Raw genomic sequence first — 115,343 nt, forward strand, 5'->3', positions numbered from 1 at the left:
AAAAATAACGTAGCAAATGTGGCGCGGATACCTGTTCAGTCCTCACGTGATACCAGTTTGTTAGATCGTGTGGTATGGAATGCTGAGAAGCAGAAGGGCAAAATGTATCGTTACGGTGGTGAAAGTCCTAAAACAGGCTTTGATTGCAGTGGTTTGACACAGTTCGCTTTTGAACAAGGTGCTGGGGTTTCTTTACCGCGCACGGCTGCTGATCAATACGCAGCATCAGTCAAAATTCCTAAGCATGAAGCCAGCAAAGGCGATTTGGTTTTCTTCAAAACCAGTGGCAAGCGCATCAGTCATGTCGGTATTTATTTGGGGGATGATAAGTTTGTCCATGCACCACGTACCGGTAAAGCCATCACCACCGACAAGCTGGAAGGCTATTGGGCTAGTAAGCTGGTGGGCTTCGGGCGTATTCCGGGCGCTTGTAAGCCTGCTTATTCCTAAATTGTTCCTCTAAAAAAGACCGCTGTTAAGGCGGTCTTTTTCATTTGGATGCTTGTCATTACGGCAAGCTGTTTAACCAGTTAGCGACCACGGCTGTGAGCGCATCGCCCTTGTCTTTGTAATAATGATCGGCATCGGGTAACACCATTTGTTTGGAATGGGTATTACCTGCTTTCTGCATCAGAGCCTGACGTTCTGGGGCAAGGCTGAGTACTTGCGGAAAGTCTTTTTCACCGTATATATCCAGTACCGGTACAGATAATTTATCCAGCGGGAAAGGGTGTAGCAGTTCCTGTTCATAATCGGTCGCCCCCATGCCTAGCCCCACGTAAGCAGCAAGGTCACGCCCGCCCGTCGCGTCTACCCAATTCATCGCCATGTGTGCGCCACAACTGTGAGCAGCCAATACAATTTTGGTAATGCCTTGTTGTTTCAAAAAAGCGACACCGGCGTTAATGCGTCTGTCTGCATTCGCAAACAGTGGCACGTAATCATAATACTTGGCTTCTTTTTCCAGAACCGGCATTTGTAAGGACAGGGTTGTCCAGCCCTTTGCCACCAAACCTACCCGTAAAGGGTGCGCAACATCTTCCCAGTCAGGGTGATAGCCGCGCCCGTGCAAAATAATAACTGCCCCGCGCGGTTGTTCCGCTGATGTAAGAATACCCATGAAATTTTGCGTGCCGTCATTCAGGTTAATGACTTCGCCTTCCATGATCGTGTCGCTGATTTCGCTCGCAAGGCGTTGCTCGCGGGCGTAATCAGGGGTGGCATTAGCATCCGGTGCCGGTTTGGTTGCAGCCGGTGGGGTTACATCATTTTTTTTTTCTTCCAAGGCATTTGGCTCGGAAGGTGCGGGAACAAGAGTCGGGGGAGCGGCAGGCATTGGAACAGCCTGCGGCGGCATCATCGGCGGTGCGACCGGTTGTGCCAGTGGTGCAGGCGCTACAACTGCCGGTACGGGTTCAGTCAGTGGTGCAGGCACTGCAACTGCCGGGGCTGGCTGTGCACCGGGCAATGCGGTATCCGCAGCAGGGGCGACACTTGGCATGGTCACTGGCATAGCCTCGCTTACTGCCGCTTCAGGGGCAGGGGGGGGCGCTGTTTCTGGTGCAGTGCTGGCAACATTCACAGGGGGGCGCATGACCATCAAGGCTAATACCACAACGGAGGCAAGCGTGTAAACGGCTGCGGCAACTTTCATGTTCCTCATCTCCTTGACGGGTCAGTGTTTGGTTAAATCGAATGAAACATTCACAATATACGATTGGAAGTGGGTGGTAATTTCACTTAGAGTATAATGCTCCAAGAGGTTTAATCAACCACACCGAGGAGTCCATGCATGGAACTGAAGGGAAGTAAGACAGAACAGCATCTGAAAGATGCCTTCGCTGGTGAATCACAAGCCAACCGCCGTTATTTGTACTTCGCAGCCAAAGCCGACGTGGAAGGCTACAACGACGTTGCGACCGTGTTCCGTTCCACAGCGGAAGGTGAAACCGGTCACGCGCACGGTCACTTGGAATACTTGGAAGCCTCTGGCGACCCAGCCACTGGTCTGCCCATCGGCCCGACGGCTGCCAACCTGAAAGCCTCTATTGCAGGCGAAACCCACGAGTACACCGACATGTATCCGGGGATGGCGAAAGACGCACGCGCTGAAGGTTTCGACGAAATCGCTGATTGGTTTGAGACACTGGCAAAAGCGGAGCGTTCACACGCTAACCGTTTCCAGAAAGCACTGGATAATCTGGACGCTTAATCGAAGAAAAATCCCCCTCAATCCCCCTTTTTCAAAGGGGGAAGCTCGGAGTCTTGAACTCTTCGCTCCTCCCCTGATAAGGGGAGGTTGGGAGGGGTTTCTTATTGGAGAACAACAAACATGGCAACCCCGATCCGCGAAGGCAGCCTGCAAGCCCCCACCCGTCACGCGCTGGACTGGAAAAACCCCGAATTTTACAACGAAGATGCCGTCCTGCACGAAATGGAGCGCGTTTTCGATCTCTGTCACGGTTGCCGCCGTTGCGTCAGCCTGTGCAATTCTTTCCCCACCTTATTCGATTTGGTGGATGAGTCCTCCACGATGGAAGTGGATGGCGTTGATAAAAAAGATTATTGGAAGGTCGTGGATCATTGCTATCTGTGCGACCTGTGTTACATGACCAAATGCCCGTACATTCCGCCGCACGAGTGGAATATCGACTTCCCGCACCTGATGCTGCGTGCCAAAGCGGTGAAGTTTAAAAAGGGTGACACCAAATTCCGCGACAAAGTACTGAGTTCCACCGATATGGTTGGCAAGCTTGCGGGTATTCCGGTGGTTGCGGGTGTGGTCAACAAAATGAATCAAAACCCTGCCTTCCGTAAGCAACTGGATAAAGTGCTGGGTGTGCATCCGAATGCGAAAATCCCGTCGTATCACAGCGATAAAGGTCGTGATCGTGTAGCACGTTACAAAAATTTAGATGAATCCAAGGCTGTGGCGGCAGGGCGTACTACCGGCAAAGTGGCGATTTTTGCCACCTGCTACGGCAATTACAACGAGCCGCATATCGTCGATGATTTGCGTAAGGTGTTTGAAATCAACGGCATTCCGGTGACGTTGCTGGATAAAGAGCAATGCTGTGGAATGCCCAAATTGGAATTGGGCGACTTGGAATCCGTTGCAGCGGCGAAAGAAGCCAATATTCCAGCAATGATGAAACTCATCAATGAAGGTTGGGATATTGTCGGCCCCGTACCGTCGTGTGTGCTGATGTTCAAGCAGGAATTGCCGCTGATGTTCCCCGATGATGCTGATGTACAGACAGTGAAAGGGCGTATTTTCGACCCGTTCGAGTACCTAATGTTGCGCCACAAGGAAGGCAAGTTGAATACCCACTTCAAGCAATCCTTGGGCAAGGTCAGTTATCACACGTCTTGCCATTTGCGCGTGCAAAATATCGGCTACAAAACCCGTGAATTGCTGGAGCTCGTGCCGGATACCAAGTTGGAATTGCTGGAACGTTGTTCCGGGCATGACGGCACGTATGCGGTGAAAAGCGAATTCCACGATATTTCGATGAAAATTTGCCGCCCGCTGTTTGGCAAAGTAAAACAAGCCAAGCCGGATTACTACGGCAGTGATTGCCCAATGGCAGGGCATCAAATCGAGAATGGGTTGGATGAGGGTATGCCTCCGCCAACGCATCCGCTGACCATGTTACGCATTGCTTACGGTTTGTAAGGAGAGTGATGATGGAAAAGTTGACCCGTGCAGACTTGCTGAGTCTGGAACAGTATTCAATCGAGCGCAAAGCCTTCCGCGAGAAGGTGATGGCGCACAAAGCTGCCCGCAAAATACACATCGGCCCGAATGCAACGCTGTATTTTGAAGACCGCTTAACCATGCAGTACCAGATTCAGGAAATGCTGCGGATTGAGAAGATTTTCGATTCCGCTGGCATTCATGAAGAACTGGAATCGTATAACCCGTTGATTCCCGATGGCTCGAACTGGAAAGCGACCTTCATGGTCGAGTTTTCCGATGTGGAAGAGCGCAAGGTGCAACTGGGGCGGTTGATCGGAATCGAGCGGCATACCTGGGTGCAGGTGGCGGGTTTTGACAAGGTTTACGCGATTGCTAATGAGGATTTGGAGCGCGAAACCGAGGAGAAAACCTCGGCGGTGCATTTTACGCGCTTTGAGTTGACCCCGATTATGGTAGCTTCGGTGCAGGAAGGCGCGGCTATTCAGATGGGGATTGAGCACCCGAATTATGCGTATACCGTGACCTTGGGCGAAGCGTCGCGTGCGTCGTTGGCGGCGGATTTGGGTTAAGCCTAAGCCCTAACCATCATCCTCACGGTTAACCGCCTTGAGGATGATTTGACACAAACGTTGCCAGTCCGACGGTTTGTTTAAGAAACCATTCATCCCCGCAGCTAGGCATTGTTGCTTAACTTCAGCACTCGTGTGCGCGGTTAAAGCGATGACGGGAATGTTGGGATTGGGGGAATGCTGGCGTATCCATTGCAACACGTCAAAGCCGGTGGTATCGGTCAGGTTAATGTCGAGTAATACCACATCAAACGGGTGCTGTTGCAAGTAAAGCAACGCACTTTGCCCATCTGCGGCGACTTCTACATTGCCACCTTGAGCACTCAATAGTTCGTAACCCAGCAAACGATTCATAAATTCGTCATCGACCAATAAAATGCGGATGCCCTGCGGCAGTCGGCAAGGTGGCTTATCCGTTGTTGCCGTTTCAAGGTGGGCGACGTTAAAAGGCAATGTGAAGAAAAAATGGCTGCCTTTACCCACGGTACTTTCAACCGCCAATGTTCCGCCCAAACAGGTGACAAGGCGGCTGCTAATTGCCAGCCCTAAGCCGATGCCGTCCTGTGAAAGGTTGGAGGTTGGCTTTGCTTGGGTAAATTCATCAAAAATCGTCGATAATTTTTCAGCGGGAATGCCAATGCCGGTATCACGCACCGAAAAAGACAGGCGTAATGCGGGTGATTCTGGTATGGCATGACGCTCCACCGTGCAGGTGACAGTGCCTTCATGTGTATAGCGCAGCGCATTTTGCAGTAAATTGGTCAGGATTTGCGTTAAACGTAAACGGTCGCCCAGTAAGGTTTCGGGGATGCTGTCATGCCCGACAAATACCAGTGATAAGCCTTTTTTCTGTGCCTGATTGATTGTTAAATCATGCACTTGACGCATGACAATGCTTAGTTGAAATGGTTCTTGTTGTAGTTCCAGACTATTGCTTTCAATTTTGGCGATGTCTAACACATTGCCCATTAAGCGTGACATGTGTTGGGATGTTTGCTCAAGTTGACTGACGTATTCCGCTTGCTTGGGGGTGAGCGTGGTGAGGCGTAACAGTGTACCGAGGCTGGTGATGGCGTTGAGTGGCGTGCGTAATTCGTGGTTGATGGTTGCCAGAAAGCTGCTTTTGGCTTGATTCGCAGCGGCAGTGCGCTGCATGGCTTCACGCAATGTCCTGACTTTTTCCATTTGGATAACGGATAGCAACAGCAAAAAAATCAGGTGTCCTATTGGCATCGCAGTGACGTAAAACGCTTTGACATCCCAGTGTGTCACATTGAACGTCAGCACTAAGACATTGGGTGCGACCAAAAATAGCACAAAGAAAAAAATACTAAAAAAGTAACGGGCAATGCGACCGCCTTGGCGTAACGCAGTGATACTGGTGCTAAACAGCACGAGCATTGTAATCATGCTTATGCTATTGACAACCAATGTGCCGCCGGGGATCCAGCCTGTTATCAGAATCAGGGGTAGGCATACCCCTATCAGCGCGTTTAACAATTGGTGATGGCGCGGTGTTTGGTATTTGGTTTGCAGCAATTGTTGTGTAAACAGGCAAAAGGATATAATCGCGATATACAACGGTGTCGTGAAAAAATGCGAGCCGGTGTCGTGGAGGAATCCAATCCCCTCAAATACTGGATTGGAGAGGTGTGCAACCGCAGTCATTGCAAGAATATGCACCACCAGTGACAAATAGCTAATTTCACGCAACGCAAAAAACAAAAACAGGTTGTAAGCTGCCAACACCAACATTGCACCGTAAATGGCGGCGTAGAGACGATAATTTTGTTTACTGCGTTCCAGCATCGCATCCGCTGTGACCAATTCTACCGGCAAGCGAAACGCGGAATCGCCATTGGTTGCCCGCACGTAAATTTGTAGAGGCATGGCGCGGGGGAGTGCCAGTGACCAAGCGGGGCGGCGATAGTTGGTAACGGGTGCGGCGTATTGGGCTGTTACGTCTTGTCCCTCGGATAGCAGATAAAAGTCGTATTCATCCTCTAGGAATGCATCGGACAAGGCGTACCATTTCAGGCTGGACTGGTTGATTAACGTAAAACGTACCCAATACGCCGAGCGACTTCTGCCGAAACTGGGGGCGTTTTGGCTGGTGTTTACGGTAAATTTTTCGTCAAATGCCGCTGATGTAACCTGTTGCAGGGTTAATTGCCGTGACGGGTCTTCCAATACTGCCATAAAGGGTGCGGCGGAAACCGTGTCCTGGCTATCCGTGAGGATTAATGTTGAGGTGTCAGCCGCCACTACATGGCTGAGTAAAAACAGCAGCAAGCCCGCCAACCAAGACAATGGCGCGGCGTGTTTCATCAATGGCTACGGTTAATCGCAAACCAAGCCAGTGATTCCAATGCCTGCCGATAGTCGCTATCCGGCAGGCATTGCAGGCTGGCAATCGCACTTTCCGTTTCACCCTTCGCCCGTTCCAGCGTGTAATCAATCGCCTTGGTGTCGGTGATCGCCTGCATAATGGCATCAATTTGATCTAACCCACCTTGCTCAATCGCACGACGAAGTATGCCAGCCGTTGCCGCATCGCTGCGCTGTATCGCAATAATCAGCGGCAAGGTCGGCTTGCCTTCGGCTAAATCATCACCCACATTTTTGCCCATTTCCTCAGCATCAGCGGTGTAATCCAACACATCATCGACCAATTGGAACGCTGTGCCTAAGTGCATCCCGTATTTCGCCATCGCCTCTTCGTGTTCTGCACTTAAGCCCGTCAATACCGCGCCTAACTGACACGCCGCTTCAAACAATTTCGCGGTTTTGGAATGGATGACTTCCATGTAACGTTCTTCGGACGTGTCAGGATCGTGGCAGTTGAGCAATTGCAATACTTCGCCTTCGGCAATCACATTGGTGGTGGTGGAGAGAATTTCCATCACGCGCATACTGCCCACATCCACCATCATTTCAAACGAGCGCGAATACAAGAAATCGCCCACCAGCACGGCGGCTTGATTGCCCCACACGTTATTGGCGGTTTCCTTGCCACGCCGCATATCAGACTCGTCCACCACATCGTCATGCAGCAGGGTGGCGGTGTGGATAAATTCCACAATCGCGGCAATATCGACATGCCGTTCCCCCTGATACCCACAGGCGCGAGCGACCAGTAACGCCAGCAATGGGCGCAAGCGTTTACCCCCGCTGCCAATAATATAGTGGCTGAGTTGGTTGATAAGCACGACATCGGAATGCAGGCGACGCTGGATTAAAGCATTGACTGCCTGCATGTCAGCATCGGCAAGTTGGCGAATTGTATTGAAATCCATGATTATGCAGGCTGCGGTAAAGCCCCGAATGCTAGGAAGCCCCCCCCGCTATGTCAAGCGATACGCGCAACTCCTTGAAATATTTTATTTCCCGTTTGACCTGACGGGGCGTAAACGGTATAATCCTGCGGCTCTTTAACAGGACATTTTTTGGAGAATCGAATCATGTATGCGGTCATCGTAACCGGCGGTAAACAGTACCGCGTCGCTCAAGGCGACAGCATCTTCGTTGAAAAACTGGATGCAGTAGAAGGCGCAGACATTGATTTCGATAATGTCCTGATGGTCGGGGAAGGTGACACCGTGCAAATCGGCGCACCTTACGTTGCAGGCGCGAAAGTAACTGCAAACGTTGTGGCCCAGACTCGCGGCGTCAAAGTGCGGATCATGAAATTCCGCCGCCGTAAGCACCATCAGAAATGTACTGGTCACCGCCAGTACCTGACACAAATCGAAATCACTGGCATTTCAGCAGCGTAAGGGGAGACAGCAATGGCACACAAAAAGGCAGGCGGTAGTACCCGCAACGGTCGCGATTCAGAATCGAAACGACTTGGCGTTAAGCGCTTTGGTGGTCAATTCGTTCTGGCTGGTAACATTCTGGTTCGCCAGCGTGGTACACGCTTCCATGCCGGTGACAACGTAGGTCTTGGTAAAGACCATACTTTATTCGCCAAGGCAGACGGTATCGTGGTTTTCAAGCAAAAAGGCGCTGAAAACCGTAAGTTTGTAAGCATTCAACCTGTTGAAGGTTGTTCCGCTTAAAAACTTCCGTCTTAGGACGATTTGCGTAAAAGCCCCGCCTGTCGGGGCTTTTCGCGTGTTATGATCAGGTCATGAAAAGTATCCCGCACCCCATTCAATATCAAGGCAGTAAGCGCAATTTAGCAGCCGCGATTCTTGGTTATTTCCCCAAGGATGTGGATTGTTTGATTGAACCCTTTGCAGGTTCGGCAGCGATCAGTATTGCGGCGGCGGCACGTCAATTGGCGGCGCGTTACGCGATTAATGATGTCAACAAACCGTTAGCAGAATTGCTGCGTTTGATGGTAGAGCAACCAACAGAAACGGCTGATTATTACGAGCAGATTTGGAATGGGCAGCTCACAGAGGATAGTCCGAGCCATTATTATCAGATGCGAGATGCCTTTAACCGCAGCCAAGACCCCCGTCTTTTCCTGTATTTGTTAGCGCGTTGTGTCAAAGGTGCGGTGCGTTACAATGCTGATGGGATGTTCAATCAGAGCCCCGATAAGCGTCGTAAAGGCACTCGCCCCGCGACTATGCGTAACAATATTTTCGGGGTGTCAGCGTTGTTGCAAGGTATAAGTGCCTTTTCAGCACTGGATTACCGTGATGTGCTGAGAACGGTTACGACCGATGATCTCGTGTACATGGATCCGCCTTATCAGGGCGTTTGCGGTGAACACGATTCGCGCTACTTGTCCGGTATTGACCACCATGAGTTTGTATTGGCACTGGAAGAATTGAATGAACGGGGCATCGCTTATGTCGTCAGTTATGATGGACGTAGGGGTGATAAGGCATTCGGCGAATTGTTGCCTAGTTATCTGGAGTTGTCGCGTATTGAATTGTTAGCAGGGCGTTCTAGCCAATCGACCTTGCTGGGACGCACTGAGATGACGTATGAATCGCTGTATTTGTCACCTGTTTTAGTGCAGAAGCGAACATTGCCTGCTTTACGGAGTCATGCTATTCCCATGCAGCCACACTGTGCGCCTGAGGCTCATGCGCTCTATGCCTGAAGTGTCAGCCGCATTATTGGAGTTGTGCCGCGCCGTAACAGCCAAACGTCCTAAAACGGTGATTGATCATATTCTGGCGCATGGTTTTATCACGACCGAAGCGCTGAAAGATGTTTACGGCTATAACCATCCACCTCGCGCCGTGCGGGATGTACGTGAAAATGGCATTCCATTGGAAACGTTTCGGGTAACGGGTTCGGATGGGCGTAAGATTGCGGCTTATCGCTTTGGTGAATTGAGCGGCTTAACGGTCAGGAAATTATCGGGGCGCACGGGTCTGTCCAAGCGCCTCAAAGAGGCTCTGATTGCCAAGTACGGTTGCCAGTGTTTCATCTATTTGGAAGTGATGGGTGAGCGTGAGTTGCAAATTGACCATCGCGTTCCCTATGAAGTGGATGGCGACGGCGATGAGGCGTTAAACCCTGACGATTTTATGCTGCTGTCTGCCTCCGCAAATCGGGCAAAATCATGGTCGTGTGAACATTGTGACAATTGGAATGGCAGTAAAGATAAGCAGGTTTGCCTGACCTGTTACTGGGCGTTCCCAGAAAATTATACCCATGTGGCAACGCGCCACAGTCGTCGTATTGACCTTGTTTGGCAAGGGGATGAAGTGGCAGTTTATGAAAAACTGAAAGCAGCCGCTTCTGAGCTTGGTAAAGAAGTCCCTGAGTTTGTTAAAGAAGTGCTTGAGCGGGAAGCCAAGTTACTGGGATAGGATTTATGCAGTTTGTTGATGAAGTAGTAATCCGCGTGAAAGCGGGTGATGGTGGCAATGGTTGCGTGAGCTTCCGCCGCGAAAAGTACATTGAATTCGGTGGCCCCAACGGTGGCGACGGCGGTGACGGTGGTGATGTGTATCTGGTTGCCGAGCGCAACTTAAATACACTGATTGATTTCCGTCACCAGCGTTATTACGAAGCACAGCGCGGTGAAAACGGTGCAGGCAATAATATGACCGGCAAGCGTGGCGATGATCAAGAGATCAGCGTTCCGGTTGGCACGGTGGCTTACGACGCAGAAACCGGCGAGATGATCGGCGATTTGATCGAACCCGGTCAACGCTTGTTGGTGGCAAAAGGCGGTTGGCATGGCTTGGGTAACTTGCGTTACAAAAGCTCGGTGAACCGTGCGCCGCGTCAGTCCAAACCGGGTACGGTGGGCGAATTGCGCGTGTTGCGCATGGAGCTGAAGTTGCTGGCCGATGTGGGTTTGCTGGGTTTGCCGAATGCGGGCAAATCCACCTTGATTAGCGCGGTGTCATCTGCTCGTCCGAAAGTCGCCGATTACCCGTTTACGACCTTGTATCCGAATTTGGGTGTGGTCAGTGTCGGTGTCACGCAAAGTTTCGTGATGGCGGATATTCCCGGTTTGATCGAAGGCGCTGCCGAAGGCGCGGGTCTTGGTATTCAATTCCTGCGGCATTTATCGCGTACCAGTTTATTGCTACACGTGGTGGACGTCGCACCGATGGCGGAGGAAAATGAGCCAGTGCGGGCGGTGCGTACCATCGAAGGCGAATTGGAGCAATACAGCGAAGAGCTGGCGAATTACCCGCGTTGGTTGGTGCTGAACAAAATCGACTTGTTACCACCAGAAGAACGTGCGACTCGTTGTCAGGAAATTGTGGACGCACTCGGTTGGACGGGGCGCGTTTTCCAGATTTCCGCAGCCACCAGTGCAGGCACGCAAGACCTGTGTTTCCACATTATGCAGTATTTGGACGAACATGCAGACCACTCGAACTGAATTCATGCCCAAGACCCAGCGTTGGGTCGTCAAAATTGGCAGTGCCTTGCTGACTCGCGATGGGGAGGGCTTGGATCGCGAAGCACTGGCAGATTGGGCGGGGCAAATGGCTCGCCTGCATCAGTCTGGTGTGGAAATCGTGTTAGTGTCTTCCGGCGCAGTCGCCGAAGGCATGAGCCGCATGGGTTGGAAAACCAAGCCCAAAGCCTTGTTTGAAAAGCAAGCGGCGGCAGCAATTGGGCAAATGAGCCTGATTCATGCCTACGAGATGGTGTTTCAGCAACACGGTTTCCACGCCGCACAAGTGTTGCTCACCCATGATGACCTCGCCAATCGCCGCCGTTACCTCAATGCGCGTAGCACCTTGACCACCTTGATCGACCTCAAGGTGATTCCGGTGATCAATGAGAATGACACGGTCGCGTTTGAGGAAATTCGCTTGGGTGATAACGACACGTTGGGTGCAATGGTGGCGAATTTGGTGGAGGCGGATGTGTTGGTGATTCTCACCGACCAGTCCGGCTTATTTGATAAAGACCCGCGTAAGTTCGCCGATGCGCAGATGATTGTTGAGGGGCGTGCCAATAACCCCGATTACGTGGAATTTGCGGGTGGCGCAGGCACATTGATCGGCAGTGGCGGAATGCGTACCAAGGTAATCGCGGCGCAACGGGCGGCGCGTTCGGGCTGTGCCACGGTGATTGCCTCAGGGCGTGAACCGCTGGTGTTGGAGCGTTTACGCACAGGTGAGTTGTTAGGCACGTTGTTATTGCCGGATGCTGCACCGATTGCGGCGCGTAAGCAGTGGATTGCAGGGCAATTGGCAGCTAAAGGCACGTTGTGGCTCGATGCTGGCGCGGCAGAAGCGATTCTCAAGACAGGAAAAAGTTTGTTGCCGGTTGGGGTGTCACGGGTGGAAGGGGTGTTTGACCGGGGTGAAGTGGTGAGTTGTGTCACTGAAGACGGGCGCTTGATTGCCAAGGGATTGGTGAATTATTCGAGTGAAGAAGCGAACCGCATTAAACGTCAGCCCAGCAAATCCATTGAGCAAGTACTAGGCTATGTGGATGCGCTGGAATTGATTCATCGCGATAATTTAGTCTTATTATAGAGATGAGTTCACTTTAGTCGGATTTTATTGTTATGTACATTGTCTGTGGAGTATGGTTTGGGCAGCGTGTACGGAGGAACAGGGAATGGATAGCGAGCGTTATAATATTCAAGTGTCGGTGGAATCACATTTCATCGAAAAAGAGTCTGACCCGGAGCAGTCGCGTTACGTATTTGCGTATACCGTGACGATTGTGAATGAGGGGAGTATCGCGGCAAAATTACTGACACGGCATTGGGTTATTTCCGATGCGGAAGGTCGCACCCAAGAAGTGCGGGGTGATGGTGTGATCGGTGAGCAGCCTTATCTGCAACCTGGCGAAGGTTTTCGCTACACCAGTGGCACTATTTTGGATACGCCGTTAGGGGTTATGCAAGGTTCTTATCAAATGCTGGCGGATGATGGGGAGCATTTTGATGCGGTTATTGCACCTTTTCGTCTAGTTGATCCGCGCGTTCTGCATTAAATCTCCTCAAGCTTACCACTGGTCTTGTGCTGCTAGACACACTTGAAAATAGCAGGGTATAGTGAAAATAGATTTTTCCTATAGTGTCTATAAAAACAAGAAGTGGTAACGATGAAAACCCCAAGTAAATCAAACCATGCCAGCAGTCTTGTGGCGTTGTCGATTCTGTGTGGTGTAGCCGCACACAGCGAATCAGCGGAGGCGGCTGTTTACACTTATGTTGATAAAGATGGTACACGTTGGTTAACCAATACGCCCAAAAAAGGCAATAAATATAAATTAGTGGCGAAATACGGTGCACCACAGAAACATTCCTCTAAACCGAAAGCCTCCATTAGCAATGCTAATTATCCCGTTTATAGTGCGGTGCCTGCTATCCAAGGCAGTTCCAGAGGCCACTGTGGTTCACAAAGTCAGGCGCACTTAACCAATAAAATGTTGCCGCATCTGGACTCTATCCGTACTCATGCCCGTGCTTACGGGGTGGATGAAAATCTGGTCATCGCGTTAATGAAGCAAGAATCTTGCTTTAACCCTAATGCACGCTCACGGGTTGGCGCGATGGGGCTGATGCAGCTCATGCCCGGTACTGCTGATATGATGGGGGTTGCTAACGCTTGGGATCCGCATCAGAACATCAAAGGTGGTGTGAAATACTTGGCGGAACAGTTGCGCACCTTCAATGGTAATGAGGCATTGGCGTTGGCTGCTTATAATGCGGGGCCAGGTGCGGTACATAAGTACAAAGGCATCCCGCCTTACCGTGAAACCCAGAACTATGTCGCTAAAATCATGCGTGATTACCGTGGTGCGCAAGCGCAACCCATTCAGCAAGCACAAGCAGCGGGTTATCAGCGTAATGCACGTGTACCCGCAGGCATTTCACGCGGACAAGGCTGGGCTAAACCGGTACAAGAATTCACGGTTTTCCGTGGTTTGTCATAAGCACTGGGTAGGCTGGCTTCTTTTTGCATCGCAGTAGGCTGCACAGACTGGCAACAATGAAACGTGAAGTGTATGCTTTGACGTTTGATTTTGACCTGTGGAGATGAGCGATGTCGATGTCTGACCGCGATGGCCTGATCTGGCTGGACGGCGAAATGGTGCCTTGGCGCGAAGCCAAAACCCACGTCTTAACCCATACCCTGCACTATGGCATGGGCGTTTTTGAAGGCGTGCGAGCGTATAAGACTGAGCAAGGCACGGCGATTTTCCGCTTGCAGGATCACACTGATCGCCTGTTTAATTCTGCAAAAATCATGCGGATGCCGATGCCTTACAGCAAAGAAGTGCTGAATGAGGCACAGAAAGCAGCGGTACGTGAAAACAAGCTGGATTCGGCATATATTCGCCCCATGTGTTTCTACGGTTCCGAAGGCATGGGGTTGCGTGCTGATAATCTGCAAACCCATGCGATGGTCGCAGCGTGGACTTGGGGTTCTTATCTTGGTGCGGAAAACATGGAAAAAGGTATTCGCATCAAGGTGTCTACCTTCACTCGCCACCACGTCAATATCACCATGTGCAAAGCTAAAGCCAACGGTAATTATATGAATTCCATGTTGGCTTTGCGTGAAGCCCTTGATGATGGTTATGACGAGGCTCTATTGCTGGATGTCGATGGCTATGTGGCTGAAGGCAGTGGCGAAAACTTCTTCCTCGTCAAAGATGGCATTATCTATACGCCAGATCTGACTTCCGCACTGGATGGCATTACCCGCAAGACTATGCTGCATTTGGCGGCGGAGTTGGGGTTGGAAGTGCGCGAAAAACGCATTACCCGTGACGAAGTTTACATTGCCGATGAAGCTTTTTTCACTGGCACAGCGGCAGAAGTGACCCCGATTCGGGAACTGGATCGTCGCCCGATTGGTTCAGGCACACGTGGCCCGATTACCGAAAAGCTGCAATCCCTGTATTTCGACATTGTGCACGGGCGGGTTGAAAGATACCGTCATTGGTTGACTTACGTTTAAGCGGAGGCTGCATGTCTGCACCGAGTATTGCTGATTACAAACGTTTGAATGACACCCGTGAAGTGGTGGTGAAACGTCAGGATTTACCCTTGAGTTGCCCCACTGATGCGACCGCGTTGTGGTGTTCGCATCCGCGAGTATCCTTGGCGATTGAATACAGTGGCGACAAGACTGCCCGTTGCCCTTATTGCGGTACACTTTACCGTTTGATCGACTGACACAATGGCGTTTTTCCCTAAACGTTGCCTGATCGTTGGCCCTTCGTGGGTCGGTGATATGGTGATGGCACAAAGCCTGTTCATGGTGTTGAAAAACCGTTTCCCCGATTTGCAGATTGATGTGCTTGCTCCTGCGTGGAGCAAGTCGATTTTAGCGGCAATGCCCGAAGTCTGTACTGCCATTGAAATGCCGTTACAGCACGGTGAGTTAGCCTTGGGAAAACGTTACCAACTCGGCAAAGCTTTGCGGGCGGATGGGTATGATTGGGCTATTGTGTTGCCGGGGTCATTCAAAGCAGCACTCGTACCGTTTTGGGCAAACATTCCGGTGCGCACGGGGTTCAAGGGGGAACTGCGTTACTGGTTGTTGAACGACATTCGGCGGCTGGATAAATCGGTGTTAACGATGACGGTGCAGCGTTTTGTGGCATTGGGTTTGCCCGCTGATACCAATCTGCCACCTGACATACAGCCTCCTCACTTGGTCGTTGCACATGCCTCTGCTACTGTATCGACTGCTCCAATACTTGCGCTTTGCCCAGGTGCGGAATACGGTGGTGCGAAACGCTGGCCTGCTGATTATTTTGCTGCTGTTGCCAAATACTATATTGCCCAAGGTGGGCAAGTTGTTTTACTGGGTTCTGACAAGGATGCTCCGGTTACTGCGCAAATCGCTAATGCTGTAAATTTGCCCGCAGCCTGCCAAGACCTTGCGGGCAAAACCAGTATTCGTGAAGTGCTAGGGGTATTGGCGCAAGCGGATCAGGTTGTTAGTAATGATTCTGGTTTGATGCATGTTGCTGCTGCGGTGGGTACACCCGTGATTGCTGTGTACGGTTCTTCTGACCCAATGTACACACCACCCTTGAGTGACAAGGCGCAAATCGTTTATCTGGGTTTGGAATGCAGCCCTTGTTTCAAACGTGAATGCCCTTTAGGGCATTTGGACTGCTTACAAAAGATTACGCCAGAGCAAGTGATTGCACGCTTAGGTGCGCCTCCATGACAGCAATTTTTTCTACATAACTTGACACTGTATCCATCTTCATTAGAATATAAGAAAGTTTTAATATTTCTTTGGATGTAGGGTCGTTTATGTTTGGAATTCGTGAGGTTGACGCCGCCGGTTTGAAAAAAATGCTGGATTCAGGTGAAAAAGTCCACTTAATTGACGTGCGTTCCGCTTCGGAAGTAGCTCAGGGTATTATTGAAGGATCTGAATTCATGCCCTTGCATACCCTGCCATTACGGATGAACGATCTGCCGAAAGATGAAACCATCGTGTTTTATTGCCGCAGCGGGGCGCGTTCAGCACAAGCCTGCATGTTTTTAGCACAGAATACCGGCATAGAGGCGGTAAATCTGCGTGGTGGGATTATTTCGTGGTATCAATCAGGTATGAAGGTTGTGTTACCAAACGCTGCCTAAATTAGAGAATTCTGTTATAGTGATTCTGGTATTTGAGAGAGGTGGGTCTTATTGACCCGTGAGTTATACTTTACCCATGAGACATCAAGCATGAAAAAGCTGGCTATCATCGCAACTAAAGGTACCCTCGATTGGGGCTACCCTCCGTTCATTCTGGCATCCACCGCAGCCGCCCTCGGTTATGACGTACAAGTTTTCTTCACATTCTACGGTTTGCAGTTGTTGAAGAAAGACTTAAATCTGCAAGTAACTTCTTTAGGTAACCCCGGTATGCCAATGCCAATGCCAATGCCAGTTTTGTTACAGGCACTGCCAGGGATGCAAGGCATGATGACCTCCATGATGAAAAAGAAAATGGCGGACAAGGGTGTGGCTGACTTGGCTGAATTGCGTGAACTGTGTCAGGAAGCTGATGTCAAATTTATCGCTTGCCAGATGACCGTTGACCTGTTCGAGATGGAAACCAAGGACTTCATCGACGGCGTTGAATACGCAGGTGCTGCGATGTTCTTTGAATTCGCGGGTGAATCCGACATCTGTCTGTTTATCTGATTTCCGAAGGTTATTGGACAGTCAGTAAAAAGCCGGGTATACCCCGGCTTTTTACTTGGAGAAAGCGTCATGAAAATTATGGTTATCAGTGGTAGCCACCGTGAAAACTCGCAAAGTGAGAAAGTAGCACATTACATTGCGGAGTCTTTGCTAGATAATAAACAGGCAGATGCGACGGAAGTATTTTCCCTGGCAGGCAACCCGCTACCATTATGGGATGAGGGTATTTGGAATGGTGAGGCCAAGTGGCAGGCATTACTTAACCCTTTATCAGAAAAACTAGCATCCAGTGATGGTTTCGTCATCATTGCACCGGAATGGCATGGTCAAGTACCTGCGGGGCTAAAGAATTTCTTTCTGCTGTGGGGAGCAGGTGAATTAGCACATAAACCGGCCTTGATTGTGACTGTTTCTTCATCCGATGGGGGCGCATATCCTGTCGCTGAATTGCGAATGAGCAGTTACAAAAATAACCGTATTTGCTATATCCCCGAACACATTATTGTGCGTAATGTGGAATCTGTCCTTAATGAGGACGCTGCACAAAATAAGCCGGAGGCGGATAGCTATTTCCGTGACCGTATTGCCTATGCCGGGGGAATTCTCTGCGCTTACGCAACGGCACTAAAGGGTGTTCGCGAATCCGGCATTACGCAGACGGAGGCTTTCCGTTTTGGTATGTAACTAGAGGCTGTCACCATGTTGAAAACAGCGACAATGGCTCCCCAACGGGTACTCAATCGTATTGGGCGTTTGAGCTATTTCCACGATGATCGCCACGCCGAGCGGACGAATGAAATTCGCTGGCTGGTGGAAGAGTTTGTCGAAATTCCCGTAAAAAATCTGCCGTTGGCTTTGGAAGGTTTCACGATTGTGCAACTCACTGATATGCACTTGCGCCCTTATACCCAGGTCGAGCATATTCAACGGGCGGTGGAAAAAACCAACGCCCTTAAGCCGGATTTGGTGGTGCTGACTGGTGATTACGTGTGGCACGATGGTGAGGATATTCTGGATTTGGTTCCGGTATTAGCGGGTTTAAATGCCCGCTATGGGGTGTTTGCGGTGATGGGGAACCATGACATTAAGACGGATCCGGTTCTGATTGAGGAAACCTTTGCTAAGCATGGTATTCCGGTTTTGCGTAATGATGGGCTGGATATTCAACACAGTGGCGGGGTATTCCACCTCGCAGGTATTGATGATGGCTGGTTGGGAAAACCTGATATAAAGGCGACACTGGACAAGTTACGGGGTAATAAACCGGTCGTATTATTGGCACATGAACCCGATATGCTGGATTGGTATGCCGATGATACTAGGATTTCGTTGCAACTATCCGGGCATACCCACGGTGGACAGGTGCAAATCAAACCGGGCAAGCCGTTTATTCGGCCTTACCTAGGGCGTAAATACGTGCAGGGGCTGTATCGGGTCAATGAGTCCTGGGTCTACACCAGTCGGGGGATTGGGTCGACGGGGCTGCCGATTCGCCGTAATTGTGCCCCTGAAATTACCCATGTAACGTTAGTTGGGGGGGATTATTACCCCCAAGCGGCATGACACTTTGTCTGAAAGGCTTGGGTATTCGCATCAGGTGTTGGGTAAACTAGGTTGTATATAAAAAGTGTCGGCGTTACCCGTCACTGCATAAAGACCTTCTGTAAGCTCAGGCTTGCCAGGTAAGTCGGTTAGTCTGTAATAATTAGAAAAACAACGAACTAGGTTAAAGTGTGAATATGCCTGATACCCTAAATAATACGCTTGAACGCGACCTGACCGGCTTAAAAGTCGTGGTAGTGGATGACAGCAAGACCATTCTGCGCACGGCTGAGGTATTACTCAGTGAGCAGGGGTGTTGGGTAGTCACTGCTGGTGATGGTTTTGAGTCCCTGTCAAAAATTGCCTCCTTTAAACCGGATGTCATTTTCGTTGATATTATGATGCCACGTTTAGATGGCTATCAAACCTGTGCATTAATTAAAGCTAACCGGCAGTACCGTGATACGCCAGTTATCTTATTGTCTAGTAAAGACAGTATTTTTGATATGGCACGCGGGCGTTTAGCGGGTTCTGATAAGTACTTGACAAAACCGTTTACTAAGGATGATTTGTTGGCTGCTATTTATACTCATGTGAAATTGCCAAATGTCCCAGAAGCACCCGCAGCTCCCTTTATTGATCTAATTGACGAGTAAGGGGATGTTATGTCTGGGCTACACGTATTAATCATCGATGATTCTCTGACTGATTCCCGTATTTTTACGGCATTGCTGGAAAAAAAAGGCTACAGGGTTAGTGTTGCCTGTAATGGTCAGGAAGGAATCGAGGTGGCTAAAGCGCGTCAGCCAGATATTATTTTAATGGATGTTGTCATGCCTCTCCTGAATGGTTTTCAGGCTACTCGCGAATTGACCCGTGCAAAGGAAACGTCTCATATCCCCATTGTAGTATGCAGTTCTAAGTCTGGAGAGACTGACCGCGTGTGGGCATTGCGTCAAGGTGCCAAAGCCTATCTGACTAAGCCGGTAGAACCCAAAGTGTTACTGGAAACGCTTACCCAGTTTGCAACTAAGGCGGGAAGACATGGCTAACCCTTACGAGCTATTAGCAGGGTTGGCGTTGTTACGTGAGAAAAAACGCCGCTCTCGCCAGCATGATGCGCAAGAATTACAGGAATGGTCTGGCTTTCAAATCCATGTGGGGGATAGCGTTTGCCTGATTCCTTGTGAACAAGTGGAAGAAGTGGTGATGCCGTCCAGTGTTGCAGGGGTACGCGGTGTACCGCGCTGGGTCAATGGTGTGATCTATTGTCGGGCGCAACTGGTTACGCTAGTGGATCTGGCTGCTTTGTTATTAGGAAAAGATCGTGCAGCCGTTTCTGGGCGGGCTTTTGTGGTGCGTGGCAGACAAGAATGGTTTGGATTACAAGCCGGTAGCTTTGAAGGGGTGAGACATATTTGGTCTGATACACCAGTGTGTGATGCACCGCTACAGTTGAATGATGACTGGCGACGTTTCACCCGGCAATGGTTGTTGTTGGATGATCAGCCGGTAGCCGTTCTTGAGGCGATCCAGTTGGTTGCAGCGCTGGAGAGCGGGGAGATTCGGGTATGAGTCTGTTCGCTTATCAGGTGGTGGTGGTGATATTGCTGCTGTTACTGGTGGGTATGGGCATCCTGCTGTTGTACATGCGGCGGCAGATGCAAACTCAGTCAGTCGGTAAGGCACGTCAGCAGCAACAGGCGGTATTACGCTTGTTAGATGAGATGAGTTCCCTCGCAGACGGCGATTTGACGATGCGAGCGACAGTAACAGAGGATGTAACGGGGGCGATTGCGGATGCAGTGAACTATGCAGTGGATGCTTTGCAGGGATTGGTAGTACGAGTGGATATGACCTCGCATCGTCTAACAGGGTTTGCTCAGGACGCAGAAAAGCGTATTAATAGTTTGGCTGGGTCGACTTCCCGGCAAGCTCAAGAGATTGCTGTAGTCACCTCCGCTATTGCTACTATGACGAAGTCTATTCAGAAAGTGTCACGTAATGCCTCCAGCTCGACGGAGGTTGCACGTAAGTCACTGGATATTGCGCAGACGGGAGCGCATACCGTGCGGGCAACGATTGCTGACATGGGCGCTATTCGTGAAAAAATTCAGGCAACCTCCAAGCGGCTCAAACGTTTAGGCGAAAGTTCGCAGGAAGTCGGGGACATTGTTCGCTTGATGAATGATATTGCCGAACAGACGAATATTTTAGCTTTAAATGCCTCTATTCAGACTAGCTCCAGCCAGGCCATGAGCGGGAGTACGCATGGCAATGCGGGTTTCAGGCGTTTGGCAGATGAGATGCAACAATTGGCGCAGCAAGCGGCAGAAGCTTCACGCAAGATTGATGTGCTGATTCGTACCATGCAGGCTGATACCAGTGAAGTCATGGCTTCGATGGAGGAAACCACGGCTAAGGTGGTTGACGGAGCGCGGAATGCTGAATCGGCAGGTGCTGCGCTGGATGAAGTCGAAGACGTGACCGTGGGTTTGGCACGTCTTATCGGTAATATTTCAGAGGCAGCAGGCAAACAAGCTAACATGGCAGGTCAGGTGGTTGATACCATGAGTGCGATTCAGGAAATCACTCAGCAAACGGCACGTTACAGTGAAGAGACCAGAGATTTGGTCACTGATTTGAACACGACGGCGGCTGATTTGCGTGGTGCTATTGCCGGTTTCAATCTGGCCGAAGAAAAACAATAATCACAGGTGCAATATGATTTCGGATAAATCAAGTTTGGCTAGCCGTCTTGGGTGGATCGTCAAGGACACTGAGCTGGCAATTGAGCAAGCCCGGCAGTCCTTCGGGCGCTATATTGATTCGGCTGACAAGAGTGAACTCAGTAGTAGCCGTGAAACCTGCCGCCACTTGAATGGGGTGTTAGAGATACTGGATGCCAGTGGTGTCAGTATGCTCAGCCGGGAAATTTTGTTGTTGTTAGATGCTTTGATTCAGGATCGGGTAGGAAATCTGCGTGCAGCACAGGAGGCGGTTGCAGAAGGTTTGCTGCAATTATCGGAATACCTCAAGCATTTACAGGAAGGTTATGCCGATTTGCCGGTGATTGTGTTGCCGACATTGAATAATCTGCGGGCAGCGCGTGATGCGGAACTGTTATCTGAGCATTTGATCTTTTTGCCAGAAGATGGTCATGCCAGCGATGAACTGATCGGTACGAGTGAGTATGTTGCGCTCCCGTTAGAGAAATTGCAGCAGGTTAGCAGTAAGTTGCGGTTTTTCTTGCAAAAAGCGCTATTGGGCTGGTTCCGTAATGAGCAACCCGAACGCATGTTACAAGCAGCAGGCAAAGTTACCGATAATATGATCAAGCTCAACCACACCCGACGCTTGCGTTCACTGTGGTGGATTGCTTCTGGTTTAGCTGATGCACTCGAACATGGGCGTTTGGAGCAAGGGGTTGCCGTCAAAATGTTGATGGGGCGGCTAGAGCGTGAAATCCGTCATTTTGCTGAACAGGGTGAAGCACGTTACGAGCAAAGCTTGTCCGATGAGCTGATTAAAAACCTTCTGTATTACATTGGGTTGGCGGAGAATGGCGCTGTCATTACCGATAAAGTGAAAGCAGCTTACCACTTGGATCTGTATCTTCCTCAAGGTGAAACTCTGGATGAGTTGCGTCATTACTACACCACTCCAGGGCGTGATATGTGGCGGGCGGTTGCTTCGTCGGTTACAGAAGAGCTACGTAGCTTGCAGGGTGTTTTAGATGCTATGCAGGATCAGGAACGTCAACCTGAACTGTTAGCTAAATTGATTGACAGAACAGAAAGTCTGGCCAGTACGTTGACTATGCTGGGTTTATCACGAGCTGCCGGGTTTACCAGTGAATGGGTAACGGAATTAAAAGGCAGATTGTCCGGCGATAAAGTGCAGGACTTAGAATCCATCTTGCAGATCAGTACGCACTATGCACGTTTGGAAAAAGTCTTGGTCGAGTATGCGGAAACGGGGCATGACCTGACGGAGACTATTTTCAGTGAGGAGGTCGGTAATAGTCTTACCGATCCTTCGGATGAACGCAGCCTATTACGCACGACCCTTACCGAGTTGAGTAAAGCGCAGTCACGGATGGTGGCGTTTTATAAAGAGGGTTGGGCGTTTGTGTGCTTAGAAGAGGTGGCTACTTCACTGGAAAATATCAGTGGGGCGTTGACGATTGCAGGCACGAGTGAATTGTTACCGTTAGTCGATACGGCTTTGCGCTATGTGCGTGAAGATCTGTTGGCGAACCAGCGTGAGCCATCACAGGATGAGTTATCCACATTTGCAGATGTTTTAACCTTGTTTGAAGCATCGGTTTCGGCACGCTTGCATCAGGAAGACTACTTGTCGTTACTGCCAACAGGCTTTGCTAAACTGCGGGAACTGGATCATTCGAGTGATCTGAATCTGCTAGGTGAAGTCGATTTGGCAGAGCTGGAAGCCGATGTTGAGGCAAAAAAAAAAGCGAAACAGCTCACACCCTCGACTTTACTTCAGCGCTTACGGATGCCGATTCAACCAGCATTAACCCCAGCCTAACACCGATCCCTCCTGCCTCCCCCTGTTTGCGTGAAACATTGGGGGAGGATATCTTCGAGATTTTCAGTGAAGAAGTGACTGAAATCAGTGAGAATCTGCTGACACTCTACCCACATTGGGATCAAGCACGTACTAATCGTGATGCTTTGGTTGAGATTCGTCGAGCCTTTCACACCCTGAAAGGTAGCGGACGTATGGCGGGTGCGTTTGCGTTGGGCGATTTTGCTTGGATTCACGAAGACCTGTTGAATCATGTACTGAGTGGACAGTTAAAGGCAGATGATCGGGTTTCCATACAGATAGGCAAAGCAGTTGAGGAATTACGCGCCCGACTAAATTTTTTTCTGAATGCACAACAGAAAGATGCGCGTGTTGAGCAGATAATTGCCGAAGCTGAAGCCGTTTTGTTACCGCCGGAAGCAACACCTTTGGAAACATGGGACTTTTCTGCTCCAGCGCCAATCGTACAGCCAGCGTTGTTGGTAGACGTTGAGTCGTTGCCAGGTATAGTCGTGGCTGCGGAACCTAAGGTGGAGGCTGAGACGGGTATTTCGTTTGAGCCTGAAACAGTGCTGACAGTTGATGCTGACCAAGCGATAGAGGAGGCAGAAGAGATTTTTGACTTTCTGCCATCTGTGAGTCTTATCGAAACTACATCTGCCTTGCCAGAGATTGCCCCTCTTGCAATGCAATTATCAGAACCAGATCATGTTGTCGAAGCGGAAGCGGAAGCGGAAGCGGAAGCGGAAGCGGAAGCGGAAGCGGAAGCGGAAGCGGAAGCCCGTATGATTTGGAAGTTGTTTTGGGAGGAGGTTCCCGAACAGCTTGAGGCGCTCGACTACCATCTGCAACAGCTACGCGATATGCCCGAAGAGCGTGAAACCATCCGCGAACTCGAACGCGAGTTCCACACCCTCAAAGGTGGAGCGCGGATGGCCCACTTAACCGAACTGGCTGATGTCAGCCACGATGCCGAAACGCTGTTAAGCCATCTGCACGGAACCGGGCAGGTTTCGGAGGCTGATATTGAAGCTTTACAACTAGCGGTTGACCGTTTGCATACGCTAACCGAGGCACTGAAGCAGGTTGAGGTGGCGGCAATCAGCGCCGTACCTGTTGAACCGGTGGTGGTGTTAGAGCCTCAGCCCGATGCCGTTTCCCTGCCCTCTGTCATTGAACCCATGCCTGCTCCTATAGCCGATGCTTGGGTGCGTCAACGTGCGGCACAAAGCGAGTCGGGCAGTTTGCTGGAGCGTTTATTACAGGAGCAAGCTGATAGCTTACCCGATATTAGTGTGTTGGACAGCGCACGGCCTGCACAACCAGTCGATACCATCGAATCCAGTGTTACGAATACTAATCCACACGAAACCATTCGCTTGCCTGCACAGTTTGTAGACAATTTGATTGACCGGGTAGTAGAACTCAATGTACAACAAGTACACATGTCTGAACATTTCAGTAGCATGGGGATGGATGTAGACGAATTGGTGCGTACTGTGGCACGTTTACGTCAGCAAATTCGCACCTTGGAAGTGGAAAGTGAAGCCCGCATCCATGATGGGCGCAGCAAACGTTTGCAAGCGATTAGCAGCAGTGCAAACGCAACGGATTTTGACCCCTTGGAAATGGATCAATATGCCGAAATCCAGCGTATTTCCCGCTCGCTTGCTGAAAGCCTTAACGACTTAGTGAATCTGGAAGCCGACTTAGCCGCACAAGTGCGTAAGGGGGAACAGTTATTGCAGGCGGATATGCGCACAACCCGTAAACTTCAGCGGGATTTGTTGGATACCCGTTTGGTTGCAGTCACCATGCTGGTTCCACGTTTACGCCGTTTGACCCGGCAAGTGGCAGGCGAACTGGGTAAGCAAGTGGCGTTGGAAGTGCAGGGTGAAGATTGCGAGTTGGATCGTAACTTGCTGCAAAACATGACCGCTCCATTGGAGCATTTGATCCGCAATGCTATATCGCATGGGTTGGAAGAACCAGAAGAGCGGGAAAAGGCGGGCAAACCCCGTACTGGCAATATCACCCTGAGTATTAGCCGGGATGATGCCGAAATTGTGATCCGTTTTCGCGATGATGGGCGTGGTTTGAATCGTGAGCGTTTGCATAAACGGGCGCTGGCGATGGGCATTCTCAGTGAGGGGCAGACGCTACCGGATACGGAATTGGATCGTTTGATTTTGCGCCCTGGTTTTTCCACAGCGGAAACCATTAGCCAAATTTCCGGGCGTGGTATCGGCATGGATGTGGTGCATTCCGAACTCAAAGCGTTGGGGGGGAGCTTGCAAATCACTTCAACTCAGGGTGAAGGCACGGAGTTTGCTATGCATTTACCGTTCACCTTGGTAGTGAACCCAGTCTTATTGGTTGAGGTGCAAGGGCAGGTGTATGCGGTGCCAATTGCAGGGGTGCAGGGGTTGGCGCGGCTATCCGGGCAGCAGATTCAGGTGGCATTACAGGAAGAGAGTGAGAAGTTAATGTTTGCAGGGGAGCCTTACGCCTTGCATCATTTAGCAGAAGTACTAGGGGGGCAACGTGTCGAGCAGGTTTTTGCTGCTGATGAACGTTTTCCTGTGGTATTTATCCAGTTACAAGGGCAGTCGGTTGCATGGATCATTGATCACATTCGTGGGCGGCGCGAAGTGGTGTTGCAACCCTTGGGAGTTTTGTTCAAGAGTTGCCGTTTATACTCGGCAGCGACGGTCTCCCCTGATGGTAGCGTATTCCTAGTCCCGGATATGGCAGAGTTAGCACGTTTAGTGTTAGCAGATAAGCATTTGTCTAATGTACCAGCCTTAGTAGACATTTCCCCACCTGAAGAACCTGCCGGGCCACCACGGGTGTTGGTGGTGGATGATTCTATTACGGTACGCCGCGTGACGGAAAAATTTCTCCTTAGCCGCGATTACACTGTCATGACGGCAAAAGATGGGATGGAGGCGTTGGAACACATCGCTGAATTCCAGCCGAATGTGGTGTTGTTGGATATTGAAATGCCTCGCATGGATGGCTTTGAATTATTGGGGCATTTGCGGCGTGACCCGCAATGGATGCGCTTGCCGGTCATCATGATCAGTTCGCGCACGGCACAAAAACACCGTGAACACGCCGGTTCATTGGGCGCTACGGGCTTCCTCGGTAAACCCTACCAGAACGAAGTGCTGTTGGATGCCTTGCAAGAGGTGTTAGCCACCGGACACGATGCTGACAATACACACGAGTGGGAGGATGTTCCAGCATGAACCCTGTACAACAACCAGCAATTAAAAGCCTGATTGTGCGGCTGCATAAGGGTAGTCTGATTTTACCGGTCAATTTGATGGCGGAATTGGTGACGGGGGGGGAACTCACCCCTTCGGAACATCCGGGTGTTGAAGGCTGGTTGCAGTGGCGTAACCGGCAAATTCCAGTGGTGTCATTGGAATCACTGTGTATGCAGGAAGAGGCGGGGGAGTCTGACGAGGGCAAGTGCCTGATTTTGCATACGGTATCCGCTTTGCCCAGTTTACCGTTTATTGCTTTGCGGGTTCAGGGGGGCTTGAATACCCTGGATATTTTGCCCGATACCTTGCGAGACGATCACAGCGGTAATGTACAGCGTTGCCCCTATGTGGCGCGTCAGGTGCGTGCTTCGCATTTACTGTGTTTTATTCCCGATTTGCCTGCAATTGAAGCCGTTCTGGCGGAGGTCTTGCAATTGACAGAGGAACAGTCTGAATCCGCCTTGTTAGAGTAGTACCAAGCCTAATACGACCACCAGCATGAAGGTCATGGTAATCGCGGTGCTCATGGTGTTTTGATGCAGCATCCGATCCATAAAGACGCTTTTCTCTGCCACATTGCGCATGAGTTCAACACGCTGTTTGACAGGGAAGGTTTCGGGCTTTTCAAAGTTGGCGTTGCCTCCTTTGAGGTTGATCAGCGGGACTAACATATTGATATGGATGTGTGCTTGAATCGCATCTTGTGTGGGGCCATCATAGTTCAATAGCCAAGGAGCAGCATATTCAAATGCTTCCATGATGAAGGTATCCCGCATTTTTTCCTGACTCGCCTTGATAATGGCGCGGTTACGTTCTAGCCCTTTGAGTAAATCGTCTAGTGACATCATGGGCATAGGTGCGGATATGTGTACGTAATAATCCCGCCCACGGATATTTACCTTAACAGTTCCAGCGTAATTACTGGGTTCAGTGTCTTTTTTTTCGTCAGCCATAGTCGTCACATTGAATGGAAATCAGTTGTTGGTTTTTTGTATCGATTCTAATGGCGCTGAGTTGACCGCCCCATACACAGCCCGTATCCAGCGCAATGACATAATTGTCATTATAGTACCTCAAAGTAGACCAATGTCCAAATAAGACGGTCAAGCCCAGTGCTTGCTTTGTTGGATATTTAAACCAGGGAATAAGTTCCGTACTGATGAGTGGGCTGGATTGATGGGGTTCAAGGGGGTTGCCTTTGGCTTGGAATTCGAGGCTACCATCCGGGCGACAATAACGCATTCGGGTAAAGGCATTGAGGATATAACGCTGGCGATCATGCTTGGTAGCTGCTGGATTCCAAGTATCCGGTTGGTCGCCATAGACGTGTGCAAGCCAGTCAGCAACGGTTGGACTACGGAGTTCCCTTTCAATTTCGCGAGCGCAGGTTTGGGCTGTTGTCAAATCCCATTGCGGGGGGATACCTGCATGGCTGATAGCGTACCCTAAGGTTGTATCCACGTGTAGCAGGGGGCGTTGCGTTAACCAAGTTATCAATTCGGGATAGTCAGGTGCTTCTAACAAGGTTTTCAGGCTTTTGTGTGGTTTGCGCAGCCCGTGGTGTGCTGCAATCAAGCTGATGTCATGGTTGCCCAGAATACAAATGGCAGCATCACGTAATGAGCGCACGAAACGCAAGGTTTCGAGGGATTGTTTGCCGCGATTTACCAAGTCACCGGCAAACCATAGCGTATCTTGCCGAGGGTCGAAGCGCAGCTTGTCCAAGAGGCGCATGAGAGGGTCGTAACACCCTTGTAAATCACCAATTGCGTAGGTAGCCATAGAATTTTCTCCAACAATAAAAAGGCGTCCCGAAGGACGCCTTGTCAAACACGAAGGGGAGATGTCAGGCTTAATCGTTGCCTGTCAAGCTCATCAGGAATTGTACAATATACCAGAACATCAGGCCGACGCTGGAAAATAGCCCCAGTGATGCACCGACATGTTGATCGGTGTGGTATTCATGAACCATTTGTGACGTCTGGTACAGCATAACGGCTCCGGCAAACACAATCATAATGCCAAAGAACACCAGACCCAGCGTAAACCCAAACAAGATGCTTGCTAAGATCACGCCTAAAGCGATGAAACTGCCGACGGTGATAAACGGCGCTAAGAAGGAAAAGTTCTTACGGGTTGTAAATGCCGTGAAGGTGATCCCGCCAGCCAGCATCAAGGTCAATAAGGCTGCGCTTGGTAATACATTCGGGTTAGGGGCGAAGTTCAATGCCCCGTAAATCAATGGGGTAGAAATAACCGCAAATGCAGCCACATACAGCCCCAAGCCCGCATACTGCATTTCTTTGGAAATAGCAGAGTGCGCCCATTTGTCAGCGAGGTAAGATGCGCCCATGAACATGGCTAATACAATTAGCCAGCTCCACATGCTACCTTGCATCAATTGCATGAGCGGCTTTGCGGCTCCTGATTGGATCAGTAAGGTGGTGAGTGCGGCGTAAGCAACAATTGCCCCGCCCAAATGCAAATACGTGCGGCGAATAAAGCCCGCTCGCTCGGTTTCACTGGCATTGGCAACCAGTGTACCGGAGTTCATGTCCAAGTATGCCATGTTAGTGCCTCCCTTGTTTTATGTCAGTCAATGATATGGCTGTTATGATTACATACGAATTGCCATGGGACTAATTCCCATGCCAGATAAGGTTTGTTGCCATTTTTGTAGCATTTCTGGGGAAGAGGCTGGCCCCACGCGTACCCGAAACCACGTTGCGCCCTGGATGTTGGCTGTTTCAACCCGGCTATTGAGTCCTTTTTTCTTTAAGCGATTTTGCATATCAGCCGCTTGATCCTGCGTTTTATAGGAACCGATCTGAAGAGCATTAGCCCCGGTGATTGCAGCAGCGGGGGGGGCTTTCTTGGTTTCTGGTTTAGGCGTATCGGCTTTAGGGGTATCGACCGCAACGGTTTTTTTGTCGGCTTGCTTGGGGGGCGGAGCCGCAGCCACTGGTTTTTTAGTATCAGGGGGTTCTTTAGTGGCAGCCGCCTGTTGCTCAACTTGTACTGCGAGTGGCACGTCTATTTCCAATTGAGGCAGGACGGCGTGATAACTGAAACCGGGCGTTTCATCGGAGGGTTGATCTTGTGAGCTAAGGTTCTGTGGTGTGGATGTGCCACCATTGTCGCCTGTTGCCGTAACGTCAGTTGTACTGAGAGTGGATGTTGCGGGGTTAGTCGTATCGCCGAGGCTGGTAGTATTGAGGCCGGGTGGAGTGGTCGTGGTTGCGTCTGGGGCATTGCCTTTGTTGGCGAGTGCGTACATACCTGCACCGATCAGTAGACCAATAGCAACGCCACCCACCATCCAACCCAGACCGTATTGCCCAAAGGCACTGCCCGCTGCGGCCTGTTTTTTGAAATCTTTGGTCATGGTGTGATGTCTCGATTGTAGAGTGTTCTATGATTATAGCGAAAACTTCAGGAATGAATCACTTATGGCTCATATTTTCAAGTGAAATCTAGCTAAATTCAATGGGGTCAATATCAATCGACCAGCGTACTCCTGAACGTCCCGGTAAGGTTGTTGCTTGTTGTAGCAGTTGGTGCAATGCCGCATGGAGCGCTGCACGTTGCTGGCTGCTCAATAGCAATTGGGCACGGTAGCGGTTGGCTCGCTTTTCCAAGGGGGCTGGAATCGGTCCTAAACGTTGAATCGTAGCACTATCAATGGTCAGCAGCCGTTGGCTGATGTGTTCCAGAAATTGCAAGGCTTTCTCCATACTAGCAGTGCTGCTGGCACGGATCAGGGCTTGATAGCCAAACGGTGGGAAATGCCAGCGTTTACGGTCTTCCAGTAATTGACGCGCAAAGGGGGTGTAACCTTGCCCGACCAGTTGGTGCAACAAAGGGTGCTCCGGCTGACTGGTTTGCAGGATGACTCTGCCGGGTTTATCGGCTCGCCCGGCACGCCCCGCCACTTGCACGAGTAATTGACCTAGGCGTTCGAGAGCACGGTAATCGGTACTGAGCAGCGATTGGTCGATGTCAAGGATGACGACTAAGGTCAGGTTGGGGAAGTCGTGGCCTTTTGCCAGCATTTGTGTGCCGACCAGAATCAATGGGTCATTGCTGCGCACGGTGCTGAGTTTGTCTTCGAGTTGGCCTTTGCGGCTGGTGCTGTCGCGGTCGATGCGTACTACTAAGGCGGTGGGAAAGGTGGTTTGTAGGGTAAGTTCCAAGCGTTCGGTACCTTGCCCTTGGGTGGTGAGTTTAGGATTTTTGCATACCGGGCATTGCAAGGGAGTGGCTTGCTCAGCACCACAATGGTGGCAGGCCAAGCGGTTGCGGCGGGCGTGCCAAGTTAGGTTGGCGCTGCAATGTTGACAACTGGCGTGCCAGCCACAGGAGGGGCAAAACAGCGTGGGGGCAAAACCCCGCCGGTTGAGAAATACCATCGCTTGTTCACCCTGCGCCAAGGTTTGGCGGATAGTTTGTAGGCTGTGGGGCGTCAGACCTGCCTGTAATTCAAACGGGCGGGTATCCTGTATTTGCAGATCAGGTTTACGGGTTGTGCCGGGGCGTTGGTTGAGGCGCACGTAATGAAAGCGTGAGGTTTGTGCATTATACAGTGCTTCTAGTGATGGGGTGGCGGTTCCCATGACGATGGGAATGTCGAGCATCTGCGCCCGTTTAATCGCTAGGTCACGGGCGTGGTAGCGAAAACCTTCCTGTTGTTTGAGAGATGCATCATGTTCTTCGTCGATCACGATCATGGCGAGGTGAGGGGCGGGGGTAAAAATAGCCGAACGTGTGCCAATAATAATACGGGCAGTGCCACTACGGGCTTGTAGCCACGCTTTAAGGCGCTCACCGTCACTTAAACCGGAATGCAGGCAGGCCATCGGGGTGTCGCCAAAAAAACGGGCAAAGCGTAGCAGCAATTGTGGGGTTAAGCCGATTTCGGGAACAATCACCAGCACTTGTTTACCGGCGGTAAACAGTGGCTCAATCAAGCGTAGGTAGATTTCGGTTTTGCCACTGCCCGTGATGCCGTGTAAAAGGATGGGGCGGCGTGGGGTTTGCTGATTCCATTGCTGGATACTGTGCAAACATTGCTGTTGTTCATCCGTGAGTAGAAGTGTGTTTGGTAAGCGCTCATTGCCATCGGGGTTGGGATTGGGTTCTGCTGCGGGGTGAGTTGGGGTGACGGCTAACCATTTTTGCAAGCGACTGGATAAGGGCTTTGGTTTGCGTAAGGCGCCGGGTAATGCGGAAAAGATCACTTCACCCACCGGATGATGGTAGTAACGCGCTGCCCATTGCAACAGTTCCAGCAAATGTGGGTCAGCCAACGGTGTAACGTCGAGGATGACTTCCACGGCTTTGAGCGTGAAACTGTCATCAGCGGCATCTGTTGCGACAGTGGCAGTGCTCATGACTAGCCCGACTGCGTACTGCTTGCCGAATGGAACGAGAACACGTGTTCCGGGCGCAGGTTGTTGCTCTGCACTTAGGGTGTAACTCAGCAAGGTACGTAGTGGGCGTGGCACTGCAACGTGGATAATGTGGCGCTCTTGATTCATGTCGGCAAGTTTAGCGGAATTGTGGCGTAATAGCGTATGGAACTTACGGAAACCTTAACAACTCCTTGCTACATAAGCGGAAATTCAGGTTATGCACAGAACCTGTGGATAACTCTGTGGAAGAACTGCGGACAGTTACCTCTATGCCTTGTCTGATAAGCACTTATACACTTTGATTAAAAAATAATCATTTCATTTTGTATTTTAATAATCAGTGACTTAAGTTATTTTTCTGTATCATGGTTGACAAATCTAAATGAAATATGAACATAAGGTTATGATGTGGACAACTCATAAAAAAGCCCGGATGAACCGGGCTTTTTTTACGATTGTCAAGACTTGATGTTCAGAGTTCTTTCATGTTGCTGATCAATTCATTAGCAACAGCCTGCCCGTCGCCATACAGCATCCGGCAGTTATCAGCGAAGAACAGATGATTTTCGATCCCGGAAAAACCTGCTCCCTGACCACGTTTAACCACGATCACGTTTTTGGCGTAATCCGCGTTCAGAATGGGCATTCCGTAAATCGGGCTATTGGGATCAGTCCGTGCAATTGGGTTCACCACGTCATTTGCTCCAATCACCAACGCCACATCGGCGGTGCGGAATTCTTCGTTGATTTCATCAAGGTCGTAAATGATGTTATACGGCACGCCTGCTTCTGCCAGCAATACGTTCATATGCCCCGGCATCCGCCCCGCAACGGGGTGAATCGCAAATTTCACTGTCACGCCGCGTTCTTGCAATTGCTTGGTCATTTCCCAAATTTTGTGTTGAGCTTGCGCCACTGCCATACCGTAACCGGGTATGATAATAACCTTTTCTGCAAACGCCATCATAATAGCAGCGTCAGGGGCTTCAATGGCTTTCATTGAGCCGCTGACTTCTTGTGCTTCACCCGTGGTTTCGCCGAAATTGCTGAACAGCACGTTGGTAATCGGGCGGTTCATCGCTTTTGCCATCAACTGTGTTAACAATGTACCCGCAGAACCCACCACAATCCCCGCAATCATCATTGCAGGGTTATCCAGTACGTAACCTTCAAAACCGACCGCAAGACCTGTGAAAGCGTTGTAGAGGGAAATAACGACGGGCATATCCGCGCCACCAATCGGCAGCGTCATCATTACGCCAAACGCCAACGCCAGTGCAAAGAACAGGAACAGCGTAAACATGCCATAATCCGTACCGCTGGTCGCAATGCCCAGACCCATCCACACCGTGACAATAAACAGGGCTGCATTGATACGCTGCTGATTTTTGAAACGGAATGCACCGCGTAATTGCTTTAGACCTTGCAATTTACCAAACGCAATCAATGAACCGGAGAACGCTATCGCACCAATCAGTGCACCCGCTACGGCGAGTAATTGCACAACCGGATCCATTTCATGGTGCTTGATTAATTCCACTGCCGCAATCGCAGCCGCTGCACCACCGCCCATGCCGTTGTAGAGTGCAATCATTTGCGGCATATCGGTCATGGCTACTTCTTTGCCGGTTTTCCAAGCAATACCGCCGCCGACCGCAATCCCGATAATGATCAGCAAATAGTTAGTGTTGACGTGCGGGTGTACGAAGGTAATCAGTGTTGCCAACACCATGCCGATACCAGCCCACACAATGCCGCGCCGTGCGGTGACGGGCGATGCCATTTGCTTAAGGCCAAGAATGAACAGCACAGCGGCTGCCAAGTAAAAAATTTCAACAAAAAGGTTCATGTTTATTTATCCCCTTTGCTGCTTTTGAACATTTCCAGCATCCGCTCGGTTACGACGTAACCGCCGACCGCATTGCCTGCGGCTAATACTACGGCAATGAAGCCGACCAGTTGCTCGCTGAACCCTTCGGCTTGACCCAATACGACCATTGCCCCGACCAAGACGATGCCGTGGACGAAGTTAGAACCCGACATCAACGGGGTGTGCAGGATCACCGGCACTTTGGAAATCACTTCATAGCCGACAAACCCGGCAAGAATGAAGATGTAGATGGCGATAAAACCTTCCATTGTTATGCTCCTTCAACCAGTTGGCGAATGGCTTCGTTCATGATTTTGCCTTCGTGTGTGAGTAACGCGCCTGCAATCACTTCATCGTTGAAATCGGGCGTATACGCGCCGTCTTTCAACATCGGTGATAAGAAGTTGAGCAGATTTTTAGCGTACATTTCGGAAGCATGTACTGGCACTTGGCTGGGTACGTTTAGTGGCGCGTGAATGGTTACGCCTTTATGTACGATGGTTTTGCCTGGTTGTGTCAGGGTACAGTTACCGCCGCCTTCTGCTGCTAAGTCGATAATGACCGCACCGGACTTCATGCCTTCCACGGTGGCTTCAGGAATGATCTTCGGCGAAGGGCGACCGGGAACCGCCGCTGTGGTAATCAGTACGTCTGCTGTTGCAATGTGTTTGGCGAGTTCCTCTTGCTGTTTCTGCTTCTCTTCGGCAGTCAGTTCACGCGCATAGCCACCTTCACCTTCGGCAGTAATACCGAGTTCGATGAATTTTGCACCGAGGGACTGGACTTGCTCTTTGGTGGCAGAACGCACGTCATAAGCTTCCACTACTGCACCTAAACGCCGTGCAGTTGCAATCGCTTGCAGACCTGCTACCCCGACACCAATGATAATGACTTTTGAGGGGCGAATTGTGCCAGCCGCTGTGGTCAGCATCGGGAAAAAGCGTGGTGCAAGATCAGCACCCATAATAGCTGCTTTGTAACCGGCGACTGCCGCTTGTGATGAAAGCACATCCATCGCTTGTGCTCGCGAAATACGTGGAATCAGCTCCATCGCAAAGCTGGTAATATTTTTTGCGTTGAGTGCGGCGATACGTTCTGGGTATTTATAGGGTTGTAACGTACCAATCAGCACACTGCCTTCGCGTAATTGAGCAATTTCTGCTTCAGATGGAGGTTGAACTTTGAGCACGATGTCAGCTTGTTGATACAAATCATGGGCTGCTGACACAATCGTCGCACCGCTGAATGCCGTATCAGGAATATGTGCTGCATCACCAGCCCCAGCTTCCACCAACACTTCAGCACCCAATTTGGTGAGTTTGGCAATGACGCTGGATTCGATGGCAACCCGACGCTCGCCCTCGGCGGTTTCCTTGGGTACAGCCACTTTGATTGACATATTTTCTGTCTCCAGAGGGATAATGGTGAAAAGTAGAGTGTTATCAAGGTGGAAAAAGCGCGATCCAACCAAGATAAGGGTCAACATACTAGCGGAATATTAGCAGGGAATGAAGTATTTCCATACGGATAGCGTACAAAGAAAAGCCGGGAAACCCCGGCTTTTCTCTAGCAATACCAGCACTTATTACAGGTAACTGGTTTTGAGCAGGTACTTAACGTGTACCACTTGCCTCAACTTCTACACGGCGGTTGGCAGCACGGCCTGCTTTGGTGCTGTTGTCAGCAACAGGTTGTGATTCGCCCTTGCCGGAAGCTTGGATGGCAGCAGCCGGAACGCCTTTGCCTGCCAGATAGTTGGCAACGGCGGCGGCACGCTGTTCAGACAACTTTTGGTTGTAAGCATCGGAACCAACACTGTCAGTGTGGCCTACTACGCTGATACCGCTGACTTTAGCACCAGCCAAACCGGACAGGAATTGATCCAAGTTTGCTTGACCGGCTGGTTTCAGGGTTGCCTTATCGAAATCGAAGTTGGCATCAGAAGTCAGCGTCATTTTTTGGATAGGTGCTGGTGGAGCTGGCGGCGGTGTTACTGGCGGCGGTGTTACTGGCGGCGGCGGCGGTGGTGGCGCTGTTTCACAGCCTTCTGGCATACTGCCGTATTGTGCCTTAACGCATTCGTCAGAACTGTTTTTGACAGGTTTACCGTCGCTATTTTGGACATATTTGCCGTCTTCTGCATATGCAGTTGTCATCATCATTGCTGCCATCAGAGCAGCTACGCTAATGCTTGCAACTTTCTTCAGAGTCATGTTGATCTCCTTAAGCCTAGTTTTTGAGTTTAGATTGTTGAACCCCGTACTCCCACACCCATGAAATATTAATTCTGTCGGCAGGAGGCGTAAGTTGTGACTATAGTGTCTTAAATATACAACAACGGCTAGGATTATAGGTTACTTTGTGGTTAAGTTCCTATAGCCAAGCAAAATTTTCTTTGTCAAGACTCAAAGAAAAGCCCCCTTACCGCGAAGCAAGGAGGCTTTTTAAACCGTTTATGAATCAAGCGATTTGATTCATTGTCCGGTTTATTTCTGGTAGCGCTTCATGCTAGAACGTGCTGCCGGATCCATTTGGACGGGGCCTTTGTAGTTGCCTTTTGCTTTCACTTTAGGCACAACAGGCGCACGAGGTACAGCGCGTGGCGTCGGTGCTGGTGCAACCGGTGCAGCAGCAGGAGCCGCTGGTGCTGCTTCACAGCCTTCTGGCTCGAAGCCGTAAACGGCTTGGACGCATTCGCCAAAGCTATTTTTAACAACAATGCCGTCGCTGTTTTTGACAACTTTCATATCGGCAGCATTGGCACCGGCAGCGGCCAGCATCAGTGCAGCGAAGCTAATGCCTGCAATGTGTTTAAGAGTCATGGTGATCTCCTTCAAGTCTAGGTTTTGAGTCGTAAAGTTGGATTTTGCTTTATGTTTGAGCGTAGCATTCATACCACAATTGTGTATATTGCACGACAAACGCACGATACGCCACAGGTAAATGCTATGCAAGGCAAAAACGGATTAAGTCATACACCTATTGATGAATTGCTTAATATTATGAGGCGCTTGCGTGATCCGCAGCAGGGTTGCCCATGGGATATTAAGCAAACCTGGCAAACGATCTTGCCATACACCCTGGAAGAGGTGTACGAAGTCGCTGAGGCAGTAGACAAACAAGACCCTGCTGCTCTGTGTGATGAGTTAGGTGATTTATTGTTTCAAATTGTGTTTATGGCGCAAATTGCCAGTGAGCAGGGTTTGTTCGATTTTCACGATGTAGCAGCAGGTATTTCCCGCAAAATGATTCGGCGGCATCCTCATGTATTCGGTGATACGGTATATGCCGATGAACACGCGCAAAAACAGGCATGGGATGCGATCAAACAAGCAGAACGCGGGATACAATCGACCGAAACAGGCTTCTTTGCAGGCATTCCCGCTGCTATGCCTGCGTTGCGGCGTAGTCAAAAACTTCAGCGTCGGGCGGCTGGGGTGGGGTTTGATTGGGATCATTTGCAGCAAGTGATCCCCAAAATCCACGAGGAACTGGATGAAGTGGTTGATGCGGTCGCTAAACAAGAGCCGTTTGCTCGGATTGAGGAGGAGGTCGGCGATGTGTTGATGGGAGCCACTAATTTGGCACGTTTACTCGGTGTGAATGCAGAAAATGCGTTACGTCTATCGAACCGTAAGTTTGAGCGGCGGTTTGAGCGGGTAGAAGCCTTGCTGGCAGCAGCCGGTATTGCTTTGGATACGGCAAGTTTAGAGCAGATGGAAAATGCTTGGAATATAGCCAAACAAGAAGAGAAGATGACAAACGGCACGTATCGTTGCCAGAAAAACGAAACCCCCGACTAGCGGGGGGAGTCAACACGGGCAAATGTTATTATTATTATTGTCTTGTTATTATTGTTGTTTTCAAACACCTATCTCCTAGTAAAGTCTCCCTGTGTCGCCACAGGGAGGAGAGGAGTCGAGATATGGTCAGGCGCTTTATTGTTATTAATGTTTATGCCTGCTCGCTATCTCTTGGGGCTTGCTGATAAATGCTTTCCTTAACCCTTTCTTGTTATTGTTGTCGTCCCTTACAGACCTTCTGGTCTTCGCCGTCTCAGTCTGTGCCGAAGTTATTGCAACCCTTGTGCCAAAGTCATCATAATAGTTACAAGTAATTAATTAATAATAAAATTTAATGATTTTATCTAATTGAAATGAAGATTTGGGAGGGGTGCAATCCTGTCACTTTTTGACAGGATTGACAGTTTACGGGTGACAAAGCAATGTCATGTGACACTGCTAAGGAGTGATGTGTGTGATAGTGCTGTAGCCGTGTTTAGGTATTTGCCCGTCCGCTATCAGCGTAGGCAATTTGATAACGCTTGACCCCTTGGAACATTGCCGTCGCTAATTTTTGTTGATAATCAGCCGTGCGCAGGCGTTTTTCCTCAGTCGGGTTGCTGATGAAGGCTGTTTCGACCAGCATGGAGGGAATGTCTGGTGAACGCAGTACAACAAATCGGGCACTTTCAACCCGACGGCGTAACGGGTTGTTGACCTTGGATAGCTCGCGCAAGACACCTTTGGCTAAGTTCAGGCTGCGATCCATCATGGCGTTTTGGCTCAGATCCAGCAATACAGAGGCAATTTTTTCGCTGGTATTGTTGAAACTGCGCCCACCAAATTTTAATTCGTAAGAGTTTTCGCTTTCAGCTAACAAACGGGCAGCTTCGCTGGACGCGCCTGTTTCTGACAGGATATAAACGGAAGAGCCACTGACGCGGGTGCTAGGGTTGGCATCGGCGTGAACTGAAATAAACAGATCAGCTTTGTGTTTATGGGCAAGATCCATGCGCTCACGTAGTGGGATGAATTTATCACTGTCACGGGTCAGGATGGCTTTCATGCCTTTTTCACGGTCGATATGGGCTTTGAGTTTACGTGCCACTTGCAATACGACGTCTTTTTCTTGTGTGCCATTTGCGCCAACCGCACCCGGATCTTTGCCGCCGTGTCCCGGGTCGATGACGACGATGAATTTACCTTTAGAAGGTTCTGAGGTAGCAGGAGTTTCGGGTTCTTTGGCGGACTTGGGTTTTTCTTTTTCCGGTTTTGGGGATTTGCCAGTGCTGCCTTTACCGTTTGGCTTGAGGGTAATGGTTAGCAAATGGTTTGCACCATCCGGTGTTAAGGAAGATTTGACAGTGACTTGTTCTGCTACGTCCAGTACTACCCGTAAACTGCCATTGTCACGTTCAGAATAGCGAATGCCAGTAATGGGTTTGCGATCGTGTGCGCCTTGCTTCAGCTTGCCTTGCATGGTGGTATTCTGCAAGTCAATGACCACGCGATCAGGGCTGTCTAAGGTGAAAACTTTATGGGCAATCGGTGCATCCAGTTGCAGCAGGAATTTCAATTGCTCTGATGTGCCGCTAAGGTTTGCCCCGGTTAAATGCCCCGTAACAGCATCCGCAGCACGTGCTGATACTGTATTGAATCCACTGGCGACTGCACCGGCTAATGCACTCAACTTCAGGAGGAAACCTCTACGGCTCAATTTTTTGGTGTTCATGGCCTAATCTCAAACAACACGAATGGAATGATACTTCTTCCCTATAAGTATTAATTCAGACCAAGACACTTTTCAAGTGGTTTTTTACTAATATGCGATAACTTCATGATTGATTGAGTGAAATCATTCTATCAAAATTTCGCGGGCATTACCGCAATGGCGTATGTGAATTTGCATATCTGGCTTTGGTAAAATACCTGCCGCTTTTTCTGGCCACTCGACTAAGCACAATGCATCCGGGTGTAAGTAATCGCGGATACCCATGTACTCTAACTCCTCTGGTTCGGCTAAACGGTACAGATCGAAGTGAAATACATCACGTTGTCCCAGATGATAGGGTTCTACTAACGTATAAGTGGGGCTTTTGACATTGCCAGTGTGCCCTAAGGCGCGTAACAAGCCACGTACTAGCGTGGTTTTTCCCGCGCCTAAATCACCGTGTAGGGTAATTAGCCCCCCACTGGGGAAGCGTCGTGCTATGGCTGCACCGATGGCGAGCATGGCGGCTTCATCGTCTACCTGTTGCCAGTTGTTCATGTGTTAAGTGCTTCCTGTAAATGTGCAATGAGGTCGCTGGCCAATAAACCGCGTTCACCCTTCGTAGCGGCAAGGTCGGCAGCGTGTGCGTGTAGCCACACACCACTTTCAGCCGCTGCGATCAAGCTTAACCCCTGTGCTAACAAAGCGGTGATAATACCCGTCAGTGCGTCGCCCATGCCGCCGGAAGCCATGCCGGGGTTGCCAGCGGGGCAAATAGCGATGGTGTCGGCACTGGCGATCAGTGTACCTGCGCCTTTGAGTACGATAACGCCACCGTATTCTTGCTGCAAGCGGCTCACAGCAGCCATACGGTTTTGTTCAATGTTGGTAGTGCTGCAAGCGAGTAAGCGTGCGGCTTCGCCGGGGTGTGGGGTTAGTATCCAGTCATCGCGTTGGCTACAGTGTTTGGCGAGTAAGTTCAGCGCGTCAGCGTCCAATACCTTGGGCAGTTTGGTGTTTTGGATCAGCGAAAACAGATGGTGAGACCAGGTGGTTTGTGCCATGCCGGGGCCGATGCCAATAGCATCCATGCGTGACAGTAAAGGCTGTAGTTGTGCGGGTGAATCGACCGCATGTACCATGAGTTCTGGGCGGTGGAGGTTGAGCAGGAAAGCGTGTTCCGGGTGAGTGGCAATGGAAACGAGGCCGCTGCCAGTGCGTAAAGCGGCTTCACCGGCGAGGCGGATTGCGCCGCTCATACTGGGTGCACCGCCGATTAACAAGCTATGCCCCGTCTGGCCTTTGTGGGCAGAACGACGGCGGGGTGGGAGATATTCACGTAAGGTATGCTGACCCAGCAAATGCATCGTGCAGGGGACTTGCGCGTACACTGCATCAGGTACGCCGAGGCGTGCGAAGCTTAGCCTTCCGCAATAATCGCGGGCAGTGCCGGTGAGTAGACCGATTTTCAGGCCGATGTAAGTCACGGTGAGCGTGGCTTCAACCGCACCACCGCAGGGTTGACCCGTGTCAGCATGTAAGCCGGAGGGTATGTCGACGGCAATGATGGGGGCGCTCTGCTGGTTGAGAAGGTTGATAGCGCGGGCATAAGCACCCGTGACACGACGCTCCAAGCCTGTGCCGAGGAGGGCATCAACCATTAAGTCAGCGGTGGGCAGTTGCTCATGCTCGGTATAGGGTTGAATTCGTCCACCCGCTTGGCAGAAGTCTTGGCAGGCTTGTGCGGCAGCACCTTGCAAACGGGCAGTATCAGCGAGTGATAACAGGGTGACGTTCCAGCCTGCTTGTAAGGCAAGACGGGCGATGACGTAACCATCCCCGCCGTTGTTACCACTGCCGCACAGTACACACAAGGCATGTGCTTTTGGCCAATGATGCTGCATTTGCTCGAAGGTTGTGCTCCCCGCTTGCGACATGAGAGTGTAGGCGGGAATACCATGTTGCTGGATGGCGATGTGGTCGAGTTGGCGGACTTGAGCTGCGGTGTAGACTCGGTGTTCTATGGTTGTCATGGTGATGAATTATAAACTATTAAGGGGTGGCAACCACGATTCCCCCGTCTTGACTGCTGATAATCACGCTGACATTGGTGTTACCTGATAGGGCGAACATATTGGCGGTGTTGAGATTGTCGTTGACTAGCAAAATATTGCCATTATTGCTGCCAACATCCAAATGATTGCCGCGCAGGTTGACCGTTAGCACTTCTTGTACCTTGATGGTGAAGTGAACATGGACGGGCTGATTAAGTGCGGCTTCCGCGCTGGCGTATTCGCTCGTGAAAGTACCACTCAGTGCGAGTAACAGTGCGGCAGACGTTAAGCCGAGGCGGGCGAGGCGATTCATGACCATGTTCCTCAAATACGTTTCTGTGTTCAGAAACTATTAAGGAGAATCTACGCCCATTCATAAAATAAATAACGATATTTGGCAAGGTTTAAACGGATCAATGGTGCGCTTACAAACAGCTTGCCTGATAAGTCACCGTGCCTTGATAAGTACCCGCAGCGGGTAAGGCACTGTTGGTGTAGGTGTATTGCCAAGTCGCTTGGCGATCTGTTACCGAGCCATAACTGCTGGTGCTGACCAGACTTTCTGCGTCTGCTGCATTGCGCAAAGTAGGGGCAGGCAAGCCGCTATCCGAGGTGCTGGTTTGCAACGTTTCGTAAGGAATGAATTGCCCTTGATTGTTTGCCAGCCCGTTGTTGTCGGTCACGCGGTAAGCAATTTTTACCTGCCCGCAATTGGCGCGTACCGCCACATTCACCCCGTTACTCACATCGCTGCCGGTAATGCTGCTGGGGGCAAGCCCACTTTCGCCTGCCGGTGGGATTGCCCCTGTGTATGCCCCTGACGATAGATTGGCACTGACGTTGTAGGTAAGTTCTGCGGTTTGATTGGCATTGCCCACTTGTAAAAACAGAAAAGCCGGGACGTTAATTTCTACTTTGACGGGTAACTGTGCTGTTTCATCATCGGTACATGCCATGCGAGTTGCTGTCGCCGGTGCTGCTAACAGGCAGCAACTGATGAGTAGCAGTAACGGTTTGGGGTGGAATGGCATCATTGCGCCCTGCCTATGGTTTTGAATTCGCCTTTATAAACACCTGCTGGGTAAACCTTGCTATTGAGGAAGTCAAACTCCAAGTTAACAATGCTTTCAGTCTTGGGTGGGGATACCATCCAAGTCTGTTGCCCATTATTGAAGCGCCCGTTAGCGACTGTAAGCCCGGTAGATTCTGTGGCGCGGTTAACCGTCCAACCCAGTGCGGAAAAAGGCATGGTCACTGAACTGGTGCAGGTGGTGCAGGATAGCGGGTCGGAAGAGTCGGCTTGTAACACAATCGAGCGGGTAGTGCGTTCAGTAACATGTAGGCGAAAACGCACATGATTAGGCAAGGTGTTTACGCCGCCGCGATTTAACACATTACTGGAAACATAGTTGTTGCCATCGCCAAGCCGATCACCGGGGAGATTAAAGATAATCTCCGGGGCGGGGTTTGTGGCAAGGCCATTGATAATCGAAAAATGCATTAAGTGTTCACCGCCATTAGCCCCCCAGCATAGCGCCTTGGCAATACTTGTATGCAGCGTGGATGCCAATACTACCCCACACAATGCCATGGTCTTGTTTTTTAACACGCTAGTCACCTTACAATGTTTGGTCAATCGCAAACGCGCCTTTTTCCCAGTAAAGCTGACCTTTGAGCTTGACGGGGTATTGGATGGTTTTCGGGTCAAGGTGTTTTTCGCCAAGGTGCGGGGTGAGCGGGAGTAAGCGCGATTCACCTGCCATAATCGGGGTGCTGGACACCGAGAAGTCGATGGCTTTGCCGCTGCTGTCCGTGCCTGCGAGTACGCCTTGCAGACGACCGTGCGCGGTGCCGCTATTGCTGACTTTGAGCGCAGGGGTTTTGCCGGACATTTGCAGGTTGGCAACGGTGAGGGCGGGTTCTGCGCCGCCGATAGCCAAATACACGATGACGGCTAAACGCCCGTTGACTGGCAGGTTGATATTGTCGGCAATTTGATTGGGGGCGGGGGTGGTGCCTTCGACCATGAGGGCGAAGCGGCATTCTTGCGCGGGTGTGCCAGCGGGAACGTCGACTTCAAAGCGCATTGGGCGTTTGTCACCACGGTTGACAGTGATTTTGTGGCGTTCGAGCTTGACCCATTCGCGGCAACTGTTGGGGAGGAGTTCGTCGTGGAAACTGAGGTTATCGCCCTGGAGTTGCCAGTCGTTGGTTTTGACGGTGTATTGTTCGTTGGCATTGCCGACGTTATAAATTTCCAGCACTTGCGATACTTTTTGCCCCGCCGTGGCGGAAAGTTCATAGCGTGGCGGGCTGGCAGCCGCCGAAAAGCCACTGGCAGATGCGTTGGCTGCCATGCCTAAGCCTAACAAACTGAAAAAAAGTTTGAGTGCGGTGTTATTCATCATGTAGCCCCTGTTGTGAGAATCTGGCAAAGGTTCGGCAATGGTTGCCGAACCCTGCACTATCTTATTTAAATATTCGCCAACGTGTATTTGACTTCAGCGTTGTATTCACCCGCCGCCGGGTTGTTGGTTGGTGTGTACGTGTATTGCCAAGCATCTGTTAGTTTGACTATGCCTGCTGTATTGGTTAAGTCAACTGTACCACTGCCTGCAAACCCATTGAGTGCGGTGTGCGCAATACTACCGCCACTGGTTGCGCTAATTTCGCTTAAAGACGGCTTATTGAAGCCAGCGGTAACGGCGGTAAAATCCGTGACGATGGCAGAGGTGAGGCGGACATCGCCCGTGTTGCTAAAAGCGGCAACTTTGAGGATACCATCCCCAGCTTTATCGGCAGCACTTTCATTATCACTGTTCGCATTTTGTGGATCTACTATGCTGGCAGTCATTTTGTCCCATTGCGCAGAAGTGGCATCAGCGTTATTGGTCGGGTTGGTTAACCCTGAACCAAAGGCATAATCCCAGATAAGGGTATTGGCGGTGCTTTCCCAATCACCCACGCGCAAGATAATGATTTCGGGTACTTTGATTTTGAAGTTGACGTTGGCTGTGACGGGATCAGGTGCTGCGCCTACTTTGGAGGAAATGCCCGCTTCGCCAAAGGCGGTGCCGGTTAAGGCGAGCAATAACGCGCTGGAAGCCAGCAGGCTAGGTTTTAGTAGTTTCATTTTTATTACGCTCTTACTGTTATTATTGATTGAGAAGGTTGGGGATTGGGTCATTGATCCGTTACCTTTGCCAGTGGTATGGCGAGGGTGCTGGTGTCCCGCAATCCGACGGTTACTTTGGTATTGAAATTGGTGGAAAGTTCCCACGGTAACGGGATGCTACCAAACGCTACCGCCAGCTCATGTGCGCCGGTTGCCACTTGGGGAAACACGAACTCACCGTTTTGGTCGGTTGTTACCGGAGTACGCCCATCCAACACCAACTCAATATTAGCAGCTTTCTTTTCTAGGGGCTGCTGCCGTCCGTCGTTATTTTCGTCGAAAAATACCACGCCGCGAATACTGCCACTGCGAACGTCACGTCGCCCTAACGGTTTGCCCCAACTGTCTTGATAATTCAGGGAAAGGGCTATCCCTTGATCGCGCTTGCCTTCGGTGTCGTGTGTTTGCTCAATGCTGGCTTCAAGATTTATTTTGCTATTCAGTTGTTTGCGGGCAAAGGCACGGTAGTTTTGGTGCGTGCCAAGGTTATCATCAGACGAGCTGGCTTTGCTTAGGGTGAGGTTTGCACCTACATTGTCACCATTGCTGAGGTGATGTTGCCAGTCTAGCCCTGTTTGGTAAGTATTGCGATCTTCGGCTTCGTCTTGTTCATTGCGGGCATTTATTTGCCAAGAAAGCTCGTTGGCTGCGGGCAGTAACCAGTGATGTGAATAGTCTATTTCACGGGTTTGGGTGGTGGTGTCGGGTTCTTGGTCGTGGCTGACGCGCAGTTGCAAGCGGCTGTCTTGCCCGTTGCTCCACGAACGTGACACGAAGACGCTGCCTTGGGTTTGTTGACGGTCATCAGCCGCTTGCGTTTGGGTGTGGCTCAGTTGCCCGCCGGTGCGCGTGGTGCGGTCGTATTGGTAGCTGAGGCTTTGGTTAAGGCGTAATTCTTGGGTGTCACCGCTTGCGGTATCGGCTTGGCGTTGCTGCCATTCAATGCTGGAATGCGTGTTGTAGCGCGGGTGGGTGTAGCCCATGCGCCAGTAAGCGCCTTGGGTGTTATCGGCTACGTCATCACCCATCCACGTCAGACCGTCGCCGAGCGCGTAAGCGCCCGCTTGATGGCGAAAACGATCTTGCTGGTATTCGGTGTCAACCCACGCGCCACTACCGGCTTCGTTGGTGAGGATTTGTGCTTTGGTTTGCAGGCTGCCGGATGCGTTGGTGTGTTGCACCGCAAGGGTGGCTTCCTGGTGTTGTTGCGCGTCTTCATCTTGCGCTTGCCAGCCTTGTGCGCCCACCGCCCATTGTTCGTTGAGGCGATGGGTGACGCTCAGACCCGTTACCGCTTGTTCGGTGGTGGTTATATCGCCATTGTCGAGCACTTCACCTTTTTTGCCGTGCATGAGGCGTACTTCAGTTTTGTCATTGCTGATGCGGCTGTTGCTGCCAAGGTAAGTGCGTGACGGTAAGCTCAGGTTATTGGATTGGCTGATTAAACTGTTTTGAGCGGAACGCACCACCCCGATGGTGTTGTCCATTTGCCATTCGTCGTTTAGCAGCCAATCATTTTGGTAGAGCGTCGCGGTGATTTCTTGGGTTTCTGGGGGCGTTTCCGTGCTGGCACTGGTGTTTTGCTGGGTAACTTGGGTATCGAGTGTGAAAGTGCCGTAGTCGCGGGTTTGCCGTGAAGCATCCAGATTCAACGCTTGGCGGGTTTGCGTGTTGCCCGCGTCGGTGCGGGTATGGCGAGTGTCTATCCCCATGTTCAGGGTGCGGTAGCCGGATGCGGATTCTTCGGCAAGTGTTGTGTCAACAGTGGCAGAGGGTGCAGCATCTTCAGCCGTCGTGGCATCAATGAGGTTGTCAACATAAGCGTTTGTGCGTTGGGTAAGTGTTGCTTGTTGTTGCGCCAGTTGTTCTAAGGTTAATGCGGTAATACCTGTCTCAGCCACCGCATTGGTGGTGTACAACGTTGCGGCGCTGATTTGCAGCCCTAACATCAGTACCCTGCGTCGTATCGAAATCATTGGTATTGCAAGCCCATTGTCTTTATTTGATTCATAATATAGTTTTATTAAGCATAACGGTGGCTTAATCGGCTCTTGAAGGGTTTCCAGCGTTATTTCAAGATATTGCGTATACTCTCCCTATCGCAATCGAACACACTTGGGTGGAAGCACATGGAATGGACTATCTACGTTTACCTATCGCTGGGTATTTTGGTACTCGCGATCTTCGGGGCGGCCTTTTTCTCTGCTTTTTACAAACGTGCTAAAAAAGATACCGCGTTTGTGCGCACGGGCTTGGGCGGGGAAAAAGTGATTCTTGGCAGTGGTGCATTTGTGCTGCCTGTCATCCACGAGGTGATGCCGATTAATATGCAAACCCTGAAAATTGAAATTACCCGTGAAATGGAGCAGGCACTGGTCACGAAAGACCCGTTACGGGTGGATGTAACCGCTGAATTCTTCCTGCGGGTGGAGGCTCGTCCCGAAGCGATCAGTACTGCCGCTCGCGCTCTGGGGTTACGTACCTTGGATCAGGAGGCGATCAGAGAGGTGTTTGAAGCGCCATGTGTTGCCGCGCTACGTTCGGTTGCCTCAGGCATGGAGCTGGACGAATTGCACCAAAAACGTGCCGCGTTCGAGCACAACGTAGAAGAGGCAGTGAATGCCGAATTCCACAAAAACGGTTTGGAACTGGTATCGGTATCCCTTACGGGTCTTGACCAAACCGACAAAAAATACTTCGACCCCAACAATGCCTTCGACGCCAAAGGCTTGAGTATTTTGGAGCAAGTGACCTCCGACAACGCTAAGCGCCGCAATAATATTGAGCAAGAAACGGCGGTGGCGATTAAGCAGCGTAACCTCGAAGCCACCATCAAAAAAGAAGAGATGGAATACAAGGAAGTCGTGGCGCAAAATGAACGCAAGCGCCAAAAAGCCGAAAACGAAGCCGAAACCCAGCGCAAAATCGAAGAAATCAATATCGAAAAGGAAATTCTGATCGAACGCGCCCAGCAGTCGATGAATATCCAGCAAGCCACCTTGGAGCGTGACGTATCGCAGGCGTGGATCGAAACCAACAAGGTCAAAGCCGAATTCGAGAAGATTTCCGAAGAAATCCGCACCGCCCGCGAACGCGCTGAAGCCGAACGTTCCCGCATTGTGGAAATCATCAGTGCTGAAAAAGAAGCACGTCGCCAAGTGATTATTGCTGAAGCCAATGCCGATGTGGAAAAAATGGCAGCATTGGCAGCACAATTGCGCTACGAAGTCGAAGCAGCGGGTAAGAAAGCGTTGAATGAAGCCTCCAACCTGCTTTCCAACGACCAGATTGCGATGCAGGTTAAAATGGAAATTGTGCGGCAATTGCCGAATATTATTCGCGAAAGTGTCCGCCCGATGGAAAATATCGAGGGCATCAAAATCATGCACATCGACGGTTTAAATAATGCCATCGGGCGCAGTGGTGCGGGTGGTGGTAACAATAGCGGTGATGCAGGCAACGGCAATAATAACGGTGGCGGCGCGGGCAGTAACCTTGCTGAGCAAGTGGTGGACAGTGCTTTGCGTTACCGGGCGCAAGTACCGTTGATTGAAAGCTTGTTGGGCGAAGTGGGTTTGAAAGGTGGCTCACTCAATGACATGACGCACAGTTTGCACACGGGGCTGTTTGCGCATGAAGCTAAATCAGCGGAAGAGAAAAAGCCGGCCCCAACGCCTGCTCGTGAGCGTGAACAGCCAGTCATGGCAGATGACGAGGATGATGACGACTTCTATAGGGATGAGCGCCCCTGAGTGATCAACGTGGTTTGCGATAACGCTGCTCAATGTCCGGGTTATAGCTATAAGCGGCGACATCGCGTTCTGCCTCGGCTTGCGCTAATACCGTTGGGGCAAGTTCCCGTAATTGCTTGAGTAACCAGGCGTAATCCCGATTGTCGGGGAGGGTGTTAAGGAGCAGAGCCGTTTCGAGTGTTTCTGTCGCAAACAGTAGCCGGTATTGTGCGTATTGATTGTAAATCAATGCGTCATTCCAAGCTAGGATGAGTTGGTTAACTTCTTGCTGCAAGTCGGTATTAACCTTTTGATATTCAAGCATATAAGCGAGTTTTGAGCGTATTTGAGCTTCTTCCTGCTGCAACTTATTGAGATTGGGTAGAATGCTGTTTTCTTGTTTGCGTGTGAGCGTTTCCAGCAGTACTTGGCGATTATGATCACTATAAGGCGCGAACTGGTCGGCACGCGTTTGCCCTTTTTTGGGCTTAGGTAGTATCGCGGCTTTAAGATTTTCACCGGCTTTACGCAGGTGCTCGCGGATGGCATCAGCTTCTTCCAATTGGAATGCGCGGCTGTCGCCTAAGGCATTCTGGATACGTTTTTGTAAGCGTAATGCCTCTTCATCAAACATTTTGCGGACGTGTCGGTCTTCGCCGGTATGGTAGTGCAGCCAAAACGCACGGCGGCTGCGGTCAATTTCTTGATAGGCTTTACGTAATTGTTGCTGTTGCTCCCAGCGGATGTCGATAATCGTTTGCAGGAAGCGGCGTTGCTCCGGCATGTGTTCAGCCCATTGCCTCACGTTACCAAAAAATGTGTGCAAATCGGCTATTTGTTTGAGCATATCCTGCCGTAAGCCGTAGAGCGCGGGATAGGCCGTACTTTCGTAAGTGTCTAGATCAAGTCCGGTTTTAGGTGGTTGAGTGCTTGCAGTACCATCGGTAGTGACGGGGGGCGCGGGTTGTTTGTCTCCTTGTTTCCAAAGGAAGTTTAGAGCAGCAATGACCAATGTGCCTGTAAACGCAATCAGGATAAGGAGCCGTGTATCATTGGGTAGTTTGAACTTGCTTAAAAAATGGCTGAGCCAGCGTACAAACAGAATAATGCCTACTGCTAGAGCTAGCCAGAGAAGAAATAACAGTAGACCGTGTGAATCCATAGGTGTGAGGGCATTTTCGGTTGGTTGCAATGGATGCGTTGAAGTGTAGCAGAAAAAACGTAAATATTAGTGCTTGACAAGGACACATCAAAACGCTTTAATTACGCCCTCTGTGGCCGGATAGCTCAGTTGGTAGAGCAGGGGATTGAAAATCCCCGTGTCGGCGGTTCGATTCCGTCTCCGGCCACCACTTCATTTTCAATTACCCTTTAGCCTGCTGTTAGCGGGCTTCCTTTTGCAAGACAGCTCCTCTGCTCATTTTTCACATAGATTCGTGTATAGTGCGACTTATTGCTGTTGCTTTAAGGAAGTGTTGCCTATGTCTCAATCTGCTAAGTTGGAACTCATTAGTTTTAAAGTTTGCCCATTCGTGCAGCGTTCTGTGATCGCGTTGAATGCGAAGCGTGTGACTTATACCTTAACGCATATCAATCCTCATGAGCCACCCGATTGGTTTAAGGCTATTTCTCCCTTGGGCAAAGTGCCTGTATTGCTGGTAGATGGTACGCCATTGTTTGAATCAGCCGTTATTCTTGAATATCTGGATGAGGTGTATCCGCCTGCACTGCACCCCGCTACGCCTTTGGAGAGGGCACAGCATCGTGCTTGGATTGAGTTTTGCTCAGAATTATTGGGGCGTCAATTCCGTATGTTGACCGCGAAAGATGAAACGGGTTTTAACGAGGCACGTGATGCTTTACAGCAAGGTTTACAACGTTTGGATACGATGTTGTCGCCAGAGTTGCCGTACTTTGCGGGGCAAGCTTTTCATTTGGTGGATTGCGTGTATGCACCTTTATTCATGCGACTGACATTGTTGAAGCAGGAGCATGGTTTGGAGCTTCCACTCAGTAAGCGGATGCAAGCGTGGAGTGATGCATTATTGGCGCTGGATGCGGTTAAAACCTCGGTGGTGGACGATTTTTCTGCGGTATTTGCTAATTTTCTTGCTGCAAACGATGGATATATCATTAAACGATAATATGCATGTGTCGATCAATTTCTCCTATGATATTATTTGGATTTATGTTATATAGGGTTACTCTTTTTAATTATATGGGGTGTCACCTACTATGAATGCAAACGTAACCTTCAAAACGGGCGTGAAAAGCGCATTAATTACTTTATCTTTTTCTACTATGGCGCTGCTGAGTGCTTGCGGCGGTGGCGGCGATTCTGCCTCACAAAATGCTGAAGTCCCTAATACTGCCGCTCCTACCAATACTACCACTACTACGGGTGGTACTACAGCTACGCCCAAAACCTTCACAAAATACAACCTGAGTGGTGCGCCTTATGTTGCAGGCGGCATCGACACCGTGGGTTGCGTTAAGGACAATGTGACTGGATTAACGTGGGAAGTAAAAACCGATGAGGCTGCGAATCAAACGCCTACTTTCCGTGACAAAGATTTTGGCTATGAGTGGCGCTCAACTTCAGGCGGTGTTGTGGGAACAAAAGCCGTGGCTTCAGGTGCAGCAGCGACGAATGTAAATGGTCGTTGTCAATCGGCTACGGGGTTAATCAACTGTGATACCCAAGACTATATCAATGCAGTGAATGCGGCAGGGTTGTGTGGCTACCAAAACTGGCGATTGCCCACAACAAGTGAATTGTTAGGCTTGATTGATGCCAGCAAAACAGCAGCCCCCTATATTTATGCTGATTTAGGCAGTACGTCATTTGACCCTGAAACACAAGGTAGCTCAGTACGTGGTTACTGGGCTTCTGATGTAAATTCAGCAAATGCTGCTCAGCACGCGGGTGTCAGCTTCAGTTTAAAAACCGGCAACCGTGCGCAATGGCATAGTGCTAGCTACAACTACGTCAGACTGGTGCGTAGTGGTAACTAATTCGTTGTGATTCAGTAAAAAAGCCGTCCTACTGGGCGGCTTTTTTTATGTCAGGTACTGTTAGAAAAATAGCGCGACTTTGGCTTCTGCACGGTATTTGTGCAGCAGCGGTTCAGTATAGCCGTTGGGTTGTTCGCGCCCTTTGAACACCAAATCACAAGCGGCTTTGAACGCGACGCTCTTGTTGAAGTTGCCGCTCATGTTGGTGTAAGTTGGGTCGCCTGCATTTTGCGCATCCACTTTCGTTGCCATGCGCTTAAAGGCTTCCATCACTTGCGCCTCGGTGCAAATGCCGTGGTGTAACCAGTTCGTCATGTGCTGGCTGGAAATGCGCAAGGTGGCACGGTCTTCCATTAAACCCACGTCATTCACATCCGGCACTTTGGAACAGCCCACGCCTTGGTTAACCCAGCGCACCACGTAACCGAGGATACCTTGCGCATTATTGTCCGGTTCCTGCTGGATTTCTTCCGTGCTCCAATTCGGATTTGCTGCTACCGGAATGGTGAGAATGTCGTCAATATTGGCACGCGGACGGCTTTTCAGCTCTTCCTGACGCGCAAATACATTGACCTTGTGGTAATGCAATGCATGTAAGGCAGCAGCGGTGGGGGATGGAACCCACGCTGTATTTGCGCCCGCCAGTGGATGCCCGATTTTGGTTGCCAGCATGTTTGCCATTTGATCGGGAATTGCCCACATGCCTTTGCCGATTTGTGCATGACCCGGCAAGCCGCATTCCAAACCGATGTCGACGTTCCAGTTTTCGTAAGCTTGAATCCACGCGGATGACTTCATGTCATTTTTGCGGATCATCGGGCCTGCTTCCATAGAGGTGTGCATTTCATCGCCCGTCCGATCCAAGAAGCCGGTGTTGATGAAGACCACGCGCTCCTTGGCGGCACGGATGCATTCTTTCAAATTCACCGTGGTGCGGCGCTCTTCATCCATAATGCCAACTTTTAGGGTATGGCGGGGCAGTTTGAGTGCGTCTTCGATGCTGTCGAACAGGTCATTGGTGAAGGCGACTTCTTCAGGGCCGTGCATTTTCGGCTTTACGATGTACACCGAGCCGGTGCGCGAATTGCTGAACTTTGCACTGCCGTTGAGGTTATGAATCGCAATCATGGCGCTCATGTAACCATCAAGAATACCTTCGGGGATTTCATTGCCAGCCTGATCTAGAATCGCAGGGTTAGTCATCAAGTGACCAACGTTGCGCACAAATAGCAGGCTACGACCGGGCAGGGAAACTGTACCACCGTGAGCAGCGGTGTATTCTCGGTCAGGGTTCATTGCGCGGGTAAAGGTTTTGCCGCCTTTGCTGACTTGTTCGGTCAAATCGCCTTTCATCAAGCCGAGCCAGTTGGTGTAAATCAGCACTTTATCGATATCATCGACGGCGGCGACGGAATCTTCGCAGTCCATAATGGTGGTGAGGGCGGCTTCCATAAGAATGTCGTTGACGCCTGCGGCATCTTCTTTGCCAATCATGCCGTTACGGTCGATCTGGATTTCAAAGTGCAAGCCGTTGTTACGCAACAAGATGGCAGAAGGTGTATCGGGATTGCCGCGATAGCCGACAAATTGGTTACTATCACGTAATGCCACGACAGAGCCACCGAGCATATCGACCATTAACAGGCCGCTTTCATCAACGCGATAGTTGCTGGCCTGATGATGTGAGAGGAAGGACAGTGGTGCGGCTTCGTCGAGGAAGTTGCGAGCAAACGCAATGACTTTTTTGCCGCGCACTGGATTGTAGGCTTTGCCTGCTTCTGCGCCATCAGTGGATGGAATCGCATCCGTGCCGTACAGTGCGTCATACAAGCTGCCCCAGCGAGCATTGGCGGCATTCAGGGCAAAACGGGCATTCATGACAGGCACAACCAATTGCGCTCCCGCCGTTTGGGTGATTTCCGCATCAATATTGGTCGTGGTGACGTTAAAGGCTTCACCTTCTGGGAGCAAATAACCAATCTCTTGTAAAAATGCTTTGTAAGCGGTGAAATCAAATTGATTGCGGTTAGCGATGTGCCATGCGTCGATTTTAGCTTGTATTTCATCACGTTTTGCCAGCAGTTCGCGGTTACGTGGTGCAAAGCGGGTAACAATGTCTGCCAGCCCTGCCCAAAAATCTTCTGCACTGATGCCTGTACCTGGTAGTGCTTGCTGGTTTACGAAGTTATGTAAAAGTGTTGACACTTGCAAGCCGTTAACCGGAATCCTGTTGCCCATTCGTTACGATCCTCTAAGAAAATAAACAAAATTGTCGACATTTTTCGGTTATAACCTAAGATGACGGTTGGCTAAAATTAGAATTATCAATAGTAAGAATTAAAAATGACACCATTGGTCATCAGATGAATAGCAGGAGCGGATAGTATCCGCTATCTGGGCGTTTCTTATATACTTTTAACTATGCATACAAAACATCATTTGGCGTTGTTACATCGTTTGGCTCATCTAGCGGCACTGAGTGTGATATTGCTCGGTGTATTGGTGTTGGTGGGGTGGTTCAATCAAATACCCGCGTTGTATCGTGTTGAAGATAATTTGCCGCTAATGACACCAGGGGCAGCTTTTTCCTTTATGTTTACTGGTGCAACGTTGTTTTTGTTGCAGCCAGAAAAACCATCGGCATGGCGACGCATTGGCGGGCGACTACTGGCTATGGGGGGGATTGGTTTGGGCTTGCTGATGTTACTGAGCTATTGGCACAGTGTTCCTGATATGTTGCTGGATCAAGGTTTAGCACCCTTAGCGTTGCTGAATTTGTCTGTAGATAAAGACTCTCTGCAAACAGCGATAGCGTTTATTCTGACTAGTATTGGTTTGTTTTTCCTCAGTTTGGAGCGCCCGTTATTGATTAATGTAGCGCAATGGGCCGCTTTCTTCAGTGTCATGTTGTTGGTAGGTGTCTTTTTTGGTTTTGCTCATCAAGAAGATATGTTTAAGGTATTCACGGGTGAGGCAGGAATGGGGCTACTCACGGCGACAGCATTTGCTTTGGTGGGGTGGGGGATTGTTTTGGCTAAAGTGGAAAAAGGTTTTTTTCGCATTATGGTGAGTGAGGCTTCGGGTGGCGTTGTAGCGCGACAAGTGATGTTCCTCATGGCTTTATTCCCACCGCTGCTGGGCTGGTTGCCGGTACTGTGGGGTCAGGTTGAGCACGGTAAGCTCACCCATACACAAGTGGAATCGTTGTTGGCATCGGTGATGGTGATGGCGATTGTCTTGATCGTGATTCGCCTTGCTTGCCGTTTGGATCACGAAGAAGTGTTACGGACGCGGGCGCAGGAAGAAGTGCGTCAACACCAAGCAGATCTCGATCAAATGGTGCGTTTGAATACCTTGGGGGAAATGGCTTCCGGTATTTCGCACGAACTTAATCAACCGTTGGCAGCCGTGGCGAATTATGCAAGTGCTTGCCAACGGTTGATTACGTCAGGGGAGAATACGCAGCGTTTGCAAGAGCCTTTGCAAGCGATTCAGCAACAAGCCTTACGTGCCTCAGAAATTATTCGTAAGATGCGGGCGTTGGTGCGTAAACAGCCGCCGCATAAGGTTAGCGCGTGTTTGGAGCAGGTTATCCACGAAGCCTTGCAACTCAGTAAAGTCGATGCGAATAAGTTTAGTGTGCCGTTGTTATTGGAATTGGATGATACCGTGCCAGATATTCCGCTAGATAGTATTCAGATTCAACAGGTTATCTTAAACATTGTGCGTAACGCATTGGATGCGATGCAGGCAACGCAAAGTCACCGCCGCCAGATATTGGTTAAGAGCTTTATGAATCAGCAGGGTATGGTGCAAGTGGATATTTCGGATACTGGCCCTGGCATGGATGCGGAACTCAAACAACGGGTATTTGATGCGTTCGTAACTACTAAAGGTTCGCAGGGGATGGGGATTGGTTTGTCGTTATGCCGTTCAATTATTGAAGCACATGGCGGGCGGTTGTGGGTCGAATCCGAACCGGAGCAGGGTGCAACGTTTTCGTTCACCCTGCCGGTGAATTAGCTTAGGCTTTGATGAAAGGCAGTTTCTTCAATACCATTGCCGCTGGGCAGAAGCCGGTGAAAGCGGATTGAATCAGGTTAACCGCAATAAATACCATCAACCAGAAGCCAACGGCTTCGGAGACAGTCGCACCCAGAATCAGCGCGACTAAAATCATGATGCCAGCGAAAACTTGAATGGCGTTACTAAGAGTCATGGGTGTTCCTTCTTTATCTATCAGGTGGTTAAATTTACGTATTCTAAGCGCACTGAGTATATTAGAACTTGTTAATAAACACAATTGACCGATCTCAATGTCACCTAAAGACTTGTCCGCGATGATGTACCTTTAGTCTGTTACAGGTGTTGACCATGGTGTTTACGATGAAGCATGTGTTGCTGAGTAGTGGTGTAGGTTTATTGCTTGGCATGTTGGGAATGCAGCTTTGGTGTGGTCAGCAATACCCCGGTCGCCCGCTGTTTGTGGAAATTACCAATATGCGCGGTGAAACGATTCCCTTGCTCAAAATTGAACATGGAAATGATCTCAGCCAAGAAAAAATATTGTTAACCCAATTACGAGCGGACGAAACTCGCATAATTACGTTAAACCATGAGCCGGGGCGAGGTTATAGTGTGGAAGCGCAACTGTTAGATGGTAAAAAGGTTGAGGCTTGTGTTGGCAAAACTTCCAGCCGTTGGGTGAATGAGGTGGCGATTACCTCTAACGGGATTTTTAGCCGGGATTAAGCAAAAAATGCGGGCATAGTTATCTTAAAAAGCGATAAAGCATGAAACTGTTCCAACTACGCTTACTCAAAACGCTGCTGAATAACGGCATGAACGTGTCGCGGGCAGCGGATCAGCATTACATTGTGCAATCCGCCGTCAGCCGCCAACTGGGCTTGCTGGAAGAAGAGCTGGGGATGCCGCTGTTCGAGCGCAAAGGCAAACGGCTGGTTGAGGCAACGCCCGTGTGCAAAGCGATTGTGCAAGAACTCGACCATATCGAGCAGTCGCTGGAAAACATCCGTGCGGTGGCGGGCGATTACCGCCTGCAAACCCGTGGTGAAATTCGCATTGCCACCACGCATACCCAAGCCAAGTATTTTTTACCCGAAGTGATGTTGGAATTTCGCCAGCGTTATCCCGATGTGGCGATTCATTTTTTGCAGGGCACGCCCGTGGAGTAAGCTGACGTTGGCACGCATTGCGGCGCATCCGGTGCTGACCTACATTTTCGGGTTTACGGGGCGTTCCAAAATCCATGAAACGTTTCGCAGTGCGGGGTTGGAATTGGATGTGACCTTTGCAGCGACCGATACGGATGTGATTATTAGCTACGTGCGGTTGGGGTTTGGCGCGGGGATTATTGCGAAAATGGCGTATTCGCATATTCACGACGACGATTTGGTGCTGCGGGATTTGTCGCAGTTGCTGCCTGTGTCGACGACCCGCGTGGCGTGGATGAAAAACAAGTACCTCAAGCAATACGTGTTGGAGATGGTGGATTTGCTGGTGGAGCAGGGGGAGAGTGAGGAGTGGTATGTGTAAGCGTGGGGGCGTTATAATGAGCGTTCGTGATTGAGAAGATGGTACATGAAACACACACTGATATTGAGTAGCCTACTTGCCCTGACTCTTGGCATGACCGGCTGCGACTCTTCCCCCCAACACCCCGAAGATTTGCCTTGGCAAGTCACCCTCAGTGCCGAAGGCAATCCGCAAGTGTTCCACTTGGACATTGGCAAGGCCACGCTGAAGGATGTGATCGAACGCTTGCACAGCTTCCCGGAAATAGCGGTATTTGCGCACGAAAGCGGTAAGCGTACCCTCGAAGCCTATTTCGGCACACAACGCCTCGGTTTGTTTGAAGCCCAAATTATTGCTGAATTGCAAGCCACACCTGCGCAGTTTGACAGTTTCCAAACCAACAATACCAAGCGTGAAGGCATGGCAAGCGGGCAATGGAAATACACGATGGCGGAAGCGGATGTGAAAATTGCCAACGATTTGCGGGTGCAGCGCTTAATTTATATGCCGGTCATCAATTACGAGCCTGAAATCGTGGTAGCACGCTTTGGCGAACCGGCGGAACGCGCCGCCTCGTTGCAGGCGGGAATCGACTACTGGTTTTACCCCAGCAAAGGCTTGGCAATTTTGATGAATACTGACGGTAAAGAGATTCTTTATTACACTAATCAACACGATTACGCCGCGATGAAACAGGGATTGCTGGAGACGAAACCGTACAATGACAAGTGAAGCCCGCACCCCGCCTTGGTGGAAACAAAAGAGCCTTGCCGAGATGAATGAGGCGGAATGGGAGAGCATTTGCGACCATTGCGCCAAATGCTGCCTGATTAAGCTGGAAGACGAGGAAGACAGCACGGTGTATTACACCGATGTGGCGTGCGATTTACTGGATGGCACGACCTGCCATTGCAAAGATTACCCGAATCGTGAAACCCTGGTGCCGGATTGTTTGCATTTAACGCCGGATAATTTGGATGAGCTGTATTGGATGCCGCCGAGTTGCGCCTACCGTTTGTTGCATGAGGGGAAAAACTTGCCGTCCTGGCATCATCTGGTGTCGGGCGATAAACAAAGCATTCACCGCATGAAGCAATCGGTGATCGGGCGTTTCACTTACGCCGCCGAGGTGAAGGAAGAAGATTGGGAGGATAGGGTCGTTACATGGCCGCTGAAGAAGAAAATGTAAGCCAACGCATTGATAAATGGTTGTGGGCAGCGCGGTTTTTCAAAACCCGTCCGCTGGCAGTGGAAGCCATTGATGGCGGGCATGTGCAGGTGAATGAGGAGCGTGTTAAACCCTCGCGGCAAGTGCGTATCGGTGACAAGCTGCGTATCAAAAAGGGCTTTGAAACTTGGACGATTACTGTGCAAGGTTTGAATGAACAGCGCCGCCCGGCCAGTGAGGCCCGTTTGCTGTATGCCGAGTCGGAACATCACCGCGAGCAGCGCGAAGCGGTGATGGAAGAGCGGCGTTTGCACGGGGTGAATGTCAGGGTGCATAAGCCGGATAAGCGGGAGCGGCGGTTGATCGACAAGTTTAAGCAGGGCTGGTGACAAGGTGTTTGCTGGAATTTACGAAACATAAACCTGTTGAACCTGCTAAAGTAGTTATGTACGGGTAACATGGATTATCACGCTCAGCATTACGGCTTGTTGGGTGTTTATAGAAAAGGAAGTCGCCATGCAACATGTGCTGATTGTGGAAGATGTCCCTGAAACTGCTGAATGGCTAGGTGCTGTCCTGCAACAAGCTTTTGGCGAGGTACACCTCAATGTGGCGACTACCTGTCAACAGGCGCGGCAACTATTAGGCAAGGTCAGCATAAACTTAGCACTACTAGACATTAACTTGCCCGACGGTAGCGGTATCGACTTAGTGGCGGGTGTGCATCAGCATTACCCCAATGCCTATATTGTTATCACGACCATTTTTGATGATGAGGAGCATATCCTCCAAGCTGTGCAAGCAGGCGCACATGGCTATTTGCTGAAAGACTCGTCTGAGCGGGTATTTATCCAGAAATTACGCGGTATTCTCAGTGGCGATCCGCCGCTGTCACCGAGTATATCGCGGCGCATATTGCAGTATTTCTCGGCAGCCGGAAGCGCTCATAGCACACCGGATAATCAGCATTCCGCTGTTAATCGCAGCGACGTGGCGAGTCTAAGCCCCCGCGAACGCGAAGTGCTAATATTAGTCGCCAAGGGGCTGAGCCGTGGTGATGTGGCTGAATTATTGGGGCTTTCTACCAATACCGTAGCGCGGTATATCCGTGATGTGTACCAGAAGCTCAATATATCCAGCCGCGCCGAAGCGGCAGTAGAGGCTTGCCGCATGGGGCTGGTCAAGACAGATTTCTGAGGTTGCTTGTTTGAATTGGCTGCCATCCAAACCCATCATTGCCCCAGCCAATATGTTGCTGGCAGTATTGTTATTCATTGCCGTCACCCAGATGACTTCCGCTTACCTATTGACCCAACAACAGTGGACGGGTATCCGGGTCACTTCCACGCCTGCGGATACGCTGCTAATCAAATCCATCAGTGCCAATTCCCCAGCCTCTGGAAAACTCGCCGCCGGTGAAACCTTACTTGGCCTGCAAGTCGATGGGAAGCTGCTACAGATCAAGCCATTGCTGAACGGTTATGCACCACTTTCCCCCGCGACATTCGCACAGCGGGCAGATTTTTATCAGCAACAGCAAACCCTGCACCAAGCCTTTACCCAACATGCTCAGGTGACTTTTGTGACCACGACGGGCAAAACCGTTTCGCTGACACCCGCTGCACGTACCCCCGTTACTGCTATCCCCGCTGTGTTTTGGTTGTTGTGCCTTGCAAACATGATTTCGCCGTTGGTGGGAGCGTTGGTCTGGACATACCGCCCTTATCAAAAAGCATCCCTGTTTTTACTGCTGCATAGCTTGCTGTACTACGTTTTTGCGGTCAGCGGCGCTGGGGTTATTGCCACGGAATTTTATATGGAACCGGGCGCATTGCGGCAGAATTTGCTGCTGCAAGCGACTGGCATTAACTTTGCCGCTACGCTGATTCTGGTCATTCTGTGTGATCTGCCCAAACCTTTGGTGCGCGGGCTGTGGTTGTTCTGGCTGGTTATGGGCTTTACGGCGTTCTCCACCGCCAATTATCACTACGGTTGGATTGAAACGCCGGGGCATATTTTTTACATACAGTACCCATTTTTGTACGTGATCGTGTTGGGCATTATTGCCCTGCAAATGCACCAGACGCGCCGTCAGCCGGTGGAACGGGCGAGCCTGCATGTTCTCGCGGCAGCTTTTATGTTGCCAAATGCCATTATTATTGCATTGCATGTTTTCCCTATTCTGCTGGGTAAGCCGCCGATTGTTGGCAATATTTCGGCGCTATTGCTGTTTAACCTCATGGCGATAGGGCTTGGGGTGGGGATTCTGCGCTATCGGCTGTTTGCGATTGAATTCTGGTGGCTAAAGTCCATGCTGTGGATTGTGGGGGGCTTGCTGGTCGCGGGTATTGACGTGGCGTTAATGACATTGCTGCAACTGCGGGGTGATTATGTGCTGGCAATGTCGGTCATTATTGCGGGCTTTTTGTATTTTCCGCTACGCCAATGGCTATTGGATAAGATTATTCCAATGGAGCGCCAGAATCTCAGTGATTTTCTGCCCGCTTTAAGCAGCAATCTTGGTGATGCGCTCTCTAAAGAAAACTTTGAACAACGTTGGCAGGAATCCTTGCAGCAGCGCTTCCTTCCTTTGCATATCGAAAAGTTGTCTTCCACCGTTACCACTACCAATTTGTCAGACAATGGTCTGCACCTCGATGTGCCTAGTCTTGGCAACCAACATGCGTGGCGTTTGACCGGTAAACAACGGGCGGCACGGCTGTTTAATAAAACCGATGCGAAACATACCGATTCGCTGCTAACGGTGGCACGGATGGCTAGCAATGCCAGCGAAACCCGCCAGCAGGCTATTCTGGAAGAGCGGCGGCGCATAATGCACGATCTGCATGACAGTGTTGGTGCAAAACTGCTAACCCTGAGCCATAAGCTACCGGATGCAACTGACCGGTAAACAACGGGCGGCACGGCTGTTTAATAAAACCGATGCGAAACATACCGATTCGCTGCTAACGGTGGCACGGATGGCTAGCAATGCCAGCGAAACCCGCCAGCAGGCTATTCTGGAAGAGCGGCGGCGCATAATGCACGATCTGCATGACAGTGTTGGTGCAAAACTGCTAACCCTGAGCCATAAGCTACCGGATGCAACGCACCGTGAGGATGTGCGGCAGGCACTGATAACTTTACGGGAAACCGTGCGATTATCGCAGCAAGCCAGCCCGACCAAACTGGTGGATAATATTGCGGATTGGCGGGCAGAAATTGCCGGGCGAGCCGAAGCCGCAGCAGTCAGGTTACGTTGGCGGCAGGATGAGCGCTTGAATGCTTGCCAATTATGCCCACGCCGGATACTGCAAGTGTCGCAGATACTCCGTGAAGCAGTTAGCAACGCGCTGCGGCACGCCGAACCAGAGACGTTGGAGGTGGGTTTTGCTTTATCCAATAATAAGTTGCACCTGATCATTACCAATGACGGAAAAATATCCCCGCCTGAGCGTTGGCAAGCGGGGACTGGAGTAAACGGTATCCGGCATCGGGTCGCGGCGTTAGGCGGGGAAGTGGGTTTTTATGGCAGTGATCCTCCCCAATCCAGAATCACGGTGCATATTGCTGTTCCCCTGCAAGTCTAATTTCCCCACTACATGATTATTGACGCCAAGAATAACTCCTTAATATGCTATTTTGTGGAAGAGCACAGTGAATAACAATCGTATCAGTATTACTCGCTGTTGCAGCGGCTACAGAGGGAACGGTCAGTGAATATTCACCTGTTCCGCCCCGTGCATAAAAAGTTTGTGATACGATGTTACGTGTACCATTAGCACTTTGACGGACTACCGTGCAAGGTACAAAAGCATTGCCGGATTTATAGACATTAACCCTAAGCGAACTAGTAGCTAAATTGTCTAAATCCGCCACAACAGGGCAGACTAACATGGAACTATACGTAGTACTCTGGTTTTTCCAGCCATTCTTCTCTTCTACTAAAATATTGCCACTTGCAGCGTTATATGACTGGCATGTAATGCCGGGAGCCGTGACTTGACCGGCAAAAGCTGCTGGCACTAATGTCATCAGAGTAAATACTCCTGCAACTTGATAAATACTAGTATTGAACTTCATGATATTTTCCTCAACAGTAAATGGGTGTGCTGGATTTAATAAACTAATGATCCTTCTAATGATAAATGCACGGTGGCGGTATACCCTTCACTGGCAAATGAATCCACATTCAGCCTAAACCGTAACCCACTAACACCAGGATTCAAGTCGAATGTATGGGAGGAACCTGGTAAGCGCTCTGTACCACCTTGGGCAATCAGCATGGATTTGCCATTAACAACATGGTGTACCAGTACAGTGTCTTTGGATATACCCTGATCCCAACCGCTTTTAACCCGATATTCGATGCTATAATAATCTTGTTCACTGTGACCTAAGCGGATTTCCAGATAACCATTGGCTTCAGGTTTATTCAAAGCAGCAATATCCAATTTTACGGGTTCTCTGCCTTCAAGCTCACTCAAGGTAAAACGGCGAATTCTGTGTTGCGGAATAAATGCTTTACGGAGTGGCGCATTCATTTCTGGGCCAGCCGCCCGCCCGTTAATAGGCTGATAACCAAAAGTAGCAACATCCATTGCACTCATAATATCCCAATGGTCATAATATTCTCCGGGTTGGGAAGGCCAGTCAGGTTCATGAATTCTGCCAGTATCGTCAAAGGAATGTCCCCAACCAAACGTATGCCCAACCTCGTGACTCATAAACGTGAGATTGGAGGAGTCAGGGGTTAGCAGTACATACCCGTGATTGCCTGCATCCCCTTCGCCATTGACCAAGGTGACAATGCCGCTATAGCCATCTTTGGAACCCGTGTATGCTCTTGCGCAATAGTCCGCTCTTTCCCAGCGACTAGGCAGCCTTCTCCACGCTGCGTTAGTAATGGACATACGCTGCCATTCATCGACCAGTTTACTGTCATACAAATTCCACGCACCGTAGGAAATATCCCGCCAATAGTCGTTATTGGCATTATTCAGATTCCGGTAAAATTGGTTTGTTTCCGGTTCCGCATTAATGTCAGCAAACTTGCATTTCAGGAACAGCAAGGGTTTTTTCTGCATGGCAGTCCAGCCAGCATGGTTATTAGGAGAATGTTGGGTATACGCCCACCAGTAAGTCAGTTGCAGTGCATTATTGTCCCAACGCGCATCGCTGCGGGCAAACATATTACTGTCCAGCAAATACACCATGGCATCATCGCGATTCACCGCCCCGGTTTCCCCATTGTGGTCGTGCATGTGACCCCAAAACAACAGGGATCGCCTATCCTGATTGATTTGCCCCGTCGCAACATTTTCCATAGCGGGTAAGCTGCCGTTAGCATATTCGATCTTAAAAAAGCGCGTTGCGCCCGTGTCCTTGTTGTGCATGACCAGATCATCGGTCGTGTTATTATCAATGCGGGCGACTGTCACCTGCTCATTGCTGCCCACGATTTGATTGGTGGTGAATGCCCACCAGAAGGTATTGCGCCCATTATGGTAGGTGGAGCCGTACAATAATACCTGGCCTTGTGGGTTGATAATTACAAGGTCATCCCTGCCATTGCCGTCTACATCAGCCGCGCGGATTTGCAGATTATTCCGTGCTAATCCCTGAAGATTGCCTTCGTCAAAGTTTTCCATTAGCCGGAAAAAATGATCTTCTTTAAGGGAGTACAGGCGAAATTTTCCTCCAGAACGTGGATAAACCAGAATATCGTCACGTCCGTCACCGTCAAAATCACCGACAATGCTGTCTTCACCATCCGCGATGAAATTGGATTGGGTAAACCACCACCATAACTCCTTATTATCCGTGCTAGTGCCATAACAAACCAATTCATTTGCGGTGGTGATTGCGCAAACCTGATCGTAATTATCGCGGTGAAAATCTCCTGTTATTACCCGCTTGATAGGATTCCTGAGATAAGTGTGCATTAAACCAGTCTTATTAAAATCCGTTTTACTGACAAAAATTTTGTTGTCGGCATACTGGATAAAATCACTTTTTCCATCCCTGTTAATCTCAGCCAGTGAAATATTTTGCGGGATACTTAATTGGCTATTACTGCCCCGCGAATAATAATTTCCTGCTGCTATAGGACGGGAGGCTGTTATGTCTTTATTGACGTTATTGGCATCACCCGGAATTTTTCCGGCGCACTCTTTTTGGCTGCAAGGTGGTGATTGATTAATTCCTTCTATTTGTGCGGCAACAGGTATTTTTGTCGTTGGCACAACCGCATTATGAGCAATCGTAATCCCACTGCCTATGCTAAGGCCGGGAATTATACTGATCGATAAGGTCAATAGATTGATAGACCATTTGTTCATGGTATATTTCATGGTGTTACTTCCTTGTCACTGTTACAAACACAAATGAATACAGGAAATATTTTTGCCGCTGTCCGATTGGCTACAGTTAACTGGCTATATAGCTGGTACTTCAATCACCAATTTTTAGCTTGTTTATTGTTCTGAATTCTGTCCTAATAATTTCACTCTAGCACTTAAGCCTATTCTTCACACCTCCCCAACTGACTACATCCAGACGGATACATTCACACCGATTAATTACCCAATATTTAGGCATAAAAAACCGGCTTGAACAAATCAAAGCCGGTGAATAACGTGCCAGTTGTCGTGGTCAGTTGAGGGGGGCAACAGGCACGCTAATACTTTAACCCCATGCTACTGTTTCTTGCATCATCCATTTGGATGGATCCAAATGAGCAAATTTCTATTGTATTAGCAAATGCTTATGAATGGGTATAAACTGGTGAAACCACTAGAAGGAGACATGATCATGAGCACACGTATAATGATTTTCACTGCCTTGACCCTGTTGGCAGGCAATGCATCGGCTGATTTTTTCGACGGTTTCGATATGGGCAATTTCTTCGGCAACAACCGCCAGGAACAATCCCAGCAAGCTAATGCTGTCGGGCAAACCTATGGCAATGGCAACGGCAATGCCGATGGGCGTTCGCGTGGGCGTGGTGAGGCTGACATTAATATGGATTTCGACCTGAATTTCCGTGCCAAGGCCAATAGCCTGTTCGATGCCAATAGCAAAGCGCAGAGCCGTGGTGATGTGGCACAATACCGGGATGGGCAATTCAACGCTTACGGCGCGGGCTACAACAATACGTATAGCAACGTCAACACCAGCGCATACAGCTACCCGTATACTTATCCGTACAGCTATTACCCGTATTACATGCCTTATGCGCAGCAGCCGACGGTGCAAGCGTACCCTACTTATTATCCACAGCCGTATTACCCGCAAGCACAAGGCTACTACCTGCCGCCAGCCCAATAGGCTATAGTCAGGGGCACTATAAAAAGGCTACAGAAAGGACTAATCCATGCCGATATTGCGCCCACTGGCTTGGCTATTCGCCTTATTGCTGCTGATCCTGGCAGCAGTTGCGGTGTTCGCACTGACATTTGATGCCAATCGTTATAAGCCTGAAATAACGGCACTGGTTAAGGAACAGACCGGTCGTACCCTGGATATTGGCGGTGATATTCATCTGTCCTTTTACCCGGATATTGCCCTGCAATTGGGGCAAGTGACGGTTGGCAATGCCAAAGGGTTTAATCATGAGCCTTTTGCCGAAGCACAAAATGCACGGGTAACGGTGCAATTTTTGCCGTTGTTAGAACAGCAACTTAAAATCAATGAAGTTCACTTACAGGGTTTGAAGCTCAACCTGCATCGCAACAAAAATGGTAAAACCAATTGGCAGGATCTATTGCCGGAAAACTCCCCACAAGCGAATGCTAATGCCGGAGAAGCCATGGCTGGTTTGCTGGGCGGTATGGTGGTTACCGGGGTGAGTGTGGAGGATTCGCAAGTGAGTTGGCAGGATGACCAGCAAGGTAAAGCCCTGAAGCTTGCGCCGCTCAACCTGAAAACGGGTGTCTTTCACCCCGGCAAGCCGGTTGACATCCGTTTAGATACCCACCTGATGCAAAGTCAACCTGCATTGGATATGCAGCTAACACTCGCTACCACGGCGCAACTGGCTGATAATCAAGATGACTTTTCCCTGTCTAAGTTGAGTTTGCAGGTTAAGCTACCGGAGCGTTTGGACGCCAGTATCAGCGGCAATCTGCAAGGCAATCTGAGTAAGGAACGTGCGGCTGTGCCGGACTTACTGGCAACGATCCGGTTTGCCAGTGCAGCTACCGGCGTGGATGCTACCTTGAGCGGCGATACGCGGCTTGATTTGGCGAAACAGCAATTGAATATGACGGCGTTGCAATGGCGTGCTGATGTCAAAGCCTCTCAGCTTCCCGGCGGGCAATTGCAACAACAATCCAGCGGCAAGTTGAGCCTCAATCTGGCGAGTGGCAAAGGCTTACTCGATTTGTCAGAAACGCAGATCAAAGGTGCAGACCATCAACTGGATGGCAGTGTGCAAGTGCATGACCCTTTGTCACCTAAGCGGGTGGTTGAGGGTAAATTTAAGGCTAAGCAGATTAGTTACCCCCCTTTCTCGTTGCAAGAGGCGACGCTAGGTGTCCAGTTTGAAAACGGGCAAGTGACACTCACGCCCAGTGGCACTTTGTTCAACGGGGCGTATCAAGGGGCAATCACCATCGACACCCTGCAAAGTCCGGCAAAACTGCATAGCGAACACAAAGTGCAAAAGCTGCGTACTGAAGAGTTGCTGTTCGCTTTGACGGATGACCGTCTGGTCACGGGGGCGCTGGACATGACCGCAACACTGGATTCGGTTGTGGGTGATGCGGCGGTATTCAAGCAAAACCTCAATGGTCGGCTGGATCTCAACTTGAATGATGGCACGATCCGTGATGCGAATTTCGCACAAAAAACCCGTGAAGTGGTGAAGCTGTTTGAGAAAGAGCGCGTCAACGAGTTGGGCGAAAAAGAAGTGGCTTTCACCAAGCTGGAAGGGCAGTGGCAGGTGGAGCAAGGTGTTTTCCGTACTGCTGAAAACCTGATGGTAGCACCCCATTTTCAGGTTAAGGGAAATGGTGATGTGAATATCGTCAACGAATCACTCGATTTCAAACTGCGCATCAGCGAAAAACCCAAGCCGGATAAACCAGAAGGGTTGTTCGCTCCCTTACACATTCATGGCCCCTGGAAACAGCTTAGTTATGAGGTGGAGTTAGACGTATTACTCAAAGCCCTTGCGAAACGTGAACTGGATAAGGAAACGACCAAGTTGCAGGAACGTTTCGAGACCGAAAAGCAGCAACAAGTGGATGTGCTCCAGCAAAAGCGTGATGACGTTAAACAGCGTTTGCAACAGGAATTACAAGGTGAGGCAGATAAATTAGAGAAACGTTTGCAGGATGAGTTGAAAGATAAGTTCAAGGGTTTGTTTTGAGCCAACCCTAGGATATGCCATGCTACTTGTCAGACGTGTTTATCCGCTTTAACGTTGCTGACATAATTCATTACCCAGTAGGACGACAATAACAATGAGCGATGCCAGCCAACTCTACGCTGATTTGATTACCAGTATTGGTGAAGACATTACCCGTGACGGTTTACTCAAAACCCCGGAACGGGCGGCGAAAGCCTTCAGTTTTTTGACCCAAGGCTACCAACAATCCTTAGACGTTATCGTCAATGAGGCCGTATTTGACTCCAGCAATGATGAAATGGTGGTGGTGAAAGACATCGAATTCTATTCCTTGTGCGAACATCACATGCTGCCATTTGTGGGCAAGGCACACGTCGCTTATTTGCCCAAGGGAAAAGTGTTGGGCTTGTCTAAAATTGCCCGCATTACCGATATGTACGCACGCCGTTTGCAGATTCAGGAAAACATGACCAAGCAAATTGCCGACGCGATTCAGCAAGTGACAGGAGCAGCAGGCGTGGGCGTAGTGTTGGAAGCCCAGCATTTTTGCATGATGATGCGCGGGGTACAAAAGCAGCATTCATCCACGGTGACGTCGATGATGCTGGGGGAGTTCCGTGATAACAGCCGCACGCGGCAGGAATTCCTGCATTTGATCAAATGAGGTTTTAATCGCCGCTGACGACATCAACGACAGCGCCGCCGACTTGGAAAGGGACTTTCGCCACCCCAATCGCCGTGCCAGCGACTACGCCCACGGCAGTGCTCGCCATTTGTACGGCACAGCCTTGCAATAACACGCTGCTGAGTAATACGGTCAGTAATGTTTTTTTCATGATGAAGCCCTTTCTATCAAGATTAAATGGAAAAAAGGGGTCTTGTTGACCCCTTTTCTCTGTTTGGCTTACGCCTCTTTCTTCGGTGCGGCACGCTTGCGTTCATGCTCAATCAGGAAACGCTTACGAATACGGATGCTTTTCGGCGTGATTTCAACCAATTCATCGTCGTCGATGAATTCCATCGCCTGTTCCAATGTCATGCGGATAGGCGGAACCAAGATCAGGTTTTCATCCGTACCGGAAGCACGAATATTGGTCAACTGCTTGGCTTTCAGCGGGTTAACCACCAAGTCGTTGTCGCGGCTGTGAATGCCGATGACTTGACCTTCGTATACCTCTTCGGTGTGACCGACGAATAACTTGCCGCGATCTTGCAGGCTGAACAAAGCATAAGCCAAGGCTTTGCCTGTGCCGTTAGAAATCAATACGCCGTTGTGACGGTTGCCAATCGCACCCGCTTTGTACGGTGCATAGTTATCAAATACGTGATAAATCAAGCCAGTACCGGAGGTCATGGTCATAAAGTCGGTTTGGAAACCGATCAAACCGCGAGCAGGCATCCGGTATTCCAAACGCACCCGACCTTTACCATCAGGAGCCATGTCTTTCAGTTCCGCACGGCGTTCGCCCAGTGCTTCCATGACTTTGCCTTGGCTGGACTCTTCGATGTCAACGGTCACGTTTTCAAACGGTTCCATTTTCACACCGTCGATTTCACGGATGATAACTTCAGGGCGGGAAACCGCGAGTTCATAACCTTCACGGCGCATGTTTTCGATCAGGATGCCCAAGTGCAGTTCACCACGACCGGAAACTTTGAATTTCTCAGGGTCATCGGTGTCTTCGACGCGCAACGCGACGTTATGCAGCAATTCTTGCTTCAAACGCTCGTTCAAGCGGCGTGAAGACGTGCCGGTTTTAACTTCTTTGCCCGCAAACGGTGAGGTGTTGACTTGGAAGGTCATGGTGACGGTCGGTTCGTCAATGGTCAGCGGCGGCAATGCAACCACGTTGTCGGGGTCGCACACGGTATCGGAAATGTGCAGCTCATCCATACCGGAGAACGCGATAATGTCGCCCGCTTGCGCTTCGTTGACTTCGACGCGATCCAAGCCGTTGAAGCCGAGGATTTTCAGCACACGACCGTTACGGATTTTGCCTTCGGTATCAATGACTTTAACTTGGGTATTGGTTTTAACGCGACCTTGCTTGATACGCCCAATCCCGATAATGCCGAGGTAGGAGTTGTAGTCCAATTGGCTGATTTGCAACTGGAACGGCGCATCCGGGTCAACGTCTGGCGCGGCAACGCTGTCGATAATGGTCTGGAACAACGGGGTCATATCGCCGCCGCTAACCGTTTCTTCCAAGCCCGCATAGCCGTTGATGGCAGAAGCGTAAACCACTGGAAAATCGAGCTGCTCGTCAGTCGCGCCAAGGTTGTCGAACAGTTCAAACACCTGATCCATCACGCGATGCGGGTTTGCACCGGGGCGGTCGATTTTGTTAACGACCAGAATCGGCTTCAAACCGTGGGAAAACGCTTTTTGGGTAACGAAACGGGTTTGTGGCATTGGGCCATCTACCGCGTCAACCAGCAATAACACGGAGTCAACCATCGACAGTACACGTTCAACTTCGCCGCCGAAGTCCGCGTGTCCTGGGGTATCGACGATATTGATGCGGTATTCGATACCATCGGCTGGGTTAGTCCAGCGCAGGGCGGTGTTTTTCGCCAAAATGGTAATGCCGCGCTCTTTCTCCAGCGCGTTAGAGTCCATCATCCGTTCGGAGACTTCGGCGCGTTCGCCTAAAGTGCCGGATTGTTGTAACAGTTTGTCAACTAAGGTGGTTTTCCCGTGGTCAACGTGGGCGATGATGGCGATATTTCGCAGATTCTGGATCACAGCTAAGGTACTCAATAGTATTCATGGAAAGGCGCGATTATACTGGGAATATAGTAATTTTCTAATGAATTTACGTGACAATACATGAATAGCTCAGTTCAGCCCCGTTTTTTGCCGGATATTGGTTTAAATGCCGTGAATGATAGCAGTGCCTTTATCCAGCGCCTGAGGCCGGATACTGGCATTTCCGAACCTGTCTATCGGCAATTGCAGCGCCAGATCATTTACATGATTCAGTCCGGTGAGTTGGGGGAAGGGGATAGCCTGCCATCCGAACGTGCCTTGGCGGAAGCACTCAACCTAAGCCGTACTACCGTGCGCCGTTGTTACGATGAATTGCGCGGGCAGGATTACATCAGCACCCACGGACGGGCGGGTGTTATGGTGAAAGTGCCGCCTCGTATCAACCCTGAAATCGGCAAACTCAAAGGTTTTACCGAAGAGATGCGCGAAATTGGGGTGGAGCCTTCCACGCAATTAGTCGAACGCAAGGTGGTGTGTGACCGCACCATTGCTTCGATTTTCAACCGCCCCTCGACTGCCCGTTTCCTCAAGCTGGTACGTCTGCGCTTGGGCGATGGTGTGCCGATGACCCGTGAAGTGGCTTGGTATGATTTGACGCTTGCACCCGCATTGGCGGATTGGGATGTGGTGGGTTCTGCCTATCACTACTTGCAACAGCACTGTGGCGTGACCTTGGCCGATGGCGAACAAACCATCGAAGCCGCCATGAGCAATGCCGAGGAAATGGCAGCGTTTGGTTTCCACGAACCTGGCCCGTGTTTGCTGCTCAAGCGCAAAACTTATGCCACCACGGGGCAGATGGTGGAATACGTCGAGGGAACGTTTCGGGGGGATGCGTACACTTACCGGATTACCTTGAAAATGAATCCGCCAGTGTCTCAGCCATAAACGCCTGTACGCGGGTAAAGGTAGGCAGTGCAGGCAATACGCCCGGCTGTGCTGCTACCATTGCCCCACAAGCATTGGCAAAATGCAACGCGCTTTTTAACGGGTAGTGGTGCAGCAGGGCATACACCAGCCCCGCCGTAAACGCATCGCCAGCCCCCGTGGGGTCAATGGCGGTCATTGGCCATGCGGGTGCATGAGTGGCGGATTGCCCGCGCTGCAACGCCACACACCCGTGTTCTGCCAGCGTCACCACCAACAATTCCCCCTGCCACGCCAATGTCGGCAATAAGTGTAACCATTGGGTAATGGATAAGGTCGGTGCGTTTTCAATACCAAAATAAACCGCTGCTTCGGTTTCGTTGAGGATCAATATATCGGTTAGTGCCAATAATGCCGGGTCAGGAACACGCCAAGGGGAAGGATTCAGCAAGGTTTTAATGCCGTGTTGTCGCGCCTGTTGGAATGCTTCCAGTATTGGTGCATCGGGGATTTCAAACTGGGCGCAAATTAGTTGGCAATCGCACAGAATGCTGCTGCCTGCTTGTACGTGATATGTATCCAGTTGCATATTAGCACCCGGATAGACTGCGATAATGTTGTTACCATCAGCGGCTACCAAACCGACGCCAAAGCCGGAAGCACCCGTCATGCGTAAGACCAAGCGGGTATCCATGCCTTCCGTTTGTAACCAGTCCAGCAATGCCTGTCCTGGTGCATCCATACCAATCGCCAGTAGTGTATTGACCTGTAAGCCCATGCGGTGCATCCCAACGGCTAGGTTCAAGCCTTTGCCGCCGTGTTCTGCCCATAAATGCCCGGCTTGTATGGATTCCCCCGCCTTGGGTAATTGTCCGACGGTTAGGGTGTTGGCGTTGATGTAACTGCCAAGTACAAACACATTCATGCTGCTGTCCTTATCACTATGGTTAGGGATGTTCGCGTAACCAAAATACCAAGGATACGCAAAAATCAGGCATTGCCGAGATTATATTTTGGTACTATATTGGTACTGTTCATGGTGTTAGCGGGATTGCGAGGAGCTGGCTTATGGCGGAAGTTGTAATGAATCCGGTAATCACATTATTGCGCCCGGATGACTTGCTGAATGTGCGGATCGAATGCCGTAACCTGCAACTGGATAAACGTGACCGCGCTGACCCGGTGCTGGTGGCGACCGATGCGGGGCAGGTTGCCTACCTGATTGTGCATTTCCCGCCGCAATCGTTGGCGGAAGAAGCGGTGTATGAAGCCAATAATTCGCTAGAAAATGATGCCAAACGCCAGGCAACTGAAACAGAAGAGGAAAGGAAACGGCGTGAGGCGGGTGGGCAAAACGTTGGTTCGTGGTTAGGGGAACGACGTCCTGCCAAAGCCCGCTTAAGCCAACCCAGCCGCTTGGTCTTCCAACTTCCCGCCGACAGCCATCCCCGCATTCCCTACACCATTGGCGGTCTGCTGAACTGGACAGGCTTGGAACTGAGTGTGTCACCACTGGCTGCCCTTCCACCACAGCCAACGGATGAGCAACGCACCAACGCCCCTCACATTGCACCGCCAACCGATACCGAAACGGCGCTGGAAATGCCCTACCGCCTTATCCTCTCACCTAACCGTAACGTCATCTGGCAACATTCTTCTAACCCAAAAACCCACGCAGGCCGGACGGAACTGTGGCATACGCGCCTGACCCATCCTGCACCGCTACGTGCCATCTGGTCGCCGGATTATGTCGTCAGTAGCAACCTGCCGATTCCGATTTTAAACCAGCCGTGGCCTGCGTTGGGGAAAGCGGATGAATGGGATGGGCAGCCTGTCCTGACGACCATTAACCGCCGTGACAGGCATGAACTGGTGATCCTGACTTCCGGCTTCCACGGTTTTGTCCAGCAAACAGAACATGGCGATTTGATGGGCTTTACACCCACCCCGATCCAGGCTGAACAGGTCTTGCTATCCCCGTTGGGTGGGTGGCTGAAATCCCGTGGCAGTTGGGATAAGCCCCCGGTGTGGTTGTGGGAAAGGCCGGGGCAGCCAAGCCGTCTTGATGCCAACCGGCAGCTCAATATTTCCGAATGGGTGCATGTGGCGACCCAAGGGCGTGACCATTACGTGCGCATTGTGTACGAAGGCCACCTCTACCCGTTCGGGCATCGCGCCGCCTTGATCAAGGTGACAGAACGCAAGTTCAAACCGGTTGATGGGCAGTGGTATGCCTACCTTGCCCAGCGCATGTTTATCGTGGTGCGGGAGCCGCTCAAGGTTTATCCGAATGATGACAGGGGTATGCCGCTGAAACAGGTGCGCTTGACGACCTTGGTGACACCTGACATTGAGCAGCCTCTCCCTTTGGCTGGCACAGATTATAGTTTCTGGGTCAAGGTTAACGGCAAGGATTTACCCTTTAATGCCGTAGGGACGGACAGCGAAGCCCATCAGATTGATTTCACGGCGGGGTTGATTTTTGTTCCTCTGAGTGACGGGAATAAGCTGGATGCGGTCAAGGCAGTTTACGATGCAAACCTTAATCGCATAGCCTGCAATGTTCCGGGGCAGCCAGTTACTTATGCAGAGCGGGATGGGGTGTTGGGCAGTGATAACACGACCTTGCTGACACAAAAACTGTTTTTTGCAACGCAAGGAGGGGCGTTTGCCCCCAAGCTGAGGCAGGCTTCGGTCAAACTGGCGGCTGTCGAGCAATTGGTAGGGAATGAACTGCCCGTCGATATTCGCTACTACGCTGATTATGTCAGGGATGGCGGTGGTTTTGACCAGAACAACGGGGTGTTTGCTGAACTGATCGCGCCAGCTAAAGCCACGTTTGCGGCTGACAAGGCGGGCGGTTTCGCTACCCCTGATCTGTCTATTCGCTACATTACCCGCAAGTTGGGAGCGATTGCCGGTGAGACGGTAGCCAATGCCATCAACGACATGTTCGACCCGGCAGATTTTTTCAAAGCGGTACAGGATAGCGCCAAACTCTTTGGTGAATTGCCGTTGGTCAAATTGATTGATCTTGGTACGTTCAACAATGCGCCCCGCATCCAGTTTTTCCCGCAAGCCAATCCGCCCGAAGTCAGGTTGGATTGGCAACCCGGAATCAGGGGGGTGGATGCTGGCTTTTTCCGCTTCGTTCCCAACAACGCCACCTTGGATATTCGGGGTGTCATGACAAAACCTCTGGATGGGGGGGAAGGGCATTCCCGGTTTGAAGGGTTGTTAACCCGATTCCAACTGGAGTTTTTCAAGGTTATCAGGCTCCACTTTGAATCGTTTGGTTTTGTGTCGGAAACCGGGAAAAAGACCGCTGTTGATGTGCGTTTGTTGCCGGGAGAGGGGGCGCTGGAATTCACCGGCGACCTCAAGTTTGTCAATGAACTGAAAAAGATCATCCCCTCCGGTTTGTTCAGTGATGGCCCTTCGCTGGAGCTAATCCCCAATCCACCTGCCATCCGTGCAGGGTTTTCGATCGGTTTGCCGCCGGTAGCGATAGGGGTGTTTGCGCTCAAGGATGTCAGTCTGGGGGCGAGCCTGACCTTGCCGTTACTGGAAGGCAGGCCGTTGTTTGACTTCAATGTTTCTGAACGCCAGCGCCCGTTCAACCTGACCATTGCCTTCTTTGGCGGTGGTGGCTTCTTCCATCTGCAACTGGATACCAAGGAGGTGCGGATCGTTGAAGCGGCCTTTGAATTTGGTGCTTCCGCCAGCGTCAACTTAGGGGTTGCCAGTGGTGGCGTTCATATTATGGCGGGGATTTATTTCAAGCTGGAGAAAAAAACGGTTGACGTGGCGGGTGCGGCGTCCCGCTCTATCAATACCACAGTGCTGACTGGCTATTTCCGCATGGGCGGGGAATTGTCGGTGCTGGGGTTCATTTCCATCTCGCTGGAATTCCTGCTGAGCTTTACCTACAAGGCTTCTGACAACGGCGCGGGCAAGGCAGTGGGGATGGCGGTGCTGACGGTGAAGGTGGAAGTGCTGTTCATCAGCAAATCGGTGGAAATCAAGGTGGAGAAAGAGTTCGGTGGCGAGGCAGGCGACCCGACCTTTCTTGACACCTGGACGGATGCCGCCATGTGGGACGAATACGCAGGCGCATTTGCCTGATTGACGCGAGGAAAACCGATTATGACCAGCCAAACCTTGTTGTTCACTGTGATGCCACGCGGCGTGAGTCTGGATGCGGAAACCTTGCCGGTATCGGTGTATGTGTCACCGCGCTTGTTTGCGGATGCGCCGCAGGGGTTGTTGAAGGATTTCCCTGACTGGCTGTCTTGGCCGCGTTTATTGCAGGAACAGGGGCTGGAATTGGTATTCCGCTGCAATGGGCAGGATTTTACGGCATTTGCCAATACTCAGGGTTTGCAGCCACTGATGTGGGACGCGCTGTTCAAGCCGGAGACGCTGGTGCGTTCGCATACGTTTGACGATTATTCGCAGCGGCGCATCTTGTGTCCGTCGACCCGTGCCGCGTTGTCGCTGCTCAAGGGCGTTTACCAGCAAGCCAGTATTGAACTGGCATTGCCCAGACCGTTAACGCGGGAAAGTGATTTGCCGGACAATTACCATGCCCTGCAACAACTGGTCAACGGGCTGGAAGTTAACTGGGATGAGCGCAGTTACCGGATGCGTTACGAATATCAGGACATGATGGAAAGCCGGATACGGGAGCTGAAAGCCTCAGGGCTGGCGGCGGATGGGACGATTCCGTTTGAACGCCTAAGTCCACCGGATCGTGATGATTTGCGTAACATTCGCGGGACTATTGCCAAGAGTTTCATCAGTAGCCAGAAGATACCGCCGGGAACCCCGCTGGCGGAAGATCCGCCGGATTTTGTCAACTTGCTGGATTTCCATCAGGTACTCAGTTCCCTTAATTCCTACCCGGCAGTATTGCGGGCGTTGGGGCTGGTGTTGGATGTCGAGCTGCCAAGGGATTTCGTGGCGCTTGCCAGACCGGATGCGCCAGGCAAGTTAAGCGTGGCGGCAGTCCTGCCCCGCTGGGAATGGGCAGTGCCAACCACCGTGCAGCCACTGGAAACCGCCTATCTGCATTTTGCGGCGGAAAATGCTCAGACGCTGTTTTTTACTGCCCCCGGCAGCACCTTGCTACCGCCTCACCAGCCGCCGGACAGGGAGGCCGATGAGGTCGTAGGGCTACTGAACCTGCATCCACAAGCGTTCGGGCTGGCGCAGGTGGATGTGGATGGCGGGATGCACAAACTCATCATGCAGGCGGAAACGATCCAGCCAGACCGGCTGGCAGGCCCTGCTGACCCGCCCTATCCGCAGGTGCTGGACACCCGTGCCGCCTTGCCTGCCTTGCGTTCCGGCGGCTTCTCCCTGTTTGCGGACAGTCGTGGCAGAAAGCTGCTGAAAAAGTTTCAGGATGCGACCCAGTTTAACCGGCGTTTTGACCAGCAGCAGCCACAGGACAAGCCGTTTTGTGCCGAAGACCTGGTGCATGGCTACCGTATCGACATTTGGGACAGCCATAGCGGGCAATGGCATTCCCTGCACCGGCGCAATGCGGTTTACACGCTGGAAGGGCAGACATTCAACAGCGAGGATGAGGAGGGCTTTACCCAGTTGGCAGCCGCCCAACCGCCCCCCAACAAGGACAATCCGCCCGCTGACGACATTTACTTGCAGGAAACCATTGCTCGCTGGGCAGGTTGGAGCTTGAGTGTTGGTTTCCCGGATAATCCGCTGTCCAGTGATCCAGACCCACAGAAAGCCCTTGAGCAGCAACGGGCAGAACAAAACCTGCCTGTTACCCCGTTCAACATGACCACGGATTTCAAGGTGGTGCGCGGTTCCTTGCCCAGTTTGCGGTTTGGGCGGCGTTACCGGCTACGCGCCCGTGCGGTGGATATTTGCGGCAACAGCATTCCATTGGACAGTGAAATTACTAGGCAATTGAGCACCAGCCGGGCCTTGCCCAAGGGACAGGAGGGCGTGCCGTACCTGCGTTATGAGCCGGTGGGTGCGCCGCTGGTGGTGTTGCGTGATCCTGCCGGGGTGACGGGGGCGGGGTCGCAACTGGAGCGACTGGTGATCCGCACCTTCAACAGCGAACCGGCGCTGGATGGGATTGCCGCCAATCTGGACGCTGGCGACCGCCATATCCTGCCGCCCCGTGCCAGTGTGGAAATGGCAGAACGTTTGGGGATGCTGGATGATGCCAGCGGCAAGCTCAGCCTCAGCCCGACCTTGTACCCGCTGTTATGCAGTAAGGATGGAGTGGAGCTGAACCAGTTCGTCACCACAGTAGCAGGCAATGAACAAGGCTTTCCGCTGGAAACGGCGGAACGGCTGGATGCCTTGCCGTATATCCCGGATGTGCTGGCGCGGGGAGCGGCGTTGCGTGATTTGCCGGGTGCACCTGCTGCTACGCTGATCAGTTTTGGCGGTGAGGGCGACTGGCAAACACTGCTGCCGTTCCGGCTGGCACTGGCGGAGGGGGCTGCCGCCCCGGTGTGGGATGCTGATAACCGGGTGTTGACGGTGGCGCTGCCGAAGGGGACTGCCGCTGTGGTTCCCTTGAGCAGTTACCTGCATCCTGACGATCTGAAACTGATGGGGGTGTGGCACTGGTTGCGTGAATACCTCGACGCCATCACCAGTGGTGCAGCTCCCATGCCCGACCTGCCAAGGGTACAGGATGCCATTGCCCATATCCTGCAACGTAGCGTGGAGGGTGGACACTGGATGTTGACACCGCCGCTGGTGCTGAACCTTGTCCATGCGGTGCAGCAGCCGTTGGGGATTCCGGCCTTCACAGCTATCAGTGTTCAGCATGGCGAATACAATGATCAACAGCCTGATCCGCACTTGTTGCAAACGCAGCCAGAAGCGGAACCGACTGCGGCTACCGAGTTAAATCCGGTGACAGCCTGGCGCGTATTGGGCAGCACCGATGCTTACCTACTGGGCGGTTTGCAGGTACATGGTGCAAGTACTGCCAAGGTGGAATTGCTGGCGGAATGGGATGACCCGGTGGATGATCCTGCTCAGTCTGCTCCAGTTACCATTCATCAGGCGGCACCGGTTGACGAAGTGCCGTTGCACCAACTGAATGAACACGGCATTGCCGTGCAACCGACCAACCGGGGCGTTGGTTATTATGACCCTGAACACGATGTGCTGTGTTTTCTCAGGAATGGGGACTACCTAGGCAATCTGGAATCGGGGGCGCGGGCATCACAAGACTTCGCTCCCCGCCATGCTCTCAACGATACCCGGCATCACCGCATCCGTTACACGGCGGTTGCCACCTCCCGCTATCAGGAGTATTTCAGCCCGCTGAACGATGATGGTAGCCAGCGGGATTTCACCCGCCGCAGCGTACCTGTGCTGGTGGATGTTCCCGCATCTACCCGTCCGTTAGCACCGACAGTGGCTTACGTGTTGCCTGCCTTTGGCTGGCAACGGCAAACCCAGACCAACCTGCAACGCAGTGTCCGTTTGGGCGGCGGCTTGCGGGTTTATTTGGAGCGCCCGTGGTTCTCCTCTGGAGAAGGCGAATTGCTAGGTATTAGTTTGTACACCGGCGGGGTTGAGATTGAGCGGGATGAGCAGGTGCGTGAGCAGTGGAAGCCGTTCATTACCCAATGGGGGCATGACCCGGTGTGGCCGCAGACGGGATCTTTGCGCTGGCCACCAAGCCGTTATGCTTTTAAGGGATTTGTTGCCGTTGAAGCCGGTTTGAGTCTGGAAGAAGATGCTGGCAAACGGGTTGAGGTGGTGGGTTATCCAGTGGCGTTCGACCCTGAACAGCAGCGCTGGTACTGTGACCTGACCCTGGATGCCGGGGATGTGTATACGCCGTTTATCCGTCTGGCGTTGGTGCGTTACCAGCCCCACGCTTTGCGTGATGCCAAATTGTCGCGGGTGGTGCTGGCGGACTTTGCGCAACTGACTCCGGAACGCGCCTTGCTGGTGACGGTTGACCCGTACCAGCCGGGGCAATTACGGATTACGGTGTCAGGGGTAGCACCGGTTGGGGCATTGGGGCGTAACCCGTCCATTGAGGTCAGGTTGCAGGAGCGTGCGGAGGAAGATATGGCGCTGGAGGCGGAGTTGGGCTGGGAGGATGCAGCGCCGGAGAGTGCGACCTTTATTTCTGTTCCCGGTGCTTCTGCTGCCGTGTTGTATGCCAGCAATCTGAAATTGAACGTGCCGCTGTTGTCGGGGCGTTATCGCCTGCTGATTACCGAGTACGAGTCCTTCCCGGCAGATAACGAACTCATGCTGTTGCCGCAGGGTCGCCGTCTGGTGTATTGCGAAAGCGTATTGCTGGATGCGGCATTACTGGCTGAACCGGGCAACGATCGGTTAACCAACTTATGACGCTATTTCACTTTGAACGCCACAGGAGTCTTTTTATGAAAATACATACCCTTATACCGGTCGTTATGGCACTGACGTTGGTTGCCTGCGGTGACAAGCAGGCGGATACCGCCGCAACGCCAGATCCTTCCACGTTGCCTGCTACACCAGCTCCTGCCGCAACAGTACTGCCTTCTGCCTGCCAGTTGGTGACAGCCGCTGATGTTCAAGCTGCGTTTGGGCAAACGGTGGCAGTCATGGCCGATGAGCCTGAAACCTGTGTCTACAATGGTGTTGGTGATACGGCAGCCTTTATGTTGCTGACGACAACCCTGACGCCCAGCGCAAACGCCGCAGAAGCAACCGACACGTTCCGCATGATGCTCAAAATGCAAGGCGGTATGAACGAGATACTCCATGAAACCCTCGGCGCTGCCAATAACCCCGCATCCGGTCAAGCGTTGGCAGGCGTGGGCGATGAATCGTGGTTCAAGGTCGGCGATACCAACCCGCTAGCCATGACGCAAGCGATGGTACGCAAGGGAACGGTTGTGCTGGGCATCACCGCCACGGGTATGGACGGGAAAGATGCGCCCAAGTTTGAAAAACTGGTGCGCACAATTGCGGCTAAATTATAAAAGGAAGGAATAGACATGTCTGGATTCTGGATCACCCTTGCCGTGTTAGCACTCGTCATCCTGTTTTTCATCAGCCTTTACAACCGCTTGGTTGCGCTGAAAAACAAAGTGGTGAACGCCTTTGGGCAAATTGATGTGCAACTCAAACGGCGGCATGACCTGATCCCGAATCTGGTCGAAACGGCACGCGCCTACATGACGCACGAACGCAGCACGTTGGAAGCGGTCGTCAATGCCCGCAATACCGCGCAAGCCGCCGGGCAATTGGCTGCCCAACAGCCGGGAGATGCCCAAGCATTAGCCGCGATGGCGCAAGCCGAAGGTGCATTATCCAGCACCTTGGGGCGGTTTTTCGCCTTGGCAGAAGCCTACCCCGATTTAAAGGCGAACCAGACCATGATGCAGCTTTCGGAAGAGTTGACCACCACCGAAAATAAAGTCGCGTTTGCCCGCCAAGCCTTTAACGATGCAGTGATGGAGCTGAATACCGCGATTCAGTCCTTCCCAGCGGTTGTGTTTGCCGGGGCGTTAGGGTTTAGCAACGCTGCCCTGTTACAGCCGTTGGAATCAGAAGCGGAACGCAAAGCTCCCGTGGTTAGGTTTTGAGTATGGACTGGCAGCCCTGGCAAGGGACGGAACGTGAAGACTTTTTCAATGCGGTTGCCCGCCACCGCCGCACGGCTTGGCGTATCACGTTAGCCTGTGGGGTTGCCTATGCGGTGCTGGCTTTGGTTATGTCGTTGTTGTTAGCACCCTTGCTGTACGGGGTGGCGGGTTTGGTGCTGGACATTCTGAACCTGTTGTTGCCTATGCCCGACTTGCTGGCTTATGCGGGTCAGTTGGTATCGCCTATCGTTGATGATCCGGCTGCTGTGCCTACGGCTGACTTACTTAAGTTTATCTTGCTGGCAAGTGCGCCGGGATTATTGCTGATGGCAGTCGTGGCTTGGGTCGTATCGCGTGCCATCCGGCAATCTGCTTTGTTTGACACCACCCAGCAGGTTGGTCGTCCGCCTGATCCCCGTAGCTTGGTCGAGTTGCAATTTGCCAATACGCTGGAGGAAATGGCGGTTGCCGCCCTGATCCCTGCGCCCAAGGTGGTGGTCATTGACGGCGGGGCAAATGCGGCTGCTTCCGGTATGGATGCGCAGCAGGCTACGGTCATGGTCGGGCAATCCCTGTTAGGGTTGCTCAACCGTGCCCAGATGCAGGGTATTGCAGCCCACCTGATTGCTGCCATTGCCGACAACGACATGAAAATCGGAATGCGCACCGCCAGTGTGTTGGGGGTGTTTGCCTTGCTGACCCGCTTGTCGGTCAATCTGTTGGATAAGGATTCCTTTGCTGCCAGTCGTCATTTGCTGCGTGCCTTGTGCGTGCCGACGGCTGCCAGCCAAGCGTTTGTGTTGGCACAGTTGAATGATCCGTTTGCTGATACAACGCCGCCAACGGCACAGCAACACACCGACAAACTGGGCTGGCGGGAATGGCTGCTGATGCCGCTGATGGGACCGGTGTGGTTCAGTGGATTTCTCGGCGGATTCGTCAGCACCCTGATTTTGTCGCCCGCTATTGCATGGGCATGGCAACAGCGCAAATACATGGCGGATGCCACCGCTGTACGCTTGACCCGCGAACCGGATGGGTTGTCCGCAGCGCTGTTGGCACTGAGCCACGCGAATACGTCTTTACTGAGCCGTGCGTGGGCAAGCCATCTGTGCGTAGTTGCGCCACAACAGGCAGCGGGAATGATGGTTTCCGTCTTTCCCTCCCTGGAACGGCGGCTTGCCGCACTGGTTCGCATGGGGGCAAGCAACCAGCCGTTGGCAGCATCGCCGCCAGTTGCTCCCTTGTGGGCTAAGTTATTGGTTGGCGGCTTGCTGGTGGTGATGGCTGGGCTGGTTGCGGTATTGCTGCCGCTGCTGGTGATGGCTTCTACCATGCTGACGATGCTGTTCACCCTTATGCCCATCGCTATCCTGCACGCTTTGTTGCGCTAAAAGCTTCTCTTTAAAGTATATATTACCGCCCTAAGCTGTGAAGATAGCTCAAGTAAGCGCATCGGTGTAGCATACCACCGCAATACTCAATCCATTTAATCAGGAGTTTTGCATGGCGGGTGGAAGCCTTTTAGCCTTACTCGACGACATTACCACGGTTCTCGATGATGTTTCCCTCATGACCAAAGTCGCGGCGAAAAAAACCGCAGGGGTGTTGGGGGATGACCTTGCGTTGAATGCCCAGCAAGTGGCTGGCGTACAGGCAGGGCGTGAATTACCGGTGGTGTGGGCGGTTGCCAAAGGTTCGTTTCTCAACAAACTGATTTTAGTGCCTGCGGCGTTGCTGATCAGTGTGATTGCGCCGTGGTTGATCACGCCGTTGCTGATGATTGGCGGCGCATTTCTGTGCTACGAAGGGTTCGAGAAAATTGCTCACAAGCTCTCGCATCAACACGCAGAAGACAAGGCGGAACTGTTGGATGTTGCCCATAACCCCGACATTGACATGGTGGCGTTTGAAAAAGACAAGATCAAAGGCGCTATTCGTACCGACTTTATCCTTTCCGCCGAAATAATCGTGATTGCCTTGGGTACTACGCAAGGTGCTTCGTTTGCCATGCAAGCGGCAGTGGTTGCCGGGATTGCAATCATTATGACGATTGGTGTTTACGGCCTAGTCGCAGGCATTGTGAAACTGGATGATCTTGGTTTTCACTTGATCAAAGACAAGGCGACTGGGTTCCGGCGTGCTTTAGGGAATGGCATTCTGTGGTTTGCGCCGTGGTTGATGAAAACGCTGTCGGTGGTGGGAACTGCCGCGATGTTTTTGGTCGGGGGCGGTATTTTGTTGCATGGCATCCCGCATTCGCATGACTTCACGCATGGCGCAGAGTTATTCATCCAGCAAGTCGGCTGGATCGGTGGAGCGCTCAAAGCCATTACCCCCACCTTGCTGAGCGGTGTCTTTGGGGTATTGGCAGGGGCGGTGGTGTTGGCTGTGGTTGCACCGACGATGGCCCTGATCGGCAAGTTCAGGCAAGCTACCTGAGCTTAGCCAGCAAGGTTTTTAGCCGCCGCGTGGCAGCCTGCCCGTCGGCGGTGGGGGCGTAACAAACGCCTTCGTAGACTTGTGTAAACTCCTGAATCACGTTAGCCAATGCGGGTAAATGCGCGGCGGCTTGAGCGGCGAATACGCCGGGGGCATCGCCCGGTTCACGTACTATTCCTCGTTTTGCCAATGCTTCACAAAAGCGCCGGTACAGCCGTTGTTCGGGGGGGGCTTGCGCTTGCCGTTGCGTGATGCCCAAGGTAAGTAACCAAAACAGACCGATAGCCGCAAATAACCCCGCCACCACTAACGCGGTGCGCCCGATAGAAAAAGTGCCTAACAGGGACTTTAACAAGGCGGCCTGTTCCTCCCGGTCATAACCCACCACCCAACGCCGCCAGCCGTATTGCACGGTGTCAAATTGTTGGCGAATGCCATTCAACCAAGTGATCTTGCGGGCGGAAAATACCGAGTCTGCTAAAAACGTGCCTTCTGCTTGCACGGCGGCTTCCAAGCCTTGCTCAGTACGGCTGGGAGCAACCGCGTTGGTGGGGTCAATACGCACCCAGCCTTGCCCGGTCAGCCAGACTTCTGCCCATGCATGAGCATCGTATTGGTGAACGGCTAAGTATTGCCCCACCTCATTCCATTCCCCGCCTTGGTAGCCAACCACGACCCGTGCGGGAATTCCTGCTGCTCGCATGAGGAAGACGAAGCTGCCTGCATAATGCGCACAAAAGCCGCGTTGTGAGTCAAACAGAAAGGCGTCAATCGTGTCGCTTTCCCCTAAGCCCGGTGGGTTCAAGGTGTACGCAAAGGGCTGCTCACGAAACCGCGCCAGCACCGCGTCGATATAGGCTTGCGGATTCCCCGTTTCGCGCCACAAGCGTTGCGCCAAGTGACGGCTGCGGGTATCGCCGGTGGCGGGCAAATGTAAAGCCAAGTCGCGCAAGGTGTCGGGCAAGACCACATCGCGTTGTGCGTCTGGGTAGCTCACGGCTTTCAACAGGAAAGGCGCTTGCAATGCTTGTTGTGCCATGACGCGGTAATCCGCACCGCGCAAGACATCGCCGGTCACTTCCAGCGTGGGTGCGAGGGTAAACAGCCAGGGTTGCTCGGAGGTTTCGTAGATGGCTTCATACGGCACGGCTTCACCCTGTACGTGAATCGCGTCAGGGTTCCAGCGGTAATGGTTCAATAGTACGGATTTCAGTTGGTAGGTATCGTAATCTTGCTCGAATTGCCGCCATTCGCGCCCATCGAAATGGTTGAGTACCAGCCCTTGCCAATACAGTTCGTGTTGGGCGGGGCGCTTGCCCTTGAATGTTACCCGAAACGCTAAGTCCCCGGATTTTGCCAGTTTCTCAATGTCACCGGGAGCCATGCGGTCGGATACCCCGGATTTGGCTTGCGTGGGCGCTAGAGGTAATGACCACAACGGTGCAAAGCGTGGCGCAAACACGAAAATCACCAGCATCAGCGGCAAGCATTGCAGCAACATAAAGACCGACAAGCGCAGATTGAAACGTACTTGTTGCCCTGTTGAAAACTCAGTGATGGTTTGTTGCACACCCACTAATGCTCCAGTCAGGATGACCATCGACAGTGTGCCGTAGAGCGCTGCCCCCAACGCTTGCGTATATAAAAAGTGTAAGGCAACCAGAAAATAGCCGATGAAAATCACGACGATGGCATCACGGCGCTGGGTGACTTCCAGTGATTTAAAGGCGAAGCCTAACAGTAGAAGTGTTGACATCGCATCCAACGAAGGGAAGCGCAAACCACTTAATAACAAGCCAGCAATGCCCAAGCCGATCAGGGCTACTTTGGTCATATTTCCCGGTTGTGTGGCTGCCCCTGATAACACCCGTAAGCGCCAGACTGCGGCAAACAGTAGCACGGGTAGCAACCACAAAGGCAGGTGGAATAGAAAAGGCAAAATGACGATGAATTGTGCTGCAAATAACCAGATCATGCCTGTGTAGGTGATTTGCTTCTGCATGGCAGCGTGTCCGTTATTGTTATGAAGGGGGTGATGCGGGGACTTTACAGGATGGGGGGGAGGCTGCCTATGTTGGGGCGATAAGCTGCGCCCGTATATTTTCCCCACTACCATCGGAAATGCCATAAGTGAACTGATCAACACCACTAAATGTGGCTGTTGGCCTATAAACCACGTTACCCGCTTTCATCGAGGCCGTACCATTGGCAGGTCGGGATACCCCCTCAATGAAAACATCAGGTTTTGTTGAGGGGCGTTAACCCCATTTCAAATTCATGGCGTATAAGTTACTACCGGTGAATTCAAGTAATAAGTGCATAACCCACCAACTTTTCGGCCTCTATGCCGGATAGTTCTCGGAACACCTCGTAAGGTGTCTTGAATCCCAGACACTTCCTTGGTCTGTTGTTGAGTTTATGTACAGCCTCCAGTACCTGTCGGGTGGTCACGTCCAATAGCCCCATTGCCTTGGGGAAGTATTGGCGTAACAGCCCATTGGCGTTCTCATTTTGCCCACGCTCCCACGAATGGTAGGGCTTGGCGAAATACGTTTCGCACCCAAGGGCTTGGGCAACTTGCTCATGTTTGGCAAACTCTTTGCCGTTGTCGAAGGTGAGCGTGTGCACCCAATCCTTGAAGCTGTCCAGCAAGGTGATAATGCTGCTGGTTACGGCTTCTGCGGTCTTGTTTGCCACTGGAAAAGCTAGGCGTAGCTTGGATTTGCGTTCATCCAGTGTCACCAGTGCGCCTTGGTGTCCCTTGCCGATCATGGTGTCGGCTTCCCAGTCACCGAGCCGTTCACGCTGGTTGGCTACCGCTGGGCGTTCGTCAATGTCCACTCGGTTGGGGATGCCTTTGACGCTGCCCGTTTTACTGCCGTAACGCTGGCGGTATTTCTTCGTATGGCGGCGCAGGTTCAGGTACAGCTTGCCGCCCGCACGCTTGTCCCTGAGTACATGCTGGTAGATGGCTTCATGGCAAATAGTCGCTTTGCCTTCCGCTTTCAGTCGACCGCTGATCTGCTCAGGACTCCATTGCTGTTCCAGCAGCGTATCAATGCTGACCGCCAGTTCCGGGGTCAACTTGACCGCTTTGGGCTTGTCCGCATGGCGTTGTTGCGCTTTGGCGTGCGCTTGCTTGTGCCGATAGCCGCGTTGCCCTCGGTTGCGGGTCAGTTCACGACTGATCGTCGATTGACTGCGCCCCAAGGTTAACGCGATTGTTGCCGTCGATTCCTTCATCTTGTGCCGGGTTTCGATATAATGCCTCTCCTCAGAGGTAAGGTGTGTGTAAGCCATGAAGCTCTCCTGTCAGTGGTTTTTCGGGATGCTTTTTACCACATTTTGCCTCTGACCTGATGAGGAAAGCCGCATCCCGCCTCGATTAACGGGCTATGCACTTATGATACGAATTCGCCACCCAATAGTTATTGGATATTTTTGCTGAAGTCATCCAGTACTGCAAAGTATATGATTTATCGGGGATTGATAGTTATGAACTCAACTACTGAGGATTACTTATGAAAAACACACTTACCCTAATTGTGATTTATACGTAACTCAATGGAACGGTCAATACCTCATGGGTGGATGGGTCGAAGGCATCCCAGAGAAAAACTATATGCTTCGCTGCTACACCGAATTTACCATTCAGGGCGGGATAATCAATAATGCTTCTTGGGAAGGTAATAACTGTAAATAGCTTTACCGCCCATGGCGAGGATTGCCCCGTACACGAGTTCAACCCGTATACGGGGTTCTTCTCTGCGAATAATTTATTTTTATCAATAATTGATTAAAAGATTTGGCTAATCAAGCAAAGACGATTAGTTGAATTCACGAAGGAACACGTATGAAATACATGTCAAAAGCTATCCTCCTCGCTCTTGCGTTGTCAATCGCGGGTGTTCCGTTGGCACATGCCGGGGGAGCGGGTGATGAGTGGGAAAGCCTCAATCAGGAAGTCGTGGAATTTCTCCGAACGGGCAAGTATGACGACAGTGCGACACTGGTTGCACAAAAAGCCCTGCAACTCGCCGAACAGAACGCGGGTATCGACCATCCCGATGTGGCAACGAGCCTGAACAACCTGGCTTCGCTCTACGATGCCAAAGGCGACTACGCCAAGGCGGAGTCGCTCTACAACCGCTCACTGGCGATATTGGAGAAGGCACTCGGCTCCGACCATCCCTATGTGGCAACGGGTCTGAACAACCTAGCGAAACTCTACAGAAATCAAGGCGATTACGCCAAGGCGGAGCCTCTCCTCAAACGCTCACTGGCGATCAGGGAGAAGGCACTCGGTGTCAACCATCCCGATGTGGCAATGAGCCTGAACGACCTGGCTTCGTTCTACAACACCCAAGGTAACTACGCCAAGGCGGAGCCACTCTACAACCGAGCATTGGCGATCTTTGAGAAGGCACTCAGCCCCGACCATCCCGATGTGGCAACGAGTCTTGATAATCTTGCTGTGTTGTACCGGAAAACAAAGCGGGAGGCTGAAGCTGAACCACTGGAGCAGCGTGCAGCGAAGATCCTCGCCATCAAGTGATGAAAAGAAACCATCACCCGTAGAAGATACAATGGTGGAATGCGCTTGCGAATTCCACCATTCACTGCTGCCCCAATAGACCATTTCCCCCCGCTTTTTCTTACGTAAAACTACCAATACCGCATTTATTTTTCCCGTTTTAATATGCGCCTACCCCTCAATGAAAACATCAGTTTTTGTTGAGGTGAGTTAACCCCGTTTCAAATTCATGGCGTATACCCTTTAGGGTTTTTCTTTAAATGCCTGATGAAGCGTGGCAGTTCTTAACCAATCGTTGGTGAGGTGTTTATGTATAGCAATTTTTTGATATTAATTTTTATTGGCTTGACCTTATGGCTTGTTTTTGGAAGGTTTTTCCACGCCATTCCTGAAGGTTCGGTAGGTATTGTGACAGTCTTTGGGCGCTTGCGGCGTATTTTACTGCCGGGGCTGAGTATAACCGCACCCTGGGAGAGTGTTTCCAAATTGAGTGTGCAATCCCGCGCAGTCGATCTGGAGTTTAAAGCGATTACCCTGGATCAGGCGAATGTGCATTTCAATTGCACCTTGTTGTTCAGTGTGGCGGGGTCGGATTATGCCAATGTGCAACGGGCAGCCTTTTCTTTCGCTAATGCCCATGAATTGCAGTTATCCATTCAGCGTTTGATAGAGGATGAAACCCGTACCTATACTGCGGGTAAACGCCAAGCTGAAATGATTGGCATGGATCAGGATGTCGTGACCCGCATCAAGCTCAATGTGGATAACCGTTTGGCAGAATGGGGCTACCGGATCATTGACTTGCGTTACCACAACCTGTGTTTTGACGAAGCAGTCATGAAGTCAATGGCGCGGGTCGTCACCGCTGTCAACGAGCGCGAAGCGGCTGAACACGAGGGGCAGGCATTGCTGATCCGTAAAACCAAGGATGCCGAAGCCAACGGTGCATTTATCTATATCAATGCCGAAGCCGAGCGCACGGCGTGGAAATTGCGTGGGCAAGGCATGGCTGAATTCCGCCGCGAAGTTGCCAAGGGCGTACACGATGCGGTGGATGAATTACAGGAAGCGGGTTTAGACCCCAATTACCTGCTGTTTTTCATGTACACCGAAGCCTTGAAACACGTCGCGGAAAACTCCAAAGCGGGTCACACCATTTTCCTCAATACCCACCCCTCGATGCCGCAAGACATCATGTCGCAATTGTCCACGTTTCATACCCCCCCTAAAACGGCTTAACCAAGGAGCAATGTTATGGCGATTGATTTTGATAAAGTCCAGTTTGATGTTGGCAATCCTGAACCCCGTTGCCCGTGTGTGCTGTTGCTGGATACATCCGGCTCAATGGATGGGCAGCCGATGCATGAACTCAATACCGGTTTGCAAGCCCTGCGTGAAGCCTTGCTCAAGGATGAGTTGGCAATGTTACGCATTGAACTGGCGATCGTTACCTTTGGCTCGTCTGCTGAACTCATTCAGGATTTTGTATCGGCTGATCAGTTCATTCCCCCGGTATTGTCCGCAGAAGGTTATACCCCGATGGGGATCGCCATCAATCTGGCGCTGGATCAACTGGATGACCGCAAGCGCGTGTATAAGGCAAATGGCGTTTCTTATTACCGTCCGTGGGTCTTTCTAATCACTGATGGCGCACCCTCCGACCATTGGAAAGGCGCGGCACAGCGGGTAAAAGAGGCAGAGCGCGACAAGAAAGTAGCGTTCTTTTCGGTCGGCGTGCAAGGTGCGGATATGGCGGTATTGGGGCAGATTTCCATTCGTGAGCCGATCCAGTTGAAAGGGCTGAACTTCCGGGACATGTTTGTCTGGTTATCTGCCAGCCTCAGCAGTGTTTCCCGTTCCAGCCCCGGCGACACCGTTGCGTTGCCATCCCCGCAAGGGTGGGGGGAAGTATGACATGGCAAATCATGGGGGCATCCGTGCAGGGTACAAGCCATGTGCGTAGCGGTTTGCCCTGTCAGGATGCGTTTGCGTATCAGGTGAATGGGCAAGGTGTCTGGTTGGCAGTTGCGGATGGTCTCGGTTCTGCCCCACGTGCGGAACAGGGGGCAAAGCTGGCTGTTACCAATGTGCTGGCAGCCCTACAGAGCGGGCATCATGCCCACCATACTGTTGCGCCTTCCTGGGAACATCAGCTAGCGGCTGCTTTCAAGCATACCCGTGAATGTTTGCAACAAGAGGCTGATGCAGAAAATGTACCCTTGCGTGAGTACGGCACAACCTTGCTGGTCGTGGTGATGGAACGTGACTGCTTTGCCACGGCGCACATTGGCGACGGTACGATTGTCGCGCTGCTGGCAGACGGTTCCCTGCTTACTGCCAGTACGCCGCAACGGGGTGAATACGCCAACGAAACCACCCCGCTGACCGCCGACCATGCGCTTGATTCGCTGTGTATTTCCGTCCACCACCCTGTTCAGGTTCAAGCCGTCGCCTTGTTGACCGATGGCTTGCAAAACCTGTCTTTGAACCTCGCCAGTGGAATACCGTATGCGCCGTTTTTCACGCCACTCTTTGACGCAATCACACGCCAGCCGTTCGACGCGCCAGCGATGTCTGCGCAACTTGCGGATTTTCTGGCATCGGAACGGGTATGTTCCAAAACGGACGATGACAAAACCCTGCTGATGGCAGGCAGAGTCTCGGTTACTGGGGAGTAAGGGAGGAGCGTGTTGTATGAGCGTTTACACGACAGCGGCTAAGCAAACCATCACGACCTTGCGCGAGCTGGGCAAGGGCGGTGAAGGTATCGTGTACACGGTCAAGGAAAAACCCGACCAGGTGGCGAAGATTTACTATCCCGCCCAGCGTACTGCCAGCAAGGAAAGCAAGTTACGGGTCATGGTTGCCCGTCCACCCGTTAGCCTGTCGGGTGGAGGGCTGAATCATGCTATCGCGATTGCCTGGCCGCTGGATATGTTGTACGAGCAGGGGCAGTTTGCAGGCTACCTGATGCCCAGGGTGAGTAAAAGCCCGGATATTTTCAAGGTTTACCACCCCCAGTTACGGCTTAAGAATCATCCTGCAATGGACTGGCGGCATCTGCACGCGATTGCTAAAAATCTGGCAATAACCCTAGATGGCTTGCACGGTTACGGCTATGTAGTCGGTGACATCAACCAGAAAAACGTGCTGGTAAGCAAGAATGTGCAGGTAACGTTGGTCGATACCGATTCGTTTCAGGTGAAGGATCAGGGGGGGAAGCTGTTTCATTGTCCTGTGGGTGTACCTGAATACACCCCGCCGGAATTGCAGGGCGTGCATTTGGGCAGTGTTGAACGCACGGAATACCATGACCGTTTTGGTTTAGCGGTGGTGCTGTTCCAACTGTTGATGGAGGGGGTTCACCCGTTCACAGGCGTTCCGGTTGACCCTGCGTTTTCTGCTACCGGGGAGTTTTACCTGTACTGTATCAAACAGGGTATTTTCCCCTATCAGGTGGGGAGCAAGTTTGTACCGCCACCTCATGCACCGCGTTTCAATACCTTGAACCCTGGTGTACAGGATCTGTTTTTACGCTGTTTTGCGATCGGCCTGCACTTCCCCACGTCCCGCCCCAGCGCCCGTGAATGGGCTGATGCGCTGGGGGAGGCAGAAAAGCAGTTGGTGCAATGCAAAACCCACCCCTCTCACTGGTATTCGGCGCACTTAAGCCAGTGCCATTGGTGTCAGACCAAGCAAAAAACCAGACCGCGCTCTCAAGTAGTGATACCACAGCAGAGAGCTGTTGCGCCGGTTGCTCCTGCCGTTCCAGTGACTTTTCCCTCCTTATCCCTGCCTGCGTGGCTATCGCCGATTTGGAATCGCTCATTCATGACATTGACCGTGGGTGAATTATTCTGGATCGGCTTGGCGGAAGTGGCCTGTTTCTTTTCAAGTGGTTTTATTGTGTATTTTCTCGTGGGGCAATGGCTCAAAGGTGTTGGGTTACTGTTCGTTGCAGGAGTTATACTTTGCCCGTGAATAGCTGTTGAATAATGAGAAGCCCTCAAGCAAAGTACGGCTGTTATTGGCAACCGGTCGTCCTTTCCATGATCCAGATAGACTTCAGCGAATCCGATCAAACCGCCTTGAATGAGGGGCGTTACCGCCATGCCCACCCTCGCGTCCGCCAACGGATGGAAGTGTTGTGGCTAAAAAGCCAGGGAATGGCGCATGGGGACATTGAACGGCTGGCACAGGTGAGTTCAACGACGGTCACCCGTTATTTGAAACGTTACCAACAAGGTGGGATCGCTGCCTTGGAACAACTGGATTTCCGTCGCCCAACCCGCCGGTTGGAACCTTTCCGTGAGCCCCTGAAGAAACATTTTGAGAAGCATCCACCGACCCGGATCAGTCAGGCGATCGCTGATATACAGCGCTTAACCGGCCTTGAACTCAAGCGGGAAGCCGTGCGGCTATTCCTGCATGACTTGGGTTTGTCCGTCAGGAAGGTGGGGATGATACCGGCGAAAGCCGACCCTGCTGCCCAGGAGACTTTTAAAAAAAGAGCTGGAGCCGCGTCTTGAGGAGGCCAAGGCCGGAAAACGCGCCGTTTTCTTTGTCGACGCCGCCCATTTTGTCCTGGCCCCGTTTCTGGGGTTCCTGTGGTGTTTCACCCGGCTGTTCATCCGCGCCCCTGCCGGACGCCAGCGCTACAATGTCCTCGGTGCGTTGAATGCAGTCACCCATGAACTGGTCACCGTGACCAATGACAGTTACATCAACTCCCAAAGTGTTTGTCAGTTGCTTCGGCAAATCAAGGCATTGGCCCTGGATGTCCCGGTGACCTTGGTGATGGACAATGCCCGTTACCAGCGCTGTAGCCTGGTACAAACATTCGCCCAAACACTCGGGATCGAACTGTTGTTCCTACCCGCTTATTCCCCCAACCTGAACCTGATTGAGCGCCTCTGGAAGTTTGTGAAGAAGGAATGCCTGTATTCACGTTACCATGAAAACTTTACCGCGTTTGCGCAGGCCATTGATGCCTGTTTGGCACAAACCCACACTACGCATAAAAAAGCCTTGGACTCCTTGCTGACTCTCAACTTTCAGACCTTTGAGGAATCTGCAATTATGGGCGGTTGAAGTATACTTGGCTGAGACCCTGGTTGTGGTTGGTCGTGGCGGTTGATGTCTGCGGTATTGTCCTGAAAAGAAGCCGTGGTGTTCCTTACGGGGTGTTGACGCCCGGTTTTAACCAGTCGCAGCTTATTGCGGCATTGGGTGTACCAGCACGCTTGTTTCCTGCTCTGAAAGCCAAGTTTAAAGCTAAGGCACTTACTTTCATTGGTGTGTTGATACCGTTGTTGCTTGTCCTATTTCTGTTTTGGCAACGGGATGCTGTCGACAACTGGTTGACCCACTGGCTGGATATGCCAGTGCCAACAGAAGTGGGTGCAGCACCTGTACCTGTTGCAGTCGTTGATGTACCTGTCATGGTATCCATCCCCGCTGGCACTGGTATTAACGCTTTCCAGATAGGTCAATACGAAGTGACGTTTGACGAATGGGATGCGTGTGCAGCAGAGAATGCGTGTGTTCATGCGGAAGATGCTGGTCATGGACGTGGCAGACATCCCGTCATCAACGTTAATTACGCTGACATCCAACAGTATTTGCAATGGCTAAACCATAAAACAGGCGACCAATACCGTCTGCCCACAGCAGCGGAATGGGAATACGCCGCCCGTGGAAATAGCCACACAGATTACCCGTGGGATAAGAATACTATCCGTTGTGAGGATGCCAATTATGACCGCGATGCTTGCGGGATAAGTGGCACGACCTCTGTTGGTGTCTATCCGGCGAACCGCTTTGGGCTGTATGACACGGTGGGCAATGTCTGGGAATGGGTCTCGGATTGCTGGGGTGCTTGCGAAAACCCGGATCTGTACGTTATGCGGGGCGGTTCCTACCTGCTAAAGGAAGCAGAGGTAAAAACTGTTGCTCGTGGGCATATCTTGAAGCATGAACGCAGGGGCAGCGTGGGGTTCCGCCTTGCCAAAAGCGACTAATGGAATATCACAGGAGTTGAAGATGAAATACCCAACAAACGCATTTCAGACCTTTTGCGGGCTACTGCTGCTCATCGTGGCGTGGGTTAACCCTGTCGAGGCGCGTAGTCCTGATGAAATCAAGGCCAGTGGCGAAATAAAAATTGCCATTAGTGGCGTGGATTTGCCACCTTTTGGTTTTAAACAGGCGGTTGAACCCGTTGGAATAGATCCTGATTTGGGAAAAATGTTGGCAACCTCCTTGGGAGTCAAGCCAACATGGGTGTATTACGCCAATCTGCCCGACAGGGAGAAACTGTTGATGGATCAAACCGTTGATGTGGTGATTGGGGTTTATTCCATCTCTGAAAAACGGCTGGAATCGGTGAGTTTTTCCCAGCCTTATTATAAGGGCGGCTCTTGCGTCATGATTCGGAGCGCGGACAAAAATACCCTTCAGAATCCTACCGGGCTACGCAATAAACGCCTGGTAACAGCGGCAGGCAGTATCCATCAGGACATTATTTTGTCATTTGTGCCGGGTATCAAATCACTGGCCTACGTCGATGACATTACCGCCAGCTATGCAGACCTGAAAGCGGGAAACGTGGATGCGGTGGTCTACGACAAGCCGATACTGGATTATTACGTTGCCAAGCACAGTGATTTTTACGTTATTCAGGAAGCACTTGCACCTGATGAATACGGTATTGGCCTTAATCGTGGTGACAAAGCATTGTTGGTTTATGTTAACGACTTTCTCGATACCGTGCGGAGCAATGGGGATATTGAACGGCTGTTTACCCAATATTCTACGCAAGAAACCAAGTTACCCGATGTGACAGGCTACACCGCATTTACGCCCTATACGGTGAAACCCGGTGACTCGCTGGTCAAAATTGCGTTTAACACTTACCACGACCCCAGCAAATGGTCGCTTATCCACAAGGCAAACCAAACGCTTATCCCTGTCGCCAACCTTATCCATATCGGTGATATTCTTCAGTTACCGACGTTGGCAGATTCAAACAGCCTCCGATCACCCCTTGCGTGTCAGGAGAAGCTGCAAAAATTAAGTGCAATAAAAGCGGGTATTTCCCCCGAAGCCTATCAGCAAAGGGAGGCTGAAATCGTCAAGGAATGCACTCAGTAATATTACCAATATGCAGCCTTATGTTTAAAGGGTACTGTGGGGGGGAAAATTAACCCTGTTTTCAGATTCGCAACGTATAGCTTGTAGGGTGAGAGGTGCGGCGGCTTTAAAATACCAATTCAAGGAGATTGATCAATTGAAACGTCAAACCATCATGACAGCCTTATTGCGATGGGTGCGAGCCGCCCCGCCATTACACGCACAAACCGCCGGTGACGAATGGGAGCGTCTCAATCAAGAGAGCGAGGATCTTCTTGATGCGGAGAAGTACGAACGCGGCGTTGTTGTCGCCAAGAAGGCTCTGGAAATAGCTGAGAAAAATGTCGGTGCGGATCATCCCGACGTGGCGACGAGCCTGGACAACCTAGCGGGACTCTACGATGCGGAAGGTGAGTACGTGGAAGCGGAGGTGCTCTACCAGCGTTCGCTGGCGATTAGGGAAAAGGCACTCGGCGCGGATCATCCCGACGTGGAGGTGAGTCTGAACAACCTAGAGGAAGTCTATAGAAAGCAAGGGTACGACGAAAACAACTACGAGCGAGTGGATTCGTTCTACCAGCGTTCGCAGGAGATTAGGGAGAAAGCGCTGGAGATTAGGGAGAAGGCACTCGGTGCGGATCATCCCGACGTGGCGATGAGCCTGAACAACCTAGCAGCACTCTACGAAACGCAAGGTGAGTACGAGGAAGCGGAGCCGCTCTACCAGCGTTCGCTGGCGATTAGGGAGAAGGCACTCGGCGCGGATCATCCCGACGTGGCGATGAGCCTGAAAGACCTGGCGGAAGTCTATAGAAAACAAGGTGAGTACGCGCAAGCGGAGCTGCTCCTCAAGCGTTCGCTGGTGATCAGGGAGACGGCACTCGGTGCGGATCATCCTGACGTGGCGAGGAACCTGAAAGATCTGGCATTTATCTACTATATGCAAGGTGAGTACGCGCAAGCGAAGCCGGTCTACCAGCGAGCACTGGCGATCAGGGAGAAGGTACTTGGTGTGGATCATCCTGACGTGGCGACGAGCCTGAAAGACTTGGGGGGACTCTACAAAGCGCAAGGTGAGTATTTGCAAGCGGAGCCGTTCTACCAGCGTTCGCTGGCGATTAGGGAGAAGGTATTTGGTGCGGATCATCCCGACGTGGCGACGAGCCGGGGCAATCTGGTGGAACTTTACAGAGCGCAAGCAAGGTCAGCACGCGCAAGCCAAGCCGCTCTTCAAACGCTCGATGGCGATAGGGAGAAAGCACTCGGCGCGGCTCATCCCGACGTAGGAGGAGCCTGAACAACCTAGTGGCACTGTGTCGAGCCACCAAGCGGGACGTGGAGGCGAGCGGTGCGGCTGCATACTGACCGGTGTCTTAATGAAAGGCATGGATTACTAATGAGGTTGATTATGAGTAATAATGTTTCTATACCCCCGTGGATTATCGCTGCGTCGAAAGTTTTGGTGAGTCATCTACAGTCGATATTGTGGAGTGGGGTGTTGGCTTTTTTAATTATTGAAGTAGTAAAAGAAGTCTCTCCAACAGTGGTTGACTCACCGGGTATTGATGAAATTAGACATTATCTATAAATAATAATTATCGAAAAGTTTTTAAAACTTTCAATAGATTGGATTTCGCATGGAGTTTCTCAGGTTGTGTAGTCCGCAAGCAATTTCCATAATCTGGTCATCAAAGTCATCTTTTAAATTACGGTACACATCTTTCAGGCATCGGCAGCGTTTAATACCACTGATGATATGTTCAACGACTACCCTGCGGGCAGAAATTTGACGGTTTTCTTCTGAGCGACTTGCAAAATCCGACAAACTGAGTTGCTCAATTTTCAGCATTGACCGAACGCCGCATATTCAGCCGATTTTTTACTCAATTTGACCAACGAAACCTGAGCTTTTTCAGTTTTACCGTAACTTTTGCTAAATTTCACCCATACCGATGCGACTGCTCCTGTTTTTCAGTCAGTCTTCCCGTGTTTTTTCAAACCCAGTCGCTTTATAACAAGACACGCATCAGTTGATCAGCACTCAACACCAAAATCCCAAACATCAAGTGGCTGTAAACTTTTTGCGCACCTTGCACCCACACATTCCGACCACCAAATTCATCCTTCAGGCGGGCATTGGTTCGTTCTACGGTGCTGCGAATTTTGTAACGCTCGGCATCAGCAGGTTCAAACGCTTCTTTCTGTCCGCCGCGAGGATTGTGATCAATCAGAGGGACATGCCCCAGATGACGGCTGTATTCGTGCAAATCAGCACTGCAATAGGCCGCATCCATCAGGTCGTAGAGACTGGTGACACGTTGGGCACTGATTTGAGAGAGTGGGATGGCTGCCCCGCTGTCGTGAAAGGAGGCGGAAGACAGAATGGCTGCTATCGGGACACCACAATCGGCGGTATCGATATGCAGTTTGTAGCCGTTCCAACTGTGCTTGTAGCCTTGGGCATTCTTCTTCGTCCCCCGGTTACACTGAACCGGTATCTCATCGAGTGCTTGCTGAAGTGACTGTTCCCGTTGGCGCTGAATCCGTGTTTGCCCTTGTTTTTTCTTTGGCTTTTCCTCGGCAACAGGCCGTTCACGTGCCTCAATGGCTGTTGAATCCCGACACAGGTGGCCGATCAGCGCATCGCCCAAATACGTTTTCACCAACGTTTCATGCACACGTTCCGCTAAACGCTGTTCAGCAAATTCAGCGAAGGCACGTGAAAAGGTGGATTCGGAAGGCAGTTTCTTGGTCAGGGGAAACCCGCAGATGCGTCGCAGGGAGCGATCGTTTTGCAGCCGGTCAATGAGTGCTCGCGTATTGACAATATTGAGCACGCTTTTGGCGACAAAAGCATTGGCAAACCAAGATCGCTCCGTCGCTGGCCGTCCAGACCCATCACGAAAAGAGCGCACAAAATCTTCAATGCGCGTCAGCTCCAGTACGTGAATGAGCTTTTCAAGCTTGGGGGTCAATGTGCCAAAGGCATCATTGAAGCAAGGCAGTATTTCAATTTGCAGCAAACTCCAGCGTTGTGCAATCAGGGCGCGTTCGGTAGAATTCATAGCGTGGGCTTAATGGTTGTTTTGATGCTTCTATTATCGCCGAAAACGGCAGCCCACACTTCTTTTTTCCTTCAGATGAAGGAAGGTTCACGCTGAAAATGTAATTTTGCAAGTGGCTCTTCTTTTTCTTGTGGGGTCAGACATTTATTCCGTGGCTTCTTTTTTGGCTCAATGACGGTGACACCTTTTCCCATGTCAGCCCCCTTGAAGCCTAAATCACGTAAAATCACAGAACCCTCCGGTAATTGGGTCTGCTCCTCATCGGCAATTTTCTTGTCATGCTTCTTGCCTGAGTGAGTATCCCCTAAGTATTTGATATGTCTGTCAGCACAGCCAACGATGACATTGTTTTTAACCGTATGGGCTTTTTTTTTTACCACTATAGTATTCGCGCTGGACATCATTATCCACGGGGCGCTGGATTCTCCGCTCTGTTCCGTCAATAATCAATTCCTGTTGCCCTTCTTCTGCTAGCCGTTCCATTAATTCTGAGGATAGTCGAATGGGCTTATGTCCCATGTTATCCAATGCACTTTGTAATACGGGACACAAGCGGTGTATCCAGTGGTTTGCCACACTTTGGGGAAGATCAAATGAATACGCCAGCACTTCTTGTAAAGGATAGGTCTTCAGGTAAAACAGAATGAAAAACAGTTTGTCTTCTGAGCCACTTGCAAAATTACATTTTCAGCGTAAACCTTCCTTCATCTGAAGGAAAAAAGAAGTGTGGGCTGCCGTTTTCGGCGATAATAGAAGCGTCAAAACAACCATTAAGCCCACGCTATGAATTCTACCGAACGCGCCCTGATTGCACAACGCTGGAGTTTGCTGCAAATTGAAATACTACCTTGCTTCAATGATGCCTTTGGCACATTGACCCCCAAGCTTGAAAAACTCATTCACGTACTGGAGCTGACGCGCATTGAAGATTTTGTGCGCTCTTTTCGTGATGGGTCTGGACGGCCAGCGACGGAGCGATCTTGGTTTGCCAATGCTTTTGTCGCCAAAAGCGTGCTCAATATTGTCAATACGCGAGCACTCATTGACCGGCTGCAAAACGATCGCTCCCTGCGACGCATCTGCGGGTTTCCCCTGACCAAGAAACTGCCTTCCGAATCCACCTTTTCACGTGCCTTCGCTGAATTTGCTGAACAGCGTTTAGCGGAACGTGTGCATGAAACGTTGGTGAAAACGTATTTGGGCGATGCGCTGATCGGTCACCTGTGTCGGGATTCAACAGCCATTGAGGCACGTGAACGGCCTGTTTCCGAGGAAAAGCCAAAGAAAAAACAAGGGCAAACACGGATTCAGCGCCAACGGGAACAGTCACTTCAGCAAGCACTCGATGAGATACCGGTTCAGTGTAACCGGGGGACGAAGAAGAATGCCCAAGGCTACAAGCACAGTTGGAACGGCTACAAACTGCATATCGATACCGCCGATTGTGGTGTCCCGATAGCAGCCATTCTGTCTTCCGCCTCGTTTCACGACAGCGGGGCGGCTATTCCACTGTCCCAAATCAGTGCCCAACGTGTCACCAGTCTCTACGACCTGATGGATGCAGCCTATTGCAGTGCTGATTTGCACGAATACAGCCGTCATCTGGGGCATGTCCCTCTGATTGATCACAATCCTCGCGGCGGACAGAAAGAAGCGTTTGAACCTGCTGATGCCGAGCGTTACAAAATTCGCAGCACCGTAGAACGAACCAATGCCCGCCTGAAGGATGAATTTGGTGGTCGGAATGTGTGGGTGCAAGGTGCGCAAAAAGTTTACAGCCACCTGATGTTTGGGATTTTGGTGTTGAGTGCTGATCAACTGATGCGTGTCTTGTTATAAGGCGACTGGTTTTGAAAAAACACGGGAAGACTGACTGAAAAACAGGAGCAGTCGCATCGGTATGGGTGAAATTTAGCAAAAGTTACGGTAAAACTGAAAAAGCTCAGGTTTCGTTGGTCAAATTGAGTAAAAAATCGGCTGAATATGCGGCGTTCGGTCAATGCTGAAAATTGAGCAACTCAGTTTGTCGGATTTTGCAAGTCGCTCTTCTATTCTCAACAGTCATAAGTTCTCCCCATTCCCCCAAGCAGCACGAAATCCCTTAGAGTAGGCGTTACCAGCGACCTATTATCCAAGGGACATCATGCTAGTTGATCTATACCAGAGCCTTCACCACTTTAAAAGTGAATTTTCGCGCCAGCGAGCATGGCTATTGTTTTGCGCCATCATCCTGAGCTTTTTAGCGGCGACCGAGATGAGCGGGGTCACGTCGATGTGCCGTTACTGGTTATCGGATGAACGGGGCTACCATCGGTTGCTCCATTTTTTTCGTGCCGGGTCTTACCATCCTGAGCGGTTACGGGCGAGCTGGCAGCGGTGGGTGTTGTCCCATGCGCCGCTGGTTGAGGTGGCGGGGCGTTTGGTGGTGCTGGGCGACCATACCCATGTGGTTAAGGATGGTGGGCGGATGCCGGGGGTCGTTTCCTTGCGGGAAACCTCGGAAACCCAAAGCAAACCGGACTATTTCCGGGGGCAGTGTTGGGGAGCCGTGGGGTTGTTGGTGGGGAGCCTGTCCGCCTGTTTCTGCCTGCCGCTGAGTTTGCAAATCCATCAGGGGTTTCGGCATTTGGGGGAAGAGGATGCTAACGACCCGACACTCAAACTGGGGACACGGGTGGTGCAGATGGCGTTGTCGTTTGCGCAGGTGAATGACCGCCCGGTGTGGCTGGTGCTGGATGCGTTCTTTGCCACGGCTTCGGTGTTCCGGCTGGCACGCTCGGTTTGGTCGGTGGCGTTACAACAACCACTGGTGCAGGTCATCACCCGCGCTAAAAAGAACTATGTGGCCTACTTCCCTGCGCCACCCAAACCGCCGGGAAGGCGTGGGCGGCAACGCCAGTACGGGATGAAGCTGGTGTTGTGGGAAGCCTTTGACCATGCTGATTTTTTCCGTGAAGTGACCCTGTGCATTTATGGCAAGGAGGAGTCGGTACGCCTGATGTCCCATACCCTGTGGTGGAAACCGTTAGGGCAGCCGCTGCAATTTGTCTGGGCAGTCACTTCCCGTGGCCCCATCCTGCTGATGTGTTCGGATTTGGTGCTGGACGCGGAAACCATCCTCACCCTGTACTGCCGACGCACCCGGATTGAAACCTTGTTTGATGCCCTGAAAAATACCATGGGCGCATTCCGCTTCCACTTCTGGAGCCGTTACCTGCCGCGCCATTCCCGGCGACCTACCGCCAATCGGCATCTCAAAGCCCCCCAAGCACAGCACCTCCCCACGGTGGTGGCCTGCTGGCAGGCAATGGAAACCTTTGTGTTGTGTGCCTGCATCGCCACCGGTTTGCTACAACTGTTTTCCCTCAAGTACCATGAGGGGCTTTGGAAGCAGCAGGTCTTGTATTTGCGCACCCGTTCCCGTGAATTGCCTTCCGAGAACACCGTGCGACAGATTTTAGCACCACTACTGGCACGGCAATTACTGCGCTCTCCCCCCAAAGCCTTCTGGTGGCGAATTAACGCGGCCGTCAACGGCGATGAGGACGATGATAGGCAAACATGAACCGCTAACAGCGGGAAAATACCCATAATCAAGGTGTTAAAACAGCAGTTCAGTAAGGCTGCTGCCTAACATCATGCTTGGTTTTGGGGGAATGTCACGACTGTTGAGTTCTATTAATGCCAGTTTCCCATCAGAACGACCCCGCGTCTCATCAACACGTTTGCCCCGGGCGTGTAGGTCAGTTTGGTAAGCTGCACTGAACCGTTCGAGCAAACCCAAAAACTCCTTAACGTTGAGACTGGTCATGGCAACAAATGCCTTTTCATTGGATTTCAATGCGTTAAAGCTGTACTCCGCCATGCCGTTAGTCCCTACTCTAGGCTATTATACCAGTCCGTGCCATAAAATAGTTTTTTTGATCAAGGAAATATGGTTAGATGACTGGTAACAAAAGCAGCCATGAGTAATGTATGACATTAAAAATCACTTTCACTGAGGATGAGATAGCGGAGCTGTTCTACTGGAAGGAGCGCCATCCTCATCCCAGAGTCCGTAAGAAAATGTCCGTGCTGTACCTGAAATCCCAACAGTTGACGCATAAGGAAATCAAACGATTGGAAAGGATTACAGAAGCCACGCTGCTTGCCTACCTAAACGCCTACCTACAACCTAACGGTTTAGAAGCTCTTAAAGAAATACGATTCAATAAACCACAGAGTGATTTGATGGCATATAAAGACAAGATTGAAGCCTATTTTCGTGAATATCCCCCCGCAACCAGCAAGGCGGCAGCCGCTAAGATTGAGGAGCTGACAGGCATCAAACGCAGTGAGGACAGGGTACGTGTCTTTATGAAGAAAATAGGGATGGACATCCATAAAGTGGGGATGATACCCGCCAAAGCTGATGTGGAAGCACAAGAAAAGTTCCTGGAAAATGAACTAAAACCGCGCATTCAGGAGGCTAAGGAGGGCAAACGCGCCCTTTTTTTGTCGATGCCGCCCACTTCGTGTTAGCACCGTTTCTGGGGTTTTTGTGGTCATTTTCCCGCGTATTCATCAAAGCCCCCTGTGGTCGACAACGCTACAACGTATTGGGCGCACTCAATGCGATAACGCTACAACTCATCACGATCACTAACGACTCCTATATCAACGCTAACAGCGTGTGTGAATTATTGGAAAAAATTGCAGCGTTAGCACTCAAAATACCGATCACTTTGGTCTTGGATAATGCCAAGTATCAACGCTGTGAAGCCGTGTTTGCCTGTGCGAAAAGGCTCAATATTGAACTATTATTTTTACCGACCTATTCACCCAACCTCAATCTGATTGAACGGTTGTGGAAGTTCGTCAAGAAAAAATGCTTGTACTCGAAATACTATGATAAGTTTCCCGCTTTCAAGGCGGCCATCACCAACTGTCTCGACAAGCTGGATACCGATCACAAGAAAGAACTGACCCAGTTGATGACAACAAATTTTCAAACCTTTAAAAATGTTCAGGTCTTGACGCTGTAAGGTATATTACTGTCAGGAATTTACACTCTGGCTGTGTATCTTGCCATTGATAATTATTATTTATATATTTCAGTTTTTTATAGATAATGTCTATTTTATGGCATGGAATTATAATCAATGCCCCGCTTGTAAAACCCTTAGAACGTTTAAACCAACAGGTAACATAAAAAACTTGAGCTATGGTGTTGATCATGTGGAGCACAGGTGTAAGGCGTGTGGACATACTGGATGGATAAGACAGAGTACTAGTGACTAAAAATTTATATTTTTTATGGTAAAATTAACCCCTTTTTTCAGCCTATGACGTATGAGTTTATGTAATGACCAATGACACAGGAGTAATTGCAAATGCTAAGACACGTTCGATTAGGTGGATTCTTGCTACTGACCAGTATTGTGGCGGGTTGTGGAACACCCAGTTCACCAAAGGTTGAGATGAGTGCCGCTGAAGCTGAGGCAAATCGCGCTTATCTCAACAGCATTCAACAGGAAGACCGTGACATCGCCCAGGTTGAGCGGATGCGCGAAGTTGAGGCGGTGGTTGCTATCGAAAAAGCACGCCAGCCTTATGTCATCGTTAGGTAATCAACACGTTTTGTTCTCATCTTTTGATTGAAAGGGTTTATTTATGAAAATTGTTAAATTATTTGCTTCTGTAACTTTGGTTGCATCCTTGCTGCTGACCGGCTGTGCTGCCACTAATCCAACCTCCGTTGCTTCAACGGTAGGTGCGGTTAACGCTGCGGGTGCGAAACCATCGGGTGCGACCAGTGCGGCACATGTCATCAATGCACAGAATCAACGGGATGTACTGATCGCGGATGCACAGGCGAAGCAGGCGATTGCAGCAGGGAATAAGGCCGCAACAGAGGATCAATACACTCAGTTAAATGCGGGACTCGGTGCTGTTGCAAATGTGGGTGACACCATTACCCGTGTAGGTACACAGCTTAAATTTTTGGATTTTATGTATTAAAAGCCATCGCCAATTCGTATTAATTATCAGGGGATCAATATGTTAACTTCAAATCAAAAATGGCTGGCTGTTGCTCTTGCGCTGTCCAGCATGGGGCTTTCGCTTAATGCTTCTGCGGCTACGACAGAAAAATTAAAGTGGTCTGGTAATAATCACTATTACCAGCAGATTGAGAAACGGTTGACCTGGTTTGGCGCTCAGGATGAGTGCAAGTCTTTTGGCGGGCATCTGGCAACCCCCACTTCCGTTGCTGAACAGGCATTCCTTAATGATAACCTACTGACTACTAGTGATTATTTTATGAGTTATGCGCTAGGGGGTACTGATGAGAACAATGGTACTTGGCGCTGGATCACGGGGGAGGCTTGGAGCTTTAACGTATGGAGCTATTCTCAACCTAATAGTGCAGCGGGACGGGATTATATGAAAGTCTTTAAGAGCGGTGGCCCCAGTTATGAGTGGCATAGCGTTTTGGGAACTGAAACATTATCTGGCTATATCTGCGAATGGAGTTATGAAAACCACATTAGCACCGCGACGCTTCCTGATGTCAACGGCGATGGCAAACAAGAGATTGTCAGCCTTTACACCGATAAAACCAATACCGGCTTTTATGCGCGGTTAAAAAACGCATCAACAGGTGCTGCCATTGGTAGTAATGTATCGTTTGGCACAACGGCGACAGCTAAGCCGGTAGCGGTTGCGGGTCTTGCAGACTTTAATGGCAATGGCAAACCCGAAATTGCGGTATTGAGCTACAACTACGCCACGAAAAAACCCACGGTGACTATCAAAGACAGTGCGACAGGGGTAACGCTCAATACCTCGGCTTTCTTGACGGCGGGTTATGAAGCCCTTGATCTCAGTGTGATGGCCGATACCAATGGCAACGGGATTGAAGAACTCAGTGTTATGGGTTCAAAAGCCGGTGTAGCGACTGTTCAAATCCGTGATGCCAGCACCAAAGCACTGGTGAAGCAGTTTGTCATGTAGGTCTTCACGGTTACTGTTACTCATAAACCAGCCCTGTTTGGGCTGGCTGCTCTGAAGACACTCAGTAATCCCGGTTAAATTGAAATTTTTCCAATTCTTTTTTCAGTTGCTTGTAATAAATCGGTAAGGCAACCCAAGAATAAATAGCCAACGCCATCCAAGCAAAAGAAACCACTCTTGATACCTGCACGAAGCCAAAATCCCTTAGAATCAGGGATAGCAGGTTGAATACCAGATAAGCAATGATCAGTACCAGCCCAGTTTGTAGGTTGCTTAGCGTACTCATTTTGCTATTAAGCCGCCACCACAGACCCAGAAACCAGTTGCTGCGGGCTTTGATATTGCTGAGCAGGGTCAGGGCTTCACGGGACTCTGGGTTTTGGAGAATGGCAAAGCGGGCATGGTCGCTCGCTTCTTCGCTATTGCCTCTAGCCAACTGGATATTGCCCATCAGGATATTGGCATCGGCATTTTCCGGGGAAGCTGCCAAGGCGGACTGTGCTGTTGCCAGCGCCTGTTCCATCTGACCGGTTGCATGATAATACTCCCCCATCGCGGTGAGCGTTTTTACCGAGTCCGGGTCGAGCGCCAATGCCTGCTGTATACAGGATAACTGCTGTTCGCGCTTATCCATCAGGTTGTACAAATCCCCTTTAAGCAATAGCGCATCCACCAATTCAGGGTTGATCCGCAAGGCATCGTCACAACACGCCATGGCGTTGGTCAGTGCATTGTTAAAGAGGGTGATACGCGCCTTGATGAGCAGCAAATAGGGATTGTGTGGTTCCTGTTGCAGTGCAATGCCGATTTCGTACTCTGCTGCGTAAAGGCGCTTTTGTGCCAACAAACTGGCGGCCAGCAAGCCATGATAGCCTGCATGGTTGGGATCATGCGTCAGTAATTCCTTCAACACGTCAATTGCCTGCGGGTAGCGCCCATTCTGGTAGTCACGGTAGGCTTGTTCAAACCGATAATCATCCATTGGATTCACCGTTTTCCTTCAGGTAAGTAAACAGCGCATAACTGGCGTTCTGGGTAAAAACCGCATAATAAAGGGTTAAAAACAGCACCGCATTGATGGCTATGCGCAGATAAGGAATTCCCCCGTGCCAGTTATTTATGAGGATGAAATAACTGGCACCGAATACCAGCAAAAACAAGCTAATAGCGCCTGTTATGCAGATCATCCACTCTTTTTTCCAATGTGCACTGCCTAGGGCGTAACCATTGAACAGCAGCCAGACCAACGGTAGCCAAAATTCCCCCCACAGCGGCGGCATCCAAAACAGCGGGACAAGGATGGCGGCAAACAGGATCACCACGGGATTAACCACAAAATGGGACAGCGGGCTGGGTTTGTTTTCGTCAATAATGACGTAAGCACTGTTTTTATTTGCCATGTTTTTTCAAAAACTCCAAAACATCGTCATAACGCCCACCGTCATTGGCATAGCGGGCATAATTTCTGGCAGTGGTCAGCCATTCCTGCGTCGTGGAACGGCAGTCACTCAGGGCTGTCTTGAGGTGTGATTGGGAAATATTGACATCAGTGGCAGACTCGATGGTTTCATCAATGGCTTCGTCGATGGCTCTATCCACCAGATTTTCCAGATCAGCACCCGAAAATCCGCCGGTTTTGGCTGCCAGCGTCGCATAGTCAATCGTGCCTTCCACCGGTTTGCTATGCAGGTAGTACCTGAGAATGGCCTCGCGTGCTTCCCGGTCTGGGGGTGGTACGAAAAACATGCGGTCAAAACGACCGGGACGCAAGAAAGCGGGATCAATAGACCAAGGGACATTGGTGGAAGCCAGCACCAGCACCCCGTCATTATTTTGTGAAAAGCCGTCAAGTTCGGTCAGAAACTGGCTGACAATGTTACTGGCATTACCCTTGTTGTATTCACGCTTGCCTGCCAGTGCTTCCAGCTCATCAAAAAACAGGACACAGGGGGTGTCGTTACGTGCTTTCTCAAAAATGGCGTGTAACTTCTGTTCAGACTCCCCAATGTACATATCGAGTACATCGGAAATTTCGATATTGTAGAAGCTGGCATTGCATTCACCAGCGGTGGCACGTGCCAACAAGGTTTTACCGCAACCCGGTGGCCCAAATAGCAGGACACCACCGCCGACTTTTTTCTTGAAACGCTGAAAAAGGCTGGGCTTATGAAAGGGTAGAATGATCTTTTTGTGAATCTGCTGCTTGATGTGGTTTAAGCCGACTACATCGCTGAAGCGGGTGGTTTTTTCACGGTATTTGTTCAGCTCAGTAATGTCCACCACATTGTCTTTTTCTACCACGCGGAGTTTGGGGCGCTGATCACCACCAGAAGTGGAAACGGCAGAAACATCCAGCAAGCCCAGCGCGGCCTCCCTGTGACCATGATCCAGCAGAAAGTGGACAATGGTTTCTTTTTCATCCGGCGAAAGCGTTTCTTTGGTGAGATAGGGTACATAGTCACCGACATTCTCATCCTCATGAGCGATTAAACCCAAGACAATGACTTTGGCCAGCTCAGCAGAGTGGGCGACTTTGAATGCGGCTTTCAGGCTTTCCAACGTTGCGATATTCACGGTGTTGACTTTTATTTACTAGGATGTCACGGATTACACACGGTCATTACCAATAAATCAAGCACACTCTCACCTCTCCTATCGCAGTAGCCTATAATGCCATTTCCCTAAGCCAGCCCCCAAGAGTAGCCAATGAGCAAACCAACCCACGCGAAACCAGGATTTTCCACCCGTGCCATTCATCACGCTTACGATGCTTACGCAGGCACGGGCGACTTGAACCCGCCGATACACCTGAGTTCCACCTACACCTTCCCCACGGTGGAAGATGGCAGCGCGCGGTTTGCAGGTGAACAGCAAGGCTTTGTCTATACCTTACAGCGTCAAGACCTGAACATTTTTAAAGGTTTGAAAATTTGTTGTCATCAACTGGGTCAGTTCTTTCTTGTGATCGGTATCCAGCTTGTCGAGACAGTTGGTGATGGCCGCCTTGAAAGCGGGAAACTTATCATAGTATTTCGAGTACAAGCATTTTTTCTTGACGAACTTCCACAACCGTTCAATCAGATTGAGGTTGGGTGAATAGGTCGGTAAAAATAATAGTTCAATATTGAGCCTTTTCGCACAGGCAAACACGGCTTCACAGCGTTGATACTTGGCATTATCCAAGACCAAAGTGATCGGTATTTTGAGTGCTAACGCTGCAATTTTTTCCAATAATTCACACACGCTGTTAGCGTTGATATAGGAGTCGTTAGTGATCGTGATGAGTTGTAGCGTTATCGCATTGAGTGCGCCCAATACGTTGTAGCGTTGTCGACCACAGGGGGCTTTGATGAATACGCGGGAAAATGACCACAAAAACCCCAGAAACGGTGCTAACACGAAGTGGGCGGCATCGACAAAAAAAGGGCGCGTTTGCCCTCCTTAGCCTCCTGAATGCGCGGTTTTAGTTCATTTTCCAGGAACTTTTCTTGTGCTTCCACATCAGCTTTGGCGGGTATCATCCCCACTTTATGGATGTCCATCCCTATTTTCTTCATAAAGACACGTACCCTGTCCTCACTGCGTTTGATGCCTGTCAGCTCCTCAATCTTAGCGGCTGCCGCCTTGCTGGTTGCGGGGGGATATTCACGAAAATAGGCTTCAATCTTGTCTTTATATGCCATCAAATCACTCTGTGGTTTATTGAATCGTATTTCTTTAAGAGCTTCTAAACCGTTAGGTTGTAGGTAGGCGTTTAGGTAGGCAAGCAGCGTGGCTTCTGTAATCCTTTCCAATCGTTTGATTTCCTTATGCGTCAACTGTTGGGATTTCAGGTACAGCACGGACATTTTCTTACGGACTCTGGGATGAGGATGGCGCTCCTTCCAGTAGAACAGCTCCGCTATCTCATCCTCAGTGAAAGTGATTTTTAATGTCATACATTACTCATGGCTGCTTTTGTTACCAGTCATCTAACCATATTTCCCTGATCAAAAAAACTATTTTATGGCACGGACTGGTATATTCCCGCGTCGGCAACCCCACCACGGTCTTGCTGGAACAACGCCTCGCCGATCTGGAAGGCGGGGAAGCGGCGTTGGTGACAGCCTCCGGCATGGGCGCAACCGCCGCCTTGCTGTGGACGTTGCTCAAACCGGGTGACGAAATTATTGCGGATAAAACGCTGTACGGTTGCACCTATGCGTTTTTCAATCACGGGCTGGCGAAGTTCGGCGTAACCATTACTCACGTCGATATGGCTGACCCTGCCAACCTTGAGGCTGCGATTAGCGCGAAAACCCGCATCGTATTCTTTGAATCATCCGCTAACCCCAATATGCGGCTGGTGGATATTCCGGCGGTTGCCGCCATCGCTCACCAGTACGACAACTGCAAAGTGGTGGTCGATAACACTTATTGCACACCGTATTTGCAACGCCCGCTGGAATTGGGTGCGGATTACGTGGTGCATTCCGCCACTAAATACCTCGGCGGACATGGCGACCTGATTGCCGGGGCGATTGTCGGTGATGCCGAAACGCTGACCCAAGTACGCTTTTACGGCATCAAGGATATGACCGGCGCGGTAATGTCATCGCAGGATGCGTTTCTGGTGTTGCGCGGCCTGAAAACCCTCGCGCTGCGGATGGATCGGCACTGCCAGAATGCGCAAGCAATTGCTGAATTCCTTGCCAATCACCCCAAGGTCGACGTCTGCCATTACCCCGGTCTGGAAAGTTTCCCACAATACGCCTTGGCACAGCGGCAAATGGCGCAACCGGGCGGCATGATTGCGTTTGAACTCAAAGGCGGCTTTGCAGCGGGTTGCCGCTTCATGAATGCCTTGAACTTGATCACCCGTGCGGTGAGTTTGGGCGATGCGGAAAGTTTGGCGCAACACCCTGCCAGCATGACCCATTCCACCTATACGCCGGAAGAGCGGGCGGAACACATGATCAGCGAAGGGCTGGTCAGGGTGTCGGCGGGCTTGGAAGATGTGGCGGATTTGCTGTCCGATATTGAGCAGGCGTTGGCGTTTGCTTGAGACAATCGGGGTCAGACCACAGTTCTGGCCTTAACCCGCCCGTTGACCGATCATCACCAAGGCTTGCTCCACCTCCGTTGTCCACGGCTGCGCACAACTGAGGCGGATACAGTTGCGGTATTTTTGCGTGGCGGAAAAGATTTGCCCCGGTGCGATGCTAATCCCTTGTTTGAGCAAATCTTGCGTCATGCACAAGGTATCCGTGCCTTCCGCCAATTCCACCCACAAGACGAAGCCGCCTTTCGGTTGCGTCACCCGTGTGCCTGCGGGGAAATACTGGCTGATGGTGTGGCTGAACAAATCGACTTGGCGGGCGTAGCGGGTTTGCACTTGGCGCAAATAACGTTCGTAGCCGCCGTGCGCAAGGAAATCCGCCAGTGCCAATTGGGGTAGCGTCGGCGCGGCAAGGTTGGCGACGTATTTGAGGTATTCGGCACGGCGGAAAAAGCGTTCCGGCAATACCATCCAACCGATGCGCAAGCCTTGTGCCACGGTTTTGGAAAAGGATGAACAGTAAATCACATTGCCGTTGGCAGGGTCTGGCTCAACACTGCGCAGATTGGGCGGGCGTGCGCCGTTGAAACCGAGGTCGCCGTAAATGTCGTCTTCGATCAGCAGTAAGTTGTGACGGTGGGCAAGGGCGACCAGTTGTTGCTTGCGCTCCACTGGCATCAAGCTACCGAGCGGATTGCTGAAATTGGGGATCAGCACACACGCTTTCACTGACCATTGTTCGAGTGCCAGTTCGAAGGCTGGGATGCTGAGGCCAGTTTGCGGGTCGGTGGGAATTTCCAGCGCCTTCATCCCCAGCGATTCGATCACTTGCAACAGACCGTAGAAAGTTGGGGATTCGATGGCAATGATGTCGCCCGCACTGGCAACGGTTTGCAAGGCAAGAGAAAGCGCTTCCTGACAGCCGTTGGTGATGAGGATACGGTTAGCAGCAACGGGGCTACCGCACAGGTGCATCCGCCGCGCCAGTTGTTGCTGCAATTCGGGCAAACCGGGCGGGAAAGCGTAGTTGGCAGCGCGTTTGCCATAATGCCGCACGGTTTTGGCAAGACTGCGCTGAAAGGCACGCATCGGCATGAACGATTCATCCGGCACGGCAGCACCTAGTTGCACGAAACCGGCACGGTTGGTGGCTTGCGCGAGTTGTAACACCAGTTCTTGACCCGTTACGGGCGTGGGCTTGAGAGAGGGTTGCGAAGGTGCAGGCAATTCGGGTTTCAGCCAGGGGCGCAGGCGAATGTAATAACCGGAACGCGGGCGGGCTTCAATCAGACCAAGGTTTTCGAGCTGGCGTTGCGCTTGCACGATAGTGGAAATACTCACGCCGAACTGCTGGCTGAGGCGGCGCACACCGGGCAGGCGCGTGCCTTGCGGATAGATGCCGTTGTCGATGTGGGTGGTGAGTTTGTTGGCAATATCGTCGTAGAGGGTCATGCGGTACAGTTTCCGAGTGCTGGATAAATACAGTTATGATTGCTCTCTCAACTGTACTGGTTAATTTGTTCCAATCTAAATCTGTTCTGGTTGGCTGACAAGTTTTACGCTGTATTTTTCTAATAGAAGGAACAAGTACGTGGAAAACTTGCAGAAGCAGGGTGTTGTATTGGGTGCTTTGGCTGTTGTTGCTTTCAGTTTGACGTTGCCCGCGAGTCAATACGTTGTCAGCGTTTTCAGTCCCTTATTTGTTGGTTTAGGGCGTGCTGCATTGGCGGGAATGCTTGCTGGAATAATGTTGTGGTGGACTCGTAGCCCATTGCCGCCCCCGGTGCAATTACGGCACTTGATTTGGGTAGTGGCTGGCGTGGTGTTGGGATTTCCAGTGCTATCAACTTATGCCATGCAGGTTGTGCCAGCTTCACATGGCGGTGTCGTATTGGGGATTTTACCTCTGCTGACTGCATTAGTCGGGGCATGGATTGGGCATGAACGTCCGTCGGTTATTTTCTGGTTAGCGGCTTTGGTCGGTGCTGTTTTGGTGGTGTGGTATGCATTGCCGCACGGTTCGCTGTTTCTTCAATCGGGTGATGCTTTATTGCTGCTGGCGGGATTGTCTGCCGCAGTGGGTTATGCCTATGGTGGGTATTTGGCACGTGATATAACAGGCTGGCAGGTTATTTGTTGGGCATTGGTTTTGGCGTTACCTCTGACATTGCCTGCTTCATTGTGGTTGCTGCCTGTGGACTGGATGGATATTGAGGGAAAATATTGGCTTGGATTGCTCTATCTGGCGTTGGTGAGTCAATTGTTTGGATTTTTCCTGTGGTATCGGGCGTTGGCAATCGGTGGGATTACACGCATCAGTCAGTTGCAATTATTGCAGCCGTTTTTTACGTTGTTGGTTGCAAGTGTTTGGTTGGGTGAGGCGATTGAGTTTGAAACGCTGGGTTTTGCTAGCGCTGTGGTAGTAACCGTGTTTGTGGGTAAACACTATTTTTGATTCTACTGGCAAGCCTTTGTCACCTTCTGGTGGCTGTTTTGCGCTGTGCTATAGTTGTCCTACTGTTTTTTGTGCGAGAAAAATCCATGTCCAGCATTTTTCACTGGCAATTTGATCCGATCCTGTTCTCCCTTGGCGGTATCAGCCTGCATTGGTATGGTTTGCTGTTTGCCACCGCCTTTATCATCGGTTACTGGATGGTGAAACGCATGGGTGAACACGAAGGCCAAACCCATCTGGATTGGGATAACCTGCTGTTTTACATCATGGGCGGCACGCTCACCGGGGCGCGATTGGTACATTGCTTCCTGTATGACCCGGCATTTTACCTGTCTCATCCGCTGGCAATCCTGAAAATCTGGGAAGGTGGGCTGGCGAGTCATGGCGGGGCGCTCGGCCTGTTGCTAGGCTTGTGGTTGTATTCGCGACGTTACCGCTTGCCATCGCTGCTGTGGCTGACTGACCGGATTGCGATCCCGGCAGCGTTGGGTGGGATGTTGGTGCGTTGCGCCAATTTCCTCAACTCCGAAATCGTCGGCAAGCCGACCGATGGCAGTTGGGGCTTGGTGTTTGATGCGGTGGATGCCGTGCCGCGCCATCCGGTGCAATTGTATGAGGCAACGGCTTATCTGGTGATTTTCCTGCTGTTGCTGGCGGTGTACCGGCGTTATGGCAGGCATACGCCACACGGTTTGCTGACGGGGATTTTCTTTGCCAGCGTGTTTCTGGCGCGGTTTGGGCTGGAATATTTCAAGACAGCGCAGGCAGCGTATGAAACGGGGTTCAGTGTCAGTGTCGGGCAGTGGTTGAGCGTGCCGTTTTTTGTGGTTGGGGTGGGGTTGGTTGTTTATGCCTTGCGCTCGCCCCGGCAAGTGATGGGGCGATAATGAATAACAAGGCAACAAACTTGAAACCCAAAAAGCTACTCGTTTTTGACATCGACGGCACGATCATTGACACCCAAAACGCAGAAGGCGAATGCTACGCCCAAGCCATTCTGGACGTTACCGGGATTTCACTGGCAAGCGTGGACTGGTCGCTTTACTCCGAACCCACCAGCAGCGGCATTTTGCGCGGCTTGTTGACGGGTCATGCCAATATTGAAGCCATCGAACAAGCCGTAAAAGCGGTGTTTGTTGAACGGTTGCGGCAAGCACAGCCACACTATCCCGATGACTTTCTGCCCATTCCGGGCGTAGAGGCGTTCATTACCCAGCTCAAGGAACAAGGTGAATTTGATGTTGCCATTGCGACAGGCGGTTTTGACACGGAAGCCGCCTTTAAGCTCCAATGTTGTGGATTCCATTTGCCCGATTTCCCCCATGCCACATCAAGTGACACGCCTGCCCGCCGCGATATTATTCCTCTAGCGATTGCGCGAGCCGGTTATTCGCTGGAGGCAGTTGTGTATTTTGGTGATGCGCCGTGGGATTTGACGGCGACTCAAGCGTTGGGCATCCCCATGATTGGCATTGGCAGAAGAATTGAGCAACTGTCTGCCCAAGGGCTGGTGCATACCTTTCGGGATTACCGTCAACCAGAGTTTCTGTTGGAAACTATCGCAGGTTTTTTATGAAAATCATACTGATGCGTCACGGCAAGCCGGACTTTGATTTTGCCCGCTGGATCAATGCTGGCGATTTTGCCCACATTGCCCATGAATACGACACTGCCCAGCTTGCGGATACCCCGCCTGCACATGCCATCAGCACAGCGCGGCAGTGTCAGGCTGTAGTGTGCAGTGACCTGATCCGCTCCGCATTGTCTGCCAGTGCTTTGGGGCGTGAAGACGTTGTTTTCACCAGCCCGTTGTTCCGAGAATCGCCGTTGCCATACCCCGATTCGGGCAGTTTCAGCTTGTCCTTATCGGTATGGGCAGTTGTGTTGCGCATAGCTTGGTTTGCCGGGTATGCCCAAAACGGCGAGTCATACTCTGCTGCACGGCAACGGGCGCAGGTCGCCACCGAACATTTGACACAACTGGCAGCAGAACACGGCAGCGTATTGCTGGTCGGTCACGGTATCATGAATCGGCTGCTGGGCAGGGCGTTGCGTCAGCAGGGTTGGCAGGAAACCCAAGTTCCGGGCAGTGCGCATTGGTCATGCGGCATTTATGAACGCACAACAGGGTAAAACGGTGAACATCACCCAAATCCCCTTCAACCAACTGATTGGCTTCCAGCGTAGCAATACAAGGGCGTTATGTTGTCGCCAGTTTAAAGCCATACATGGAAATCACGTTGATGTACCATAAAAAAGGGTCAGCCTTTGCGATCTTTGCGGCTTGCTTGTGTTTTGCCGCTGTAGCCCCAGTCGGTTGCAGGTACGCAGTCCAGCACAATATAACTCGCTTCCGCCAGCACACCCAATACCTCGGTCAATAGCTCAAAAAGGGCGGCAATGGCGCGGGATTTTTCGGCTTCCGTATTCGTACCCTCCGTGATAATGCCGGACACAAACGCGGTGATGTTTTGCAGCGCCTCCATATCCTGACTGGCGATAAACCATTGGGAGGCGGGGATGCTTTCAATGGAAACTGCCACCAAAGACCGTTTTTTGTGCAAGATGTCGGTCATAATGTCGGTGATTCCTGTTGCCAGTTGCCAGACTTGTGTCGCTGACACTTCTTTGCTGATACGGACTGCAATGTAAGGCATGGTAAAGCTCCTGTTGGTTAACGTAGCTCTACTTTAGCTTCCGAAAGTGTTCGTGTATAACGATGTTTTCTGTTTAAATTAATCGTTATTAACGATCATTGTGGGTGTCGCTATGAAGCAGGCCAATGTCAGTACGGAGCTACTGCAAACCTTTGTTACCGTAGTCGAGTCCGGTGGTTTTATCCGTGCAGCGCAGCACTTGTATAAAACACAATCCACCGTTAGCCAGCAAATCCGTAAGCTGGAAACAGAGCTTGATACCAACCTGTTTGCCACTTCGGGAAGGCGACGGTTATTGACACCTGCCGGGGAACAGTTCCTCGGCTATGCCAAACGTTGGCTGGCATTACAGGATGAAGCCTTGTTTGCACTCGCAAAAAACAGCCTTGCCGCCGAAATCCGTCTGGGTGTTAGCCATAGCTTAAGCGAAGGTGTACTCCCGGAATTATTGGCGCAATTCTCCCGCGCTTACCCGCACGTCAATCTGGTGGTGGAAACAGGATATGGTAATGAGTTGATCCAGCGCTATGACAGTGGCGATTACGATCTCATTCTGACCCTGGAGCGTGAACCGCTGGCGGGCAAGGTGATTGGAACTGCCGCGATGGTCTGGATCGGCAAGGCGGGGAGTGAATGGTCTGGTCTGCATCCCCTGCGGCTGGCGGGGTATCAGGGGGCTTGCGAGTTTCGGCAAGCCGCCACCCATGCTTTGGATCAGGCAGGCATACCCTGGCAGATTGTTTATAGCACCAACAGCTTGGCGGCATTGATGGCAGCGGTACGGGCAGGGCTGGCAGT

General features: G+C 51.2%; 110 protein-coding genes, 1 tRNA gene and 3 pseudogenes (2 of these 114 cut by a window edge). 72 read left to right on the plus strand and 42 right to left on the minus strand.

What is annotated here, in order from left to right:
- On the plus strand, positions 1 to 450 hold the 3' portion of the coding sequence (locus tag QJT81_01440) for a C40 family peptidase (GenBank protein ID WGZ94682.1). 141 nt of this gene lie to the left of the window's left edge; the window shows 450 of its 591 coding nt (coding positions 142-591); the start codon falls outside the window, past its left edge; it ends in the stop codon at positions 448 to 450.
- A gap of 58 nt (positions 451 to 508) precedes the next feature.
- Here the strand turns inward: QJT81_01440 and QJT81_01445 are convergent, their stop codons facing one another.
- Positions 509 to 1,654 carry a DUF3530 family protein gene (locus QJT81_01445; protein WGZ94683.1) on the minus strand — a complete coding sequence of 382 codons (1,146 nt, stop codon included), beginning with the start codon at positions 1,652 to 1,654 and terminating at the stop codon, positions 509 to 511.
- A gap of 138 nt (positions 1,655 to 1,792) precedes the next feature.
- Here QJT81_01445 and QJT81_01450 point away from each other — a divergent pair, with 138 nt between their 5' ends.
- From QJT81_01450 to QJT81_01460, 3 genes are all read left to right on the plus strand, one after another.
- Positions 1,793 to 2,212 (plus strand): rubrerythrin family protein, encoded by a 420-nt coding sequence (locus QJT81_01450; protein WGZ94684.1) that lies wholly within the window; start codon positions 1,793 to 1,795, stop codon positions 2,210 to 2,212.
- Between the two features lie 120 nt (positions 2,213 to 2,332).
- On the plus strand, positions 2,333 to 3,676 hold the full coding sequence (locus QJT81_01455; GenBank protein WGZ94685.1) for a heterodisulfide reductase-related iron-sulfur binding cluster: 1,344 nt from the start codon (positions 2,333 to 2,335) through the stop codon (positions 3,674 to 3,676).
- Between the two features lie 11 nt (positions 3,677 to 3,687).
- The gene (locus tag QJT81_01460; GenBank protein WGZ94686.1) at positions 3,688 to 4,269 is read left to right on the plus strand and encodes a DUF3501 family protein; all 582 of its coding nucleotides are present in this window, start codon (positions 3,688 to 3,690) and stop codon (positions 4,267 to 4,269) included.
- A gap of 9 nt (positions 4,270 to 4,278) precedes the next feature.
- On the opposite strand, the gene QJT81_01465 is transcribed toward QJT81_01460, so the two are convergent.
- Positions 4,279 to 6,597: a response regulator gene (locus QJT81_01465; protein ID WGZ94687.1), complete on the minus strand. Its 2,319-nt coding sequence runs from the start codon at positions 6,595 to 6,597 to the stop codon at positions 4,279 to 4,281.
- Positions 6,597 to 7,565 carry an octaprenyl diphosphate synthase gene (ispB, locus tag QJT81_01470; GenBank protein ID WGZ94688.1) on the minus strand — a complete coding sequence of 323 codons (969 nt, stop codon included), beginning with the start codon at positions 7,563 to 7,565 and terminating at the stop codon, positions 6,597 to 6,599. The genes QJT81_01465 and ispB overlap by 1 nt, the downstream gene beginning before the upstream one ends.
- A gap of 165 nt (positions 7,566 to 7,730) precedes the next feature.
- On the opposite strand from ispB, the gene rplU reads away from it, so the two are divergent.
- The 22 genes from rplU to QJT81_01580 all read left to right on the plus strand — a co-directional run bounded on the left by rplU (position 7,731) and on the right by QJT81_01580 (position 26,669).
- On the plus strand, positions 7,731 to 8,045 hold the full coding sequence (gene rplU / locus QJT81_01475; protein ID WGZ96442.1) for a 50S ribosomal protein L21: 315 nt from the start codon (positions 7,731 to 7,733) through the stop codon (positions 8,043 to 8,045).
- A 12-nt stretch (positions 8,046 to 8,057) separates the two neighbouring features.
- Positions 8,058 to 8,330: a 50S ribosomal protein L27 gene (rpmA, locus tag QJT81_01480; protein ID WGZ94689.1), complete on the plus strand. Its 273-nt coding sequence runs from the start codon at positions 8,058 to 8,060 to the stop codon at positions 8,328 to 8,330.
- Positions 8,331 to 8,401: 71 nt separating this feature from the next.
- Positions 8,402 to 9,331: a Dam family site-specific DNA-(adenine-N6)-methyltransferase gene (locus QJT81_01485; GenBank protein WGZ94690.1), complete on the plus strand. Its 930-nt coding sequence runs from the start codon at positions 8,402 to 8,404 to the stop codon at positions 9,329 to 9,331.
- Positions 9,324 to 10,049, plus strand: a complete 726-nt coding sequence (locus QJT81_01490; GenBank protein ID WGZ94691.1) for an HNH endonuclease — start codon at positions 9,324 to 9,326, stop codon at positions 10,047 to 10,049. The genes QJT81_01485 and QJT81_01490 overlap by 8 nt, the downstream gene beginning before the upstream one ends.
- Positions 10,050 to 10,054: 5 nt before the next feature.
- Positions 10,055 to 11,080, plus strand: coding sequence for a GTPase ObgE (obgE, locus tag QJT81_01495; protein ID WGZ94692.1), 1,026 nt, complete (start codon positions 10,055 to 10,057; stop codon positions 11,078 to 11,080).
- Positions 11,061 to 12,191 (plus strand): glutamate 5-kinase, encoded by a 1,131-nt coding sequence (proB, locus tag QJT81_01500; protein ID WGZ94693.1) that lies wholly within the window; start codon positions 11,061 to 11,063, stop codon positions 12,189 to 12,191. The genes obgE and proB overlap by 20 nt, the downstream gene beginning before the upstream one ends.
- An 85-nt stretch (positions 12,192 to 12,276) precedes the next feature.
- Positions 12,277 to 12,657, plus strand: a complete 381-nt coding sequence (apaG, locus tag QJT81_01505) for a Co2+/Mg2+ efflux protein ApaG (protein WGZ94694.1) — start codon at positions 12,277 to 12,279, stop codon at positions 12,655 to 12,657.
- Positions 12,658 to 12,768: 111 nt separating this feature from the next.
- Entirely contained in the window at positions 12,769 to 13,602 is an 834-nt protein-coding gene (locus QJT81_01510) for a lytic transglycosylase domain-containing protein (protein WGZ94695.1), read from the plus strand.
- Positions 13,603 to 13,712: 110 nt separating this feature from the next.
- Positions 13,713 to 14,633: a branched-chain amino acid transaminase gene (locus tag QJT81_01515; protein ID WGZ94696.1), complete on the plus strand. Its 921-nt coding sequence runs from the start codon at positions 13,713 to 13,715 to the stop codon at positions 14,631 to 14,633.
- Between the two features lie 11 nt (positions 14,634 to 14,644).
- On the plus strand, positions 14,645 to 14,851 hold the full coding sequence (locus QJT81_01520) for a zinc-finger domain-containing protein (GenBank protein ID WGZ94697.1): 207 nt from the start codon (positions 14,645 to 14,647) through the stop codon (positions 14,849 to 14,851).
- Between the two features lie 4 nt (positions 14,852 to 14,855).
- Positions 14,856 to 15,857: a lipopolysaccharide heptosyltransferase II gene (gene waaF / locus QJT81_01525; protein WGZ94698.1), complete on the plus strand. Its 1,002-nt coding sequence runs from the start codon at positions 14,856 to 14,858 to the stop codon at positions 15,855 to 15,857.
- A gap of 89 nt (positions 15,858 to 15,946) precedes the next feature.
- Positions 15,947 to 16,279 (plus strand): rhodanese-like domain-containing protein, encoded by a 333-nt coding sequence (locus QJT81_01530; GenBank protein ID WGZ94699.1) that lies wholly within the window; start codon positions 15,947 to 15,949, stop codon positions 16,277 to 16,279.
- 90 nt (positions 16,280 to 16,369) lie between these two features.
- Positions 16,370 to 16,831, plus strand: coding sequence for a DsrE/DsrF/DrsH-like family protein (locus QJT81_01535; GenBank protein WGZ94700.1), 462 nt, complete (start codon positions 16,370 to 16,372; stop codon positions 16,829 to 16,831).
- Positions 16,832 to 16,900: 69 nt separating this feature from the next.
- Entirely contained in the window at positions 16,901 to 17,515 is a 615-nt protein-coding gene (locus QJT81_01540) for an NAD(P)H-dependent oxidoreductase (GenBank protein ID WGZ94701.1), read from the plus strand.
- A gap of 15 nt (positions 17,516 to 17,530) precedes the next feature.
- Positions 17,531 to 18,394 carry a metallophosphoesterase gene (locus QJT81_01545; protein WGZ94702.1) on the plus strand — a complete coding sequence of 288 codons (864 nt, stop codon included), beginning with the start codon at positions 17,531 to 17,533 and terminating at the stop codon, positions 18,392 to 18,394.
- Between the two features lie 176 nt (positions 18,395 to 18,570).
- Entirely contained in the window at positions 18,571 to 19,029 is a 459-nt protein-coding gene (locus QJT81_01550; protein ID WGZ94703.1) for a response regulator, read from the plus strand.
- A 9-nt stretch (positions 19,030 to 19,038) separates the two neighbouring features.
- Positions 19,039 to 19,425, plus strand: coding sequence for a response regulator (locus QJT81_01555; protein ID WGZ94704.1), 387 nt, complete (start codon positions 19,039 to 19,041; stop codon positions 19,423 to 19,425).
- Positions 19,418 to 19,948, plus strand: coding sequence for a chemotaxis protein CheW (locus tag QJT81_01560; protein ID WGZ94705.1), 531 nt, complete (start codon positions 19,418 to 19,420; stop codon positions 19,946 to 19,948). The genes QJT81_01555 and QJT81_01560 overlap by 8 nt, the downstream gene beginning before the upstream one ends.
- Positions 19,945 to 21,084 carry a methyl-accepting chemotaxis protein gene (locus tag QJT81_01565; GenBank protein ID WGZ94706.1) on the plus strand — a complete coding sequence of 380 codons (1,140 nt, stop codon included), beginning with the start codon at positions 19,945 to 19,947 and terminating at the stop codon, positions 21,082 to 21,084. The genes QJT81_01560 and QJT81_01565 overlap by 4 nt, the downstream gene beginning before the upstream one ends.
- Positions 21,085 to 21,118: 34 nt before the next feature.
- Positions 21,119 to 22,924, plus strand: a complete 1,806-nt coding sequence (locus tag QJT81_01570) for a hypothetical protein (protein WGZ94707.1) — start codon at positions 21,119 to 21,121, stop codon at positions 22,922 to 22,924.
- 38 nt (positions 22,925 to 22,962) lie between these two features.
- Positions 22,963 to 26,175 (plus strand): response regulator, encoded by a 3,213-nt coding sequence (locus tag QJT81_01575; protein WGZ94708.1) that lies wholly within the window; start codon positions 22,963 to 22,965, stop codon positions 26,173 to 26,175.
- Positions 26,172 to 26,669: a chemotaxis protein CheW gene (locus tag QJT81_01580; GenBank protein ID WGZ94709.1), complete on the plus strand. Its 498-nt coding sequence runs from the start codon at positions 26,172 to 26,174 to the stop codon at positions 26,667 to 26,669. The genes QJT81_01575 and QJT81_01580 overlap by 4 nt, the downstream gene beginning before the upstream one ends.
- Here QJT81_01580 and QJT81_01585 read toward each other — a convergent pair.
- From QJT81_01585 to QJT81_01630, 10 genes are all read right to left on the minus strand, one after another.
- Complete coding sequence (locus tag QJT81_01585) at positions 26,661 to 27,149, minus strand: hypothetical protein (GenBank protein WGZ94710.1); 489 nt, start codon at positions 27,147 to 27,149, stop codon at positions 26,661 to 26,663. The genes QJT81_01580 and QJT81_01585 overlap by 9 nt on opposite strands.
- Positions 27,142 to 27,978: a symmetrical bis(5'-nucleosyl)-tetraphosphatase gene (locus QJT81_01590; protein WGZ94711.1), complete on the minus strand. Its 837-nt coding sequence runs from the start codon at positions 27,976 to 27,978 to the stop codon at positions 27,142 to 27,144. Before QJT81_01590 ends, QJT81_01585 begins: the two co-directional genes overlap by 8 nt.
- 70 nt (positions 27,979 to 28,048) lie before the next feature.
- Positions 28,049 to 28,765, minus strand: coding sequence for a Bax inhibitor-1 family protein (locus tag QJT81_01595; protein ID WGZ94712.1), 717 nt, complete (start codon positions 28,763 to 28,765; stop codon positions 28,049 to 28,051).
- A gap of 48 nt (positions 28,766 to 28,813) precedes the next feature.
- Positions 28,814 to 29,581, minus strand: a complete 768-nt coding sequence (locus QJT81_01600) for an SPOR domain-containing protein (GenBank protein WGZ94713.1) — start codon at positions 29,579 to 29,581, stop codon at positions 28,814 to 28,816.
- Between the two features lie 88 nt (positions 29,582 to 29,669).
- A complete protein-coding gene (locus tag QJT81_01605) occupies positions 29,670 to 31,733 on the minus strand; it encodes a primosomal protein N' (GenBank protein WGZ94714.1) in 2,064 nt (687 codons plus the stop codon).
- A gap of 346 nt (positions 31,734 to 32,079) precedes the next feature.
- On the minus strand, positions 32,080 to 33,456 hold the full coding sequence (locus QJT81_01610; protein WGZ94715.1) for an NAD(P)(+) transhydrogenase (Re/Si-specific) subunit beta: 1,377 nt from the start codon (positions 33,454 to 33,456) through the stop codon (positions 32,080 to 32,082).
- Between the two features lie 2 nt (positions 33,457 to 33,458).
- Positions 33,459 to 33,746, minus strand: coding sequence for an NAD(P) transhydrogenase subunit alpha (locus tag QJT81_01615; GenBank protein WGZ94716.1), 288 nt, complete (start codon positions 33,744 to 33,746; stop codon positions 33,459 to 33,461).
- Positions 33,747 to 33,748: 2 nt separating this feature from the next.
- Positions 33,749 to 34,876 (minus strand): Re/Si-specific NAD(P)(+) transhydrogenase subunit alpha, encoded by a 1,128-nt coding sequence (locus QJT81_01620; protein ID WGZ94717.1) that lies wholly within the window; start codon positions 34,874 to 34,876, stop codon positions 33,749 to 33,751.
- Between the two features lie 214 nt (positions 34,877 to 35,090).
- Positions 35,091 to 35,690, minus strand: a complete 600-nt coding sequence (locus QJT81_01625) for an OmpA family protein (protein WGZ94718.1) — start codon at positions 35,688 to 35,690, stop codon at positions 35,091 to 35,093.
- A gap of 273 nt (positions 35,691 to 35,963) precedes the next feature.
- Complete coding sequence (locus QJT81_01630) at positions 35,964 to 36,299, minus strand: hypothetical protein (GenBank protein WGZ94719.1); 336 nt, start codon at positions 36,297 to 36,299, stop codon at positions 35,964 to 35,966.
- Positions 36,300 to 36,350: 51 nt separating this feature from the next.
- On the opposite strand from QJT81_01630, the gene mazG reads away from it, so the two are divergent.
- Positions 36,351 to 37,280, plus strand: coding sequence for a nucleoside triphosphate pyrophosphohydrolase (gene mazG / locus QJT81_01635; GenBank protein WGZ94720.1), 930 nt, complete (start codon positions 36,351 to 36,353; stop codon positions 37,278 to 37,280).
- Positions 37,281 to 37,755: 475 nt separating this feature from the next.
- Here mazG and QJT81_01640 read toward each other — a convergent pair whose 3' ends face one another.
- The 9 genes from QJT81_01640 to QJT81_01680 all read right to left on the minus strand — a co-directional run bounded on the left by QJT81_01640 (position 37,756) and on the right by QJT81_01680 (position 46,175).
- A complete protein-coding gene (locus tag QJT81_01640) occupies positions 37,756 to 38,991 on the minus strand; it encodes an N-acetylmuramoyl-L-alanine amidase (protein ID WGZ94721.1) in 1,236 nt (411 codons plus the stop codon).
- A gap of 123 nt (positions 38,992 to 39,114) precedes the next feature.
- Entirely contained in the window at positions 39,115 to 39,528 is a 414-nt protein-coding gene (gene tsaE, locus QJT81_01645) for a tRNA (adenosine(37)-N6)-threonylcarbamoyltransferase complex ATPase subunit type 1 TsaE (protein WGZ94722.1), read from the minus strand.
- Positions 39,525 to 41,003, minus strand: a complete 1,479-nt coding sequence (locus tag QJT81_01650) for an NAD(P)H-hydrate dehydratase (protein ID WGZ94723.1) — start codon at positions 41,001 to 41,003, stop codon at positions 39,525 to 39,527. The genes tsaE and QJT81_01650 overlap by 4 nt, the downstream gene beginning before the upstream one ends.
- 19 nt (positions 41,004 to 41,022) lie before the next feature.
- Positions 41,023 to 41,337 carry a hypothetical protein gene (locus QJT81_01655; protein ID WGZ94724.1) on the minus strand — a complete coding sequence of 105 codons (315 nt, stop codon included), beginning with the start codon at positions 41,335 to 41,337 and terminating at the stop codon, positions 41,023 to 41,025.
- Between the two features lie 112 nt (positions 41,338 to 41,449).
- Positions 41,450 to 42,058, minus strand: a complete 609-nt coding sequence (locus QJT81_01660; protein ID WGZ94725.1) for a hypothetical protein — start codon at positions 42,056 to 42,058, stop codon at positions 41,450 to 41,452.
- Entirely contained in the window at positions 42,055 to 42,633 is a 579-nt protein-coding gene (locus QJT81_01665) for a hypothetical protein (GenBank protein ID WGZ94726.1), read from the minus strand. Before QJT81_01665 ends, QJT81_01660 begins: the two co-directional genes overlap by 4 nt.
- A gap of 10 nt (positions 42,634 to 42,643) precedes the next feature.
- Positions 42,644 to 43,432 (minus strand): hypothetical protein, encoded by a 789-nt coding sequence (locus tag QJT81_01670; protein WGZ94727.1) that lies wholly within the window; start codon positions 43,430 to 43,432, stop codon positions 42,644 to 42,646.
- Positions 43,433 to 43,497: 65 nt separating this feature from the next.
- Positions 43,498 to 44,157 (minus strand): hypothetical protein, encoded by a 660-nt coding sequence (locus QJT81_01675; GenBank protein WGZ94728.1) that lies wholly within the window; start codon positions 44,155 to 44,157, stop codon positions 43,498 to 43,500.
- A gap of 50 nt (positions 44,158 to 44,207) precedes the next feature.
- Positions 44,208 to 46,175, minus strand: a complete 1,968-nt coding sequence (locus tag QJT81_01680) for a hypothetical protein (protein WGZ94729.1) — start codon at positions 46,173 to 46,175, stop codon at positions 44,208 to 44,210.
- A 153-nt stretch (positions 46,176 to 46,328) separates the two neighbouring features.
- Between QJT81_01680 and QJT81_01685 the strand changes: the two genes are divergently transcribed.
- The gene (locus QJT81_01685; protein WGZ94730.1) at positions 46,329 to 47,951 is read left to right on the plus strand and encodes a flotillin domain-containing protein; all 1,623 of its coding nucleotides are present in this window, start codon (positions 46,329 to 46,331) and stop codon (positions 47,949 to 47,951) included.
- 4 nt (positions 47,952 to 47,955) lie between these two features.
- Here QJT81_01685 and QJT81_01690 read toward each other — a convergent pair whose 3' ends face one another.
- The gene (locus tag QJT81_01690; GenBank protein WGZ94731.1) at positions 47,956 to 49,092 is read right to left on the minus strand and encodes a hypothetical protein; all 1,137 of its coding nucleotides are present in this window, start codon (positions 49,090 to 49,092) and stop codon (positions 47,956 to 47,958) included.
- 114 nt (positions 49,093 to 49,206) lie between these two features.
- Between QJT81_01690 and QJT81_01695 the strand changes: the two genes are divergently transcribed.
- The 3 genes from QJT81_01695 (at position 49,207) to QJT81_01705 (ending at position 50,945) form a co-directional block, all read left to right on the plus strand.
- A tRNA-Phe gene (locus QJT81_01695) sits at positions 49,207 to 49,282 on the plus strand.
- Between the two features lie 129 nt (positions 49,283 to 49,411).
- Positions 49,412 to 50,074, plus strand: coding sequence for a glutathione S-transferase family protein (locus QJT81_01700; protein ID WGZ94732.1), 663 nt, complete (start codon positions 49,412 to 49,414; stop codon positions 50,072 to 50,074).
- A gap of 91 nt (positions 50,075 to 50,165) precedes the next feature.
- Positions 50,166 to 50,945, plus strand: coding sequence for a DUF1566 domain-containing protein (locus tag QJT81_01705; GenBank protein ID WGZ94733.1), 780 nt, complete (start codon positions 50,166 to 50,168; stop codon positions 50,943 to 50,945).
- A 60-nt stretch (positions 50,946 to 51,005) separates the two neighbouring features.
- Here the strand turns inward: QJT81_01705 and QJT81_01710 are convergent, their stop codons facing one another.
- Positions 51,006 to 53,183, minus strand: a complete 2,178-nt coding sequence (locus QJT81_01710; protein ID WGZ94734.1) for a malate synthase G — start codon at positions 53,181 to 53,183, stop codon at positions 51,006 to 51,008.
- Positions 53,184 to 53,366: 183 nt separating this feature from the next.
- On the opposite strand from QJT81_01710, the gene QJT81_01715 reads away from it, so the two are divergent.
- Positions 53,367 to 54,968 (plus strand): ATP-binding protein, encoded by a 1,602-nt coding sequence (locus QJT81_01715; protein WGZ94735.1) that lies wholly within the window; start codon positions 53,367 to 53,369, stop codon positions 54,966 to 54,968.
- Position 54,969: 1 nt separating this feature from the next.
- On the opposite strand, the gene QJT81_01720 is transcribed toward QJT81_01715, so the two are convergent.
- Positions 54,970 to 55,164: a DUF2892 domain-containing protein gene (locus tag QJT81_01720; protein WGZ94736.1), complete on the minus strand. Its 195-nt coding sequence runs from the start codon at positions 55,162 to 55,164 to the stop codon at positions 54,970 to 54,972.
- Positions 55,165 to 55,319: 155 nt separating this feature from the next.
- Here QJT81_01720 and QJT81_01725 point away from each other — a divergent pair, with 155 nt between their 5' ends.
- The 9 genes from QJT81_01725 (at position 55,320) to QJT81_01765 (ending at position 61,238) form a co-directional block, all read left to right on the plus strand.
- Positions 55,320 to 55,697 carry a hypothetical protein gene (locus QJT81_01725; protein ID WGZ94737.1) on the plus strand — a complete coding sequence of 126 codons (378 nt, stop codon included), beginning with the start codon at positions 55,320 to 55,322 and terminating at the stop codon, positions 55,695 to 55,697.
- Positions 55,698 to 55,738: 41 nt separating this feature from the next.
- Positions 55,739 to 56,140, plus strand: a complete 402-nt coding sequence (locus QJT81_01730) for a LysR family transcriptional regulator (GenBank protein ID WGZ94738.1) — start codon at positions 55,739 to 55,741, stop codon at positions 56,138 to 56,140.
- A gap of 7 nt (positions 56,141 to 56,147) precedes the next feature.
- Positions 56,148 to 56,501: a LysR substrate-binding domain-containing protein gene (locus QJT81_01735; GenBank protein WGZ94739.1), complete on the plus strand. Its 354-nt coding sequence runs from the start codon at positions 56,148 to 56,150 to the stop codon at positions 56,499 to 56,501.
- Between the two features lie 45 nt (positions 56,502 to 56,546).
- Positions 56,547 to 57,212, plus strand: a complete 666-nt coding sequence (locus QJT81_01740) for a hypothetical protein (GenBank protein WGZ94740.1) — start codon at positions 56,547 to 56,549, stop codon at positions 57,210 to 57,212.
- On the plus strand, positions 57,202 to 57,669 hold the full coding sequence (locus tag QJT81_01745; GenBank protein WGZ94741.1) for a YcgN family cysteine cluster protein: 468 nt from the start codon (positions 57,202 to 57,204) through the stop codon (positions 57,667 to 57,669). The genes QJT81_01740 and QJT81_01745 overlap by 11 nt, the downstream gene beginning before the upstream one ends.
- Positions 57,645 to 58,037: a S4 domain-containing protein gene (locus QJT81_01750; GenBank protein ID WGZ94742.1), complete on the plus strand. Its 393-nt coding sequence runs from the start codon at positions 57,645 to 57,647 to the stop codon at positions 58,035 to 58,037. The genes QJT81_01745 and QJT81_01750 overlap by 25 nt, the downstream gene beginning before the upstream one ends.
- Before the next feature lie 127 nt (positions 58,038 to 58,164).
- Complete coding sequence (locus QJT81_01755) at positions 58,165 to 58,845, plus strand: response regulator transcription factor (GenBank protein ID WGZ94743.1); 681 nt, start codon at positions 58,165 to 58,167, stop codon at positions 58,843 to 58,845.
- Positions 58,846 to 58,855: 10 nt separating this feature from the next.
- On the plus strand, positions 58,856 to 60,559 hold the full coding sequence (locus tag QJT81_01760; GenBank protein ID WGZ94744.1) for a hypothetical protein: 1,704 nt from the start codon (positions 58,856 to 58,858) through the stop codon (positions 60,557 to 60,559).
- Complete coding sequence (locus QJT81_01765; protein WGZ94745.1) at positions 60,543 to 61,238, plus strand: hypothetical protein; 696 nt, start codon at positions 60,543 to 60,545, stop codon at positions 61,236 to 61,238. Before QJT81_01760 ends, QJT81_01765 begins: the two co-directional genes overlap by 17 nt.
- Before the next feature lie 16 nt (positions 61,239 to 61,254).
- Here the strand turns inward: QJT81_01765 and QJT81_01770 are convergent, their stop codons facing one another.
- Positions 61,255 to 61,731 carry a hypothetical protein gene (locus QJT81_01770; protein ID WGZ94746.1) on the minus strand — a complete coding sequence of 159 codons (477 nt, stop codon included), beginning with the start codon at positions 61,729 to 61,731 and terminating at the stop codon, positions 61,255 to 61,257.
- A gap of 35 nt (positions 61,732 to 61,766) precedes the next feature.
- Positions 61,767 to 63,989, minus strand: a complete 2,223-nt coding sequence (locus QJT81_01775; GenBank protein WGZ94747.1) for an FG-GAP-like repeat-containing protein — start codon at positions 63,987 to 63,989, stop codon at positions 61,767 to 61,769.
- 472 nt (positions 63,990 to 64,461) lie between these two features.
- Between QJT81_01775 and QJT81_01780 the strand changes: the two genes are divergently transcribed.
- The 3 genes from QJT81_01780 to folE all read left to right on the plus strand — a co-directional run bounded on the left by QJT81_01780 (position 64,462) and on the right by folE (position 67,664).
- Complete coding sequence (locus QJT81_01780; GenBank protein WGZ94748.1) at positions 64,462 to 64,977, plus strand: hypothetical protein; 516 nt, start codon at positions 64,462 to 64,464, stop codon at positions 64,975 to 64,977.
- Between the two features lie 46 nt (positions 64,978 to 65,023).
- Positions 65,024 to 67,021, plus strand: a complete 1,998-nt coding sequence (locus tag QJT81_01785) for an AsmA family protein (GenBank protein ID WGZ94749.1) — start codon at positions 65,024 to 65,026, stop codon at positions 67,019 to 67,021.
- Positions 67,022 to 67,115: 94 nt separating this feature from the next.
- Complete coding sequence (gene folE, locus QJT81_01790; protein WGZ94750.1) at positions 67,116 to 67,664, plus strand: GTP cyclohydrolase I FolE; 549 nt, start codon at positions 67,116 to 67,118, stop codon at positions 67,662 to 67,664.
- Between the two features lie 4 nt (positions 67,665 to 67,668).
- On the opposite strand, the gene QJT81_01795 is transcribed toward folE, so the two are convergent.
- Both QJT81_01795 and typA read right to left on the minus strand, forming a co-directional pair.
- Entirely contained in the window at positions 67,669 to 67,836 is a 168-nt protein-coding gene (locus QJT81_01795; GenBank protein ID WGZ94751.1) for a hypothetical protein, read from the minus strand.
- A 68-nt stretch (positions 67,837 to 67,904) separates the two neighbouring features.
- Entirely contained in the window at positions 67,905 to 69,761 is a 1,857-nt protein-coding gene (gene typA, locus QJT81_01800) for a translational GTPase TypA (GenBank protein ID WGZ94752.1), read from the minus strand.
- Positions 69,762 to 69,830: 69 nt separating this feature from the next.
- Here typA and QJT81_01805 point away from each other — a divergent pair, with 69 nt between their 5' ends.
- Positions 69,831 to 70,658 (plus strand): GntR family transcriptional regulator, encoded by an 828-nt coding sequence (locus QJT81_01805; GenBank protein ID WGZ94753.1) that lies wholly within the window; start codon positions 69,831 to 69,833, stop codon positions 70,656 to 70,658.
- On the opposite strand, the gene QJT81_01810 is transcribed toward QJT81_01805, so the two are convergent.
- On the minus strand, positions 70,621 to 71,562 hold the full coding sequence (locus QJT81_01810; protein ID WGZ94754.1) for a ribokinase: 942 nt from the start codon (positions 71,560 to 71,562) through the stop codon (positions 70,621 to 70,623). The two genes, QJT81_01805 and QJT81_01810, sit on opposite strands and share 38 nt — an antisense overlap.
- 143 nt (positions 71,563 to 71,705) lie before the next feature.
- Between QJT81_01810 and QJT81_01815 the strand changes: the two genes are divergently transcribed.
- From QJT81_01815 to QJT81_01840, 6 genes are all read left to right on the plus strand, one after another.
- On the plus strand, positions 71,706 to 74,762 hold the full coding sequence (locus QJT81_01815) for a hypothetical protein (protein WGZ94755.1): 3,057 nt from the start codon (positions 71,706 to 71,708) through the stop codon (positions 74,760 to 74,762).
- A 21-nt stretch (positions 74,763 to 74,783) separates the two neighbouring features.
- On the plus strand, positions 74,784 to 79,007 hold the full coding sequence (locus tag QJT81_01820; protein ID WGZ94756.1) for a hypothetical protein: 4,224 nt from the start codon (positions 74,784 to 74,786) through the stop codon (positions 79,005 to 79,007).
- A gap of 35 nt (positions 79,008 to 79,042) precedes the next feature.
- Positions 79,043 to 79,624 (plus strand): hypothetical protein, encoded by a 582-nt coding sequence (locus QJT81_01825; protein ID WGZ94757.1) that lies wholly within the window; start codon positions 79,043 to 79,045, stop codon positions 79,622 to 79,624.
- Positions 79,625 to 79,639: 15 nt separating this feature from the next.
- Complete coding sequence (locus tag QJT81_01830) at positions 79,640 to 80,230, plus strand: LemA family protein (protein WGZ94758.1); 591 nt, start codon at positions 79,640 to 79,642, stop codon at positions 80,228 to 80,230.
- Between the two features lie 2 nt (positions 80,231 to 80,232).
- Positions 80,233 to 81,624: a M48 family metalloprotease gene (locus QJT81_01835; protein WGZ94759.1), complete on the plus strand. Its 1,392-nt coding sequence runs from the start codon at positions 80,233 to 80,235 to the stop codon at positions 81,622 to 81,624.
- A gap of 112 nt (positions 81,625 to 81,736) precedes the next feature.
- Positions 81,737 to 82,672 (plus strand): DUF808 domain-containing protein, encoded by a 936-nt coding sequence (locus tag QJT81_01840; protein WGZ94760.1) that lies wholly within the window; start codon positions 81,737 to 81,739, stop codon positions 82,670 to 82,672.
- Here QJT81_01840 and QJT81_01845 read toward each other — a convergent pair.
- Together QJT81_01845 and QJT81_01850 are read right to left on the minus strand one after the other, a co-directional pair.
- Positions 82,665 to 84,674: a DUF3488 and DUF4129 domain-containing transglutaminase family protein gene (locus tag QJT81_01845; GenBank protein WGZ94761.1), complete on the minus strand. Its 2,010-nt coding sequence runs from the start codon at positions 84,672 to 84,674 to the stop codon at positions 82,665 to 82,667. The two genes, QJT81_01840 and QJT81_01845, sit on opposite strands and share 8 nt — an antisense overlap.
- Positions 84,675 to 84,976: 302 nt before the next feature.
- Positions 84,977 to 85,972: an IS30 family transposase gene (locus QJT81_01850; GenBank protein ID WGZ94762.1), complete on the minus strand. Its 996-nt coding sequence runs from the start codon at positions 85,970 to 85,972 to the stop codon at positions 84,977 to 84,979.
- A 553-nt stretch (positions 85,973 to 86,525) separates the two neighbouring features.
- On the opposite strand from QJT81_01850, the gene QJT81_01855 reads away from it, so the two are divergent.
- The 9 genes and pseudogenes from QJT81_01855 to QJT81_01895 all read left to right on the plus strand — a co-directional run bounded on the left by QJT81_01855 (position 86,526) and on the right by QJT81_01895 (position 95,634).
- Entirely contained in the window at positions 86,526 to 87,227 is a 702-nt protein-coding gene (locus QJT81_01855) for a tetratricopeptide repeat protein (protein ID WGZ94763.1), read from the plus strand.
- A gap of 288 nt (positions 87,228 to 87,515) precedes the next feature.
- A complete protein-coding gene (locus QJT81_01860) occupies positions 87,516 to 88,445 on the plus strand; it encodes an SPFH domain-containing protein (GenBank protein WGZ94764.1) in 930 nt (309 codons plus the stop codon).
- Between the two features lie 15 nt (positions 88,446 to 88,460).
- On the plus strand, positions 88,461 to 89,120 hold the full coding sequence (locus QJT81_01865; protein ID WGZ94765.1) for a VWA domain-containing protein: 660 nt from the start codon (positions 88,461 to 88,463) through the stop codon (positions 89,118 to 89,120).
- Positions 89,117 to 89,884, plus strand: a complete 768-nt coding sequence (locus tag QJT81_01870) for a PP2C family serine/threonine-protein phosphatase (GenBank protein ID WGZ94766.1) — start codon at positions 89,117 to 89,119, stop codon at positions 89,882 to 89,884. The genes QJT81_01865 and QJT81_01870 overlap by 4 nt, the downstream gene beginning before the upstream one ends.
- A gap of 16 nt (positions 89,885 to 89,900) precedes the next feature.
- On the plus strand, positions 89,901 to 91,187 hold the full coding sequence (locus QJT81_01875; GenBank protein ID WGZ94767.1) for a hypothetical protein: 1,287 nt from the start codon (positions 89,901 to 89,903) through the stop codon (positions 91,185 to 91,187).
- A 68-nt stretch (positions 91,188 to 91,255) separates the two neighbouring features.
- Positions 91,256 to 92,297, plus strand: a pseudogene (locus QJT81_01880) (IS630 family transposase).
- Positions 92,298 to 92,332: 35 nt separating this feature from the next.
- Positions 92,333 to 93,226: an SUMF1/EgtB/PvdO family nonheme iron enzyme gene (locus QJT81_01885; GenBank protein WGZ94768.1), complete on the plus strand. Its 894-nt coding sequence runs from the start codon at positions 92,333 to 92,335 to the stop codon at positions 93,224 to 93,226.
- 22 nt (positions 93,227 to 93,248) lie between these two features.
- Positions 93,249 to 94,358 (plus strand): transporter substrate-binding domain-containing protein, encoded by a 1,110-nt coding sequence (locus QJT81_01890; protein WGZ94769.1) that lies wholly within the window; start codon positions 93,249 to 93,251, stop codon positions 94,356 to 94,358.
- A 136-nt stretch (positions 94,359 to 94,494) separates the two neighbouring features.
- Complete coding sequence (locus QJT81_01895; GenBank protein WGZ94770.1) at positions 94,495 to 95,634, plus strand: tetratricopeptide repeat protein; 1,140 nt, start codon at positions 94,495 to 94,497, stop codon at positions 95,632 to 95,634.
- A 321-nt stretch (positions 95,635 to 95,955) separates the two neighbouring features.
- On the opposite strand, the gene QJT81_01900 is transcribed toward QJT81_01895, so the two are convergent.
- From QJT81_01900 to QJT81_01910, 3 genes are all read right to left on the minus strand, one after another.
- Entirely contained in the window at positions 95,956 to 96,186 is a 231-nt protein-coding gene (locus QJT81_01900) for a transposase family protein (protein ID WGZ94771.1), read from the minus strand.
- Positions 96,187 to 96,346: 160 nt separating this feature from the next.
- Positions 96,347 to 97,402: a transposase gene (locus QJT81_01905; GenBank protein WGZ94772.1), complete on the minus strand. Its 1,056-nt coding sequence runs from the start codon at positions 97,400 to 97,402 to the stop codon at positions 96,347 to 96,349.
- Positions 97,403 to 97,473: 71 nt separating this feature from the next.
- Entirely contained in the window at positions 97,474 to 97,845 is a 372-nt protein-coding gene (locus QJT81_01910; GenBank protein ID WGZ94773.1) for a transposase family protein, read from the minus strand.
- 340 nt (positions 97,846 to 98,185) lie between these two features.
- On the opposite strand from QJT81_01910, the gene QJT81_01915 reads away from it, so the two are divergent.
- On the plus strand, positions 98,186 to 99,241 hold the full coding sequence (locus tag QJT81_01915) for a transposase (protein ID WGZ94774.1): 1,056 nt from the start codon (positions 98,186 to 98,188) through the stop codon (positions 99,239 to 99,241).
- A 304-nt stretch (positions 99,242 to 99,545) separates the two neighbouring features.
- Positions 99,546 to 100,967 carry a transposase gene (locus QJT81_01920; protein WGZ94775.1) on the plus strand — a complete coding sequence of 474 codons (1,422 nt, stop codon included), beginning with the start codon at positions 99,546 to 99,548 and terminating at the stop codon, positions 100,965 to 100,967.
- Positions 100,968 to 101,003: 36 nt separating this feature from the next.
- Here the strand turns inward: QJT81_01920 and QJT81_01925 are convergent, their stop codons facing one another.
- Entirely contained in the window at positions 101,004 to 101,267 is a 264-nt protein-coding gene (locus QJT81_01925) for a hypothetical protein (protein WGZ94776.1), read from the minus strand.
- Positions 101,268 to 101,377: 110 nt separating this feature from the next.
- On the opposite strand from QJT81_01925, the pseudogene QJT81_01930 reads away from it, so the two are divergent.
- The 4 genes and pseudogenes from QJT81_01930 (at position 101,378) to QJT81_01945 (ending at position 104,395) form a co-directional block, all read left to right on the plus strand.
- Positions 101,378 to 102,426 (plus strand): annotated as a pseudogene (locus QJT81_01930) (IS630 family transposase).
- Positions 102,427 to 102,774: 348 nt separating this feature from the next.
- Complete coding sequence (locus QJT81_01935; protein WGZ94777.1) at positions 102,775 to 103,011, plus strand: hypothetical protein; 237 nt, start codon at positions 102,775 to 102,777, stop codon at positions 103,009 to 103,011.
- Positions 103,012 to 103,054: 43 nt separating this feature from the next.
- Complete coding sequence (locus QJT81_01940) at positions 103,055 to 103,402, plus strand: hypothetical protein (protein WGZ94778.1); 348 nt, start codon at positions 103,055 to 103,057, stop codon at positions 103,400 to 103,402.
- Between the two features lie 39 nt (positions 103,403 to 103,441).
- A complete protein-coding gene (locus QJT81_01945; GenBank protein WGZ94779.1) occupies positions 103,442 to 104,395 on the plus strand; it encodes a lectin-like protein in 954 nt (317 codons plus the stop codon).
- A gap of 61 nt (positions 104,396 to 104,456) precedes the next feature.
- Here QJT81_01945 and QJT81_01950 read toward each other — a convergent pair whose 3' ends face one another.
- The 4 genes and pseudogenes from QJT81_01950 to QJT81_01965 form a co-directional block, all read right to left on the minus strand.
- Complete coding sequence (locus QJT81_01950) at positions 104,457 to 105,377, minus strand: tetratricopeptide repeat protein (protein ID WGZ94780.1); 921 nt, start codon at positions 105,375 to 105,377, stop codon at positions 104,457 to 104,459.
- On the minus strand, positions 105,370 to 105,795 hold the full coding sequence (locus tag QJT81_01955; protein ID WGZ94781.1) for a hypothetical protein: 426 nt from the start codon (positions 105,793 to 105,795) through the stop codon (positions 105,370 to 105,372). The genes QJT81_01950 and QJT81_01955 overlap by 8 nt, the downstream gene beginning before the upstream one ends.
- Entirely contained in the window at positions 105,785 to 106,969 is a 1,185-nt protein-coding gene (locus QJT81_01960; GenBank protein WGZ94782.1) for an ATP-binding protein, read from the minus strand. Before QJT81_01960 ends, QJT81_01955 begins: the two co-directional genes overlap by 11 nt.
- Positions 106,970 to 107,284: 315 nt before the next feature.
- Positions 107,285 to 108,333, minus strand: a pseudogene (locus QJT81_01965) (IS630 family transposase).
- Here QJT81_01965 and QJT81_01970 point away from each other — a divergent pair.
- Positions 108,327 to 109,439 carry an aminotransferase class V-fold PLP-dependent enzyme gene (locus tag QJT81_01970; protein ID WGZ94783.1) on the plus strand — a complete coding sequence of 371 codons (1,113 nt, stop codon included), beginning with the start codon at positions 108,327 to 108,329 and terminating at the stop codon, positions 109,437 to 109,439. The pseudogene QJT81_01965 and the gene QJT81_01970 overlap by 7 nt on opposite strands.
- A gap of 30 nt (positions 109,440 to 109,469) precedes the next feature.
- Here QJT81_01970 and QJT81_01975 read toward each other — a convergent pair whose 3' ends face one another.
- Positions 109,470 to 110,885 (minus strand): PLP-dependent aminotransferase family protein, encoded by a 1,416-nt coding sequence (locus QJT81_01975; GenBank protein WGZ94784.1) that lies wholly within the window; start codon positions 110,883 to 110,885, stop codon positions 109,470 to 109,472.
- A 139-nt stretch (positions 110,886 to 111,024) separates the two neighbouring features.
- On the opposite strand from QJT81_01975, the gene QJT81_01980 reads away from it, so the two are divergent.
- From QJT81_01980 to QJT81_01995, 4 genes are all read left to right on the plus strand, one after another.
- A complete protein-coding gene (locus QJT81_01980; GenBank protein WGZ94785.1) occupies positions 111,025 to 111,888 on the plus strand; it encodes a DMT family transporter in 864 nt (287 codons plus the stop codon).
- 86 nt (positions 111,889 to 111,974) lie between these two features.
- Complete coding sequence (gene lgt / locus QJT81_01985; GenBank protein WGZ94786.1) at positions 111,975 to 112,775, plus strand: prolipoprotein diacylglyceryl transferase; 801 nt, start codon at positions 111,975 to 111,977, stop codon at positions 112,773 to 112,775.
- 20 nt (positions 112,776 to 112,795) lie between these two features.
- On the plus strand, positions 112,796 to 113,464 hold the full coding sequence (locus tag QJT81_01990; GenBank protein WGZ94787.1) for an HAD hydrolase-like protein: 669 nt from the start codon (positions 112,796 to 112,798) through the stop codon (positions 113,462 to 113,464).
- Positions 113,461 to 114,021, plus strand: a complete 561-nt coding sequence (locus tag QJT81_01995) for a histidine phosphatase family protein (GenBank protein WGZ94788.1) — start codon at positions 113,461 to 113,463, stop codon at positions 114,019 to 114,021. The genes QJT81_01990 and QJT81_01995 overlap by 4 nt, the downstream gene beginning before the upstream one ends.
- Before the next feature lie 128 nt (positions 114,022 to 114,149).
- Here QJT81_01995 and QJT81_02000 read toward each other — a convergent pair whose 3' ends face one another.
- Positions 114,150 to 114,545 carry a hypothetical protein gene (locus QJT81_02000; GenBank protein WGZ94789.1) on the minus strand — a complete coding sequence of 132 codons (396 nt, stop codon included), beginning with the start codon at positions 114,543 to 114,545 and terminating at the stop codon, positions 114,150 to 114,152.
- A 112-nt stretch (positions 114,546 to 114,657) separates the two neighbouring features.
- Here QJT81_02000 and QJT81_02005 point away from each other — a divergent pair, with 112 nt between their 5' ends.
- On the plus strand, positions 114,658 to 115,343 hold the 5' portion of the coding sequence (locus QJT81_02005) for a LysR substrate-binding domain-containing protein (GenBank protein ID WGZ94790.1). The gene runs 169 nt beyond the window's last position; the window shows 686 of its 855 coding nt (coding positions 1-686); its start codon is at positions 114,658 to 114,660; its stop codon lies off the right edge, out of view.

Origin of the sequence: Candidatus Thiothrix putei (genome assembly GCA_029972225.1) — a bacterium.
Lineage (GTDB): Bacteria > Pseudomonadota > Gammaproteobacteria > Thiotrichales > Thiotrichaceae > Thiothrix > Thiothrix putei.

Bases quoted from the DNA above. Each gene is read 5' to 3' on its own strand.
- QJT81_01445 (WGZ94683.1), bottom strand. From the start codon at position 1,654: ATGAAAGTTGCCGCAGCCGTTTACACGCTTGCCTCCGTTGTGGTATTA.
- QJT81_01450 (WGZ94684.1), top strand. From the start codon at position 1,793: ATGGAACTGAAGGGAAGTAAGACAGAACAGCATCTGAAAGATGCCTTC.
- QJT81_01455 (WGZ94685.1), top strand. From the start codon at position 2,333: ATGGCAACCCCGATCCGCGAAGGCAGCCTGCAAGCCCCCACCCGTCAC.
- QJT81_01460 (WGZ94686.1), top strand. From the start codon at position 3,688: ATGGAAAAGTTGACCCGTGCAGACTTGCTGAGTCTGGAACAGTATTCA.
- QJT81_01465 (WGZ94687.1), bottom strand. From the start codon at position 6,597: ATGAAACACGCCGCGCCATTGTCTTGGTTGGCGGGCTTGCTGCTGTTT.
- ispB (WGZ94688.1), bottom strand. From the start codon at position 7,565: ATGGATTTCAATACAATTCGCCAACTTGCCGATGCTGACATGCAGGCA.
- rplU (WGZ96442.1), top strand. From the start codon at position 7,731: ATGTATGCGGTCATCGTAACCGGCGGTAAACAGTACCGCGTCGCTCAA.
- rpmA (WGZ94689.1), top strand. From the start codon at position 8,058: ATGGCACACAAAAAGGCAGGCGGTAGTACCCGCAACGGTCGCGATTCA.
- QJT81_01485 (WGZ94690.1), top strand. From the start codon at position 8,402: ATGAAAAGTATCCCGCACCCCATTCAATATCAAGGCAGTAAGCGCAAT.
- QJT81_01490 (WGZ94691.1), top strand. From the start codon at position 9,324: ATGCCTGAAGTGTCAGCCGCATTATTGGAGTTGTGCCGCGCCGTAACA.
- obgE (WGZ94692.1), top strand. From the start codon at position 10,055: ATGCAGTTTGTTGATGAAGTAGTAATCCGCGTGAAAGCGGGTGATGGT.
- proB (WGZ94693.1), top strand. From the start codon at position 11,061: ATGCAGACCACTCGAACTGAATTCATGCCCAAGACCCAGCGTTGGGTC.
- apaG (WGZ94694.1), top strand. From the start codon at position 12,277: ATGGATAGCGAGCGTTATAATATTCAAGTGTCGGTGGAATCACATTTC.
- QJT81_01510 (WGZ94695.1), top strand. From the start codon at position 12,769: ATGAAAACCCCAAGTAAATCAAACCATGCCAGCAGTCTTGTGGCGTTG.
- QJT81_01515 (WGZ94696.1), top strand. From the start codon at position 13,713: ATGTCGATGTCTGACCGCGATGGCCTGATCTGGCTGGACGGCGAAATG.
- QJT81_01520 (WGZ94697.1), top strand. From the start codon at position 14,645: ATGTCTGCACCGAGTATTGCTGATTACAAACGTTTGAATGACACCCGT.
- waaF (WGZ94698.1), top strand. From the start codon at position 14,856: ATGGCGTTTTTCCCTAAACGTTGCCTGATCGTTGGCCCTTCGTGGGTC.
- QJT81_01530 (WGZ94699.1), top strand. From the start codon at position 15,947: ATGTTTGGAATTCGTGAGGTTGACGCCGCCGGTTTGAAAAAAATGCTG.
- QJT81_01535 (WGZ94700.1), top strand. From the start codon at position 16,370: ATGAAAAAGCTGGCTATCATCGCAACTAAAGGTACCCTCGATTGGGGC.
- QJT81_01540 (WGZ94701.1), top strand. From the start codon at position 16,901: ATGAAAATTATGGTTATCAGTGGTAGCCACCGTGAAAACTCGCAAAGT.
- QJT81_01545 (WGZ94702.1), top strand. From the start codon at position 17,531: ATGTTGAAAACAGCGACAATGGCTCCCCAACGGGTACTCAATCGTATT.
- QJT81_01550 (WGZ94703.1), top strand. From the start codon at position 18,571: ATGCCTGATACCCTAAATAATACGCTTGAACGCGACCTGACCGGCTTA.
- QJT81_01555 (WGZ94704.1), top strand. From the start codon at position 19,039: ATGTCTGGGCTACACGTATTAATCATCGATGATTCTCTGACTGATTCC.
- QJT81_01560 (WGZ94705.1), top strand. From the start codon at position 19,418: ATGGCTAACCCTTACGAGCTATTAGCAGGGTTGGCGTTGTTACGTGAG.
- QJT81_01565 (WGZ94706.1), top strand. From the start codon at position 19,945: ATGAGTCTGTTCGCTTATCAGGTGGTGGTGGTGATATTGCTGCTGTTA.
- QJT81_01580 (WGZ94709.1), top strand. From the start codon at position 26,172: ATGAACCCTGTACAACAACCAGCAATTAAAAGCCTGATTGTGCGGCTG.
- QJT81_01585 (WGZ94710.1), bottom strand. From the start codon at position 27,149: ATGGCTGACGAAAAAAAAGACACTGAACCCAGTAATTACGCTGGAACT.
- QJT81_01590 (WGZ94711.1), bottom strand. From the start codon at position 27,978: ATGGCTACCTACGCAATTGGTGATTTACAAGGGTGTTACGACCCTCTC.
- QJT81_01595 (WGZ94712.1), bottom strand. From the start codon at position 28,765: ATGGCATACTTGGACATGAACTCCGGTACACTGGTTGCCAATGCCAGT.
- QJT81_01600 (WGZ94713.1), bottom strand. From the start codon at position 29,581: ATGACCAAAGATTTCAAAAAACAGGCCGCAGCGGGCAGTGCCTTTGGG.
- QJT81_01605 (WGZ94714.1), bottom strand. From the start codon at position 31,733: ATGAATCAAGAGCGCCACATTATCCACGTTGCAGTGCCACGCCCACTA.
- QJT81_01610 (WGZ94715.1), bottom strand. From the start codon at position 33,456: ATGAACCTTTTTGTTGAAATTTTTTACTTGGCAGCCGCTGTGCTGTTC.
- QJT81_01615 (WGZ94716.1), bottom strand. From the start codon at position 33,746: ATGGAAGGTTTTATCGCCATCTACATCTTCATTCTTGCCGGGTTTGTC.
- QJT81_01620 (WGZ94717.1), bottom strand. From the start codon at position 34,876: ATGTCAATCAAAGTGGCTGTACCCAAGGAAACCGCCGAGGGCGAGCGT.
- QJT81_01625 (WGZ94718.1), bottom strand. From the start codon at position 35,690: ATGACTCTGAAGAAAGTTGCAAGCATTAGCGTAGCTGCTCTGATGGCA.
- QJT81_01630 (WGZ94719.1), bottom strand. From the start codon at position 36,299: ATGACTCTTAAACACATTGCAGGCATTAGCTTCGCTGCACTGATGCTG.
- mazG (WGZ94720.1), top strand. From the start codon at position 36,351: ATGTTTGAGCGTAGCATTCATACCACAATTGTGTATATTGCACGACAA.
- QJT81_01640 (WGZ94721.1), bottom strand. From the start codon at position 38,991: ATGAACACCAAAAAATTGAGCCGTAGAGGTTTCCTCCTGAAGTTGAGT.
- tsaE (WGZ94722.1), bottom strand. From the start codon at position 39,528: ATGAACAACTGGCAACAGGTAGACGATGAAGCCGCCATGCTCGCCATC.
- QJT81_01650 (WGZ94723.1), bottom strand. From the start codon at position 41,003: ATGACAACCATAGAACACCGAGTCTACACCGCAGCTCAAGTCCGCCAA.
- QJT81_01655 (WGZ94724.1), bottom strand. From the start codon at position 41,337: ATGAATCGCCTCGCCCGCCTCGGCTTAACGTCTGCCGCACTGTTACTC.
- QJT81_01660 (WGZ94725.1), bottom strand. From the start codon at position 42,058: ATGATGCCATTCCACCCCAAACCGTTACTGCTACTCATCAGTTGCTGC.
- QJT81_01670 (WGZ94727.1), bottom strand. From the start codon at position 43,432: ATGATGAATAACACCGCACTCAAACTTTTTTTCAGTTTGTTAGGCTTA.
- QJT81_01675 (WGZ94728.1), bottom strand. From the start codon at position 44,157: ATGAAACTACTAAAACCTAGCCTGCTGGCTTCCAGCGCGTTATTGCTC.
- QJT81_01680 (WGZ94729.1), bottom strand. From the start codon at position 46,175: ATGATTTCGATACGACGCAGGGTACTGATGTTAGGGCTGCAAATCAGC.
- QJT81_01685 (WGZ94730.1), top strand. From the start codon at position 46,329: ATGGAATGGACTATCTACGTTTACCTATCGCTGGGTATTTTGGTACTC.
- QJT81_01690 (WGZ94731.1), bottom strand. From the start codon at position 49,092: ATGGATTCACACGGTCTACTGTTATTTCTTCTCTGGCTAGCTCTAGCA.
- QJT81_01700 (WGZ94732.1), top strand. From the start codon at position 49,412: ATGTCTCAATCTGCTAAGTTGGAACTCATTAGTTTTAAAGTTTGCCCA.
- QJT81_01705 (WGZ94733.1), top strand. From the start codon at position 50,166: ATGAATGCAAACGTAACCTTCAAAACGGGCGTGAAAAGCGCATTAATT.
- QJT81_01710 (WGZ94734.1), bottom strand. From the start codon at position 53,183: ATGGGCAACAGGATTCCGGTTAACGGCTTGCAAGTGTCAACACTTTTA.
- QJT81_01715 (WGZ94735.1), top strand. From the start codon at position 53,367: ATGCATACAAAACATCATTTGGCGTTGTTACATCGTTTGGCTCATCTA.
- QJT81_01720 (WGZ94736.1), bottom strand. From the start codon at position 55,164: ATGACTCTTAGTAACGCCATTCAAGTTTTCGCTGGCATCATGATTTTA.
- QJT81_01725 (WGZ94737.1), top strand. From the start codon at position 55,320: ATGGTGTTTACGATGAAGCATGTGTTGCTGAGTAGTGGTGTAGGTTTA.
- QJT81_01730 (WGZ94738.1), top strand. From the start codon at position 55,739: ATGAAACTGTTCCAACTACGCTTACTCAAAACGCTGCTGAATAACGGC.
- QJT81_01740 (WGZ94740.1), top strand. From the start codon at position 56,547: ATGAAACACACACTGATATTGAGTAGCCTACTTGCCCTGACTCTTGGC.
- QJT81_01745 (WGZ94741.1), top strand. From the start codon at position 57,202: ATGACAAGTGAAGCCCGCACCCCGCCTTGGTGGAAACAAAAGAGCCTT.
- QJT81_01750 (WGZ94742.1), top strand. From the start codon at position 57,645: ATGGCCGCTGAAGAAGAAAATGTAAGCCAACGCATTGATAAATGGTTG.
- QJT81_01755 (WGZ94743.1), top strand. From the start codon at position 58,165: ATGCAACATGTGCTGATTGTGGAAGATGTCCCTGAAACTGCTGAATGG.
- QJT81_01765 (WGZ94745.1), top strand. From the start codon at position 60,543: ATGCAACTGACCGGTAAACAACGGGCGGCACGGCTGTTTAATAAAACC.
- QJT81_01770 (WGZ94746.1), bottom strand. From the start codon at position 61,731: ATGAAGTTCAATACTAGTATTTATCAAGTTGCAGGAGTATTTACTCTG.
- QJT81_01775 (WGZ94747.1), bottom strand. From the start codon at position 63,989: ATGAACAAATGGTCTATCAATCTATTGACCTTATCGATCAGTATAATT.
- QJT81_01780 (WGZ94748.1), top strand. From the start codon at position 64,462: ATGAGCACACGTATAATGATTTTCACTGCCTTGACCCTGTTGGCAGGC.
- QJT81_01785 (WGZ94749.1), top strand. From the start codon at position 65,024: ATGCCGATATTGCGCCCACTGGCTTGGCTATTCGCCTTATTGCTGCTG.
- folE (WGZ94750.1), top strand. From the start codon at position 67,116: ATGAGCGATGCCAGCCAACTCTACGCTGATTTGATTACCAGTATTGGT.
- QJT81_01795 (WGZ94751.1), bottom strand. From the start codon at position 67,836: ATGAAAAAAACATTACTGACCGTATTACTCAGCAGCGTGTTATTGCAA.
- QJT81_01805 (WGZ94753.1), top strand. From the start codon at position 69,831: ATGAATAGCTCAGTTCAGCCCCGTTTTTTGCCGGATATTGGTTTAAAT.
- QJT81_01810 (WGZ94754.1), bottom strand. From the start codon at position 71,562: ATGAATGTGTTTGTACTTGGCAGTTACATCAACGCCAACACCCTAACC.
- QJT81_01815 (WGZ94755.1), top strand. From the start codon at position 71,706: ATGGCGGAAGTTGTAATGAATCCGGTAATCACATTATTGCGCCCGGAT.
- QJT81_01820 (WGZ94756.1), top strand. From the start codon at position 74,784: ATGACCAGCCAAACCTTGTTGTTCACTGTGATGCCACGCGGCGTGAGT.
- QJT81_01825 (WGZ94757.1), top strand. From the start codon at position 79,043: ATGAAAATACATACCCTTATACCGGTCGTTATGGCACTGACGTTGGTT.
- QJT81_01830 (WGZ94758.1), top strand. From the start codon at position 79,640: ATGTCTGGATTCTGGATCACCCTTGCCGTGTTAGCACTCGTCATCCTG.
- QJT81_01835 (WGZ94759.1), top strand. From the start codon at position 80,233: ATGGACTGGCAGCCCTGGCAAGGGACGGAACGTGAAGACTTTTTCAAT.
- QJT81_01840 (WGZ94760.1), top strand. From the start codon at position 81,737: ATGGCGGGTGGAAGCCTTTTAGCCTTACTCGACGACATTACCACGGTT.
- QJT81_01845 (WGZ94761.1), bottom strand. From the start codon at position 84,674: ATGCAGAAGCAAATCACCTACACAGGCATGATCTGGTTATTTGCAGCA.
- QJT81_01850 (WGZ94762.1), bottom strand. From the start codon at position 85,972: ATGGCTTACACACACCTTACCTCTGAGGAGAGGCATTATATCGAAACC.
- QJT81_01855 (WGZ94763.1), top strand. From the start codon at position 86,526: ATGAAATACATGTCAAAAGCTATCCTCCTCGCTCTTGCGTTGTCAATC.
- QJT81_01860 (WGZ94764.1), top strand. From the start codon at position 87,516: ATGTATAGCAATTTTTTGATATTAATTTTTATTGGCTTGACCTTATGG.
- QJT81_01865 (WGZ94765.1), top strand. From the start codon at position 88,461: ATGGCGATTGATTTTGATAAAGTCCAGTTTGATGTTGGCAATCCTGAA.
- QJT81_01870 (WGZ94766.1), top strand. From the start codon at position 89,117: ATGACATGGCAAATCATGGGGGCATCCGTGCAGGGTACAAGCCATGTG.
- QJT81_01875 (WGZ94767.1), top strand. From the start codon at position 89,901: ATGAGCGTTTACACGACAGCGGCTAAGCAAACCATCACGACCTTGCGC.
- QJT81_01890 (WGZ94769.1), top strand. From the start codon at position 93,249: ATGAAATACCCAACAAACGCATTTCAGACCTTTTGCGGGCTACTGCTG.
- QJT81_01900 (WGZ94771.1), bottom strand. From the start codon at position 96,186: ATGCTGAAAATTGAGCAACTCAGTTTGTCGGATTTTGCAAGTCGCTCA.
- QJT81_01905 (WGZ94772.1), bottom strand. From the start codon at position 97,402: ATGAATTCTACCGAACGCGCCCTGATTGCACAACGCTGGAGTTTGCTG.
- QJT81_01915 (WGZ94774.1), top strand. From the start codon at position 98,186: ATGAATTCTACCGAACGCGCCCTGATTGCACAACGCTGGAGTTTGCTG.
- QJT81_01920 (WGZ94775.1), top strand. From the start codon at position 99,546: ATGCTAGTTGATCTATACCAGAGCCTTCACCACTTTAAAAGTGAATTT.
- QJT81_01925 (WGZ94776.1), bottom strand. From the start codon at position 101,267: ATGGCGGAGTACAGCTTTAACGCATTGAAATCCAATGAAAAGGCATTT.
- QJT81_01935 (WGZ94777.1), top strand. From the start codon at position 102,775: ATGCTAAGACACGTTCGATTAGGTGGATTCTTGCTACTGACCAGTATT.
- QJT81_01940 (WGZ94778.1), top strand. From the start codon at position 103,055: ATGAAAATTGTTAAATTATTTGCTTCTGTAACTTTGGTTGCATCCTTG.
- QJT81_01945 (WGZ94779.1), top strand. From the start codon at position 103,442: ATGTTAACTTCAAATCAAAAATGGCTGGCTGTTGCTCTTGCGCTGTCC.
- QJT81_01950 (WGZ94780.1), bottom strand. From the start codon at position 105,377: ATGGATGATTATCGGTTTGAACAAGCCTACCGTGACTACCAGAATGGG.
- QJT81_01955 (WGZ94781.1), bottom strand. From the start codon at position 105,795: ATGGCAAATAAAAACAGTGCTTACGTCATTATTGACGAAAACAAACCC.
- QJT81_01970 (WGZ94783.1), top strand. From the start codon at position 108,327: ATGTCATACATTACTCATGGCTGCTTTTGTTACCAGTCATCTAACCAT.
- QJT81_01975 (WGZ94784.1), bottom strand. From the start codon at position 110,885: ATGACCCTCTACGACGATATTGCCAACAAACTCACCACCCACATCGAC.
- lgt (WGZ94786.1), top strand. From the start codon at position 111,975: ATGTCCAGCATTTTTCACTGGCAATTTGATCCGATCCTGTTCTCCCTT.
- QJT81_01995 (WGZ94788.1), top strand. From the start codon at position 113,461: ATGAAAATCATACTGATGCGTCACGGCAAGCCGGACTTTGATTTTGCC.
- QJT81_02000 (WGZ94789.1), bottom strand. From the start codon at position 114,545: ATGCCTTACATTGCAGTCCGTATCAGCAAAGAAGTGTCAGCGACACAA.